At 67.4% G+C, this 115,343-nt stretch carries 93 protein-coding genes and 1 tRNA gene (1 of these 94 running past the window's edge); 52 read left to right on the forward strand and 42 right to left on the reverse strand.

Annotated features, from left to right (window positions below; translation table 11 throughout):
• Positions 1-61 precede the first annotated feature (61 nt).
• Positions 62-1,465, reverse strand: coding sequence for a lipase family protein (locus QSJ18_RS12700; protein ID WP_286326850.1), 1,404 nt, complete (start codon positions 1,463-1,465; stop codon positions 62-64).
• Between the two features lie 205 nt (positions 1,466-1,670).
• On the opposite strand from QSJ18_RS12700, the gene QSJ18_RS12705 reads away from it, so the two are divergent.
• Entirely contained in the window at positions 1,671-2,321 is a 651-nt protein-coding gene (locus QSJ18_RS12705) for a TetR/AcrR family transcriptional regulator (RefSeq protein ID WP_286326851.1), read from the forward strand.
• Positions 2,322-2,340: 19 nt separating this feature from the next.
• Here the strand turns inward: QSJ18_RS12705 and QSJ18_RS12710 are convergent, their stop codons facing one another.
• Entirely contained in the window at positions 2,341-2,673 is a 333-nt protein-coding gene (locus QSJ18_RS12710; RefSeq protein ID WP_286326852.1) for a TfoX/Sxy family protein, read from the reverse strand.
• 179 nt (positions 2,674-2,852) lie between these two features.
• Here QSJ18_RS12710 and QSJ18_RS12715 point away from each other — a divergent pair, with 179 nt between their 5' ends.
• A complete protein-coding gene (locus QSJ18_RS12715) occupies positions 2,853-4,049 on the forward strand; it encodes an acyl-CoA dehydrogenase family protein (RefSeq protein ID WP_286326854.1) in 1,197 nt (398 codons plus the stop codon).
• Positions 4,050-4,155: 106 nt separating this feature from the next.
• Here the strand turns inward: QSJ18_RS12715 and QSJ18_RS12720 are convergent, their stop codons facing one another.
• Together QSJ18_RS12720 and QSJ18_RS12725 are read right to left on the reverse strand one after the other, a co-directional pair.
• The gene (locus QSJ18_RS12720) at positions 4,156-4,785 is read right to left on the reverse strand and encodes a superoxide dismutase (RefSeq protein ID WP_286326856.1); all 630 of its coding nucleotides are present in this window, start codon (positions 4,783-4,785) and stop codon (positions 4,156-4,158) included.
• A gap of 239 nt (positions 4,786-5,024) precedes the next feature.
• Entirely contained in the window at positions 5,025-5,171 is a 147-nt protein-coding gene (locus QSJ18_RS12725) for a hypothetical protein (protein WP_286326857.1), read from the reverse strand.
• Between the two features lie 166 nt (positions 5,172-5,337).
• On the opposite strand from QSJ18_RS12725, the gene msrA reads away from it, so the two are divergent.
• Both msrA and QSJ18_RS12735 read left to right on the forward strand, forming a co-directional pair.
• Complete coding sequence (msrA, locus tag QSJ18_RS12730; protein WP_286326858.1) at positions 5,338-6,054, forward strand: peptide-methionine (S)-S-oxide reductase MsrA; 717 nt, start codon at positions 5,338-5,340, stop codon at positions 6,052-6,054.
• 7 nt (positions 6,055-6,061) lie between these two features.
• Positions 6,062-7,162 carry a winged helix DNA-binding domain-containing protein gene (locus QSJ18_RS12735; protein ID WP_286326859.1) on the forward strand — a complete coding sequence of 367 codons (1,101 nt, stop codon included), beginning with the start codon at positions 6,062-6,064 and terminating at the stop codon, positions 7,160-7,162.
• A 13-nt stretch (positions 7,163-7,175) separates the two neighbouring features.
• Here the strand turns inward: QSJ18_RS12735 and QSJ18_RS12740 are convergent, their stop codons facing one another.
• Complete coding sequence (locus tag QSJ18_RS12740; protein ID WP_286326860.1) at positions 7,176-7,940, reverse strand: VOC family protein; 765 nt, start codon at positions 7,938-7,940, stop codon at positions 7,176-7,178.
• A 68-nt stretch (positions 7,941-8,008) separates the two neighbouring features.
• Here QSJ18_RS12740 and QSJ18_RS12745 point away from each other — a divergent pair, with 68 nt between their 5' ends.
• The 5 genes from QSJ18_RS12745 (at position 8,009) to QSJ18_RS12765 (ending at position 12,491) form a co-directional block, all read left to right on the forward strand.
• Positions 8,009-8,878 carry a S49 family peptidase gene (locus QSJ18_RS12745; protein ID WP_286326861.1) on the forward strand — a complete coding sequence of 290 codons (870 nt, stop codon included), beginning with the start codon at positions 8,009-8,011 and terminating at the stop codon, positions 8,876-8,878.
• Positions 8,879-9,281: 403 nt separating this feature from the next.
• A complete protein-coding gene (locus tag QSJ18_RS12750; RefSeq protein WP_286326979.1) occupies positions 9,282-9,623 on the forward strand; it encodes a rhodanese-like domain-containing protein in 342 nt (113 codons plus the stop codon).
• A gap of 80 nt (positions 9,624-9,703) precedes the next feature.
• Entirely contained in the window at positions 9,704-10,690 is a 987-nt protein-coding gene (locus tag QSJ18_RS12755; RefSeq protein ID WP_286326862.1) for a DUF4328 domain-containing protein, read from the forward strand.
• Positions 10,687-11,487: a glycerophosphodiester phosphodiesterase family protein gene (locus QSJ18_RS12760; RefSeq protein ID WP_462476064.1), complete on the forward strand. Its 801-nt coding sequence runs from the start codon at positions 10,687-10,689 to the stop codon at positions 11,485-11,487. The genes QSJ18_RS12755 and QSJ18_RS12760 overlap by 4 nt, the downstream gene beginning before the upstream one ends.
• 17 nt (positions 11,488-11,504) lie before the next feature.
• Complete coding sequence (locus QSJ18_RS12765) at positions 11,505-12,491, forward strand: DUF5926 family protein (protein WP_286326863.1); 987 nt, start codon at positions 11,505-11,507, stop codon at positions 12,489-12,491.
• Positions 12,492-12,590: 99 nt separating this feature from the next.
• Here the strand turns inward: QSJ18_RS12765 and QSJ18_RS12770 are convergent, their stop codons facing one another.
• The 4 genes from QSJ18_RS12770 to QSJ18_RS12785 all read right to left on the reverse strand — a co-directional run bounded on the left by QSJ18_RS12770 (position 12,591) and on the right by QSJ18_RS12785 (position 16,253).
• On the reverse strand, positions 12,591-13,130 hold the full coding sequence (locus QSJ18_RS12770; protein ID WP_286326864.1) for a ferritin: 540 nt from the start codon (positions 13,128-13,130) through the stop codon (positions 12,591-12,593).
• A 73-nt stretch (positions 13,131-13,203) separates the two neighbouring features.
• On the reverse strand, positions 13,204-14,130 hold the full coding sequence (locus tag QSJ18_RS12775) for an LCP family protein (protein ID WP_462476065.1): 927 nt from the start codon (positions 14,128-14,130) through the stop codon (positions 13,204-13,206).
• 554 nt (positions 14,131-14,684) lie between these two features.
• Positions 14,685-15,491, reverse strand: a complete 807-nt coding sequence (locus QSJ18_RS12780) for a CPBP family intramembrane glutamic endopeptidase (protein ID WP_286326865.1) — start codon at positions 15,489-15,491, stop codon at positions 14,685-14,687.
• 27 nt (positions 15,492-15,518) lie between these two features.
• Complete coding sequence (locus QSJ18_RS12785) at positions 15,519-16,253, reverse strand: DUF2470 domain-containing protein (protein WP_462476073.1); 735 nt, start codon at positions 16,251-16,253, stop codon at positions 15,519-15,521.
• A gap of 193 nt (positions 16,254-16,446) precedes the next feature.
• Between QSJ18_RS12785 and pheA the strand changes: the two genes are divergently transcribed.
• Both pheA and QSJ18_RS12795 read left to right on the forward strand, forming a co-directional pair.
• A complete protein-coding gene (gene pheA, locus QSJ18_RS12790) occupies positions 16,447-17,451 on the forward strand; it encodes a prephenate dehydratase (protein WP_462476066.1) in 1,005 nt (334 codons plus the stop codon).
• Positions 17,451-18,125: a histidine phosphatase family protein gene (locus QSJ18_RS12795; RefSeq protein WP_286326870.1), complete on the forward strand. Its 675-nt coding sequence runs from the start codon at positions 17,451-17,453 to the stop codon at positions 18,123-18,125. Before pheA ends, QSJ18_RS12795 begins: the two co-directional genes overlap by 1 nt.
• Before the next feature lie 29 nt (positions 18,126-18,154).
• On the opposite strand, the gene QSJ18_RS12800 is transcribed toward QSJ18_RS12795, so the two are convergent.
• Together QSJ18_RS12800 and QSJ18_RS12805 are read right to left on the reverse strand one after the other, a co-directional pair.
• A complete protein-coding gene (locus QSJ18_RS12800; protein ID WP_286326871.1) occupies positions 18,155-18,505 on the reverse strand; it encodes a metallopeptidase family protein in 351 nt (116 codons plus the stop codon).
• A 4-nt stretch (positions 18,506-18,509) separates the two neighbouring features.
• Positions 18,510-19,835, reverse strand: coding sequence for a septum formation family protein (locus tag QSJ18_RS12805; protein WP_286326872.1), 1,326 nt, complete (start codon positions 19,833-19,835; stop codon positions 18,510-18,512).
• Between the two features lie 216 nt (positions 19,836-20,051).
• Between QSJ18_RS12805 and serS the strand changes: the two genes are divergently transcribed.
• Genes serS through QSJ18_RS12820 form a run of 3 tightly spaced genes read left to right on the forward strand, consistent with a single transcriptional unit; the run spans position 20,052 to position 23,264 of the window.
• Positions 20,052-21,308 carry a serine--tRNA ligase gene (serS, locus tag QSJ18_RS12810; RefSeq protein ID WP_286326873.1) on the forward strand — a complete coding sequence of 419 codons (1,257 nt, stop codon included), beginning with the start codon at positions 20,052-20,054 and terminating at the stop codon, positions 21,306-21,308.
• A 36-nt stretch (positions 21,309-21,344) separates the two neighbouring features.
• The gene (locus QSJ18_RS12815) at positions 21,345-22,349 is read left to right on the forward strand and encodes an EamA/RhaT family transporter (RefSeq protein ID WP_286326874.1); all 1,005 of its coding nucleotides are present in this window, start codon (positions 21,345-21,347) and stop codon (positions 22,347-22,349) included.
• 27 nt (positions 22,350-22,376) lie between these two features.
• Positions 22,377-23,264, forward strand: a complete 888-nt coding sequence (locus QSJ18_RS12820) for a DMT family protein (RefSeq protein WP_286326875.1) — start codon at positions 22,377-22,379, stop codon at positions 23,262-23,264.
• Positions 23,265-23,301: 37 nt separating this feature from the next.
• Here QSJ18_RS12820 and QSJ18_RS12825 read toward each other — a convergent pair whose 3' ends face one another.
• The gene (locus QSJ18_RS12825) at positions 23,302-24,912 is read right to left on the reverse strand and encodes an MBL fold metallo-hydrolase (RefSeq protein WP_286326876.1); all 1,611 of its coding nucleotides are present in this window, start codon (positions 24,910-24,912) and stop codon (positions 23,302-23,304) included.
• 196 nt (positions 24,913-25,108) lie between these two features.
• Here QSJ18_RS12825 and QSJ18_RS12830 point away from each other — a divergent pair, with 196 nt between their 5' ends.
• Positions 25,109-25,909 carry a lysophospholipid acyltransferase family protein gene (locus QSJ18_RS12830; protein WP_286326878.1) on the forward strand — a complete coding sequence of 267 codons (801 nt, stop codon included), beginning with the start codon at positions 25,109-25,111 and terminating at the stop codon, positions 25,907-25,909.
• Between the two features lie 16 nt (positions 25,910-25,925).
• On the opposite strand, the gene QSJ18_RS12835 is transcribed toward QSJ18_RS12830, so the two are convergent.
• Positions 25,926-26,396, reverse strand: a complete 471-nt coding sequence (locus QSJ18_RS12835) for a hypothetical protein (RefSeq protein ID WP_286326879.1) — start codon at positions 26,394-26,396, stop codon at positions 25,926-25,928.
• A 29-nt stretch (positions 26,397-26,425) separates the two neighbouring features.
• On the opposite strand from QSJ18_RS12835, the gene QSJ18_RS12840 reads away from it, so the two are divergent.
• Both QSJ18_RS12840 and QSJ18_RS12845 read left to right on the forward strand, forming a co-directional pair.
• A complete protein-coding gene (locus QSJ18_RS12840) occupies positions 26,426-27,226 on the forward strand; it encodes a lysophospholipid acyltransferase family protein (protein ID WP_286326880.1) in 801 nt (266 codons plus the stop codon).
• Positions 27,226-28,059 (forward strand): HAD family hydrolase, encoded by an 834-nt coding sequence (locus QSJ18_RS12845; RefSeq protein WP_286326881.1) that lies wholly within the window; start codon positions 27,226-27,228, stop codon positions 28,057-28,059. The genes QSJ18_RS12840 and QSJ18_RS12845 overlap by 1 nt, the downstream gene beginning before the upstream one ends.
• 43 nt (positions 28,060-28,102) lie before the next feature.
• On the opposite strand, the gene QSJ18_RS12850 is transcribed toward QSJ18_RS12845, so the two are convergent.
• Both QSJ18_RS12850 and QSJ18_RS12855 read right to left on the reverse strand, forming a co-directional pair.
• The gene (locus tag QSJ18_RS12850; RefSeq protein ID WP_286326883.1) at positions 28,103-29,014 is read right to left on the reverse strand and encodes a Mesocentin; all 912 of its coding nucleotides are present in this window, start codon (positions 29,012-29,014) and stop codon (positions 28,103-28,105) included.
• A gap of 129 nt (positions 29,015-29,143) precedes the next feature.
• On the reverse strand, positions 29,144-30,685 hold the full coding sequence (locus QSJ18_RS12855) for an N-acetylmuramoyl-L-alanine amidase (protein WP_286326982.1): 1,542 nt from the start codon (positions 30,683-30,685) through the stop codon (positions 29,144-29,146).
• 258 nt (positions 30,686-30,943) lie between these two features.
• On the opposite strand from QSJ18_RS12855, the gene QSJ18_RS12860 reads away from it, so the two are divergent.
• The 15 genes from QSJ18_RS12860 (at position 30,944) to QSJ18_RS12930 (ending at position 55,767) form a co-directional block, all read left to right on the forward strand.
• Positions 30,944-32,494 carry a SpoIID/LytB domain-containing protein gene (locus QSJ18_RS12860; RefSeq protein WP_286326984.1) on the forward strand — a complete coding sequence of 517 codons (1,551 nt, stop codon included), beginning with the start codon at positions 30,944-30,946 and terminating at the stop codon, positions 32,492-32,494.
• An 88-nt stretch (positions 32,495-32,582) separates the two neighbouring features.
• Positions 32,583-33,776 (forward strand): UDP-galactopyranose mutase, encoded by a 1,194-nt coding sequence (gene glf / locus QSJ18_RS12865; protein WP_286326884.1) that lies wholly within the window; start codon positions 32,583-32,585, stop codon positions 33,774-33,776.
• 77 nt (positions 33,777-33,853) lie between these two features.
• A complete protein-coding gene (locus tag QSJ18_RS12870) occupies positions 33,854-35,797 on the forward strand; it encodes a glycosyltransferase (protein WP_286326885.1) in 1,944 nt (647 codons plus the stop codon).
• Between the two features lie 16 nt (positions 35,798-35,813).
• Complete coding sequence (locus QSJ18_RS12875) at positions 35,814-36,446, forward strand: phosphatase PAP2 family protein (protein ID WP_286326886.1); 633 nt, start codon at positions 35,814-35,816, stop codon at positions 36,444-36,446.
• Positions 36,443-37,384, forward strand: a complete 942-nt coding sequence (locus QSJ18_RS12880) for a decaprenyl-phosphate phosphoribosyltransferase (RefSeq protein WP_286326887.1) — start codon at positions 36,443-36,445, stop codon at positions 37,382-37,384. The genes QSJ18_RS12875 and QSJ18_RS12880 overlap by 4 nt, the downstream gene beginning before the upstream one ends.
• A gap of 154 nt (positions 37,385-37,538) precedes the next feature.
• The gene (gene zomB / locus QSJ18_RS12885; protein ID WP_462476074.1) at positions 37,539-39,728 is read left to right on the forward strand and encodes a flagellar motor control protein ZomB; all 2,190 of its coding nucleotides are present in this window, start codon (positions 37,539-37,541) and stop codon (positions 39,726-39,728) included.
• Positions 39,729-40,053: 325 nt separating this feature from the next.
• On the forward strand, positions 40,054-41,049 hold the full coding sequence (locus tag QSJ18_RS12890; RefSeq protein ID WP_286326890.1) for an alpha/beta hydrolase: 996 nt from the start codon (positions 40,054-40,056) through the stop codon (positions 41,047-41,049).
• A 279-nt stretch (positions 41,050-41,328) separates the two neighbouring features.
• Positions 41,329-42,789 (forward strand): alpha/beta hydrolase-fold protein, encoded by a 1,461-nt coding sequence (locus QSJ18_RS12895; protein ID WP_286326891.1) that lies wholly within the window; start codon positions 41,329-41,331, stop codon positions 42,787-42,789.
• Between the two features lie 157 nt (positions 42,790-42,946).
• Positions 42,947-43,480 (forward strand): DUF732 domain-containing protein, encoded by a 534-nt coding sequence (locus QSJ18_RS12900; protein ID WP_286326892.1) that lies wholly within the window; start codon positions 42,947-42,949, stop codon positions 43,478-43,480.
• A gap of 3 nt (positions 43,481-43,483) precedes the next feature.
• On the forward strand, positions 43,484-44,500 hold the full coding sequence (locus QSJ18_RS12905) for a cutinase family protein (RefSeq protein ID WP_462476067.1): 1,017 nt from the start codon (positions 43,484-43,486) through the stop codon (positions 44,498-44,500).
• 323 nt (positions 44,501-44,823) lie between these two features.
• Positions 44,824-45,828, forward strand: a complete 1,005-nt coding sequence (locus QSJ18_RS12910) for an LLM class F420-dependent oxidoreductase (protein WP_286326894.1) — start codon at positions 44,824-44,826, stop codon at positions 45,826-45,828.
• A gap of 282 nt (positions 45,829-46,110) precedes the next feature.
• The gene (gene fadD32, locus QSJ18_RS12915; RefSeq protein WP_286326895.1) at positions 46,111-48,015 is read left to right on the forward strand and encodes a long-chain-fatty-acid--AMP ligase FadD32; all 1,905 of its coding nucleotides are present in this window, start codon (positions 46,111-46,113) and stop codon (positions 48,013-48,015) included.
• 116 nt (positions 48,016-48,131) lie between these two features.
• Positions 48,132-53,552, forward strand: coding sequence for a polyketide synthase Pks13 (gene pks13, locus QSJ18_RS12920; RefSeq protein ID WP_286326897.1), 5,421 nt, complete (start codon positions 48,132-48,134; stop codon positions 53,550-53,552).
• A 53-nt stretch (positions 53,553-53,605) separates the two neighbouring features.
• Positions 53,606-55,156, forward strand: coding sequence for an acyl-CoA carboxylase subunit beta (locus QSJ18_RS12925; protein WP_286326985.1), 1,551 nt, complete (start codon positions 53,606-53,608; stop codon positions 55,154-55,156).
• A 125-nt stretch (positions 55,157-55,281) separates the two neighbouring features.
• Positions 55,282-55,767, forward strand: a complete 486-nt coding sequence (locus QSJ18_RS12930) for a DUF2231 domain-containing protein (RefSeq protein WP_286326898.1) — start codon at positions 55,282-55,284, stop codon at positions 55,765-55,767.
• 60 nt (positions 55,768-55,827) lie between these two features.
• Here QSJ18_RS12930 and QSJ18_RS12935 read toward each other — a convergent pair whose 3' ends face one another.
• Both QSJ18_RS12935 and QSJ18_RS12940 read right to left on the reverse strand, forming a co-directional pair.
• Complete coding sequence (locus tag QSJ18_RS12935) at positions 55,828-59,082, reverse strand: arabinosyltransferase domain-containing protein (RefSeq protein WP_286326986.1); 3,255 nt, start codon at positions 59,080-59,082, stop codon at positions 55,828-55,830.
• Positions 59,083-59,254: 172 nt separating this feature from the next.
• Positions 59,255-62,614 carry an arabinosyltransferase domain-containing protein gene (locus tag QSJ18_RS12940; RefSeq protein ID WP_286326900.1) on the reverse strand — a complete coding sequence of 1,120 codons (3,360 nt, stop codon included), beginning with the start codon at positions 62,612-62,614 and terminating at the stop codon, positions 59,255-59,257.
• Positions 62,615-62,740: 126 nt separating this feature from the next.
• On the opposite strand from QSJ18_RS12940, the gene QSJ18_RS12945 reads away from it, so the two are divergent.
• Complete coding sequence (locus QSJ18_RS12945; protein WP_286326901.1) at positions 62,741-66,061, forward strand: arabinosyltransferase domain-containing protein; 3,321 nt, start codon at positions 62,741-62,743, stop codon at positions 66,059-66,061.
• Entirely contained in the window at positions 66,054-69,344 is a 3,291-nt protein-coding gene (locus QSJ18_RS12950; RefSeq protein WP_286326902.1) for an arabinosyltransferase domain-containing protein, read from the forward strand. The genes QSJ18_RS12945 and QSJ18_RS12950 overlap by 8 nt, the downstream gene beginning before the upstream one ends.
• Before the next feature lie 431 nt (positions 69,345-69,775).
• Here QSJ18_RS12950 and QSJ18_RS12955 read toward each other — a convergent pair whose 3' ends face one another.
• Positions 69,776-73,162, reverse strand: coding sequence for an arabinosyltransferase domain-containing protein (locus tag QSJ18_RS12955; RefSeq protein WP_286326904.1), 3,387 nt, complete (start codon positions 73,160-73,162; stop codon positions 69,776-69,778).
• A gap of 98 nt (positions 73,163-73,260) precedes the next feature.
• On the opposite strand from QSJ18_RS12955, the gene aroQ reads away from it, so the two are divergent.
• Complete coding sequence (gene aroQ, locus QSJ18_RS12960; RefSeq protein ID WP_286326905.1) at positions 73,261-73,725, forward strand: type II 3-dehydroquinate dehydratase; 465 nt, start codon at positions 73,261-73,263, stop codon at positions 73,723-73,725.
• Between the two features lie 32 nt (positions 73,726-73,757).
• Here the strand turns inward: aroQ and QSJ18_RS12965 are convergent, their stop codons facing one another.
• The 5 genes from QSJ18_RS12965 to QSJ18_RS12985 form a co-directional block, all read right to left on the reverse strand.
• Positions 73,758-74,504: an MBL fold metallo-hydrolase gene (locus QSJ18_RS12965; protein ID WP_286326906.1), complete on the reverse strand. Its 747-nt coding sequence runs from the start codon at positions 74,502-74,504 to the stop codon at positions 73,758-73,760.
• Entirely contained in the window at positions 74,501-76,450 is a 1,950-nt protein-coding gene (locus QSJ18_RS12970; protein ID WP_286326907.1) for a galactan 5-O-arabinofuranosyltransferase, read from the reverse strand. Before QSJ18_RS12970 ends, QSJ18_RS12965 begins: the two co-directional genes overlap by 4 nt.
• A 115-nt stretch (positions 76,451-76,565) precedes the next feature.
• The gene (locus QSJ18_RS12975) at positions 76,566-77,327 is read right to left on the reverse strand and encodes a decaprenylphospho-beta-D-erythro-pentofuranosid-2-ulose 2-reductase (RefSeq protein ID WP_286326908.1); all 762 of its coding nucleotides are present in this window, start codon (positions 77,325-77,327) and stop codon (positions 76,566-76,568) included.
• Positions 77,328-77,376: 49 nt separating this feature from the next.
• Positions 77,377-78,801 carry an FAD-binding oxidoreductase gene (locus QSJ18_RS12980; RefSeq protein WP_286326909.1) on the reverse strand — a complete coding sequence of 475 codons (1,425 nt, stop codon included), beginning with the start codon at positions 78,799-78,801 and terminating at the stop codon, positions 77,377-77,379.
• Positions 78,802-78,984: 183 nt separating this feature from the next.
• Positions 78,985-80,535 (reverse strand): phytoene desaturase family protein, encoded by a 1,551-nt coding sequence (locus QSJ18_RS12985; RefSeq protein WP_286326910.1) that lies wholly within the window; start codon positions 80,533-80,535, stop codon positions 78,985-78,987.
• Between the two features lie 115 nt (positions 80,536-80,650).
• On the opposite strand from QSJ18_RS12985, the gene QSJ18_RS12990 reads away from it, so the two are divergent.
• From QSJ18_RS12990 to QSJ18_RS13005, 4 genes are all read left to right on the forward strand, one after another.
• The gene (locus QSJ18_RS12990; RefSeq protein ID WP_286326911.1) at positions 80,651-81,499 is read left to right on the forward strand and encodes an aldo/keto reductase; all 849 of its coding nucleotides are present in this window, start codon (positions 80,651-80,653) and stop codon (positions 81,497-81,499) included.
• Between the two features lie 25 nt (positions 81,500-81,524).
• Positions 81,525-82,046: a GtrA family protein gene (locus QSJ18_RS12995; RefSeq protein WP_462476068.1), complete on the forward strand. Its 522-nt coding sequence runs from the start codon at positions 81,525-81,527 to the stop codon at positions 82,044-82,046.
• A gap of 124 nt (positions 82,047-82,170) precedes the next feature.
• The gene (locus QSJ18_RS13000) at positions 82,171-83,382 is read left to right on the forward strand and encodes a hypothetical protein (protein WP_286326912.1); all 1,212 of its coding nucleotides are present in this window, start codon (positions 82,171-82,173) and stop codon (positions 83,380-83,382) included.
• A complete protein-coding gene (locus QSJ18_RS13005) occupies positions 83,372-84,787 on the forward strand; it encodes a phytoene desaturase family protein (protein ID WP_286326913.1) in 1,416 nt (471 codons plus the stop codon). The genes QSJ18_RS13000 and QSJ18_RS13005 overlap by 11 nt, the downstream gene beginning before the upstream one ends.
• Before the next feature lie 12 nt (positions 84,788-84,799).
• Here QSJ18_RS13005 and QSJ18_RS13010 read toward each other — a convergent pair whose 3' ends face one another.
• Positions 84,800-85,678, reverse strand: a complete 879-nt coding sequence (locus QSJ18_RS13010; RefSeq protein WP_286326914.1) for a TIGR03619 family F420-dependent LLM class oxidoreductase — start codon at positions 85,676-85,678, stop codon at positions 84,800-84,802.
• Positions 85,679-85,767: 89 nt separating this feature from the next.
• Positions 85,768-86,241: a winged helix-turn-helix transcriptional regulator gene (locus QSJ18_RS13015; RefSeq protein ID WP_286326915.1), complete on the reverse strand. Its 474-nt coding sequence runs from the start codon at positions 86,239-86,241 to the stop codon at positions 85,768-85,770.
• A gap of 139 nt (positions 86,242-86,380) precedes the next feature.
• Here QSJ18_RS13015 and QSJ18_RS13020 point away from each other — a divergent pair, with 139 nt between their 5' ends.
• Entirely contained in the window at positions 86,381-87,805 is a 1,425-nt protein-coding gene (locus QSJ18_RS13020) for a DHA2 family efflux MFS transporter permease subunit (protein ID WP_286326988.1), read from the forward strand.
• 328 nt (positions 87,806-88,133) lie between these two features.
• On the opposite strand, the gene glfT1 is transcribed toward QSJ18_RS13020, so the two are convergent.
• From glfT1 to QSJ18_RS13040, 4 genes are all read right to left on the reverse strand, one after another.
• A complete protein-coding gene (gene glfT1, locus QSJ18_RS13025; RefSeq protein ID WP_286326916.1) occupies positions 88,134-89,054 on the reverse strand; it encodes a galactofuranosyltransferase GlfT1 in 921 nt (306 codons plus the stop codon).
• Positions 89,051-89,854: a galactan export ABC transporter ATP-binding subunit Wzt/RfbE gene (gene wzt / locus QSJ18_RS13030; protein WP_286326917.1), complete on the reverse strand. Its 804-nt coding sequence runs from the start codon at positions 89,852-89,854 to the stop codon at positions 89,051-89,053. The genes glfT1 and wzt overlap by 4 nt, the downstream gene beginning before the upstream one ends.
• Positions 89,855-89,863: 9 nt before the next feature.
• On the reverse strand, positions 89,864-90,727 hold the full coding sequence (wzm, locus tag QSJ18_RS13035; protein WP_286326919.1) for a galactan export ABC transporter permease subunit Wzm/RfbD: 864 nt from the start codon (positions 90,725-90,727) through the stop codon (positions 89,864-89,866).
• A 65-nt stretch (positions 90,728-90,792) separates the two neighbouring features.
• Complete coding sequence (locus tag QSJ18_RS13040; RefSeq protein WP_286326920.1) at positions 90,793-91,326, reverse strand: bacterial proteasome activator family protein; 534 nt, start codon at positions 91,324-91,326, stop codon at positions 90,793-90,795.
• A 105-nt stretch (positions 91,327-91,431) separates the two neighbouring features.
• On the opposite strand from QSJ18_RS13040, the gene QSJ18_RS13045 reads away from it, so the two are divergent.
• A complete protein-coding gene (locus QSJ18_RS13045; RefSeq protein ID WP_286326922.1) occupies positions 91,432-92,628 on the forward strand; it encodes a cysteine desulfurase-like protein in 1,197 nt (398 codons plus the stop codon).
• Between the two features lie 73 nt (positions 92,629-92,701).
• Positions 92,702-93,196 carry a MarR family winged helix-turn-helix transcriptional regulator gene (locus QSJ18_RS13050; RefSeq protein WP_286326923.1) on the forward strand — a complete coding sequence of 165 codons (495 nt, stop codon included), beginning with the start codon at positions 92,702-92,704 and terminating at the stop codon, positions 93,194-93,196.
• Here QSJ18_RS13050 and QSJ18_RS13055 read toward each other — a convergent pair.
• Positions 93,184-94,152 carry an NAD(P)H-quinone oxidoreductase gene (locus QSJ18_RS13055; RefSeq protein WP_286326924.1) on the reverse strand — a complete coding sequence of 323 codons (969 nt, stop codon included), beginning with the start codon at positions 94,150-94,152 and terminating at the stop codon, positions 93,184-93,186. The two genes, QSJ18_RS13050 and QSJ18_RS13055, sit on opposite strands and share 13 nt — an antisense overlap.
• Positions 94,153-94,235: 83 nt before the next feature.
• On the opposite strand from QSJ18_RS13055, the gene QSJ18_RS13060 reads away from it, so the two are divergent.
• A tRNA-Ser gene (locus QSJ18_RS13060) sits at positions 94,236-94,323 on the forward strand.
• Positions 94,324-94,525: 202 nt separating this feature from the next.
• Here the strand turns inward: QSJ18_RS13060 and QSJ18_RS13065 are convergent.
• From QSJ18_RS13065 to QSJ18_RS13085, 5 genes are read right to left on the reverse strand one after another with little or no spacing between them, the layout of a single operon-like run.
• Positions 94,526-95,467, reverse strand: a complete 942-nt coding sequence (locus QSJ18_RS13065) for an oxygenase MpaB family protein (RefSeq protein ID WP_286326926.1) — start codon at positions 95,465-95,467, stop codon at positions 94,526-94,528.
• Positions 95,464-96,891 carry a cytochrome P450 gene (locus QSJ18_RS13070; RefSeq protein ID WP_286326927.1) on the reverse strand — a complete coding sequence of 476 codons (1,428 nt, stop codon included), beginning with the start codon at positions 96,889-96,891 and terminating at the stop codon, positions 95,464-95,466. Before QSJ18_RS13070 ends, QSJ18_RS13065 begins: the two co-directional genes overlap by 4 nt.
• The gene (locus QSJ18_RS13075) at positions 96,888-97,742 is read right to left on the reverse strand and encodes an SDR family oxidoreductase (RefSeq protein ID WP_286326928.1); all 855 of its coding nucleotides are present in this window, start codon (positions 97,740-97,742) and stop codon (positions 96,888-96,890) included. Before QSJ18_RS13075 ends, QSJ18_RS13070 begins: the two co-directional genes overlap by 4 nt.
• 34 nt (positions 97,743-97,776) lie before the next feature.
• Complete coding sequence (locus QSJ18_RS13080) at positions 97,777-99,309, reverse strand: aldehyde dehydrogenase family protein (RefSeq protein ID WP_286326930.1); 1,533 nt, start codon at positions 99,307-99,309, stop codon at positions 97,777-97,779.
• Positions 99,310-99,311: 2 nt separating this feature from the next.
• The gene (locus QSJ18_RS13085; RefSeq protein WP_286326931.1) at positions 99,312-100,403 is read right to left on the reverse strand and encodes a hypothetical protein; all 1,092 of its coding nucleotides are present in this window, start codon (positions 100,401-100,403) and stop codon (positions 99,312-99,314) included.
• A gap of 120 nt (positions 100,404-100,523) precedes the next feature.
• Here QSJ18_RS13085 and QSJ18_RS13090 point away from each other — a divergent pair, with 120 nt between their 5' ends.
• Complete coding sequence (locus QSJ18_RS13090; protein WP_286326932.1) at positions 100,524-101,168, forward strand: TetR/AcrR family transcriptional regulator; 645 nt, start codon at positions 100,524-100,526, stop codon at positions 101,166-101,168.
• A 341-nt stretch (positions 101,169-101,509) separates the two neighbouring features.
• On the opposite strand, the gene QSJ18_RS13095 is transcribed toward QSJ18_RS13090, so the two are convergent.
• Positions 101,510-102,172, reverse strand: coding sequence for a class I SAM-dependent methyltransferase (locus QSJ18_RS13095; protein WP_462476069.1), 663 nt, complete (start codon positions 102,170-102,172; stop codon positions 101,510-101,512).
• Positions 102,173-102,320: 148 nt separating this feature from the next.
• Between QSJ18_RS13095 and QSJ18_RS13100 the strand changes: the two genes are divergently transcribed.
• Both QSJ18_RS13100 and QSJ18_RS13105 read left to right on the forward strand, forming a co-directional pair.
• Positions 102,321-103,205, forward strand: coding sequence for a universal stress protein (locus QSJ18_RS13100; RefSeq protein ID WP_286326934.1), 885 nt, complete (start codon positions 102,321-102,323; stop codon positions 103,203-103,205).
• 150 nt (positions 103,206-103,355) lie between these two features.
• Positions 103,356-104,528 (forward strand): alpha/beta hydrolase family protein, encoded by a 1,173-nt coding sequence (locus QSJ18_RS13105; RefSeq protein WP_286326989.1) that lies wholly within the window; start codon positions 103,356-103,358, stop codon positions 104,526-104,528.
• Positions 104,529-104,589: 61 nt separating this feature from the next.
• Here QSJ18_RS13105 and QSJ18_RS13110 read toward each other — a convergent pair whose 3' ends face one another.
• The 3 genes from QSJ18_RS13110 to QSJ18_RS13120 form a co-directional block, all read right to left on the reverse strand.
• On the reverse strand, positions 104,590-105,483 hold the full coding sequence (locus QSJ18_RS13110) for a formate/nitrite transporter family protein (protein WP_286326935.1): 894 nt from the start codon (positions 105,481-105,483) through the stop codon (positions 104,590-104,592).
• Positions 105,484-105,620: 137 nt separating this feature from the next.
• Positions 105,621-105,986, reverse strand: coding sequence for a RidA family protein (locus QSJ18_RS13115; protein ID WP_286326936.1), 366 nt, complete (start codon positions 105,984-105,986; stop codon positions 105,621-105,623).
• A 21-nt stretch (positions 105,987-106,007) separates the two neighbouring features.
• Entirely contained in the window at positions 106,008-106,373 is a 366-nt protein-coding gene (locus QSJ18_RS13120; RefSeq protein WP_286326937.1) for a MerR family transcriptional regulator, read from the reverse strand.
• Between the two features lie 100 nt (positions 106,374-106,473).
• Here QSJ18_RS13120 and QSJ18_RS13125 point away from each other — a divergent pair, with 100 nt between their 5' ends.
• From QSJ18_RS13125 to QSJ18_RS13135, 3 genes are all read left to right on the forward strand, one after another.
• Positions 106,474-107,064 (forward strand): DUF998 domain-containing protein, encoded by a 591-nt coding sequence (locus tag QSJ18_RS13125; protein ID WP_286326938.1) that lies wholly within the window; start codon positions 106,474-106,476, stop codon positions 107,062-107,064.
• 314 nt (positions 107,065-107,378) lie between these two features.
• On the forward strand, positions 107,379-108,158 hold the full coding sequence (locus tag QSJ18_RS13130; RefSeq protein WP_286326939.1) for a hypothetical protein: 780 nt from the start codon (positions 107,379-107,381) through the stop codon (positions 108,156-108,158).
• A gap of 102 nt (positions 108,159-108,260) precedes the next feature.
• Complete coding sequence (locus tag QSJ18_RS13135) at positions 108,261-108,938, forward strand: response regulator transcription factor (RefSeq protein ID WP_286326940.1); 678 nt, start codon at positions 108,261-108,263, stop codon at positions 108,936-108,938.
• Here QSJ18_RS13135 and QSJ18_RS13140 read toward each other — a convergent pair.
• Entirely contained in the window at positions 108,898-110,253 is a 1,356-nt protein-coding gene (locus QSJ18_RS13140) for a sensor histidine kinase (RefSeq protein WP_286326941.1), read from the reverse strand. The two genes, QSJ18_RS13135 and QSJ18_RS13140, sit on opposite strands and share 41 nt — an antisense overlap.
• Positions 110,254-110,348: 95 nt before the next feature.
• Between QSJ18_RS13140 and QSJ18_RS13145 the strand changes: the two genes are divergently transcribed.
• The 3 genes from QSJ18_RS13145 to QSJ18_RS13155 all read left to right on the forward strand — a co-directional run bounded on the left by QSJ18_RS13145 (position 110,349) and on the right by QSJ18_RS13155 (position 113,039).
• Complete coding sequence (locus QSJ18_RS13145) at positions 110,349-111,068, forward strand: phosphatase PAP2 family protein (RefSeq protein WP_286326942.1); 720 nt, start codon at positions 110,349-110,351, stop codon at positions 111,066-111,068.
• 215 nt (positions 111,069-111,283) lie between these two features.
• The gene (locus QSJ18_RS13150; protein ID WP_286326944.1) at positions 111,284-112,195 is read left to right on the forward strand and encodes an exodeoxyribonuclease III; all 912 of its coding nucleotides are present in this window, start codon (positions 111,284-111,286) and stop codon (positions 112,193-112,195) included.
• Positions 112,196-112,262: 67 nt separating this feature from the next.
• On the forward strand, positions 112,263-113,039 hold the full coding sequence (locus QSJ18_RS13155; protein ID WP_286326945.1) for an SGNH/GDSL hydrolase family protein: 777 nt from the start codon (positions 112,263-112,265) through the stop codon (positions 113,037-113,039).
• A 13-nt stretch (positions 113,040-113,052) separates the two neighbouring features.
• Here QSJ18_RS13155 and QSJ18_RS13160 read toward each other — a convergent pair whose 3' ends face one another.
• The gene (locus QSJ18_RS13160) at positions 113,053-114,390 is read right to left on the reverse strand and encodes a lipase family protein (RefSeq protein ID WP_286326946.1); all 1,338 of its coding nucleotides are present in this window, start codon (positions 114,388-114,390) and stop codon (positions 113,053-113,055) included.
• On the reverse strand, positions 114,387-115,343 hold the 3' portion of the coding sequence (locus QSJ18_RS13165) for a hypothetical protein (protein WP_462476070.1). It continues 324 nt past the right edge of the window; the window shows 957 of its 1,281 coding nt (coding positions 325-1,281); the start codon falls outside the window, past its right edge — the gene reads right to left on this strand; its stop codon occupies positions 114,387-114,389. Before QSJ18_RS13165 ends, QSJ18_RS13160 begins: the two co-directional genes overlap by 4 nt.

Below are 115,343 nucleotides of genomic sequence, written 5' to 3' on the forward strand. Positions count from 1 at the left end.
CCCCCCCCCCCCCCCCCCACCCCTCGTCGCTGGCGCGTGAGATGTCAGATGTCAGTTGCGGTCATCGAACACCCAACGGGCGCTGGAAGACTCCGGCGAGTAGGTCGCCGACGGTGTCGACCCACACCGGCCAGGTGCGCTGGTCGAGCGCCACACTGTTGACGTCCTTGGTGGTGCAGCCGGCATGGATCGGCACGCCGTTGAATCGGTCGCGTAGCCACATCATCCACACCGGGGTGGACGCGACCGCGAGGATCAGATGCTCACTCGCGTGGTCGCGGATGTAGGTGACGTTCGCGCCGTTACGGCAGTAGGTCGCCACCAACTTGTCGACCTGAGGGAGTGGTGCGATCCAGTCATAACGTGAATGCAGTTGGAGCAGTGGGACAGTGGGTGTGGTTTTGCCCATTCGGGTCTTCTCGATCACCCGTCGCACCTGCGGCGCACGCAGCGGATCGCCGCCACGGAGCACTGCCTTGTTGTGTAGGAACGGCACGAGCAGGGTGGTGTAGGTGACGCACAGATTCTGCTTGGCGTTCAGCAGTGCCCGTCCCTCCGGGGTGACGTGGGTGTCGACGTAGTCCTTCAGCTCGGGGTACTCACGTGAGAGTCCGATGACCGCGGCGAGTACCAGGCCGGCGGTGGCCTGTCCTTCGGCCATGTTGAGCGTCGAGGCCAGGTTGGGCTGGCTGCCGCCCGAGGACACACCGACGAGGTCGATCTCCGGAGCGTAGGAGTCCGCGATCTCGGCGACCCAGTTGGATGCGATGGCACCACCGGAGTATCCGGCGACACCGACGCGAGTGCGTTGATCGAGTCCCATCGGCGCGAAGCGCTGTGCCGCACGGATCGCGTCCAGGGTGATGCGCGCTTGCAGCGGACCCGCGGCGTAGGCCGACTTCGGGCCTTGTGCGTCCGGCACCACGACCGCCCAGCCCTGGGCCAGGGCCGCCTGGACCTGCAGGATCTCGTTGCCGACGACCGAGGAGCCGGTGATCTGATACGGCACCGAACCCAGCTGATACTGATACGACGGCTCGCAGTAGCGCGCGAGGCTGTCGGCGGCCGAGTCGAAGGCCAGGAGACGCCGTGGTTTGCCGTCCGGTGTCTTGTTACTGCGCGGGCGCAGCACCGTGGTCACCGCGGCGATCGGATTGCCGCGGGTATCCGAGGATCGGAAGGACAGTTGCCATGCGTCGACCGGAACCGGGATCAGCGAGAGGTTTGCGATGGTGACCCGGCGCGCGGCGATGATCTGCCCGGTCATCTTTGTGGCGATGACCGAACGCGGCGGGTCGTAGAACCCGGGATCCATCTCGGGCGGGACCGGCAGGCCGGTGACGGGGCGCACCGTGACCTGGTCGTACTGCGCGTGCGTCGCCTGCGGAGTGCGGTGCGCCGGGGCCGCGTCGGCAATGCCGCCGGCGACGAGCGGTAGCGCGATGATGAATCCGGCGCCCAGCACGCTCAGCCTGCGTGTTCGAGTCCATCTGCCAACCCTGTGTGATGCCATTCCTGGCCCCCCTGATCTGTCGTACGCGCCACACACGTGACGCGCATCACCAGAGTCAAGCACGCCTGGCCCAATTAAGACAAGCCGACGTTTCCATAACCTGCAAGCGTTTCTAGAGTGGTGTCACGGGGGCTCGACCGTGGTGTACCGTCGGCTCGTGCCAGCCGAATCCCCGACCCCGCCTGTCAAGGGCGCGCCGCGGCGCATTCGCGGGCTGGATGCCGAGCAGCGGCGTGAACAGCGCAAACAGTCGATCCTGGATGCGGCCCTGGATCTCTTTGCGTCGCGGGGCTATCCCGATACGTCGGTGGAGTTGATCTGTCAGACGGCATTCGTCAGCACCAAGAGCTTTTATCAGAACTTCGGGGACCGGGAAGACTGCTACCTGGCGTTGTACAACCGCACCGCCACCGAGTTCCGGGCAGCGATGTCCGCCGCGCTCGCCGTCCCGCACGTCGACGAGTCGGCGCAAGCCGAGTTCATCATCGAGGGATTCGTCGATCTGTTGATCGCGGATCGGCGCAAGGCATTGATCACCTTCGGGCATGCCCGGGCGTTCTCCGAGCGGATCGACGAGGCGCGTCACGCCAACCGGGTGTGGACCGCCGACTACATCGAGTCATTGTGGCAGGGGCGCGGATTGTCCATTCCGCCGCGACGGGTGACCATTGCCATCGTGGGTGGGATCTTCGAGGTGGTCATCGCCGAATTGCAGGCCGCCGAGATCACCGCCGATACGCGCCGCGGCGTCATCGACGATCTGTTGACCTTCTACACCGCCACCCGCGGCGGTCTGCCCTCCGCGTAGTCGGGCAGGCGCCGCCTGCTCACTTGGGCGGTAGGTTGCGGGCGTAGTCCGCGCCGATGCTGACCCAGCGGGACAGGGCGCGTTCGCCGCTGATCCCGGCGTCGGAGACGCGGAGCCAGCCCCGGGTTTCCCGGCCGGACATGACCATGGGTTCGGTGTGCGGGTGTTCGAGCAGGCCGGCGGTGTCCTCGGGTTTGACGCGGACCATCAGGCCGCCGTATCCGCTGGCGGCGACCGCCATATTTCCGTTGATCAGGAACGCGAGACCACCGAACATCAGCCGTTCGTCGAGACCGCATTCCGCGGCCAGCAGGGCACGGATCCGATAGGCGAGGTCTTCGTCGTAGGGCACCCTGTGAGCCTACTGTTTGGGACGTACCGCCGTCGCGTCCCGTTGCCGGATTGTTGTCTGCCACCAAAGACGTTGTAGCCGAGCACTTTCAGCACTTTTCTGGGGATTCTGACCGTGCAGGTCACCGTTGCCCGGGATTGATACTGGTCAGAAACCTTACTCTTGAGTAAGATGCTGGTATGGCGATCAACCTTGAGCTCCCGAAGAGCTTCGACTCGACGGTGGAGCGCACCCACCTCGCGGCCGAACACCTGTTCCGGCCGATCTCGCGCAAGTACGACAAGGCCGAGCACGAATACCCCGTCGAACTGGATGAACTGGGCAAACTCGCCAAGCAGTCCCGCTCGGCGGACAAGGGTGCCGACGGTACGGCGAAGAAGTCCACCGATGCCCCGACGGTCAACGGAGCCAACCTTCGTGCACTCATCGCGGCACACGAGATGAGCTGGGGCGACGTCGGGCTCTTCCTCACCATCCCCGGCCAGGGCTTGGGGAACGCGGCCATCGCGGCCGTGGCCAACGAGGAGCAGCTCGAACGATTCGGTGACGTCTGGGCCGCGATGGCCATCACCGAACCCAGCTTCGGCTCGGATTCGGCGGCGGTGTCGACGACCGCGACCGCCGACGGCGACGACTACCTGATCAATGGCGAGAAGATCTTCGTGACCGCCGGATCCCGCGCCGATCACGTGGTGGTGTGGGCGACGCTCGACCGCAGCGTCGGCCGCGCGGCGATCAAGAGTTTCGTCGTCCCGATGGACACCGAGGGTGTGACCGTCGCCCGTCTCGAACACAAGCTGGGCATCAAGGCGTCGGACACCGCGGTGGTGCGTTTCGAGAACGCGCGGGTACCGCGGGAGAATCTGCTCGGCTCACCCGAGATCGACACCAAGAAGGCCTTCGGCGGGGTCATGCAGACCTTCGACAACACCCGGCCGGTGGTTGCGGCGATGGCGATCGGCGTGGGCCGCGCGGCCCTCGAAGAGCTGCGCCGCATGCTCGAAGAGGCCGGGCACACCATTGACTACGACCAGCCCGCCGCTGCCCAGCACGCGTCGGTGTCGGAGTTCATCCGACTCGAATCCGACTGGGAGGCATCGTGGTTGCACACGTTGCGGGCCGCGTGGATGGCCGACAACAAGCAGCCGAATTCGACCGAGGCATCGATGTCGAAGGCCAAGGCCGGCCGCATGGTCACCGACGCGACGAACAAGGCCGTCGAGGTCGGCGCCACCGCGGGCTACTCGGAGACCTCGCTGCTGGAGAAGTGGGCGCGCGACGCCAAGATCCTGGACATCTTCGAGGGCACCCAGCAGATTCAGCAGTTGATCATCGCCCGACGGGTGCTCGGGAAGTCCAGTAGCGATCTGAAGTAGGCCCGATCCGGCACGGCGGCAAACACCGGCCGGCCGGCACAACACGAGCGGCGGTCACTTCCGGAAGGAAGTGACCGCCGCTGATGTGTCGACGCGAGTCGGTGACTCAGGCGGGGACGATGAGTCCGGCGCCCTGGCTCTTCGCACGGGCGAAGCGGTCGGCGGCGTCGTCCCAGTTCACGACGTTCCACCAGGCCTTGACGTAATCCGGCTTCACGTTCTGGTAGTCGAGGTAGAAGGCGTGCTCCCACATGTCGAGCAGCACGACCGGGATGATCGCGGCCGGGATGTTGCCGCTCTGGTCGGTGAGCTGCAGGACGACCAGGTTGCCACCGATGGTGTCATAACCCAGGATCGCCCAGCCCGAACCCTGCAGGGTGGTGGCGGCAGCGGTGAAGTGGGCCTTGAACTGCTCGAAACCACCGAACTGCGCGCCGATGGCCTCGGCGAGATCGCCGGTGGGCTCGCCGCCGCCGTTGGGCGACAGGTTCTTCCAGAAGGCGGAGTGGTTGGTGTGTCCACCGAGGTGGAACGACAGGGTCGCCGACAGTCCGTAGACCTTGCCCGCGATGGATCCGTCCTCGCGTGCCTCGGCGAGCTTGGCCAGGGTGTCGTTGGCACCCTTGACGTAGGTCGCGTGATGCTTGCTGTGGTGGAGCTCCATGATCCGGCCGGAGATGTGGGGCTCGAGGGCGCCATAGTCGTAGTCGAGATCCGGCAGGGTGTAATCAGCCACGGTAATCCTCTCTACCCGCACCGGTTGGGTGCGGCTTTATTCCACTGTTCACGCGCGAAATCGCAGCCGCCTCGCGGGCTGCGGCGCGGATAGCTCCACCCTTCCGCAGAGCTTGGCTTTATGCAACAAACGCGCGCGAAATTACCTCAACCGCGGTTGAAGTATTGCCCAGGTGCGGGGGCGTGCCGGGTGAAGCGAAAGGAACTGGCGCGCAAACGGCTTCGGCGGCGCGGTTCGCTTCAGATGAGAAGCAGCAGAACAAACAGGACGGCGAGGGCCAGAATGCTGAGTGCGGTGGCGCGGCAACTCGCGCCGACGTTGTAGGTCAGCCGCGGCTGCGTCCGCGAGCGCGGGGCCCGCAGATGTGTGCTCGCGTGCGTCGCCATTGCCACCCTTCATCGCTGGACCGTGCTGGTCGAACAGCTCACCGGCTTGGTGTGAGCCATCACACTGTGACCTGGATCATTCAACCAAATGTCCAACTTTGTCTCAACCCCGCGTCGGCGTACCGGGACACCCGGACCATGCGCAATGCGCGCGTAGACTTGTCCCATGTCATGGCTTGACCAGCTGTTATCGGCCCGTACGCACAAGCAGGATCTCGTCGACGAGTCCGGAGCGTTGCCCGGGCGGGACGCGCAGATGCCGCTCAGCGGGAGACATCTCGTGCTCGGACACCCGATGCGAGGTGAACCGACGGAACCCAACGGGGGTATCGGTGACCTGTCGGGCCTGGCCGACAAGCCACTGTCGGCCGTGGTACTCGGCGGCGGTTGCTTCTGGGGGATCGAGGAGATCTTCTGGCAGGTCCCGGGCGTGTACACCACGGCGGTCGGCTATGCGGGCGGCTACACGCCCAATCCCACGTATGAAGAGGTGTGCACGGCGCGTACGGGACACACCGAGGCGGTGCTGGTGGTCTTCGACCCGAACGAGATCGACCTCGACGGGATCCTCCAGATCTTCTGGGAGAATCACGATCCCACCCAGGTCATGCGACAGGGCAACGACATCGGCACCCAGTACCGATCGGCCATCTACACACTGTCCGACGCCGATGCCGAACTGGCCCGCGCCTCGGCCGAGACCTTCGAGACGGCACTGAGCGAGGCCGGTCTCGGTGCGGTCGCCACCCAGATCACTCCGCTGGCCGCCGCCGGTGACGGTCGGTTCTATTACGCAGAGGACTATCACCAGCAGTACCTGGCGAAGAATCCGCACGGCTACCGCTGCCATGCGGCCACCGGAATCCGCTACCCGGCCAACTGAGTTCGCGGTGACCCAGACCAGTGGCGCCGGTACGACCGGCGACCGGGAGATCACTGCGGCGCAATGGAACCGCACCCTGCTGCACCGGCAGCACCTCCTCGAGCGGGTCGCCGAGGATGCCATCGAGGTCCTCGACCGGTGCGTCGGCATGCAGTCCCAGGATCCGCTGGCCGCATTCTTCGGGATGTGGTCGCGGATAACCGATTTCGACCCACTCGAATTCGACGACCTGCTCGTCGAGCGCGAAGTGGTGCGAACGGCGCTACTACGCGGGACCGTCTTCGCGATGGATGCCGAAGACGCCCGCTGGGTCCGGCCGCTCGCCCAGCCGACCCTCGACGCCGCGGCCGCCCGGAATCACGGCACCGCACTGGTCGCGACGACGGCCGAGGAGGTGGCCGATCACGCCGCACAACTGCTGGCGGGGACCGAACTCGCCGGCGCCGACCTCGGAGCGCAACTGGTACAACACTTTCCGGGTGAATCGGCGTCGAACCTCACCGCCATCGCACGCAGTGCCCTGCCGTTGGTTCAGGTCCCGCCGCGCGGCACCTGGCGAGGTCGGGGAGCGCCAACCTATCGGCTCTTCGACGAGTGGGCGGGCCCGGGCGAACCGGCGGTGACCGGGGACGACGCCCGCGCCGACCTCGTGCGGCTGTACCTGCGCGGTTTCGGGCCGGCGACCATCGCCGGCATCCAGGCGTGGTCGGGACTCACCGGGCTCCGACCGCTCATCGAGGCCATGGAAGCCGATTGGGAGCTGACGCGACTACGCGGCCCGGACGGTCAGGAGCTCTACGACCTCGAAGGCCTCGACATCATCGACGGTGACACTCCCGCCCCGGTTCGTCTGATCGCCCCCTACGACCATGCGATCTTCATCGCCGCCGACCGGGAACGGATCGCCGACCCCGAGCTCTACCGCGCCACCGCCACCCCCAACGGCCGCTCACCGGGATTCGTCCTCGTCGACGGCAGGCTGGTCGGTACCTGGCGGCGGGCGGCGGACGACTCGATCGGCGTCGACCTGCTGTGTGAGATCTCGCGGACGGCAGCGGCCCAGATCGACGCGGAACTCGAACTCCTGCGTGACTTCGTGACCGGCTGACGGGTGGACGCGGTCAGTCGCCGGTCCGGGGATTGCGGTTGGTGATGCAGTAGCGACGTCCGACCGGGTCGGCCATGGTCGTCCAGTTGTCGAACTTCTCGACGACCCGGGCGCCCCAGTCCTCGTGTCGGATGACCTCGTCGGTCACCGAATTCGTTGCCAGATCGAGGTGTCCGGTGGCCTGGGTGGGTCGTCCGTTCGTGTCCAGCGCGCTGACGTCGTCGAGCCGCTGCAGCAGGATGCCCAGGGCCAGCGACTTCTCGCGGCGAAGGGCGACGAACTCCGGGCGGGTGCCGGGCCGCGTCGCCCAGCCGGTGAGCCGGGTCCAGAAGATCACCTCCGCGTCGAACAGGTCGCGGGGAACGTCGATGGAAACCTGATCGATGATGCTGATCGCGTCGCCTGGCCACCGGATCGGCCGCGATCGGGTGGACTCCCCGGCCCACTGCACCAGGCAGAACACGAAACCGGCCGGCGATCGCAGACTCAGGTAGTCGGTCGAGTCGCGGATGACCTCGGCACCGAGTGCTGTCGCCTCCAGAGAGGCAGCCCGCGGGTCGTCGACGTGGAGGTCGAGGTGGACGCCGCCGGGACCGTCGACGATCCGTTGGACCCGCAGGTGGGGATCGCCGTTGAACGGCTCCAGCGACGCGAACTCGCGTGCCGCGCCACGCGGCGGCGACACCGTACTGCCCGCGATCGCCCGCCAGAACGTGACTTCGGGACCGAACTGGGCAGCGGGAAAATCCAGGAACGCACTCAGCCACCGCACGTGCATTCCAGCAGTGTAGGGCCAGATGTCGTCGGAGGGCGGGACTACGTCGCGGCGCAACTAGACTCGGCGGGATGAACGCACTGGCCAAGGTGGGCAAGAAGCTCGCGAAGACACGCGCAGAACATGTCGCGGTGGTCCGCCTCGACGGATTGATCGGCAGCGGCGGCATGGGACGTCCCGGATTGACCACCGAATCGGTGGAACCGATCCTCAAGCGAGCCTTCGAGACCGAGCGCCTCAAGGCCGTCGTCGTGGTAATCAACTCGCCCGGCGGGTCGCCTGCGCAGTCGGAGTACATCGCCGGCCGGATCCGCCAGCTGGCTTCCGAGAAGGGCGTGCCCGTACTCGCCTTCTGTGAGGACGTCGCCGCCTCCGGCGGATACTGGATCGCCTGTGCGGCCGACGAGATCTTCGCCGCGCACACATCGCTCGTCGGGTCGATCGGCGTGGTGTCGTCGGGATTCGGGGTCGCCGAGGTGTTGTCGCGTTTCGGCGTCGAACGTCGGCTCTACACCTCCGGCGACAACAAGGCGCGTCTGGACACCTTCTCCCCTGCGGTCGCCGAGGACGTCGAGTGGATCCGATCGCTGCAGCGCAGTCTGCACGAGGAGTTCATCGGGTGGGTGCGGCAGCGGCGCGGCAAGAAGCTCACCGCCGCCGACGAGGAACTGTTCAACGGTGATGTGTGGGTCGGTGGTCGGGCCGCCGAACTCGGTCTGGTCGACGGGGTCGGCGTGATGCGGTCGGTCATCGCCGAGCGCTATCCCGATGCCGAGATCACGATCGTCGACGCACCCAAGCCGCTGCTCGCACGGTTGGTGGGTGGTCCGGCCACCGCGAGCGGATCGGTGTTCGGCGTCGCCGAGGCGATCACGTCGGGAGTGCTCGCCGCGCTGGACCGGGCGCCCGACATGACGACGTCGTTCACCTTCCGGCGCTGAGTTCTGACGAGTTGTTCCCCAAGTTATCCACAGATCGTGTGCATCGCGAATATTCTGTGACCCAGACCGCGCTCTGCACTCTGGTAAATCACATCGCCCGCCACTGCACAAATTGAGTGACGGTGCTCACAATCCGATGCGGGTTGGCCAGCGGTTTTCCACAGTTTCCACAACCTCATCCACAGGTTCACGGTCAGAGTGTGGAACGTGTTCATGCCGAGAGCATTCACATGTGGATAACTTTATGTAGGTCCACATAGTCCGCTTGGGGACAAATCTGGGGACTTCTCCACAGTTCGTCCGAACGAATGGATTCCGGTGACACATCCTCAACGGGTTCGGTCGTAGGGAGCACGCTCGCGCCCGTGGGGCCGGGTCGCTGTGCCACCATGGGAACGTGAGCATTGGCGACATCCCCGAGGTATCGGTCACCGAGCTACCCGACGACTTCACCGCGGTGACCGACGCGGTCATGCTCGACGTCCGCGAGGACGACGAATGGGCCAACGGACACATCCGCGGCGCGATCCACATTCCGATGGGTGACATCCCGGTCCGGTACGACGAGATCGACCAGGATGCCGACCTGTACGTCGTGTGCCACGCCAGCGGCCGTTCCATGCGCGTCCTGCAATACCTCAAACAGCAGCTCGGTTATGAGGGCACCTGCGTCGAAGGCGGGATGCTCGCCTGGGTGCAGGGCGGAAAACCGGTCGAGGTCGGACCCGCCGAGAACGGCAACTGATGATCGACGTCTGTCCGCGGTGCCGGATCCAGGCGCCGCACCGGCCCGGGCGTGACCGGTGCCCACGATGCGGTGGGCCGTTGCGCGTCGCTCAGGACGCCGCCCAGGCACGCGGCCTCGTCGGGCAACCGTCCGCGGCCACCGCCGGGCAGACAACCGCCGGGCAGACAACCGCCGGGCAGGCCACCGCCGGTTCGGCAACACCGGCGAACCGGGTAGCCGCGGCCCGACCCCACACCCCACGCTCCTACTACCGGGCACCGCATCTGCGCTGGGTCGCGCGCCGGCCGCCGGAGGCGATCGTGACGCGTCGCCCCCGCCGCCCGTCGGGGCCACGCCCGATACCCCGATACGGCTATCTGCCGCGCTGGGGGCTGCGAGACCTGCCGGTCGTCGCCACGACCGAACGTGAACCCGAACTCGAGTCCCGTGATCGGCTGCAGCGCGCGCTGCTGCTCGCGGGCGGCACGCTCACCGCGGCGGCGCTCGCCCATCTGTTCCGCTATGTGCTGACCATGATCAACCGCAGCAAGGTGCTGCCCCAGTGGCTGATCGACCTGTCGGGCGGGTTGGTCGTCGTCTGCGGTCTCGCCGGACTGATCGGTTTCGTGGTGGCGACCGCCGCCTTCACCCGCTGGGTCATCGACCTGCGCGCCGCCGCCTACGCGTCGGTGGACCGGACCGACCCGCGTCACCGCCGATGGATCGTCGTCCCGCTGGCCGCGATACCGCTGGTCAATGTGATCGGCGCGCCGATGCTGATCCTCGAAGCCGCCGCCGTGCGAACAGATCTCGAATTGGATGCCGTACTCGTGCGGGCACGGCTGAAGAAGGTGTGGCTCGCCTGGACGCTGGTGACGGTCGTCGCGATCATCGCGGTGGTGATGCGGATCGTCGACCATCGCAGCGGCACCATCCAGAGTGGCGCCGACGCGGTGGCCATGGTGATGGTCAGCTCGGCGGTCTCGGCGGCGTTCGCCTTCTGGTTCGCGACGCGACTGCCCCGGCTGTTCACCGCCGCGCCGGCCGCGCCGGTCCCCGACCGCCGCTGGGTGGTGGTGTCGTGATCTCGGGCGGCGCAGCCGAAAAGGTCTCCCGCTCCGGCAAACCTGCGGTGGTCGCCCACCGGGGCGCATCGGGCGATCTGCCCGAACACACCCTCGCCGCCTACGAACTCGCCCTCAGCCAGGGTGCCGACGGCCTCGAATGCGATGTTCGGCTGACCAGCGACCACCAGCTCGTGTGCATCCACGACCGCACCGTCGAGCGCACCTCCGACGGTGTCGGGGCGGTCAGTGAGATGTCGTTGGCGCAGCTGTCCGAACTCGACTTCGGTAGCTGGCATCCCGCCGGAACGTCGGCGTCGGTGCTGACGCTGCGCGACCTGCTGACGCTGACGCTGGACTGGAAACGACCCGTCCGGCTGTTCATCGAGACCAAACATCCGGTGCGCTACGGCAGCCTCGTCGAACAGACGCTCCTGGAGTTGCTGCACGAATTCGGCGTCGGATCACCGCCGTCGGCCGATCACAGTCGCGCCGTGGTCATCTCGTTCTCCTCGGCCGGTGTGTGGCGGGTGCGCAGGCAAGCGCCGATGCTGCCAACCATTCTGCTCGGCGACACCGCCCGCGTCCTCGGCGGAAGCGCGGCCACCGCCGTCGGTGCGACCGGCATCGGTCCTTCGGTGGCCACCCTGCGGCACTACCCCGACCTGGTGGATCGTGCTGCCGCCGCCGGCCGGGTGACCTACTGCTGGACCGTCGACGAACTCGCCGACGTACAGCTGTGCGCCGACCTCGGTGTGCGCTGGGTCGCGACCAACCATCCGGCGAAGGTCAGGGACTGGCTCGTCACCGTCGACTGACGTGAGAAGCTGGTCCGATGGGTAAGAAGAGCAAGCGCGGCAGTGGACCGCGCCCGGGTAGCAATCGTGCCGAGCGGGTCGCCGCGCGCAAGGCCCGTCAACTCTCCGCGCTGGCCGCTCCGCCGCGTCCGTTCGCCGGCCTGGCCGCCGAATGCGATCTCGTCGCGTTGCGAACCTTCGTCGCGTCAGCAACCGCTCGGGCGGCACTCGTCGAGCCGGGACCATCGCCACGCGAACTGACCTCGGTTGTCGGTGCGGACAACCCGCCGCCGCGTGAACTGCCCGCGGGTGTCCGCAACGAAGTACTGTTCGCCACCGTGCTGCCCGGCGCCGGACCCGCGCTCGTGCGCGAGAACCGGGGAGAACCCGAGGGCCTGGTCGCGCTGCAGACCGAACCCGACCGCATCGACCTCGACGGTGAACTTGCCGCCGCCCTCGATTGGGCTGCGCACGCCACCCCCGGCGCCGACTACGCACCGGCCGACGAGGTCGCACCGTTGACCGAACTACTCGATGCCGATGCGCCGCTGGACATCATCGTGCACGAGGACTTCTCCTGGTGGTTCGCCGCTGGGGTCGACGTTCCCGCCGAGATCGCCGAGATGTTCGCGCGCGCCAACGAATCGGTGATGCCGACGGCCCGCCTCAACCCGGCCAGCGGCATCGGTGCGCCGTGGTGGGTCGACGCCGGTGAACGCGCCCACCTCCGCTGGATCCGTCCGGAGGACGAGGACGATCTGATGACCGCGCTGGCCCGGTTGCATGCGGCCGGTCACCTGACCCTCGGTGAGGGTTCACGGTTCGCCGGATCCTTCCGCACCCACGGGCTGCTGGTACCGGTCTTCGATCTCGACAACGAACTACATCACGAGGAGTGGTACGACGGTCTCAACGACTTCGACGCGCGACTGACCGAGGCGCTCGCCGACACCGCGCCGCTGACCACCGCCGAACTCAGTTCGCGCGACGGTATCCGGGGCCGTCAGGTCACGCTGCGAGGCTAGGCGATCGGAGCGGCCGGCGTTCCGACCCCCGGCTGGCTGAGGTGCTCATCGCACCTCAGCCAGCCGGGGGTTCGTCGTATGGCGTTGGCGGGGCGGTGGTTACAGGTTTCCGCCGGCCGCCGGGGGTGCCGTCGCATCGGTGCCCTCAGCGACGTTGAGTTCGCGTTCGACAAAATTCTCCAGGTCGAACAGATTGCCGTTGGCTCGCTCGGCGATGGTCTGCAGGGTGGTCATCGTCGCGACCTCCTCGACCTGCTCCTTGAGGAACCACTGCATGAACTGCTCACCGAGGTAGTCGCCGGTGTCGCGGGCGGCCTTGGCGAGGTCGACGATCTGCTGGGTGACCGCGTGCTCCTGTTCCAGGGCGAGTTCGATCGGGGCCTTGTAGTCATCGAAGTCGTTGCGGGGCAGATCGATTCCGGGGATATCGACGGCCTGCCCACGATCGAGGAAGTACTGCACGATCATCATCGCGTGGTTCCGCTCTTCGACCGACTGCTGATAGAAGTGCTTGGCGAGCTGCGGCATGTCGTGATTGTCGTAGTAGATGGCCACGGCGATGTACTGCTGCGACGAGAAGAACTCGTTGCTGATCTGGTCGTGCAGGAGCTGCTGGAACTTGGTGCGTTCGGTGGTCATCTTCACGATCCTACGGGGCGGTATGCGGCAGCGGAGAGCCAGCTCAGGCTAAATAAGGGTAGTCTGACCTGCGTCAACGAGCTCCGATGACGCCTCCGGTGCTGTGCAGCAGGTCGTCGGGGACCGGCTTGCCTGCCTTCAGGTACTCAAAGAATCTGGTGGTGTCGGCATCGGGCGGAAGGACAGATTCCTCGCCGACAAAGGTCGCGTCCCCGGTCGGGGTGGTGGTGGTGATCGGATCGTCGCGCAGCGCCCAGGCCAGCATCGCGAGATTCCAGATGTGGTCACCGGAGTCGACCGTGAGGGCGTCGACGGCGCCGCCGACGAACCCGAAGAGGCGGAACGGATTGAGCAGCACGGCCGGGCTGGTGGCCCGGGAAACCAGGGCGGACAAGAACTTCCGCTGATTGACCACGCGGATCAGATCGGCCTGCGGGAAGTCGCGGGTGCGCACCAGCGTCAGGGCCTGTTTGCCGTTGAGCCGATGGCAGCCCTTCTTCAATGGCGGACCGGCCTTGGGGTCGTTGATCGCCTGGTCGAGGCAGATGTCGACGCCGCCGACTGCGTCGACGAGCGTGTCGAAGCCGCCGAACCCGATCTCCGCATAGTGGTCGATACGCACCCCGGACAACTGTTCGACGGTGCGCACCAGCAGCTGAGGCCCGCCGAAGTTGAACGCGCCGTTGATCTTTCCCTCACCCTGAGCGGGAATCGGCACATAGAGGTCGCGGGGTAGCGAGATGATCATCGCCCGCCCGCTCGGCGGAATGTGCACCAGCATGATCGTGTCGGTGCGCGCGCCGTCGGCGTCGCCGGTGGACAGGTCGGTGCGTTGGTCCTTGGAGAGGTCCGCGCGGGAATCGGTGCCGACGATCAGCCAGTTGGTACCGGGGGTGTCGCCGGGCCGGCCCGGATAGGAGACCAGGGCGTCGACCCGGTGCAGTTGACTGTCGTAGTAGAACATGGCGCCGATCGAGGCCAGGACCATGATCAACAGCACGATCAGCAGCGCACGAAGTATCCGTACCCAGCCACGTCGCCGCGGCCGCGCCCGCCGGGAAGCCGACCGCCGTTTCCCCGGCGGCGGTGAACCAGGCGGGCTGGTGCCGGCCGGGTGGGTTGACCCGTGCCGCGGCGGTCCGCCCGACCGATCCCGCGGATGTCGGGAATCGGACGGAATCGGCTCAGGCTCCTGCCGGGGGGCGTAACCGGGGCGAGGGCCGGGAGGGCCGGCGGGTTCTTCGTGCAGGGTGTGCTGACGCGGCGACGGGGCGGGCGGATTCGGACTCGCCGACCATGCGCGCGGAGGCTGATAGACCTCGTTCGCGCGGCGCTGGGGCCCAGGATCGGGTGCGGGTGGCCGACGCGGCGGTGAACCGGGGCGCCCAGCCTGGGGTTGGGGTCCGGGCGCGCGATCGGGTGGCGGGCCGGGTCGGGGTGGACCCGGCCTGCGCATCATCGGCGGGTCCGGTTCGTTCATCCGATCCAATGTAGCGACCGGCGCCTGTGATCACCCTTAGTCGCGGGCCGCCGGGTCGGTCGGGAGGTGGACCTTCAGCCGACCCACGGCAGATGATCGCGTAGCAGCGCGTACCCGACGAAGGCGATCACATCGATCGCCCCGTGCGCGATGACCAGTGGCCAGGTTCGACCGCTGACCTGGAAGAACCGTCCGAACACCAGGCCCATCGCGAGGTTGCCCACGCCTGCGCCGAAGCCCTGGTACAGGTGATAGCTGCCACGCAGCACGGCGCTGGCGCCCAGCGCGGAGTTCGCACCGAAACCGAGTTGACGCAGCCGGGTGATGAAGTAGGCGACGACGAGGATCTCCTCGGCGGCGCCATTGCCGATCGCGACCAGGATGAGCACCGGCCACTCCCACCAGGCGTCCGCGGTACTCGGCACCAGCGATGCGTTGAGACCCAGTGCCCGCGCGGTGGCCACCACGGCCAGGCCCGGAATGCCGATGATCGCGGTCAGGGCCAGGCCCGCGGGAATATCGCGCCGGGGCGACCAGCGTCCGAGTCCGACGCGGTCACGACCGACGCCGCTGCGCCAGAGTAGGTAGACACCCAGGCCCGCCATTGCGAAAAGACGGATGCCGCTCAGCAGTTGCCGCAGGGCATCGATGGCCTCGACGCTGGAACGGCTGGGGTTGAGCGCGACCGTGGTGCCCTCGATACCGCCGGTCAGCTCGCTCTCGATGAGCGACAGGATCGCGTAGATCGCGGAGAACCCGAAGGTGAGCACGCCGACGATGCCCAATTCGAGCCAGAGGGCGCGCCGCTGACTCGGGTCGGTGATGACCGCGATATCCGGCGGGTCCGGCGGATTCAGCACCTCACGCGGGGAGAAGCCCATGGCGTGAGCGTACGGACCCGCGTCGGTTCAGTCGGGCAGGCTGTTCATGAACGGGCAGCCTGCCAGCGAACGCAGGGCATGCGACAGCTCGTAGACGTCGGCGACCGGCCGCGAGAACGGCAACCGGACGTCGGAGTCACCGTCGGTGTCCTCGATGCGGAATCGGATGCCGAACCGATCCAGCCCCAGCGGCCGGACCCGGCCCCGCCGGAGGTGGCGCGGCAACTTGCGCACCAGCTGGTCGACGAGTTCGGCGTGATCCTCGTCCAGGTGGGCGACCCAGTCGTTCTCGTATTCCCAGAACGGGTCGGGTGTGGCACCGGCGAGGTCGGAGGCAGTGACCGCCGCGGCACCGGCCGCCGACGCGATCACGGCGCTGTCGATCTGCAGGCGGAGCATCGAGCGGCCGTGGCCGATGTCGAGGAGGCCCGAGTGCGGTTGATCATCCGCGATCTCGATGGCCAGGTCGCGTTCCAGATCTGCCGGAACCGCGAAGGCGTCGCCCTTGAGCCAGATGAGTGACCGGACACGTTCGCGCAGGTCGATGGGCGCGCAGTCGGTGATCTCCAGCATGGCCGCCACCCCGTCGCCGGCGTTGGCGCCGTAGCCGCTGTCGAGGAGGCTCTGCATGGCGTCACCGTCGGTGGGGACGAGTATGAAGGCCTGGGTCTCGAACAGGTGCACGACGTCGACGGGCGTCGTCTCGGCTCCCTCGACGGCCAGGATGGCGTTCTCGACCCGGCGGCATGCGGTCTGGATCATCTCGGCATCGGTGGGGCGGTCGGTGACGGCGGCAGGTGTCATTCGCGTCTCTCCGGTCTGTTCTCGTCGTGATGAGGTAACCCTAACCTAAATTAGTGGGAGTGGTCCGTCAATGGATGGAACCGCAGAGAAAAAATCGGTGGCCGGTGCAGGCGCCAGTGCTGGTCCGGCGACTCCCGCGCGCTGTCCCGTAATGTTTCTTGACGTGCCCTTGATCGCGTATTTCGGCCCGCCCGGAACCTTCACCGAGATGGCTCTGGATCAGGCGCTGGCCCAGTACGAGGCCCGCGCCGGAGCGGGCCTCGACACCACCGACGAGGTTCGTCGGGTGCCGATGGGAAGCCCAGCCGCCGCGATCGCGATGGTTCGGGCAGGCGACGCCGACTACGCCTGCGTCCCGATCGAGAGTTCCCTGGAGGGTTCGGTCCCGGTCACCATGGACGCGCTCGTGCCGACGTCGACCGCCGGTCGGGTTCAGGTGTTCGCCGAGACCGTGCTCGACATCGCGTTCACCATCGCCGCGGCCACCGACCTGGCCCCCGACGCGGTGCACACCATCGCGGCCTATCCGGTCGCCGAGGCACAGGTGCGTACGTCGATCGCGCAACTGTTCCCCAACGCACGCTTCGTGCTGGCCGCCTCGAATGCGGCTGCCGCCGAGGACGTCGCGGCCGGCCGGGCCGACGCGGCCGTCACCACCGGCCTGGCGGCGGACCTGTCCGGCCTGCGGGCACTCGCCGAGGGGGTGTCCGACGCGACCGACGCGGTGACTCGTTTCGTCATCGTCGGGCCGCCCGCGCCGCCGCCGTCGCGCACCGGCACCGACCGCACCGGGGTCATCCTCGAACTGTCCAACGAGCCGGGCAGCCTGATGGCGGCGATGAACGAATTCGCTTCGCGTGGAGTCGATCTCACCAGAATTGAATCCCGTCCGCGCCGCGAGGTCGAGCACGGGCGCAGCAACGCGGGCGAGTATCGCTTCTTCCTCGACGCGGTCGGTCACATCGACGACGACGCGGTCGCGGAAGCGCTTGCCGCCCTGCACCGCACATGCGCCCGGCTGGTGTTCCTCGGTTCCTGGCCCGCCGACCGTCCGAACGGGTCATTGCCTCCCGATCACGGTGAGTCGCGGGCCTGGCTCGCAGCCATGCGCCGCGGTGGCGCCGACCACGACCAGCGCGGCGGGGAACAGTCCTGATGGCCCGACTACATCTGGTCCGGCACGGGGAGACGACGTCCAATGTGATGCGCCGACTCGACACTGCGCTGCCCGGCGCCGGCCTCACCGACTTCGGCGTCCGGCAGGGAGTGCGTTTCGGCCTGGAGAACCAACGGACCGAACCCGCCGTCCTGGTCAGCTCGGTGGCGCGCCGGGCCGAACAGACCGCCGACCTCATCGGTTCGGTCTGGGGTATCGGCAACGACGTCCTCGACGGTCTGCACGAGGTCCAGGTCGGTGAACTCGAGGACCGCACCGACACCGATGCCCACCGCGTCTTCAAGGACGTGATGGACCGCTGGCACGCCGGTGATCTCGACGCCCGCCTGCCCGGCGGTGAGTCGCTGGCGATGGTCTACGACCGCTACCTTCCCGTCGTCGAAGACCTGGCCCAGCACCACCTCGTCGGACCCGATCAGCGCGACGTGTACGTGGTCAGCCACGGTGCGGCGATCCGGCTGATCGCCTCGCGATTGTCGGGGATCGATGCGCGATTCGCGGCCTCGACCCACCTGCGCAACACGGGCAGCATCGAACTCGAATACCTCGACGGCGTATGGGTCTGTCACCGGTGGGGTGCCCAGACCGCGCCCTTCGGGCCCGTCAACGAACCGCTCGTGGACCAGCCGGGACTCGGCGAACCGATGGGCTGAGCCTGCGAGCCGGGGCACATCGAGTTCGGTCAGCCCCAACCGTTGGCGTGCAGCCAGTCGTCGTCGATCCCGAAATGGTGGGCGATCTCGTGCATCACCGTGATCGCCACTTCGCGCACAACCTGCTCGCGGGAATGACACATCCACAGGATCGGGTCGCGGTAGATGGTGATCGTGTCCGGCAGGAATCCCGCGTAATCGTGGGTGCGGGTGGTGAGGGAAACCCCGTGGTACAGACCGAGGATGTCGGGATGTTCCTCGTTGGCCGGCTCGACCAGGATCACCACGTTGTTCATCTGATCGGTCAGCTCGGTCGGGATGGTGTCCAGAGCATCGGAGACCAGCCCGTCGAACTCGTCGTCGGACATCCTTACGGCCATCGGCTCAGCCTGCCGGGGCTGGAACTTCGACGGGATTGGGCGCGACACCGGGCGGCAGCGGAACCGGGGTCGGCAACGCACGGCCCGGCGGGGCCTGCGGCGGTGCGACCGGCGCCTTTCCGTTGATCAGCAGGACACCCTGGCGGGGGTCGCCGACCAGCGTGGCGAAGCCGCCGCGCTTATCCGGCAGACCCAGGTAGCAGACGACCTTGCGGCTGCCGGCCAGCCAGCTCTGCTCGCTCAGCACCGACCACTGCACGTTGAGGGTGGTGGCGTCGAGCTTGGCCTTGCCGCCGGCGAACCGCTCGGCTTGGCCGGGACAGATGCCCTGCAGATAGTCGTTCTGCGCCTTGGTGTTCGGCCACGGCTTACCGGCCAGGCGGTCACCGAAGTGAACCGCGAGGTCGACGATCCCGGTGGTCTGGAACGCATGCGGTTCGGCGCAGTCGACCGCGAACCCGGTTGGTTTGCGGTTGGCGGCAATGATGCCGATGCAGGTGCCCTCGGGCCAGATCCGGGATTGATTCTGATCGGCGACGCGACCGGAGAACGCCAGCGGCAGGCCGTCGGGTCCGGTCTCCTGCAGGCCGCACCGCAACTCGCGGGCGCCGCGTTCCCACTGATACTGCGACGGATTCATCAGTCCGACGGCGAAACGGCCCTGCGGATCGAGGCGTCCGCCCAGATACTGGTCGACCAGCACCTGGCACTGTTCGTCGCGAATGGTGGCGAAGCGCGCCGCACCCGGCCACGGCGCGTCGTCCCCGAATTCGGCGCCCGGGATGACTGCGGTGTCGACCGGTCCGGCCACCTCGAAGCGGTGCTTCTGTTCGCAGGGCACCTTGACCGGCTGCCCGGGGTTGCCCGCAGGCCAATCCAGGCAGTCCCCGGCGACCGACTTGGTGAAGGCGTTCTCGGCGAGACGCTCTCGCTCGCCGATGTCGCTGTCACCGACACTGCCGCTGTCGTCGAACAGTCCGACGGCGAAGGCGATCGCTCCCATCACCAGCGCGCCGACCACGACGGCGGCGAGCACCAGGCGTATCGGGTTGCGGGCTACCGAGTCGCGCCACCCGGACGGTGCGTCGGTGGTCTCCGGATCGGCGGGCTCGTCTGGGACGTCGTCCTCGTCGACCGTGTCAGACCATTCGTCCTCGTCGACAGTCGCATCGTCCTCGGCGCGGGCGGCCTCGTCACTCAGGGCGGCGTCACTCAGGGCGGCGTCACTGCGGCCACCGTCCGAGTCCGCCACCGCGTCATCGGTGACGGTGGGGTCAATCGGTTGTTCGCTTGCCTCGCCGGCATCGCGACGCTCGTCGTCGGCGTTCATCGGGTTCCATCATGCCTGTTGTCACGACCGGGCAGCACCAACACTCGTCATGACGGCCTTCGCGGGTCCGCAGCGACCCGCGCGTGTGCCACCGGTCGGTGCCGTCGGGCGCGGTCACCACGCGTGGATCTCTCGGCCGTCGGGCCGGTCGGAAAGTTCGGGGTGAACTGACCCGGCGCATCAGGGCCGGGCCGCCGGACCGGTAGGGTTTCAGACGTGATCGACCTGAAGATTCTGCGTGAGAACCCCGACCTTGTGCGCGAGTCGCAGCGAACCCGTGGCGAGGATCCCGGGCTGGTCGACGCGCTGCTCGACGCCGACGCGGCACGCCGGACGGCGATCGTCGAGGCCGACACTCTGCGCGCCGAGCAGAAGGCTCTGGGCAAGCAGGTCGGTAAGGCCCAGGGCGATGAGAAGGCGGCGCTGCTGGCCACCGGCAAGGAGCTGGCCGAACAGGTCAAAGCGGCCGTGGCACGCCAGTCCGCGGCCGACGAGGCCGCCTCGACGGCCCACCGCGCCATCTCCAACATCGTCGCCGCCGGTGCCCCGGCGGGTGGCGAGGACGACTACATCGTGCTCGAGCACGTCGGTGAACCGCGGGAGATCGAGAACGCCAAGGATCACCTCGAAATCGGTGAATCGCTCGGACTGATCGACATGGAGCGGGGAGCCAAGGTCTCGGGGTCGCGGTTCTACTTCCTCACCGGACAGGGTGCGCTGCTGCAGCTCGGACTGCTGAACATGGCCGCGCAGAAGGCGACCGCGAACGGCTTCACCCTGATGATTCCGCCGGTGCTGGTCCGCCCGGAGATCATGGGCGGCACCGGATTCCTCGGCGCCCACGCCGATGAGGTCTACCACCTCGAAGCCGACGACCTGTATCTGGTCGGCACCTCCGAGGTTCCACTGGCCGGCTACCACATGGACGAGATCCTCGACCTTTCCGACGGCCCCAAGCGGTACGCGGGATGGTCGAGTTGCTTCCGCCGCGAGGCAGGCAGCTACGGCAAGGACACCCGCGGCATCATCCGTGTCCACCAGTTCGACAAGGTTGAGGGCTTCATCTACTGCAAGCCCGAGGACGCCGAAGTCGAGCATCAGCGAATCCTCGCCTGGGAGAAGGAGATGCTGGCCGCGATCGACGTGCCCTACCGGGTCATCGACGTCGCCGGTGGCGATCTCGGCTCGTCCGCCGCCCGCAAATTCGACTGCGAGGCATGGTTCCCGACGCAGAACACCTATCGCGAGCTCACCTCGACCTCGAACTGCACGACCTTCCAGGCGCGTCGCTTGTCGATCCGCTACCGCGACGAGAACGGCAAACCACAGGTCGCCGCCACACTGAACGGCACACTGGCCACCACCCGATGGTTGGTCGCGATCCTGGAGAACCACCAGCAACCCGACGGTTCGGTGCACCTGCCGCCGGAACTCGCCCGCTACGTCGGCACCGATGTGCTGACCCCGAACTGATGCCGGGAACACCGCGATGACGGCAGGACGATCGCGATGACGATGGGTATCGTCGTCGCGGTCATCGGTGCCTTCGCCTTCGCCGCAGCCGCAGTCCTGCAGGCACTGGGTGCGGGGAAGGTCGCGCAGCGCGCGGCCGTCCGCGAGGAGCGGCGCCGGTCGGCGAAGGCGCATCCGTCGTTGCGTTCGACGGTCGCGACGATGCTGACCGTGCCGTTCATGATCGGCTTCATCTTCGACATCGTCGGATTCGTCGCGACGATCGTCTCGGCCCGACTGATCCCGCTCTTCTTGTCGCAGACCATCATTTCGGCGCGTCTGGTGGCGACCGCGCTGCTGGCCATGGTGGTGCTGCATCTGTCGCTCACGATGCGCGACTGGATCGCCGGCGCGGTGGTCGTCGTGTCCCTCGCACTGCTGGCGGTGGCGGCCGGACGTGAGGGCGTCACGTATCACTCGTGGATGAGCTGGGTGGTGCTGGCCGCGGGCCCACTCCTGTTCCTGCTCGGCATCGCGGCGATGCGTCTGCTGCACCGCCATATCGCCACCGCCACCGGACTCATCGCCGGCGCCGTGTTCGGCGTGATGGCGGTGGCGTCTCGGCTGCTCGTCGGCGTCGACCCGTTCGATCTCACGGTTCTGCTCACCGACCCGGCGCTGTACGGGTTGGTGATCAGCGGTATCGGCGGGTTCTACCTGTTCACCGTCGCCCTGCAGACGGGATCTGTGAACGGTGCGGCCGCGGCACTCGTCGTCGGTCAGACGGTGTTGCCCGGTGTGGTCGGCATCCTGCTGCTCGGCGACACCACCCGGGCGGGCTGGGGTCCGGTGGCCGTGGTCGCGTTCACCGCAGCGGTCGTCGGTGGCGTCGTGCTGGCGTCCTCGCGAGCAGTCGTCGCCGTCGAACAGGCCGACCTCACCAACGGTCCCCGCGGCTACGGGCACCCGCTCCCGACCGACGACCGTTTCCCGCACAGCCATGCGCACGGTCACCTCGGGCTGGCCGCGGAACCGACCCAGGCGGCCGATCCCGGCCGCTGAGCCCCGGCCAGGATCAATAATTGACCGGTGATCCTGGGCATTTTCGCGGCAATCGTCGCAGCGTTCGGCTACGGCACCGCGTCACTTCTCCAGGCCCACGGTGCGAGCCGCGTATCCGCCGGTGGCGAGCCGACGGCGACCCCCGGTGCGGGTGGGGCGCCGACGGTCGCCTCGACCATCGCGACGGTACTCACCGTGTCCTACCTGGCGGGACTCTGTCTCGATGGGCTCGGATTCATCGGCAACCTGGTGGCGGCCCGAGAGCTACCGCTGTTTCTCGCGCAGCCGATCGTCAGTGCCAATCTCATCGTCACCGCCGTCGGAGCGGTCCTGTTCCTGGGGGCCCGGCTGACCCCGCGCGAGTGGACCGCGATCGCTGTCGTCGTCGGAGCGCTGGTGCTCCTCGGCTTTGCCTCCGGGCCGGAAGGCCACGGTCACGACGACCCGTGGCTGCACTGGACGGTGCTTGTAGTCGGCATTGTGCTGGTCATCGGCGGTGTGGTGGCGATGCGACTCACCCCGCCCGGGCGGTGGGTTGCGGTGTCCGCGGGGCTGCTCGGCGGTGTGCTGTTCGGCATCCTCGCCGTCGCGGTGCGGATCCTGGACGGCCTCGATCCGTTCCATCCGACGACCCTGCTCAGCGACCCGGCGTGTTACGCACTGCTGATCTGTGGCGTCGGGGGGTTCTACATGTTCACCGTTGCCCTGCAGACCGGATCGGTGGCGGCGGCCTCGGCGTCACTCGTCGTCGGGGAGACCGTCGTCCCGGGTGTGGTCGGCATCGTCCTGCTCGGCGACCAGGTTCGTGACGGGTGGGGTCCGGTGGCCGTGATCGCCTTCACCGCGGCGGTGATCGGGGCGGTCGTGGTGGCCACCTCGTCCGCGGTGGAGAGTGTCGAGGTGGCCTCCGGCTGAACCCGGTGACGACACCGTGCATTCGCTGGCCGCTCCGTCAGCTCCCGAGACGCTGGGCACGCAGCTCGTGTCCATTCGAGGTCAGGCAGCGGCCGGTGGGCAGATCCCACTGCCAGCCGTGCAGATTGCAGGTCAGCTTCTCGCCCTCGATCACGCCGAATTTGTCCAGGTCGGCCTTGAGGTGCGGACAGCGACGCTGAATCTCCCAGCCGTCCTTGGTGGTCGATGCCGTGTCGTCGTGCGCCTCGGCGAACCAGCCGTCGGCATAGGCGATGCGCTCATCGGTCAGGCACTTGAAGAAGGTGTACAGGAACTCGTTGTAACCGCCGATGCGCCAGGTGGTGAAGCGGGTGGAGAGGAAGATCGTGTTGACCCAATCCGGTTCGTCGTCGCGTAGGACGGTGCGCACGATCTCGGTCGGGATCCGGAATCCGTAGCGGTACTTGCCTTCTCCCTCCTTGGGCTCGCGGACGATCCGGTTCGGGAAATCCAGGACGACGATCTCGGTGGCCTCGGTGGTCTCCTTGCTGGTGCTGCCCGGGGTCATGACCAGGCCGACCGGGTATCCGATGCCATCGCAGATGAGGTCGGACTGCGCCATGATCGGCTCGAACTTCTCGCGGAGCGCACCCAGCAGGGCATCGCCGTCAGCCGATGCCCAGGAAGCCTTCTCCGCTGCGATGACCGGTGCGAACTTCTCCTTCATCCGCTCCAGATAGGCGCGCTTGTTCTCCCCGAAAACATCGTGTGGCGCATAGGGATGGGAGATCTCGTTGAGGGTCGACCCGGTGAAGTCGGCGACCGAGCCGGACACCATCATCAGGCCGCGATGACGCTCACCGTCGTCGGTGCCATGGATGCGCATCTGCTCCAGGAAGGTCTCCTGATCGGGGAAGATCGACGTCTCGTCGGCGGTGTCTGCGGAACCGAAGTCGTTGAGCCCGAACAGGTCGTCATCGAGGAACATCGGTGGGCCGGCCGACGGAACAACCCACGTCGCCCCGACCTGCTCGATGTAGGAGCGAGCTCGGTCCATGCCGCGCTGACGCTTCTGGGATGCGAAGTTGGCCTTGGACTTACGCGGGATGTCGTAGACCATCGGGTACCAGATGGCACCCGAGTACTGCAGCAGGTGCACATCCACATGTCCGAACGCCTCGCCGATGACGTCCAGATCGACGGGCCGGGCGTCGTTCATGTTGAAACAGACCGTCTCACCGTCGGCGACGATCAGTCCGGAGTCGCCGATCGGGCCGTCGGCAGGGGCGCGCAACGCGATGATCATGACGTCCAGCTCGCCCTTGGGTCCGCTGACCGTCGTCTTCTCCGAATCGGTGGTCTCCACGAACTTGTGGAAACCGAGCTTCTCCAGCTCGCGCTTGAGGTCGGGCACCGGATAGTCCGGCAGCAGGACCGTGGCGTCCTTGTTGACGTTGTCGCGCAGGTTCTGCTCGTCGAAGTGGTCGCGGTGCAGATGGGAGACATACAGGTAGTCGCAGTCACCCAGCGTCTTCCAGTCGAGTTCGGAATTGTCCGGGAAGGGCACCCACGAGGCGAAGTAGGCCGGATTGACCCAGGGGTCGCAGAGGATGGAGCCGGCGGCGGTCTGGATGTGGAAACCGGCATGACCGATGCTGGTGATCTGCACGTTGGGCCTTTCAGTGGGCGTGCGGGGTGACACGCGGTGGTGCTCTCGACCATCCAATCTATCGAGTGCCGATGCCCGTCGTCGTGGGGCTTGGGACCCTCGCCGCGTCGCCGTGACGATGCTCACCCCCAGTCGTGCCGCCATCGACCGTCGGGCGACCCTGCCGGACCGAAGAACCGATGACTAAGCTCGACCCATGGAACCCGTCTACGGCACAGTGATCACCGCTGCGCGTCTGCTCTGGCTCGCCGAAGGACTCGACTTCAAGGTGTCGGGGGTGGAGCACGTTCCGGACTCCGGTCCGGGCGTCGTCGCCTTCAATCACACCGGCTACCTCGACTTCACCTATGCGGGTATCCCGGCCTTCCTCAAGGGCAAACGCTACGTGCGGTTCATGGCGAAGAAAGAGGTCTTCGACAACAAGGTCTCCGGACCGATCATGCGTGCGCTCAAGCATATTCCGGTGGACCGGGCCAACGGTGCCGCCAGCTACCAGCAGGCTGTCGAATACCTCAAGCGCGGTGAACTAGTCGGCGTCTACCCGGAGGCCACCATCAGCCGCAGCTTCGAGTTGAAGGCTTTCAAATCGGGGGCCGCGCGGATGGCGCTGGAGGCCGACGCCCCCATCATCCCCACGGTCATCTGGGGAGCTCAGCGGGTGTGGACCAAGGGGCATCCGCGCAGCTTGGGACGTCACAACTTCAAGATCGCGATCGGGGTGAGTGAGCCGCTCGAGCCGACCGGGGACGCCGACGCACTCACCGCCAAGCTGCACAAGGTGATGAGCGAGAAGCTTCTCGAACTGCAGGATGCCTACGGCGAGCACCCCAAGGGGGAGTTCTGGGTGCCGGCACGGCTGGGTGGCTCGGCTCCGACGCTGGACGAGGCCAACCGGCTCGACGCCGAGGAACAGGCCGCGCGTGCCGCACGCCGAGCGGCCGCCCCATCCGACGGCACGGCATCCGACGGCACAGGGACGGGGTTCGGCGAGGTCTGAGCCCTGCCCGGCCGGATCAGGCCGGTTGCCAGGTGAATCCGAACCGGTAGTCGGCCGGGGCGATCGGGGTGTCGGAGTGTGGTGGTGGTTCCACCGTCCGCAGCAGCAGGGTCCCGACCGTCAGGCGGGTTGGTTTCCCCAGCTCGACGACGTGTTCAGCCGATGACGGACCCGACGTGACGCGAACCGACAGCTCGACGGTGCCCGGCCACACACATTCGACGTCGGTCGGGCAGCGGCTGTCCTGCGTGACGCGCAGCGGGGTGAGCCGGACGCCGCCGCCGAGGTCGACGGTCTGGGACAGCCCGACGACGAGGGCTCCGGACACGCTGGTCGTCGGGGGTGACGAGGTCGGCGGGGGTGACGAGGTCGGCGGGGGTGACCCCGGAGCGTCGGCGCAGCCGGTTGCCAGGGCGACGACGATCGCGGCGACCGACAACAGCGCCGCCGGACGTGCCAGACGTGTGCTGGGGACGGATGCGGACATCACTGCACCCTAGTGTTTAGGCTTGTCGCATGGGAAGGGCAGTGCACAGGCGCCGGGAGCCGGTCTACCGGACCCTGGAGATCATCGCCGGCAGCCTGTCCTGGGCGCAGGGACTGGATCGGCGCTATACGGGTATCCAGAACATCCCAGAGACCGGTGGCGCGGTGCTCGCGATCAACCACACCGGCTACGTCGACTTCCTGCCCGCCGCGCTCGGTGTGTACCGGGCCGGGCGGCGGACGCGTTTCCTGATCAAATCCGAGGTGATGGACGTCGGGATCATGCGGTTCCTGGTCAATCACACCGGCACCGTGCCCACCGACCGGTCCGATGGCATCGAGGCTTATCGGCGAGCCGTCGAGTCGCTGCGCTCCGGTGAGATCGTCGCAATCTATCCCGAGGCCACCATCTCGCGCAGCTTCGAACTCAAGGCGTTCAAGACCGGTGCGGTCCGGATGGCGGCGGAGGCCGGTGTCCCGATCATCCCGGTCATCGTCTGGGGGGCGCACCGGCAGTGGACCAAGGGCGGCAAACGCAACATGGGGCGCAGCAAGACTCGCGTGCTGTCGCGCTTCGGACTGCCGCTGTACGCCGACCCCACCGCCGACCCGGTGGCCGAGACGAATCGGTTGCGCGAGGTCATGACGACGATGCTGCACGAGGTCCAGGAGTCCTATGAACACCCCGACGGCGCATTCTGGGTGCCGACCCGACTCGGCGGAAGCGCACCGACCCCGGAGGAGGCCGCGGTGATCGAAGAAGACGAGGCGCAGCGCAAGGCGGCGGCGCGGGCGGCCAAGGCCGACAAGGCCCGCCGCGGGACGCGCTGATGGCGTTCGGACCACCCGTACTCATCGCCAGCGACGTCGACGGCACCTTGATCGACGACGACAACCGGGTCTCGGCCCGCACCATCGACGTGCTCGCCGCAGCGAGCACGGCCGGAGCCGAGTTCGTCCTCGCCACCGGCCGACCGCCGCGCTGGATCGCCGAGATCACCGATCAGTTCGTCGGCACCGCGGTCGACGTCCGATATGCGGTGTGCGCCAATGGCGCCATCCTGTATGACGTCGTCGCCGATCGGGTGATCTCCGCGTCGACACTGGCCCCCGACGTCCTGCGGCACCTGGGCGACGTCATCTACCGGCAGCTTCCGGGTGCGGGCATCGCCTCGGAACGGGCCGGGCGGTCGGCGCACGACGCCGCGACCGCGCCCTTCGTCGCCACCGCCGGGTACCAGCACGCGTGGCTCAACCCCGACCACGTCGAGGTCGGCGACGACGAGGTCTTCGCCGAGCCGGCCGTCAAGCTTCTCGTCCGCTCACCGGGCATGCCGAGTTCTGAAATGGCACAACGTATCTCGCCACTGACCGACGGATTGGCGGAGGTCACCTTCTCCACCGACAACGGGCTCGTCGAACTGTCGGTGCCCGGCACCCACAAGGCATCGGGGTTGCAGTTGCTGGTCGCCGAAGCCGGGCTGCGAGCCGATGCCGTCGTCGCCTTCGGTGACATGCCCAACGACGCCGAGATGCTCACCTGGGCTCACCACGGCGTGGCGATGGGTCATGGGCACCCCGCCGCGCTGGCCGCCGCCGACGAGGTCACCATCGGCAACAACGACGACGGCGTCGCGCGGGTCCTGGAGCGTTGGTTCGGCTGAGCTGTCTGCCCATCGGTGGTGGGTCTACCGCGGCTGACTCGGGTCAGTACCCGCCATCGTCGTCGGGAATGTCGGTGGTCGTGGGTGCATCGGGAGCATCCGGATCGGCTTCGGGGGTGTCGTCGGGGACTGGAGTGTCGTCGGGGACTGGAGTGTCGTCGGGGGCCGGGACACCGGGGGTGCCCTCGTCCGGCGGCGGTGTCACGCCCGGCGTCGAATCGGGGGTGGTGGTGTCGCCGCCGTTCTCGTCGGGGTCGGTCCCTGCGCCATGGTTCGGGTTGCAGACGGTGCCCTCGCACGTCGCGCCGGGGGCGACGAAACTGCCCACCGGGCAGGCGGGATCCTGATTGCCCGCGCAGTACTGGCGAGTCAGGTTGTTGTCGGTCGAACCGTCGGCACCGATCGGGCCGCCATTGGCCGGCCGGCCGTCGGGTCCCCACACACCGACGCCGTCGCCGCCTCCGTGGTTGGGATTGGTGCAGATCGTGCCCTCGCACTTGACGTATGACGGGCTGCCGTTGGGATTGCGGATCGCATTCGGTGCGACGAAACTGCCTTTCGGGCAGGCGGGATCTTGGTTCCGGGCGCAGTATTCCTGCGTCAGGTTGTTGTTGGTCGACCTATCCGCCCCGGTGGGTCCGCCGTTTACGGGCTTGCCGTTGGTATCCCAGTAACCGGCCGCGGGGTGGACGTGGGCCTGCGGCCCGTAGAAGCTGCCGCGGGGGCACCCGGGATCCTGGTTGTGCGCACAGAAGTCCCGGGTCAGATTGTTGCCGGTGGATCCGTCGGCGCCGCGCGGACCGCCGTTGACCGGTTTGCCCTGGGGATTCCACGTACCTCCGGCCGCCTTGTTGTCGATCGAGGGTGAACTTGCGGACTCCTCCGTGCTGTCGCAGGCGGTCAGTGCCCCGACGAACGACAGGCAGAACAATGCGATCACGAACAGGCGCCTCATGGCAGCTCCGGGTTCTGCTGTGGCGGCGCTCGATACGCCGCGGCAACACGCGCGATCGTAACGTCGGATTTTGCTGGTATGCAACATCATCAATGATGAGTTGCGGTCCGACAATACGGGCTTGAGTGTTCACGGAGAGGCGGGTGCCGCCGGCGCGGCCGGCGCCGCACCGGACATGGCGCGGATCTGGTTGAGCGCCGAATAGCCGTGCACACCTGGGCAGCTGGTGTTGTTGTAGTCGCGATGGCCGGCGATCATCGGCAACTGGGTGCGTGCGCCGGCGGGGAACTTGCTGTCGGAGAAGTACTCCGCGGTGAGGTGAGCGGTCCCGCCCGCGTTGAGGCCGGCCTTGCCCAGACGCCATCGCAGGAAACGGGAGGCGGCCGAGATCATCGCGGCGGTCGGCGGCACCTGATCGAGGTTGCCCATCAACGACAATCCGACTGTCGCCTTGTTGAATCCGCCGGTATGGGTGCCCTCGACGTTGCGGTCCAGCCCGCCGAAGGCGCCTTCGAAGACCTGGCCGTATTTGTCGACCAGCACGTTGTAGCCGATGTCGCACCAGTTGAGGGTGCGCGCGTGATAGGCGTAGATACCGCGGACGATCTCCACCGACTGCTGCGCGGTGTAGTCGTTGTTGCCCGCGGTGTGGTGCACGATCGCGCCACCGACGGTCGGCGAATAGATCGGCTGCGAACAGCGGATGGATTCGTCGGCACCCCATTGGGCACGGGCTACCACCGACGGCCCGCCGAGCAGCGGGGTCAGCAACGACGAGCCCAGTGACAGAATCGAATCCGGACTGATCAGGGTCGCCTTGACCGCGGACAGGGCGGTGGTCACGAGTTTGGTCACCACCTCACCGGCCATCCCGACACCGAGTTGGGCGAGATCCCCGCCCTGGGTTTCGGCGGCTGGGATCGCGAGACCCTCATCGGTGGCGGCGACCTGCACCTCGCGGGCGTCGCCGACCCACACCGGTTCGGTACCGACCGGTTTGCCTGCGGAGGGGACAGCGCCGTGGAGTGCCGGTTCGAGTACCGACCACGGCGTCCAGCCGCCATCGGCCCGACGGGATCGCATCACCAGATCGACGTCGACGGGACGATCCCACGTGAAGGCCACCATCTTGAGTGGCTTGTCGCGGACGATCGTGGTCACCGCAGCGCCGACGGTCCGGCCGTCGGCCAGCCGGGGGATCGTCGCCTGCGGTGTAGACCCGCCGGGGGTCTTGGGCCGGGGGCCGGTCTTCGGAGGCGTCTTGCTCGGGGTCTGCGTCTTGCTCGGCGTCGGGGTTTGCGTGGGCGCCGATGATGGATTGCTCGGCGTCGGATCGCTCGAGGCCGGTGCGGGCGACGTCGTCGACCCCGATGGCGGTGTGGCGGGCAACGGCACCGTTACGTCGGGCAGACCGTCGGGCAGCGTGAAGACGTTCGGATCGATTTCCGGCAGCTTCACGCCGACGGCGTCCAGGCCCGAGGACGTGATGTCCAGGACGGCGGCTGGCAGTTCACGCAGCGGGACCTGCTCGATCGCGGTGTTCCCGATCCGCTTGGTGCGGTCGACCAGCGACGGATCGTCGGCGCCGACGCTCACGATCAGGGGTGCGGCGACGGCCGCGACGGCGACGACGGCCAGCATGATCGACGGTTTCGGTCGGGCATGACGCACGGTGGGCACTCTCCTCGGGCTGGGGTGTTCGGCAGTCATCGTGGCGAGGCGGACCGTTATGTCTCATTCACACACGCCGCCTCGGCACAACTCGTGATGCTGTTGTTATCTCCTGAGGTTGGAGTTAACGATCAACTTCATTATCGTCACTTAAGTCCCAATCGTCACACGAGTCACAGACGTAACGGCTCAGCGCCGCGTGTGAGCTCGACCGAAGGATGTGTTCACCTCGTGAAGATCTCCGCACCGCACAAGCGGCTGACGGGCTGGCTCGCGCCGGGAGTCCGGCCGCGTCACGCACGTCGGCGTGCCTGGTCGTGGGCGAGCATCGGCCTCGCGCCCGCACTCCTCATCGGCGGGATCGCCGTCGCCGGATCGCAAGGTCCGACCGACGTCGGCAACGTCGAACTGTCGGTCGGCTCGACGGTGACATTGATCGGACACGGGCACGGACACGGCCGCGGTCTCGGGCAGTGGGGTGCCTACGGTTATGCACGAAAAGGATGGTCGGCGAACCAGATTCTGCGTCACTATTACGGCGGCACCACCGCGGGGAAGGTGGACAGGCCCGAGATCTTGGTGAAACTCACCCAACAGAGCTCGGTGAATGTGCACGCGGACGCCGGAATGCGAGTCGGTGGGCAGCCGGTGGCTCCCGGGCAGGCGGTCAGCCTCTCCGGGAACACCGCGACCATCCTGAGTGGCTGCGGGGGCGGCGCGGTGCGAACCGTGCGCGTCCCGCAGCCCTTCGTGGAGCCGATCAACATGGGACCGAGCCGCCCGCCGGCCGAATTCCTCAAATTCTGCGGATCCAACACGGCCTATCGCGGTGCGCTCGGCTACGACGGTGGCGGCGTCGCCAACAAGCTGCACGTCGACGACTACGTCAAAGGCGTGATCCCGCGCGAATCGGTACCCGCATGGGGTGACTCCGGCGGTATGGAGGCGCTCAAGGCGCAGGCGGTCGCCGCCCGCACCTACGCGCTGGCCGCCATCGCCGGCGGCAAGAAGATCGACGACACCCAGAACTCGCAGGTATACGGCGGGGTCTCCGGTGAGGACCCGCGGACCAACAAGGCCGCCGACGCGACCGCCGGGCAGATCCGGCTGCAGAACGGTCGGCCCGCGTTCACCGAGTTCTCCGCCTCCACCGGCGGCTACACCGCGGGCGGACGGTTCCCGGCGGTGGCCGACGCCGGCGACTCCGCGTCACCGAACCACAACTGGACCGCCGAGGTCAGTGCGGGCAGCATCGGCTCTGCCTTCGGTGTCGGCGCCCTGCGCAGCTTCGAGGTCATCGAGGCGAACGGCCTCGGACCCGAGAACGGCCGCGCCATCAAGGTGCGGGCCGTCGGCTCGGCGGGCACCGTGGAGACCACCGGCGAAGAGGCCCGCACCAAACTGGGTCTGAAGTCGTCGTGGTTCGCGATCAAGGGACAGACCACGCGCCCGAAGATCGTCACACCCCCGACCGGCCCCGGCGCGGGCGGGAGCCTGGACTTCGGCAGCCTCAATCAGCTCGTCGACCAGGTCGTGCCCGGTGCGTCGCAGCTGCTCAGCCTGGCGACCGACGCGATGAACGGCAAGGTCGGCGACCTCGGTGGCATCACCGGACCGCTGGGTAAGGCGCTGGGACTGCCCGCGCTGACCCTGGACGGCACCGGCGTCACCCAGCTCTTCGAACAGGGCATGTTGTTCTTCACCCGGCAGACCGGCGCCCACGCCCTCGTCGGCGCCGGATTGGCGCGCTACCAGGCGCGCGGCGGGATCGCCGTGCTCGGCTTCCCGACTCGCGACGTGCTGCGCTGAACCCCGGGTGCGCTGTACACCACGGCGCCCGTGGCCCACACCATGCGCTCGGACAATCCTCAGGTTGCGTCCGTTACCCTGAGAACCCGTGGCAACCAGTAGCAGTTACGACCTGATCGTCGTCGGGTCGGGTTTTTTCGGCCTGACCGTCGCCGAGCGAGCGGCAACCCAGCTGGGTAAGCGGGTGCTGGTCGTCGAACGGCGCGATCATCTCGGCGGCAACGCGTACTCCGAGGCAGAGCCGAGTACCGGCATCGAGGTCCACCGCTACGGCGCGCATCTGTTCCACACCTCCAACGAGCGGGTGTGGGAGTACGTCAACCAGTTCACCGACTTCACCGGCTATCAGCACCGCGTCTTCGCGATGCACAACGGCCAGGCCTATCAGTTCCCGATGGGGCTCGGCCTGGTGTCACAGTTCTTCGGCAAGTACTACAGCCCCGACGATGCCCGTGCGCTGATCGCCGAGCAGGCCAGTGAGATCGACACCAAAGATGCGGCGAATCTCGAGGAAAAGGCGATCAGCCTGATCGGTCGGCCGCTCTACGAGGCGTTCATCAAGCACTACACCGCCAAGCAATGGCAGACCGACCCCAAGAACCTGCCCGCGGGCAACATCACCCGACTGCCGGTGCGCTACACCTTCGACAACCGCTACTTCAGCGACACCCACGAGGGACTGCCTGTCGACGGCTACACCGCGTGGCTGGAGAACATGGCCGCCGACGAGCGCATCGAGGTGCGCCTGTCCACGGACTGGTTCGACGTCCGCGACGAACTGCGCGCCGCCAGCCCCGACGCCCCGGTCATCTACACCGGCCCGCTGGACCGCTACTTCGACTACTCGGCCGGACGGCTCGGCTGGCGCACCCTCGACTTCGAGACCGAGGTGCTGCCGACCGGTGATTTCCAGGGCACTCCGGTGATGAACTACAACGACGCCGACGTCCCCTACACGCGCATCCACGAGTTCCGGCACTTCCATCCCGAACGCACCGATTACCCGACCGACAAGACGGTGATCATGCGCGAGTACAGTCGCTTCGCCGAGACCACCGACGAGCCGTACTACCCGATCAACACCCCCGAGGATCGCTCGATGGTGGGGGCGTACCGCGAGCTGGCCAAGGCCGAGACCGCGTCGTCGAAGGTGCTCTTCGGCGGTCGGCTGGGCACCTACCAATACCTCGACATGCACATGGCGATCGCGAGCGCGCTGACCATGTTCGACAACACCTTGGCGCCGCACCTGCGGGACGGCGCACCGCTGACCGCGGAATGAGCGGCGCGACAAGCAGAAGACGAGCACTCTCGACGGCGGATGCCGCGAGTAGCGCAGAAACGATGAGGGCGGAGTAGATGACGGTGACGTCCACCCACGACCACGACACCCAAGCGGGGGAGGGGCACTCGAAGGCGGCGTCGCTGCTGCAGCGGGTCATCTTCCCGCGGCCGGGTGAACCGCTCGATGTCCGATCGCTCTACCTGGTCGAATCGTCGACCAACCATCGTCGGGCACATGCGCCCAGCCGGACATCGGTGTATCTCGCGGGCGAATCCGAGGTCAGCTTCGAGACCTACTTCAACGCCTTCGCCGCGGCGTACTGGCGGCGCTGGTCGATCCTGAAGTCGGTGGTGCTCCGCGTCGAGGTGTCGGGGACGGCCCGCGTCGACCTCTACCGCTCCAAGATCGACGGCTCACGTATCGGCATCGGCGGCGATCTGGTGCCCACCGACGAGAACGGTCGCGGCGCCATCGAGTTCGAACTCGACCTCGACCCCTTCGAGGACGGCGGCTGGATCTGGTTCGACGTCACCACCGACACCGACACCGAGATCGTCTCGGCCGGTTGGTATGCGACCGCAGAGGCTGCGGCCGGACTCGACCCCGACACCAAGCGGGTCACCGTCGGCATCCCGACCTTCAACCGGCCGACCGACGCCGTCAACGCGCTGGCCGCACTCACCTCCGACCCGCTCGTCGACGGGGTCATCGATGCGGTGCTGATGCCCGACCAGGGCACCCGCAAGGTCGTCGACGAACCCGGTTACGACGACGCCGCCACCGCCCTCGGTGACCGGCTGCGCATCTTCGACCAGGGCAATCTCGGTGGTTCGGGCGGATATGCGCGCATCATGTACGAGGCGCTGCGCCTCACCGACAGCCCGTATGTGCTCTACATGGACGACGACATCGCGATCGAGCCGGACTCGATCCTGCGCGCGTTGGCGATGTCGCGGTTCGCGAAGTCGCCGATGCTCGTCGGCGGACAGATGCTCAACCTGCAGGACCGCAGTCATCTGCACTGCATGGGTGAGGTCATCAACCGCGGCAATTTCATGTGGACGGCGGCACCCTTCGTCGAATACGACCACAACTTCTCCAAGTACCCGCTGCGCGACCGCGAGAACTCCAAGAACCTGCACCGGCGCATCGACGTCGAGGGCAACGGCTGGTGGATGTGCATGATCCCGCGGGAATGCGCGGAGACCATCGGCCTGCCGATGCCGCTGTTCATCAAGTGGGACGACTGGGAATTCGCGCTGCGCGCGGCCAAGGCCGGCTATCCCACCGCCACCATCCCCGGTATCGCGATCTGGCATATGGCCTGGAGCGACAAGGACGACGCCATCGACTGGCAGGCGTACTTCCACCTGCGCAACCGGCTGGTGGTCGCGGCACTGCATCACGACGGCCCGATCAACGGGATCCTGAAGTCGATGGCCAAGGCAACCGCGAAACATCTTCTTTGCCTTGAGTATTCGACGGTGGCGATCCAGAACGAGGCGATCCGCGACTTCCTCGCCGGACCGGACCACGTGCGCAGCCTGCTGCCCACCGCGCTGCCCAAGATCGCCGCGATGCGTAAGCAGTTCCCCGACGCCGTCGTCCTGCCGTCAGCGCAGCAACTACCCCGAACCAGCGGCGAGGCAACGCATTTGGGCACGCACCCGCCGACCGGCAAGGTGGCCAAGGCCAAGGCGCTGCTGGCCGCGATGCGCAACAACGCCCGCCCGGCCGACCCGCGCCACCACGAGGTGCCGCAGGCCAACTATCCGCCGATCGAGGCCCGCTGGTTCAGCCTGGGCCGGGTGGACGGCGTGACCGTCACCACCGCCGACGGTCGGGGAGTGGTCTACCGCCAGCGGGACCGGGACAAGATGATCGCACTGGCCAAGGAATCCGCGGCGCTCGTGCGGGAACTCAACGAGAGGTTCCCCGCGATGAAGGACGCCTATCGGGCCAAACATCAGGAACTGACGAGCAAGGAGAGCTGGGCCGGTGTCTTCGGAATCGACTGAGGTGTTCAGCGATGGAATGGTCGGTAACGACCCGACCACGACCAGCGCATCCGCGCCGACCGGTGAGGTGGCCGCGCTGGTCGCGATCCAGTCGACGGTCGGCGCGCTCCCCGGTGCCCGTGAAGCAGCTCGCGGACTGTCGCACTTCGGCGAACACTCGCTGGGCTGGCTGGCGATCTCGGCGGCCGGCTGGGGACTCGCCCGCACCCGCGGCGACGCCGCCGCCCAGCGTCGCTGGATCGAGGCCGGTGTCGGGGCCTTCGGCGCGCATGCCGCATCGGTCGTCATCAAGCGGATCGTGCGCCGCCCGCGGCCGCACCACCCCGCCATCGACGTCGGGGTGTCCACCCCGAGCAAGCTGAGCTTCCCGTCCTCGCACGCGACGTCGACGACGGCCGCCGCCATCCTCATCGGACGGGCCGCGGGTCTGCCGCCGGCGGCACTGCCCGCCCTGCTCGTCCCGCCGATGCTGCTCTCCCGTCTGGTGCTGGGTGTGCACTACCCCACCGACGTGACCGCCGGTGCCGTGATCGGTGCCGCGAGCGCGGCCGCCGTGGTGGCGGGCGATAAGGTTCTGCTCGGATCCGATCGATGTGAGCCGGCCCGGTTCGCTTTCGGACGGGGGAAGAAGAGCAGGGAGAACGCATGAGCGAGGAGCCGATCGAGCACGGCAAGGTGCTGGCACCGCCGAAGAATCTGGCATCCGGGCTGATCAAGGCCGTCCGCCCACGCCAGTGGGTGAAGAACGTGCTGGTTCTCGCCGCACCGATGGCCGCCGGTACCGAGGTCCTCACGGACGGTGCGTCGATGCTGCGCGTCGGCATCGCCTTCGTGGCGTTCTGTCTGGTGGCGTCGTCGATCTACCTGATCAATGACGCCCTCGACGTCGAGGCCGACCGCAATCACCCGACCAAGCGATTCCGGCCCATCGCAGCCGGTGTGGTGCCGCGCAACCTGGCCTTCGGGCTGGCGGTCGTGCTGGCCGCCGCGTCGATCGGTATCGCCTTCCTCGCGAACTGGCAGACCGCCGTCACCATCGCGGTCTACCTCGCGATCCAGCTCGGCTACTGCTTCGGCCTGAAGCATCAGGCCGTCATCGACATCTGCATCGTGTCGTCGGGCTTCGTGCTGCGCGCGATCGCCGGTGGTGTGGCCGCCGAACTCGACCACGGGCTGTCCAAGTGGTTCCTGCTGGTGATGGCCTTCGGTTCGCTGTTCATGGCGGCGGGCAAACGTTACGCCGAGCTGGTCTACGCGGAGCGGACCGGCGCCAAGATCCGCAAGTCGTTGCAGTACTACACCGCTACCTACCTGCGCTTTGTGTGGACGCTGTCGGCGACGGCGGTGGTTCTGGCCTACTCGCTCTGGGCGCTGGACGCGAGCGCGCACGGTGGCGACCGTCCGGACAACGTCTTCTACGCGATCTCCGTGGTGCCGCTCACCATCGCAATCCTGCGCTACGCCGTCGACGTCGACGGCGGCGCGGCGGGCGAACCGGAGGAGATCGTGTTGGGAGACCGGGTCCTGCAACTGCTGGCGGTCGCGTGGGTCGTCTGCGTGGGTATCGCGGTCTATGCCTTCTCCTGACGGGAGCCGGCCCGACGATCCGGAAGACTTCTCGATCAGCGAGCTGACCCCGTCACCTCGCCCCCCATCATCTCGCCGCCAGTCCGTCGGGACCGGCGTCGCCGACGAGCCGGTCGCCGACGAGCAGGCCACCGACACCGTCTCCGACGATGACATGGTCGCCGAGGACCGCACCGGCGAGGACGGCGCCGACGATCGCCGTGTCGACGCGCCCCGCACCGGTGTCCGGTCGTGGGGCAGCCGCCAGTGGGTGCCGGTCGGCAGCTTCGTCATCGGTGCGGTGACCGTGGCCACCTTCTTCGCGATCGGCGCGTGGCAGCGACGCTGGATCGCCGACGACGGACTCATCGTGCTGCGCACCCTGCGCAACCTGTTCGCAGGCAACGGTCCGGTGTTCAACGCCGGTGAGCGGGTCGAGGCCAACACCTCGACCGCGTGGACCTATGTGCTGTGGTTCTGGGCCTGGATTACCGACGGTCAGCTCGAATACGTCGCCCTGTGGGTGGCGCTGGTGCTGTCGGTGGCGGCTACCCCCATCGCCATGTACGGCACCGCCCGCCTGTACGGCTCCCGGCTCGGCGGTCTCACCGGCAACGGCTGGACGCTGCTGCTGCCGCTGGGTGCCGTCGTCTACATCGCCGTTCCGCCTGCGCGCGACTTCGCGACCAGCGGCCTGGAGAACGGGCTGTGCATTTTCTGGGTCGCGGTGCTGTGGGCCCAACTGGTGGCGTGGGCGCGTCGCGGTCCGCACCAAACACGTTCGGCCGCGGTGTGGACCCTGCTGCTCGCGTTCACCGCGGGACTGGCGCCGCTCATCCGGCCCGAGCTGGCGGTCGTCGGCGGTCTCGCACTGCTGCTGGTCTTCTGCGCCCCGATCGGTGCGCGGATGCGTATCGGCATGATCGTCGTCGCGGCGATCCTGCCGGTCGGCTACCAGATCTTCCGGATGGGCTACTACGCCCTGCTCGTGCCGAACCCGGCGGTCGCCAAGGACGCCAGCGGCTCGAAGTGGGCACAGGGTGGCCGCTACCTGACCAACCTGTTCGGCCCGTATGTGCTGTTGCTGCCGGTCATCCTGGCCGTCGTCGCCGGGGTCGTGCTGATCGTCGGGAACCGGCTGCGTAAGCGTGCGCTCGGCGTCGAGCCTGCCGCATCGTCGCCCGCCTCGGCGCGCGAACGACTGGCCCGATTCTCGCGGTCGCTGCAGACGCCGACGGCGGTGACGGTCACCGTGCTCGTCGCCGGGTTCATCTGCGGCACCTACTGGGTGCGTCAGGGCGGCGATTTCATGCACGGCCGTGTGCTGCTCACCCCGCTGTTCATCCTGCTGCTGCCGATGATGGTGGTTCCGATCACGATCCCGGCCCATATCGCCGAGGCCTTCCGCCGCGGTCCTCGGGAGGTCGTCGACGCCGACGCTGTACCGGCCGCCTCCGACGCCGAGACCGCCTCCGACGCCGACACCTCCGACGCCGACGCCGAGACCGTCGCCTTCGAGGCTCCCGCCCAGTCCGAGGCCACGGTCACGGCCGGCGCCGTCGGGCCGACCGGCGCCGACGTCGAGTCCCATCGCGGGCTGATCCGTGCGCAGCTGGTGGGGTCGGCGTTGCTGGCCGGAGTGTGGGTCGCGACGCTCGTCTGGGCGATCTCGTCGCATTCGACGGTGCTGCCGAACGCGGGTATCGACATCGGCCGCAGTGGGATCGTCGACGAGCGACGCTTCTACGTGACCAACATGGGCAACGAGAACCCGGTGACGGCCGAGGACTATCTGGACTATCCGCGGATGCGTGCGATGGTCGAGATGATCGACAAGTACCACGAGGAGGGTGGCGTCATCCTGCCGTCGTCGAGCTACGACGAGTGGTATGTCGCCCGGATGCCCGGGATCATGCCCAAGGGTGTCGAACGTCAGGTGACCGTCTACTTCCTCAATCTGGGGATGACGAGTATGAACGCGCCGCTCGATGTGCGGGTCATCGACCAGATGGGCCTGGCCTATCCACTGGCCGCGCATACCGAACGACTCGAAGACGGGCGCATCGGACACGACAAGATCCTGCCCAGTGAATGGGTGGTCGCGGAGGCGGGTGCCTATCCGCGCAGTCCGGTGCTGCCTGGCTATCTCGACGAGGACACCGTCGCGCAGGCCAGGCTGGCGCTGACCTGTCCGGAGACGAAGGCGCGGTATGCCTCCTTCACGGGACCCTGGACCTTCGCCCGGTTCAAACACAACCTGCGCGAGTCGTTCACCTACACCGATTACCGCATCCAGCGGAATCCGGAGTATGAGCTGCAGCGCTGCGGGATTCCGATTCCGCCGCCACTGCCGCCCATCAAGTAGGAGAACGTCCGGTTTGCCGTGTTACATATCGAATCGGTAACGTCGCGCGCCGGGGTGGCGATGAACAACTAGTCGTCCACGACAAGCCGGGCGTTGTCCGAATTGTCGTGGGAGGGCCTGATGTGACTGCGATCACAGCGTTTGTCTGTGCTTTGCGATTGCAATAGGCTGCGCAAACGGTGAGCAACGCTCGAGAGTGAGCTGAGAGTTATCGTTGCGCCGCAGAGTGCACTCGGGGGACATGGCGACGAGTGGTCGCTTAACCGTTCACGGTTGATCCGCGGTTTTCCGCTGGCCGACCGGTTGACAAGGGAGATTTGAGTCCATGCGCGAAGCAGTATGTGCGCCGAAACCGGCGGGGCGGGGCCGCTGGGGCAACCGATTCGTGGCGGCGGCGATCGCCATGATGACGGTGATCGGCCTGGCCGGCGTCGTCGGTGGAGCCGGACAGGCGAACGCCAGGATCGGCGGCACGCAGTACGGCAAGCAGGAGTTCTGGGTCAACGGCTGTGGGATGCCCTCGGTCAAGGTCCGCGCCTGGAAGCGTCCGGGCAACTACAAGACCGTCATCATGCTCGACGGTATGCGCGCCCAGTACGACTACAGCGGCTGGGAGATCAACACCAACATCCAGGAGATGGTCCGCTCCGGCGTCAACGTCGTCGAGCCCATCGGTGGTCCGGCCAGCTTCTACTCCGACTGGGATGCCCCCAGCAACTTCAACGGCCAGAAGTTCCGCTACCGCTGGACTTGCGTCATCAACCGCACCCTGGTGCCCGCGCTCGACCGCAAGGGCTTCCGCGTCGGCAAGAGCAAGAAGTACGCGATCCTCGGTCTGTCCTCGGGTGGTAACGCCGCATTGGTGATCGGTGCGCAGAACCGCGCCGCCTTCGACCGCGCCGGCTCGCTGTCGGGTTACAACTTCCTGTCGGCGCCGGGTATGCGCACCGCACTGCGTCTGGCGATGCTCGACGTCGACCCGAAGCCGTGGAACATCGACTGCATGTGGGGCCCGCCGTGGAGCCTCCGTTGGTTCGACAACGATCCGATGTGGAACATCAACCGCATGCGCGGCATGAAGATCTTCGTCGGTTCGGGTAACGGCCTGTTCGGCAAGTACAACGCGCTGCCCAACGTCTTCGACGATCTGTTCAAGGGTTCGACCCTGGAACTGCTGGCCTTCACCCAGTCCAAGGCCTTCGAGGCCGCGGCCTTCGTGTCGGGCCTGCCGGTGATGACCTACTACGCCAACGGCACCCACGCATGGGGCTACTGGCAGGACATGGTCTGGAACGCCAAGAATCGCGGTTTCTTCCGCTGAGTCCGTCCTGAAGCGACGTCGACGCCCCGCCCTTTCTGGGCGGGGCGTCGTTGTCGTCCGGGACGGTGTGAATGCCACTCCCAAACAACTTGTGTCACACAAATCCCACACGCCCCAGCGTGGCGCGCACACTTCGATGGCCGCGCCGTGTAAGAAACACCTGAGGCGTTTGTTGTTTGTGATGCATGTGTGACTGGAGGGGAACCAGTCGCGCGCGCTCCGCGAATGCCACCGGACGGGGCACGAAGGAGTCATGGAGTTATGCGAGCGGTACCAGGAATGCGAGCGGTGCAGGGTGAACAGGTGATCGGCGGGCGGGGACGCCGATCGCGAACGGGCAAATTGACCGCGACGGTGGTGACCGTTCTCGCGGCCATCTGCGCGCTGGTCTTCGCGGGCACGGTACCCGCCGGTGCGGCACCTGCCGCACCGCCCTCGTCCGAACCCGCCCCGGCGCCCGGCCCGGCCCCTGCCCCGGCTCCCGCGCCCCCGGCCGCCGCGCCGGCCCAGCCCGGCAAGGTGGTCAACACCTACTGGTACACCGATCGTCGGGTCGCGCTGTGGGTGCACTCGCCGTCGATGAACACCAACATCCAGGTGCAGATCCTGCTGGCCCGCGACTGGTACGCGAAGCCGAAGGCGAAATTCCCGCAACTGACCATGCTCGACGGACTGCGCGCGCAGGACGATCAGAGCGGCTGGGTCATCAACACCAAGATCGTGGACTTCTACAAGGACAAGAACGTCAACGTCATCCTGCCGATCGGCGGTGAGTCCAGCTTCTACACCGACTGGAAGCAGCCCGACCGCGGCAAGAACTACAAGTGGGAAACCTTCCTGATGCGCGAGCTGCCGCCGATACTCGAGAACGAGTGGCGTTCCAGCGACGTGCGCGGCGTCGAAGGTCTGTCGATGGGCGGTTCGGCCGCGATGATGCTCGCCGCCCGCAACCCCGGCTACTACAAGTTCGCGGCCTCCTTCTCGGGCATTCTGCAGCTGACCTCCTACGGCATGCCGCAGGCGGTCCAGTTCGCGCTGCGCGACGGCGGCGGCTATGACTCGATGAAGATGTTCGGCCAGCCGAGCGATCCGGCCTGGAAGGAACACGACCCGTACGTCCTCGCCGACAAGTTGCAGGGCACCAGCCTCTACATCTCGTCGGGCAACGGCATGGTCGGCCCGCATGACAAGCCTTCGGACATCCCGTTGCTGGCGACCAACTACTCCGGCGTCGGGCTGGAGATGCTCAGCCGCGTGACCAGTCAACAGTTCGCCATCGAACTCAACCGCAAGGGCATCCCCGGGCAGGCCAACTACCGTCCGTCGGGTACCCACACCTGGCCGTACTGGGAGTTCGAGATGATCCAGGCATGGCCGCAGGCCGCGGGTGCGCTCGGCCTGGCCGGTGATCGCGTCGCCTGCCGTGTCGGCGGCAAGTTCCGCAAGGTGTACGACGGCAACAAGGCACAGCTGGGTGGCTGCCTCACCCCCGAGTACCCGGTTCCCGGAGGGCGGGCGCAGGACTTCTTCGGTGGCCGCATCTTCAGCGGACCCAAGGGACCGCAGGTCGTCACCGGCGCGATCGGCGGCGCATATGCGGCCGCGGGCGGCTCCGGAGGCCGGTTGGGCCTGCCGACGAGCAGCGAGCTGAGCACCCGCGACGGAAAGGGCCGGTTCAACACCTTCGAGCACGGCAAGATCACCTGGACCGCCCGCGGCGGCGCGAAAGTGACGAAGTGATGAGGCAGTCCTGAAACTTCGCTGAGGAATCAGGGTGTTTCCGCAGGTGGGGCGGGTCGGATGGCAATTGTCCGGCCCGCCGGGCGGTAACGTTGCTCAGTGGCGCCGCCTGCCTCCGCAGGCGAGCCGGGCAGTGCAGACGACCGAGGAAGTGGGCATGACGCGAAGGTTCGTTCAGGTGGCGGTAGCCGCAACCGGACTGGTACTGGCCCTCGGGTCGGTGACCGCATGTACCGACGACTCGACGGCGTCCGCCCCGATCACCAACGCCCCGGTCACGACCACCTCGATGTACTCGGCGCCGCCGAGCGGGGCGTCGACCCCGGCCGAAGGCACCCCGACCCCCGGTGTCACCACCGCCCCGTCGGCCAGCCTGCCGGCCACCGGACCGAATTCGACGACGACCGTACCGTCGAACTTTCCGGGTCCGAGCGGCCAGCCGCTGTCGGACAAGGCGCGCAACTACCTGAACGCGCTCAAGGCGCAGAACGTCACCTTCATGGGTGACTCGGACAACTCGGTGGCGCTCACCATGGCCGAGTACGTGTGCGGCGCCAAGTCCAAGGGCACCGATCCGGTCACCATGAAGGCCTTCGTCACCGCTTCCGTCGGGCCGGGCACCAAGACCGTCGAAGAGGCGAATGCCAAGGCCGACAAGGTCATCAAAGCCGCCGACGAGAACTACTGCTGATCGTTGAACGCACGGAAGTCCTCTCGCCCGACGTCACGGGGCAAGTCCCGGCGCCGTTCTCGCAAGCTGCCGGTGATCTTGGGCGCGCTCGCGATTCTGGCGATCGTGCTGATCGTCGTCGCCGTGATCCAGATCTTCAAACCGGGGCCGTCGCCGTTCACCCCGACTCCACCGCCGACGTCGCCGTCGAAGGAACGTCCGCAGGCGCAGCCCGCGGACTGTCCGGATGTGCTGACCCTGGTCGTGCCGGGCACCTGGGAATCGTCGGCCGGCGACGATCCGATCCACCCGACCGCCAATCCGCGGTCGCTGATGCTGCGGGTGTCGAAGTCGCTGCAGGGCGCCTTCGCCGACCAGCCGGGCCGCACCGAGGTCTATACGGTGCCCTACACCGCGGAGTTCCGGAATCCGACGAATCTCGGCGACCGGCAGGCCGACTACAACGTCTCGCGGACCCAGGGCTACAAGCGGGCCGCGGGCAAGATCATCGCCACCAACAAACACTGCCCGCTGACCCGGTATGTGCTGCTCGGGTTCTCGCAGGGCGCCGTGATCGCCGGCGACCTGGCCAGCAACATCGGCAACGGTCGCGGAGTGCTCGATCCGGCCGACAAGGATCTGGTGCTCGGCGTCGGGCTGATCGCCGACGGTCGTCGGGAGCCGGGGGAACAGCACGACATCGGTCCGAGCCCCGACGGTGTGGGCGCGGAGGTTCGTCTCGCCGGCTTCGGCGGGCTGGTGCCCGGCATCACCATGACCGGATCCCGCAACGGTGGTTTCGGGGAGCTGTCCGATCGGGTGCAGTCGATCTGTGCGCCCGGCGACCTGATCTGCGACGCACCGTCGGTGACCAATCCGCTGGCCGCCCTGGCGAAGCTGTCGAATGCGGCGGCCAATCCGATCCATGCGTTGTACGCGACGACGTCGCACTGGGAGTACGAAGGCGCCAGCGCCACCCAGTGGATGTACGGCTGGGCGCGTGCGGTCATCGACGGCGCCGAGCAGCCCGAACACGAGTAGGAGACGGTGGCCACCCACCGCCCGTACGCCGCTGTCGGGCTCACTCGGCGGGTGGGTGTGTAACGCGCACACCGGTATCGGCGAACTAGATCGGGGAGACGACTCGTGTCGCCCGGTCAGATGACGGCAGCCGAGCCCTACCTCGGCGTTTGGTCCGGGACAGGATGACCGCGGGTGGCCCGGGACCAAAGGCCCACCGGGGTTTGGAACGGCACCTGTACTGCATTACCGTGTTGCCGGGTCCGATACCACCGATGGTGGGCCGCCGACACCGGTAGACAACGACGCCGGTCAACGACGCCGTTCAACAAGGAGACGCACGAATGACGCAACCCGAGACGGACGGCACCTCACCGGAGCCGCGCAAGTTCCGCTTCGGTGCCGGTGGTGAGGGCAACAAGGACGAGGGCGGAGCCCGCAAGTTCGTGCAGCTCGCGCAGACCGCCGAGGAGTACGGCTACGACACCTTCGCGGTGCCCGATCATCTCGGCAACCAGGTCGGCCCGCTCGCGGCACTCGGCGCGCTGACCCAGGCGACCAGCCGGATCCGGCTGGGGACCTCGGTGCTCGCCAACGGCTTCCGCCACCCGGCGATCCTGGCCAAAGAGGCCAACACCATCGACGTGCTGAGCAAGGGGCGCCTCGAACTGGGTATCGGCGCGGGATGGATGAAGGAGGAGTTCGACAAGGCGGGCCTCCCCTTCGAGTCACCCGGTACGCGCATCCGTCGCCTCGACGAGTCGCTGACCATCCTCGACAAGCTGCTGCGTGGCGAGAAGGTCGACTTCGACGGCGAGTTCTACCAGATCAACGGTCTGGAGGGGACGCCTCGTCCGCGTCAGGGTCCGCGCCCGCCGATCGCGGTCGGCGGTGGCGGCCCGAAGATGCTGGCGTTGGCCGCCAAACATGCCGACATCATCTCGGTGGCCCCGGGTACCACCCCCGACGGCAAGATGAAGCTGTCGGATATGACCATCGACAAGACCGCCGAGCGGGTCGATCGTATCCGCGTGGCGGCCGGGGATCGGTTCGCCGACATCGAGCTGAACTGGACCATCGCGGTCATCGTTATCACCGACGACCGGCAGGCGACCGCCGAGATGGCACTCAAGGCGCTGGCCCAGGGATATCCGCCGAATATCGAACGTGACTGCGAGTTCACCGTCGACGACGTACTGTCCTCGCCGTATATCGCGATTGGTTCGTTCGAGGAGATCGCCGACCAGATCCGTGAGGTTCGTCGTCGGACGTCGATGTCTTACGTCGGTGTGTTCCCCACCCAGATGGATGCCTTCGCACCCGTCATCTCTCTGTTGAAGGGGGAGTAAAGCCCCGGCAACGGGGGAGTAGGATGACCGACGGTCTCGCGTCGAAAACCGCGAGGTGAGAGGCCACGGGTCAGCAGCGCCCACGAACCGGCGACGGTGCGTGAACGCGAACGATCGGTTGACGATCACAACTAGTTCCAACGTTAGACAACGTGAGCTACCGAACAGCGGTAGTCACCGGACGTGGAGGGCTACGCCGCAGGAGTGACCCGCGGCGACAAGCCACCAGGGGCGCATACGCGCCCGGGCGGGGGATTCCACGAGGGGGCCACAGGAGTATGAATGCTGAACACTGAATTTGAGCAGTTCCTCGATGAGAACGGCAACCTGCACTTCAACGAGGATGCGACCCTGGTCGACTATGTCGAACGCAACGTGCGCGAAGAAGCCGACACGCTTGCGTACCGATTCATCGACTACAGCCGCGAGCGTGACGGTGAAGCCCAGGACCTCACCTGGGCGCAGTTCGGCAAACGTCTGCGCGCGGTCGCGGCACGTCTGCAGCAGGTGACCAAACCCGGCGACCGGGTGGCGATTCTTGCGCCGCAGTCGCTGGAGTACGTCATCGGCTTCTTCTCGGCGCTGTACGCGAGCAACATCGCGGTTCCGCTGTTCTCGCCCGACGAGCCCGGCCACACCGACCGGCTGCACGCGGTGCTCGAGGACTGCAAACCGTCGGCGATCCTCACCTCCACCAAATCCGCCGAGGCGGTCCGCGACTTCTTCGCCCATCTGCCCGCCAAGGAACGTCCGCGCGTGATCGCCGTCGACGCGGTCCCCGACTCGGTCGGGTCGAGCTGGGTGGCACCGGTCGCAGGCAAGGACCACAACCGCGACACCGTCGCCTACCTGCAGTACACCTCGGGTTCGACGCGGGTCCCGGCGGGCGTGGAGATCACCTATGAGGCCGTCGCGGCCAATGTCCTGCAGATCTACGATTGCATCGAGATCGACCGCAACGCGCGCGGTGTCACCTGGCTGCCGATGTTCCACGACATGGGCCTGCTCACCGTGATCCTGCCCGCACTGGGCGGCAAGTACATCACCATCATGAGCCCGCAGGCCTTCGTGCGCCGTCCCGGTCGCTGGATCAAGGAACTGGCCGCGGCCAGCGACGGTGCCGAGACCTACGCGGCCGCGCCGAACTTCGCCTTCGAGCACGCCGCCGCGCGCGGACTGCCCAAGCCGGGTGAAGAACTCGACCTGTCGAACGTCATCGGCCTGATCAACGGCTCCGAGCCGGTCACGGTCAGCTCGATGAAGAAGTTCAACGAGGCTTTCGAGCCGTACGGTCTGCCGAAGACGGCGATCAAGCCCTGCTACGGCATGGCCGAGGCGACGCTGTTCGTCTCCGCGACCCAGCGCAACAACGAGGCCAAGGTCATCTACGTCGACCGTGACGAGCTCAACGCGGGCCACTTCAAGGTCGTCGACGCCGACACCCCGAACGCGGTGGCACAGGTGTCCTGCGGTCAGGTCGCGGTGAGTCAGTGGGCGACCATCGTCGACGCGGACACCGCCACCGAGGTCCCCGACGGCCATGTCGGCGAGATCTGGTTGCACGGTCTGAACATCGGCGCCGGCTACTGGAACAAAGACGCGGAGACCAAGGAGACCTTCCACAACGCGCTGGCCAACCCTCTTCCCGAGGGCAGCCACTCGCTGGGCGCACCCGAGGGGGCGCAGTGGATGCGTACCGGCGACTACGGGGTCTGGCTCGACGGTGAGCTCTACATCACCGGCCGGGTCAAGGATCTGGTGATCGTCGACGGCCGCAACCACTACCCGCAGGACCTCGAGTTCAGCGCCCAGGAGTCGAGCACCGCGCTGCGTCCCGGCTTCGTCGCGGCCTTCGCGGTGCCGGCCAACGAGCTGCCCGCGGACGTGTTCGAGAGCGCGACCAGCGGTCTCAAATTCGACCCCGACAACGGTGCCGAACAGCTGGTCATCGTGGCCGAGCGTGGTCCGGGTAAGAAGACCGATCCGCAGGAGATCGCCGACATCGTGCGGGCCGCGGTGGCCCAGCGGCACGGTGTGATGGCTCGCGACATCCTGCTGGTTCCGGCCGGTTCGATCCCGCGCACCAGCTCCGGCAAGATCGCGCGCCGCGCGACCAAGGCGGCCTACATCGACGGCAGCCTGCGCGGCGGCTACAAGCAGACCGCGTTCCCCGACGCGGAGAGCTGACCGCCGACCGCCGATGCGCGTCCCCCGTCCACGAAAGATGCCCCGGGCAAGCAACGCCCGGGGCATTTTCGCCCGGCTGCTCCGAGCCGGTTCCCCCGATCAGTAGTGTGGAAGCGATGTCTGAACTGAATACCGACCAGCCAGCGAATGCCACATCCGCGTCCCCCGAGACGACGGATGCGGAGCAGTCGACCACACAGACCGTGTCGTCGGAGACCGCGCAGGCCGGCGGTACCTCCGGGGAGACCGTGAGCGACGCGGCGGGAGGCGACCTGACGGTCGCCGAATTGCGCGACTGGCTGCGTGACTGGGTGTCCACGGCAACCGGTTTGCCCGCCGACCAGATCCCCGAGGACCGCCCGATGGAGGAGTTCGGTCTGTCCTCCCGCGACGCCGTGGCGCTGGTCGCCGACGTCGAGGACAAGACCGGTGTCATCCTGACCGCGACGGCCGCCTACAACCATCCGACGATCGCGATGCTCGCCAAGCGCATCATCGAGGGCGATCCGGACGAAGGTCTCGACGACGTCGCCGACACCTTCTGGCAGCGCGACCGCAACGACGCCGACGACATCGCGATCGTCGGGTTGTCGACCCGCTTCCCCAAGGCCGGGCATACCCCCGAGTCGACGTGGGACGCGCTGATCACCGGCCGAGACGGTATCTCGGATCTGCCCGAGGGGCGTTGGGCCGAGTTCTGGTCGGATCCGCAGATGACCGAGGTACTCGACAAGCGCAATCTGCGCGGTGGCTACCTCGACGATGTGAAGTCCTTCGACGCCGACTTCTTCCAGATGAGTCCGCGTGAGGTCGAGATGGTCGACCCGCAGCAGCGGCTGGCGATGGAACTCACCTGGGAGGCGCTCGAGCACGCGCACATCCCGCCCAGTGATCTCAAGGGCGGGGCGGTCGGCGTCTTCGTGGGTACCTCCACCAACGACTATCAGCTGCTCGCCGCGCTGGGTCTGGGCGAGGGATCCGACGAGACCGCGGCCTACGCGCTGACCGGTACCGCGACGTCGATCATCGCCAACCGTGTCTCCTACTTCTTCGACTTCCACGGACCGTCGCTGGCGGTGGACACCGCGTGTTCGTCGTCGCTGGTTGCCGTGCATCAGGCGGTCCGGTCGCTGCGCTCGGGTGAGTCCGACGTCGCGCTCGCCGGCGGTGTCAACCTGATCCTGACCCCGGCCGCGACCGTCGGTTTCGACACCATCGGCGCGGTCGCCAAGGACGGGCACATCAAGGCCTTCTCGGCCGATGCCGACGGTATGGTCCGGTCGGAGGGCGGCGGCATGTTCGTCCTCAAGCGGATGGCCGACGCCCGTCGCGACGGCGACGACGTGCTCGCGGTGATCGCCGGATCGGCGGTCAATTCCGACGGCCGCTCCAACGGCATCTTCGCGCCGAATCCGGAGGCTCAGGTCGACGTCCTGCGCGACGCCTACACCGATGCCGCGATCGACCCGCGCAGCGTCGACTATGTCGAGGCGCACGGGACCGGAACCATCCTCGGTGATCCGATCGAGGCGGACGCCCTCGGCCGTGTGGTCGGCCGTAACCGCACCCTGGGTGCCCCGGCGCTGCTCGGCTCGGCGAAGACCAATTTCGGGCACATGGAGTCGGCGGCCGGTGCCGGAGCGCTCGCCAAGGTGGTGCTCTCGTTGCAGCACAACCAGATTCCGGCGTCGCTGAATTACGCCGGACCCAATCCGTACATCCAGTTCGATGCCAACGGTCTCAAGGTCATCCCGGAGATCACCGAGTGGCCGCGCTACTCCGGCCACGCCATCGCCGGTGTCTCCGGCTTCGGTTTCGGTGGTACCAATGCGCACCTGGTCGTCCGCGAGGTGCTGCCCACCGATCTCGCCGACCCGGCCCTGGGACCCGCGGAGCTGGGCGAATCCGAACTGCTCGCGGAGGAGTCGCAGCAAGGAACGAGTGGCGACGTCACGACGGACGACGATGACGACGACTACCTGACCGAGGCCGAACGCGCCATCCTGGCCGCGCAAGCCCGGCAGACCGAGGCCGTCGTCGAGGCCGTCGAGGTAGATCCGGCCGCCGGCTTCGCGCCCTGCGCCGCCGAGGGTTCGGCTGTGCCGCTGGTCATTTCGGCCTTCCTGCCGTCGCGTCGCCGCAAGTCGGCCGCCGATCTGCTGGCCTGGCTGGACTCCGATGCCGGGCAGTCGACCCCGCTCGCCGACATCGGGCGTGCGCTGGCGCGCCGCAATCATGGCCGTTCCCGCGCCGTGGTCATGGCACGCACGCATGAGGATGCGGTCAAGGGTGTCCGCGCGGTCGCCGAGGGCAAGGCCAATCCGCTTGTGTACGTTGCGGATTCGCCGGATGCCGCGTCGGCGGTATGGCTCCTGTCGGGCTTCGGTTCGCAGCATCGGAAGATGGCCAAACAGCTCTACACCGAGAATCCGGTGTTCCAGAAGTACGTCGACCGCGTCGACGCTCTCATCGAGAACGAGCTCGGCTATTCGATCGCCGCGATGTTCCTCGACGACGAGCAGACCTACGCCATCGAGACCTCGCAGGTCGGCATCTACACGATCCAGGTCGCGCTCGCCGACACCCTGCGTCACTTCGGCGCCGAACCCGGTGTGCTGGTTCCGCATTCGATGGGTGAGGCGTCGGCGGCCTACATCAGCGGCGGTCTGTCGCTGGAGGACGCGACCCGGGTGATCTGCCAGCGTTCGCGACTGATGGGTGAGGGCGAGTCGATGCTGACCGGCGACGACATCCGCCTGATGGCACTCGTCGAGTACAGCGCCGAGGACATCAACGACGTCCTGGTCGACTTCCCCGACCTGGAGATCTGCGTCTACGCGGCGCCGACCCACACGGTGATCGGTGGCCCCGAGGCGCAGGTCGACGCGATCGTCGCCCGTGCCGAGCAGGAGGGCAAACTCGGTCGAAAGCTGCAGACCAAGGGTGCCAGCCACACCTCGCAGATGGACCCCATCCTCGGCGAACTCGCCTACGAGCTCACCGGAATCGAGCCGCTACGGCCGACCGTCGGGTTCTACTCGTCGGTCGACCGCGAGACCTTCTACCGGCCCGGCCACGCTCCGGTCCACACCATCGACTATTTCCTGAAGGGCCTGCGCCACAGTGTGTGGTTCTCGCAGGCGATCGCGAAGTCGGTGGAGAACGGACACCGGACCTTCATCGAGCTGTCGCCGAATCCGGCGGTCCTCATCTCGGTTGCCGCGGTGACCTTCTCGGCCGGTCTACACGACGCCGAGCTGATCGAGACGTTGCGCCGCAAGGAGGATGAGAGCTTCGGTCTGGTCAACGCCCTGATGAAGCTGTATGTCCACGGGCATCCGGTCGACGTCGGTTCGCTGTTCGGTTCCGGTGCGTTCGCCGACATCCCGCGTACCCGGTTCGAACGTAAGCCCTACTGGCTCAAGGCGGTACTCGCGTCGGGTGGTTCGGCGGGTCGTGTCCCGGGGTCGCATGTCGCGCTGCCCGACGGCCGGCACGCCTGGGAGGTCAACGCCGCCGCCGTCACCGATCCGCGTGAGCTGGTCCGATCGGCTGCCGCGCAGGTGCTTTCCGCTGCCACGGTGGGTGCCGCCGTGACCCATGCCCCGATCCCGGCCGCCGGCACCGTCACCACGACGCTGTCCCCGCATCCGGGTGGGGCGTCGGTGACCGTGCATGCCAAGGCGGATCGCAACTTCGCGCTGCTGTACGAGGCGGTGGTGACCGGTGACATCACCGGTGAACCCGACGCTGCCGGTACTCCGGTCCCGGTGGACCAGACCACCAGGGGTGCCGAGGTTTTCGCCGACGACAAGGTTGTCGTCGAAGATGAGGTCGTCGATGACATCGGCAATCGGTGGGATCCGGCATCGGGTGAGTCGGTCGGAGATCGGCTGGCGATCATCGTCGGCGAGTCGATGGGCTATGACCCCGAGGATCTGCCGCGCGAGATTCCCCTGATCGAGCTCGGCCTCGACTCGCTGATGGCGGTCCGTATCAAGAACCGCGTCGAGTTCGAGTTCGAGATCCCGCAGCTGCAGCTGCAGGCGATGCGTCAGGCGAATCTGGCGGACGTGCAGAAGTTCGTGGAGTTCGCGGTCACCCATCGTGACCAGCTCGACGATCTCGACAATGCCGCCGGCGGTGGCGAACTCGATACTGCCGCCCTCAACGCCTACATCGACGAGCAGAATGCCAAGGAGGCGGCCGCCCAGCAGTCCACGGCGGCCGACGAGGCCGCCGCGAGCGCCCCGGAACCCGTCCAGACGGCACCGGAGCCGGTCACCGTCGAACCGGAATCTGCCGAACTGGAACCTGTTGGGCCGGAACCTGTTGGGCCAGAATCTGCTGCGGTTGAGACGGATTCGGTCGCCCGACCCGCACCGGCGAAGACCGATCTGACCGATCAGCGCGCCGTCGCCGAAGCGGCGGGCTCCGATGTGCCGCCGCGTGACGCTGCCGAGCGTCTCACCTTCGGCGTGTACGCGGTCGTCACCAAGCGGTCGGCGGGCGGCATCTTCAACAAGCTGCCCGTGCTGGAAGAGGAAGTCGCCCAGCAACTCACCGACCGGCTCAACGAACGCACCGGCGGCGAACTCGACGTCGAGGACATCCTCGACTCCGAAACCATCGAGGAGATGTCGGACTACGTCCGCAAATTCCTCGACGCCTCCGCCGACACCGACGGTTTCCTGCGGTACCTCCGCCTCGACGGTGACAAGAAGTCCTACGATCCGGCCGCCGGTGATCCGACGCCGATCCTGCTGTTCCACCCGGCAGGCGGCAACACCTCGGCCTACGAGGCGCTGCTCAAGCGGCTGCCCGAGGATCAGCCGGTGATCGGTTTCGACCGGGGCGTCGAGGGTTCCATCGAGGACCGGGTGCGCGAGTACCTGCCGCGTCTGCGTGAGGTGCAGCCGAATGGGCCGTATGTGCTCGTCGGCTGGTCCTTCGGTGGCGCACTGGCTTACGGCTGCGCCCAGGTCCTGCGCGAGCAGGGGCAGGACGTCGCCTTCGTCGGTCTCATCGACGTGGTCCGTCCCCGTGAGGACATGACCGAGAACGCCGACACCAAGCGTGCTCGCCTGGAGCGGTGGAAAGAGTTCGCGATCCGCAACTACGACCTGGACGCCGACATCCCGATCCCGATGGACCGACTGGTGGAAGCCGACGACGAGGGTCAGTTCCAGATCATCATGGAGATGATGTCGATGTCGGGGACCAAGATCCCCGGCGGCATCATCGAGCATCAGCGGACCTCGTTCATCGAGAACCGGGCGCTGACGAATATCGCGCCGACTCCCTACGGCGGCAAGGTGGTTCTGTACCGGGCCGACAAAATGCACGCCGGGGCGATCGAACTCGAACCGCAGTGGGCCGAGATCGACGAGGACGGCCGTTGGGGTGAGGTGGTCGACGACCTGGAGATCCTGCACATCGGTGGTGACCACCTGTCCATCGTCGACGAGCCCTACATCGCGAAGATCGGTGCCGACCTTTCCGACCGTATGCGCGGCCTCGGCAGCGAGCGGTCTTGATATGAAGGAGTGCGAGTCCCGTCGGGGAGTCGAGCACAAGGAAGTGAATGAGCGTGACTGATACCACCGCAGGCAAACTCGCCGATCTTCGGCAGAAGCTCGAAACGGCCTTGGAGCCGGGCGGGGAGAAGGCGATCGCCAAGCGGGCCGCCAAGGGGATTGCCTCTCCGCGGGAACGTTTGGCCATGCTCTTCGATCCCGGCACCTTCGTCGAGATCGGTGCCCTGGCGAAGATGCCGGGTGCGGCGCAGAGCGGCTACGGCGACGGTGTCGTCACCGGACACGGCCTGGTTCACGGCCGTCCGGTCGCTGCGTTCTCCCACGACCAGACGGTGTTCGGCGGCACGGTCGGCGAGATGTTCGGACGCAAGGTAGCCGCACTGATGGAGTGGGCGGGCAAGATCGGCTGCCCGGTGGTCGGCATCAACGACTCGGCGGGCGCCCGAATCCAGGACGCGGTCACCTCACTCGCCTGGTACGCCGAGATGGGTCGCCGTGGTGACCTGGTGTCGGGTCTGTCCCCGCAGATCTCGGTGATCCTGGGCAAGTGTGCCGGTGGCGCGGTGTACAACCCCGCCAACACCGACATCCTGGTGGCCGTCGAGGGCAAGAGCTACATGTTCGTCACCGGCCCCGACGTCATCAAACAGACCACCGGCGAAGAGATCTCGGCGGAGGATCTGGGTAGCGCGCACAATCAGGCGCGATGGGGCAACATCCACCACGTGGCCGCCGACGAGCAGGCCGCGTTCAGCTGGGTGCGCGAGTATCTGCAGTACATGCCGTCGAGCGCGTATGAGCGGCCGCCGGTGATCAACCCGGGGCTCGAACCCGAGATCACCGAGTCGGACCTGTCGCTCAACAGCTTCATGCCGGATAACGACAACGCCGGTTATGACATGCACGACATCATCATTCGGCTCTTCGACGACGGTGCCTTCCACGAGGTCGGGGAGTTGTTCGCGCCCAACATCATCACCGGGTACGCCCGCGTCGACGGCCATTCGGTGGGTGTGGTCGCCAACCAGCCGAGCGTGATGGCGGGCACCCTCGACACCGATTCGTCGGAGAAGGCAACGCGATTCGTGCGGATCTGCAACGCCTTCAACATCCCGCTGGTCTTCCTGGTCGACACGCCTGGCATCCTGCCCGGCCTGGTGGAGGAGGCCAAGGGCACGATTCGCCGGTCGGGCAAATTCATCTTCGCCTACGTCGAGGCGGACGTCCCGAAGATCACCGTGGTCCTGCGCAAGGCTTACGGCGGCGCCTACGCCGTGATGGGATCCAAGCAGCTCGGCGCGGACATCAACTTCGCCTGGCCGACGGCCAAGATCGCCGTGATGGGTGCCGAATCGGCGGCTGCGGTGCTGACCCGTCGCCAGACCGAGGGTCTCTCGGCAGCGGACGCGGACAAGGTGCGGCGCGACTTCATCGACTTCTACAACGTCATGATGGCGACACCGTATCTGGCCGCCGAGCGGGGCTACATCGATGCGGTGATCGAACCCGCCGAGACCCGGCTCCAGTTGCGCAAGGCGCTGGCGCAGTTGCGTGACAAGGAGATGCTGCGCACCCCGCGCAAGCATTTCCTGATGCCGATCTGATCCGCCCGATCAGTTTCATCTGAGCCGAAAGCCGCCGGTCGCGCCGAACTCGACCGGCGGCTTCGCATTTCGGGCATTACCGCCGGAACGCGGCGAGACGCCACCGACCGCCTTACGCTCTAGTGGTGTCGACTATCAACGGGATACCTGCGCATCCGCTGTTCGTTCATTTTGTGGTGATCGCAGTCCCGGTCACCGCATTGCTCGCCATCGTCGTGGTCTGCTGGCCGGCCGCCCGGCGCTACCTCGGCATCTTCCCGGCGATCCTGGCGTTGCTGACGCTGATCGCGGTCCCGATCACCACCTCGGCAGGCGAATGGCTGGAGGACCAGATCGCCGCACAGGGCCCGGTTCCGCAAGCGGTTGCCGATCACGCGGAGAAGGGCGACACCCTGATCTTGGCGGTAGGGCCGCTGTTCGGTCTCATCGCGCTGTGGTGGTTGCTGTTCTACGACAAGGTCATCGACCGCGTCCCGCTGTCGCCCGCGGTTGTGCGGGTGGTTCGGATCGTCGTCGGGGTACTCACCGTCGTCGTCGCCATCGCAGCCATCGTCGCGGTCATCCGGGTGGGTGACTCTGGCGCACATGCTGTTTGGGGTCGCGACGGCTAGGGGCGGACCTGTGCCCTGAGGAACCCCGACGATGGCTGGGGCTCCTCAGGAAGTAGCTCGTCAGTACCCGCTCGAACGCATCGGCGCCGGGTCGTACATCCCCGACCGCCGGGCGGTGCCGAGGTTCAGTTCCGCCGGGGGTGCCGGGGCGATTTCGGTGAACCGTTGCAGTCCGCCCCAGTCCCGGCCCCAGTCGTTGCGCAGGTAGGTCGGCAGCAGGGTGGGACGCAGCATCGCCTCGGTGATACCCAGCGGCCCACCGGCCTTCCCCGACATCCAGGTCTGGCTGTTCTTCCGAGTGGCTTCGGCGTCGGGCATGATGCGCCACTTGGGCACCTCGAGTACGCCGTTGCTGACCTTCATCGGCTGTTGGCAGGGGAACACGAAGCCGGGCAGCCAGTCGATGAACACCGGGTCGGTGGTGCCGACCACGTCGTTGAGGGTGGCCAGCGCGCCCACCCGTGGCGGCGTGATGGCGACCCACTCCGATGGTGCGCCCGCGGTGTCGGCGACCTGAACCCGCACGACCGTGGCCTTGGACGGGGCGTCGGCCAGCGGGAAGCGGAGGTTGCGCCACGTCGGTGCCTCGCCGATATCGATGGGCGACATGACCCCGACCGGGGTGACGCGACCGTCGGCGCCGACACGCCCGAACTGGACGGTCACCTTCTGCCCCTGATGGATTGCGCCGATGCCGTCCACGGCCTGGACGGAGCCGGCGACCGCGATCGTCAGCAGCGGGGCATTCTCCGCGCGCGTCGGCAACTGATACCAGTCGGTGGTCAGCGAGGCGGTACCCGTCGGTGACCCGAAGGAACCGAGCACCGGGGTCTTGGCCGGGTCCAGGGCGAACGGCAGCCGGACGGACGATCCGTTGACGCCGCGAACACCACCCTTGCCGCCTTCGGTGCCGCCCTGGGCGGACGCGTTCTGGTCGTCGGAGGCATTGGCGCCGGACGTGTCGTCCGAACCGTCGCCATCCCCACCGTCGGTTCCGCCGTCGTCGGTCGACGCCGGGGCGGTGCTCTGTCCGGTTGTGCTGTCGCCCTTTTCAGTGGCGTCGACGGACAGTTTGTCCGGGACCCCGTCGGGGGTGAACCCGGCGGGGTCCGCCCCGGCGAGTGCGGCCGCGACCGTGGGTGCCGGTGCGCCGTTCACCGCCGCCGGAGCCAGCAGGCCGGCAGTCGGATCTGATTCGACGAGAACATCATTGGCGAGACCGCAGGAGTTTCCGGTCAGTGCGCGGGCATTGGATTTCGCCCACGACCACGAATCGCGTTGCTCGTAGGCGCCCTTGGCGAAGGAGGCGACCATGAACACCACCACGAATCCGGCGATCACCGGCAGAGGCGAGAACTTCAGTCGCGTATACCAACCGGTGCCACCGCGGGTGCGGGTCCGCTCGTCGACGAAATCGTCGCGGAAGTGGAACCACAGGCCGACCAGGGCGGTGAGGATGGCGAGGACCATGAAGGCCCAGCCGAACTTGATCGGTCCCAGGGCAGGCGGCCGATCCCACCACGGAATGCCGTAGCTGCCCACGAACCACCAGCCGTTGGTGCCGGTGAACGCAATGCCGGTGACGGCGAGGACGGCAGCGGCGAAGAAGGTCCGGTTGCGCCTCGACCGCAGGATCGCCGGAGCCATCATCGCGCCCGCGGCGGCGGCCAGGCCGGCCGCGATACCCGCGTACACACCGAAATGGTGAGTCCACTTGGTCGGCGTGAAGGAGATGAAGAACATGGTGCCGAGCGTGACCGCGACGAGACGCCAGATCGGGGCGCGGGCAACCCCATTGGGGTGTTCGCGGCGCAGCAGCCGCAGCAGCACGACAACCAGGCACAAGATCATGACCAGGATGCCGAAACGGCGCGCCAGGGTGCCGTCCGCGGTCGGCAGGATCAGGTAGTAGTAGCGCACCGGCTCCTGCCACCACTCGAGCGTCGGGCCGACATCGGTGGCGACCTTGTTGCCCGCGATCAGCGGGGCGAGCGGCTGGTCGGCGAAGATCTGGAACAGCACCGCGGTCCCGGCGGCCAGGATGGGGGCGAGCATCGGTACCAGCCCATCCCGCTTGCGGCGGGTGACCACGGTCTTGACGATCGGACGGATACCGGCGAGAAGGGCGGCCACGGCCATCAGACCGCCCGGTGCCAGGGCCAGGGTGAAGGCGGCGGTGACCACCGCCACCGCGTACGGCAGCAGTCGTCGGGTCGCGATGGCCCGCTCCACACAGCACCACGTGAGCAGTGCTCCGACCGCCTCGGCGGGTTCGGGACGCAGACCGTTGTTGTACGGCAACCAGATTGCCAGGAACACGAAGGCCGCCGACCATACAGCCGGGGTGCTGTTGCGCACCGCACGGCCCAGACGGGGGATGACCTCGCGGCTGATCAGCCACCAACCGAGCAGCCCGAGCAGGAAGGCGGGCAGGCGCATCCACGGTGCGGCGACGCTGATGTGCGACATGGCGGCGATGACCTGGAAGTGCCAGCCGAAGGGATCCTGGGGGACGCCGAAGTAGCGGAAGTAGTTGTCCGCGTAGCCCGCGTCACCGGTGATTCGTCCGACCACGAAGTTGTAGCCGTCGTCGGAGGTGTTGGCGCCCATGAACCACCACAGCGCCAGGATGACGAAGACAGCGACGTCGGGGCCGCGGATCGTCCACCAGCCGGTGGGCAGAAAACGCTTGTGCGCGCGATCGTCTCGCCGGTCCAGGATGCCCAGCGCGACCAACGACAGGATGGTCAGGATGATGCCGACGACGATCACCGCGATCTTCAGTGCCGTCGGCGAGCTGACATATCGGGTGTCGATGGTCGCGTGCAGCGACAGGCCGTCGCGGGAGGCGCCGGACGGCAGATCGGTGTAGACGCCGACGACCTGCGGACGCATCTCCTGGTCGGGATTGCGGAAATCGTGCCGCCCGGTGTCACTGCCCGGAGCCTCGATCTTCGCTGTCACACCGTCGCCGTCGGCGCGGATCGCGATGCGGCAGTCGGGGTTCGACTGGGCCTGCCGACGCGGCGTGTCCAGGATGACGACATCACGGTCGGTGACGGTGATGGTGTCCGGGGTGGCGACGATGAACAGTCCGCGGGCCGCGGCGTCGGCGCCCTGCGCGGGAATCGTCGACAGCAGCACCCCACCGGCAGGCGGCAGTTGGGTGGCCAGCGCACACGGCACCGCCACATCCATGTCGATGGGGACGTAGGAGACGAGCGGTGCGGCGACATTCGACACCCCGTCACCCTGCGGCCAATTCAGTTCCGCGGTGGTCTGATTCACCGGGAGCAGCGGTGTCGCCAAGGCCATCAGGAAGCCGAGCAGGCCGGTTACCGCCGCGATGAGCTGCACCCGACGGTAGTTGCGGGCGCCCGTCGACGGCGGTGCCGCATCCGTGCTCACCGCGCCGTTCGCGTCTGCGTCCTGCACCGGTTGCTCCGCATCGTTATCGGGGGTGGCTGGCTGGTCTGGTGTCGGGTGATCACTCATCGGACTGCGGCTCCACCCGGATCGACGGTGACCGCGACCAGCCCCAGTCGGTGACGTCGCGGGTCGTGGTGCGCACCATCGGCGCCTCGACCAGCGGGGTCAACCGTTCCAGCGCTCCCCAGTCGCGCGCCCAGTCGTCCTTGAGATAGGTGGGGACGGCCATCGGTTTGGTCATCGCCTCCGACACCGACAGCAGACCGCCGTCGACGGTGGCCTGCCAGGTCTTCGACTGCGAGTTGGTCGTCGGGTAGTCGGGCAGGATGCGCCAGCCCGGTACCTGCGCCACCCCGTGGCGCACCTGCATCGGCTGCTGGCACGGGAAGTGTGCGGCCGCACTGAAGTCGATCAGCACCGGGGTGTCCCGCCCGACCACCTCCTGCAGGGTGCGCAGGCGCGGTGCACGAGGCGGGGTGATCCCGATGAACTGATACTTGCCCAGGTTGTTGTCGAGCAGGGACAGCCGCATGACCCTGGCGGCCGGCGGTGCGGCAGCCATCGGCACCCGCAGGTTGCGCCACGGACGGTTGGTGATGACCGGCCCCGGATCGATGGGCAGCACGTCGGGGCCAAGCTGCTGGAAGGATCCGTCGGCGCCGGGCCGACCGAACTGCACGACCAGCTTCTGTCCGAAGGTCCGCACGCCGAAGGTGTCGACCGTGGACACGGCGCCGGCGGTGGAGAACACCAGCAGCGGCGACACCGAACGGTCGGTGGGCAACTCGTACCAGCCGGTCGTCAACCGGGCCTCACCCGGATGGTCGAAGCTGCCGAGCACCGGTGTGGTGGCCGGATTCAGTCCGAACGGCAGTGCCGCGGTCGACCCGTTGACGGTTGTGGGGCCGGTGCCGCCGGTGGTGCCGGCACCCAGACCGCCGGTGATCGCGAACGGCTTGGAGAAGCTCGCCGAGACATTCATCTGACCGGGACGCTGGCTGCCCGGTTCGGGCAGCAGATTCGGTGCGATGCCCTGCGGCGTGAAGCCCACCGATTCGACGCCGCTGCCCGCGCCTGCCAGAGCGGCAGACGCCGACGCCCCGCCGACCGGGACGAGCATGCCGACGTTGGCATCGGGTTCGACGAGCACCGAGTCGGCCAGCCCGCAGCTGTTGCCGCGCAGGGCGTCGAGATTCTCCGACAGCACGGTGGGTGCGGGGTGACGGGCGACCGCGGCCTTGGCGAACAACAGCAGTTCGGCGACCACCATCAGGCCGGCGACCAGTGCGATCGGCGACGATGCCACGAACAGGCGGCGGCGGTCGGCGGTGCTTTCGCCGGGGCCGTCGTCGGTGTGGGCGAGGCCCCGGTTGGTCACGTAGTCCAGCCGCAGGTGCTGCCAGACAGCTATCGCACCGGCGATGACCGCGAGCACCAGGAACAGCGTCGACACCTCGTAGCCGGCGAGCACCGGGGCACGGTCGAACCAGGAGATGTCGTATTCGTAGACGAAGGGCCAGGAGTTGTATCCGGCGGTGGCCGCGGCGAGCGCGAACAGCAGACCCGACACGAAGACGGTGAGGTTGCGCGCCGATCGGGCTGCCGATTGGGCGACGGCCAGCGTCGCGGTGGCCGCGATCGCCGCCCCGAGTCCGGCGAGCACGCCGAATTGGATGGTCCACTTGGTCGGGGTGAACGCGAACAGCAGCAGTGTCACCCCGATCGCGCCGATCAGACGCCAGGTCGGACCGAAGTCGATGCCGCGCATCTTGTTGCGCCGCAGCATCACCGCCACGGTCACGATGAGTGCGGCCAGCAGCAGCAACACCGGCACGCGCCGGGTGAGCGCACCGTCGTCGGTGGGCACGGTGATGAAGTAGTAGCGCAGGAATTCCTGATGCCAGCTGATCACCGGGCCGATCTGATAGCGCAGCTTCATCGCCTCGGCGACGGTGGCCAGGGTCTGATCTCGGAAGACGACGACGGCGATGACCGATCCGGCGGCGGCGATCGGCGCCAGCAGGGCAGGTAACCCCGACTCGCCGCGCCGGTCGATCAGGATGCGCAGCAGCGGCCGCGCGGCCACCAGCAGAATCGCCACCCCGATGACACCGTGCGGGGCCAGCGCGAGGGTCGCCATCGCGGCCAGCGCGGCCAGCGCCGCCGACAACATGCGGCGGGTGGCGATGGCGTGTTCGGCGGCCCACCAGGTCAGCAGCGAACCGAGCACGATGATGCCCTCACTGCGCAGACCGCTGCAGTAGGGCAGCCAGAAGGCGATGAAGGTGAGCGCGGCCGCCCAGATCGGCCAGCCGCCGGCCCGGACCGCCGGTCCCAGGCGCGGCAGCAGCACCCGGCTGAGGATGAACCACGACACCAGCCCGGCGACCAGTGACGGGATGTGCATCCACAAGATCGTCGGCGAGACCGATGCCCAGTGCGCCAGGAAGGAGTAATACCAGTCGAACGGGGCTTCGGGGATGCCGTAATAGCGGTAGTAGTTCGCCAGGTAGCCGAAGCCGTCGGCGGTGCGCCCCATGTTCAGGATGTAGCCGTCGTCGGGTCCGCCCGCGCCCAGCAGCGCCCAGATCAGCAGGACGACCGTGACCGTCACGTCGGTCGGGCGCGGCCGCAGCGCATGCCACCACGCGCCGGTCCGCGCGAACACGCGCCGGTGATAGCCGTGGATCCGGTCCAGGAGGAACAACGCGATGAGCGCGACGATCACCGCGATGACCGCGAGCGCCATGACCACCAGCTTGATCGCCGACGGCGAACTCTCATAGCGGTTGTCGATCTGCACGTGGAAGCGGAGCCCGGCGGCGGCATCCGCGCTGACCTGGCTGCTCGGGATCGGCGTGAACACGCCGTCCACCTGCGGGCGCTTCTCCGGTGCCAGCGTGGTGGCCGGACCGAGTCCGACGAACTGGGCGCCGGGACCGGTGGGGGCGGAGAAGATGTGCAGAGCGCGGCAGTGTGCCAGGTCGCTGCGTTTCGCGGTGGCCGCGACGGTGTTGCGGAAGCTGACCGAGACGGTGTCGGAGGTGGCGCTCACCCACAGCGCCGACGCTCGGCTCTTGGGGGCGGTAGCGGGCATCGTCGACAGCAGCGGCGCGCCGGTGGCCGCGGGGGACTGGGCCCACGCCGCGAGGACCGGGCACGGGATGGTGGCGTCGAGCGCGCGCGGGGTCTGCGCGATCAGCGGTGCGGACACCGAGCCGGTCGGTGCCGACAGGTCCTGGCCGTGCGGCCAGTCGAAGGAGGCGTCGGTGGTGTGCACCGGCAGCAGCGGGGTGAGCGCGGCGAAGACGACGCCGAGTACGCCGGCGACGATGGCGACCAGTCGGGCCGTACCCGCGGAGACCGGTTTCGTCGGCCGGGCCGTCTCGGGAACGGGGGACGGATCTGTCTGCGGCACGTTGTCAGATGGTATGCGACGCGTCTGAGAGGACCTAAGACGGTGGCTCTGTGTGGCGGGTGGCTGACGTGCGCGAACCCGACCGACGCCGATTCCCGGCGCCGACTCCACTAGGGTTCACCTCTGATGACTTCACCCGCCACGGAACCGGCCTCGGACGAGACCGTCGATCCGAGAACCGAGCCCTCCGTGGCGAGCACGCGCCCGTGGGCGCTGGCCGCCGTTGTCGCCGCTGCCGTCGCGATCCTGTCCGCGATCCTCACGCCGCTGCTACCGGTGACCGTGCAGACCGCGACCATCGACTGGCCGCAGGCGGGCAATACGTCGGTGACGGCATCGCTGGTCACCCAGACGGCCGCCGACCTCGACATCACCGTCGGCTGTCCGACTCTGCGGGCGGCCGCCGCCGGCGCGACAGACAAGCCGGTCGTGGTGGTGGCGACGATGCCGTCGGCCGGGCAACGGGCCGCGGACAAGGCGCTGTTCGTCACCGCGGGCGCCGACGCGACGACGGTCAACGTCCGCGGCAAGGAACTGCTGCGCATCCCGACCAAGACGCTCGCCTCGTGCACGTCGCTGCATGTGTGGGCGTCGCCGACGGCGCTGGGCGCGAAGGCGATCGGTACACCGCTGGCCGGGACGGACGATCCGGCGAACAACCCGCAGGTGTCGGGTGTCTTCACCGCGTTGGAACCGGCTGCCGTGGCCCGCGCGGTCGATGGTGGGCTGGCCGTCCGCATCGACGTCGACAACCGGTTCGAGTCGTCCCCGTCGGTACTCAAACTGCTGGTGATGATCCTGGGTGTGATCGCCGCCATCGTCACCTTCGTCGCGATCGCCGTGCTCGACGTCCGGCGCGGCTATCACCGCCGCGTCGGCAACATCGACCTGCGGCGGCTGTTCGCCCCCCGCGTTGCCGACATCGCGGTCACCGCGGTGCTCGTCATCTGGCATTTCCTCGGTGCCGGATCCTCGGATGACGGCTACATCCTGGCGATGGGCCGCAACAGCCAGGACGCGGGCTACCTGTCGAACTATTACCGCTTCCACGGCATCCCCGAAGCCCCCTTCGACTGGTATTACTCCTTCCTCGCGCACTGGTCGGACATCTCCACCTCCGGGCTGTGGATGCGGTTGCCCGCACTCGTCGCAGGCCTGGTGTCCTGGTTCATCCTCAGCCGCATCCTGCTGCCCCGGCTGGGTGGTGCGGTGCGTCGGTCCCAGTGGGCGATGCTCACCGCGGCGGCCGTCTTCGTGGCGTTCTGGATGCCGCTGTGCAGTGGGCTGCGCAGTGAGGCGATCATCGTGCTCGGTTCGCTGCTGACCTGGTGGGGAGTCGAACAGGCGGTCGCCACCCGGCGAATGCTGCCCGCGGCGAGTGCGGCGCTCGCCGCCGGACTCACCCTGGCCGTCGCACCGCACGGTCTGATCGCCGTCGCCCTGCTGATCGCCGGATCGCGGCCCATGCTGCGCACGCTGCGCCGCCGCCGTGCCGAGGACGGGCTGCTACCGCTGCTCGCTCCGATCGCGGCCGCCGCCGCGGTGGTGATCATCGTCGTGTTCCGCGACCAGACACTCGCCACCGTCGCCGAGGCGGTACGGATCCGCTACACCGTCGGCCCGACGCTGGTCTGGTATCAGGAACTGCTGCGGTTCTACTTCCTGTCGCTGACCACCCAAGACGGCAGTCTGGTGCGTCGCGTCCCGCTGCTGCTGTTCTTCGCGGCAGTGTTCGTGACGCTGGCGGTCATGTTGCGGCGCAAACACATCCGCGGTGTCGACCCGGGTCCGGTGTGGCGGCTGATCGGGGCGTCGTTGCTGACGGTGCTGCTGCTGTCGTTCACGCCGACCAAGTGGACGGTGCAATTCGGCATCTACGCCGGGCTGGCGGCCGCGATGGCCGCGGTGGCCACCGTCGCGGTCGCCGAGTCGGCCCGACGCTCACCACGCAACCTGTCGATGTATGTGGCGGTGCTGATGTTCGCGTGCGCGGTCGCCACCGCGGGTAAGAACGCGTGGGGCTGGGCCTACGACTTCGGCATCGCGTGGTTCGACAAGGCCCCTGAACTTGCCGGCATCCCGCTGTCGTCGGTCTTCCTCGTCCTGGCCGTGGTCGGGCTGGCCGTCGCGGTGTGGTTCCACCTTCGCATCGACGTCGACGCCGAACGCGGGGTGGTCCGCGATGGGCCGGCACCGTCGTCGCGACTGCAGACGGCGGTGGCGTCGTCCCCGATGGCGATCATCGCGGTGCTGGTCGTCCTCGCCGAACTGGCGCTGTTCACCAAGGCGGCCGCCACCCGCACCGACACCTACACCACCTTCAGTGCGAATATCCGCGCGCTGACCGGGGATACCTGCGGCATGGCGCAGGACGTACTCGTCGAACGCGACCCGAACCGCGGGATGCTCACCCCGGTCGGGACCACCGACATCTCCGCGGCCCTGGCCGGGAAGTCCACCGGCTTCACGCCCGACGGCGTCGCACCCGACCTGATGCCCGATCCGACCTCGCTGGGTGCGGGCACCATCAACACCTCCGGCAACCTGGCCCGGCCCTTCGTGGTGGCCGGCGGCCCGCCCGGCACAACCGGCGGCGTCGGACCGACCGGGGTGAACGGTTCCACCGCCGCCCTGCCCTTCGGCCTCGACCCCGACACCACACCGGTGCTGGGGAGCTTCGGCCACGACAACGAATCCGCCGAGCTCACCTCCGGCTGGTACCGGCTGCCCGCGCGCGACGCGTCGTCGCTGCTGGTCGTCACCGCAGCCGGACCGATCTTCTCCGTCGATGCCGACGGTGCCCCGACCCCCGGCCGCTCCCTGCGGATCCAGTTCGGTCGTCCCGGTGGCCCCGACGGGTTCACCGCGACCGGACCAGGTGTCGCGCCCATCGATCCCGGGCCGGTGCGTCCGAATCGCCCGTGGCGCAATCTGCGCATCCCGATGTCGGCGGTGCCCGCGGGTGCGACGGCGATGCGGATCGTCGCCTCCGACACCAACGTCAGCCCCGACCAGTGGCTCGCGTTCACCCCGCCGCGCGCCCCGCAACTGGACACGCTGCAGGATGTCGTCGGGTCGTCGGATCCGGTGCTTCTCGACCTGTCGGTGGGCAGCCAGTTCCCGTGCCAGCGTCCGATGACCACCCGCCACGGCATCGTGGAGGTCCCGATGTGGCGCATCGTGCCCGATCAGACCACCACCAACTCCAAGTCGAAGACCTGGCAGGCATCCATCAACGGCGGCCTGCTCACCACGTCCGAGGCATTGACCACGCCGACCACCATGGCGACCTACCTGCGCAACGACTGGTACAGGGATTGGGGTGGCCTGCAACGACTCTCACCGCTGGTACCCGATGCGATACCGGCCAGGGTGACAACCGGAGAGAAGACGACCTCGGGGCTGGCGCGCCCCGGCGCGATCAGGGTGGTGCCGCAAGATGACTGACCGAACTGTCCGCACGGCGAAGATCGTCGCGGTGGTGGCCGGTGTGCTGGGTATCCTGTTGGCCCTGGCCGCGCCGTTCCTGCCGGTCAAGTACAGCAAGACCGAACTGGTGTGGCCGCAATCGGGCGGCATCGTGAACGTCGCCGCGCCCAACGTGTCCTATGTCCCGGTCGACATGGACATCTCGGTGCCCTGCGCGCTGGCCGCCGATCTGCCGAAATCCGGTGGCGTGCTGCTGTCCACGGTCCCCGACACCGGTGTCGAAGCCGGTAAGGTCGGCCTGTTCATCCGGGCCACCTCCGACCGCCTCATCGTCACCCAGCGCAACGGTGTGTTGCTGAGTGTGCCGCGCGCACAGGCACAGTCGACGCCGGGCTGTCGGGTGGAGATCACCTCCGACACCAGCGGTACACGTGGTTCGGTGCAGGGATTCGCCGGCGACGACGGCACCCAGAACTTCGCCCTCGACGACCCGGATGCGCGCCCGCAGATCATCGGTGTCTACACCGGACTGCCGAAAACGGCGTCCGCCGAGGGTCTTTCGTTCCGATCCACCATCGACACCCGGTTCAGCTCCAGCCCCACCGCGCTCAAGGGCACCCTGCTCATCATCGGCGTCCTGGCGACCATCGTGTCGATGCTCGCGCTGGCCGTCCTCGACGCCCGCGACGGACGTCGGGTGCGACGATGGCTGCCGCGCCGCTGGTGGCGGCCGCGGATCGTGGACGTGGTCGTCGTCGGGGCGCTGGTGTTGTGGCTGTTCATCGGCGGCAACACCGCCGACGACGGATATCAGGTCACCGTCGGCCGGGTCGCCCCGGACGCCGGCTATCTGGACAACTACTACCGGTATTTCGGTGCGCCGCAGGACCCGTTCGGCTGGCACTACCAGTATCTGGCGTTGTGGATGCAGGTCAGCACGGCGACACCGTGGCTGCGATTGCTTCCGCTGCTGTTCGCGCTGGTCGCCTGGTTCCTCATCAGCCGCATCGCCATTGCGCGTCTGGGCCGTTCCGTCCGCGTCAACCAGGCCGCCTATTGGGCTGCGGGACTGGGTTTCCTGGCCGTGTGGCTGCCGTTCAACAACGGCCTGCGGGTGGAGCCGATCCTGTCGGTGGGGGTCCTGCTGACCTGGATTCTGGTCGAACGGTCCATCGCCACCGGCCGGTTCTTCCCGCTCACGCTGGCGATCCTGTCGGCCGCATTCACCCTCACCATCCATCCCGCGGGTGCGATCGCGATCCTGCCGTTGCTGGCGGCGCTACGGCCGCTGGTCAAGCGGCTGCGTATCCGGGCACGGCGCGATGGATTGCTGCCGTTGCTGATCCCGGTGCTCGCCGCCGGGATGGCGGTGCTGTTCGAGATCTTCGCCGACCAGCCGTTGGCCGCCATCCGCGAGGGCATCACGGTGCAGGGCATCGTCGGGCCCACCAACAAGTGGTGGACCGAGGGGATGCGCTACTACATCCTGCTCAACCCGACGCCCGACGGTTCGATCGCCCGCCGCATCGGCATCTTCGTGACGTTCCTGGCCGCCGCCATCATCGTCCTCGTCCTGCTGAGTAAGCGGCGCGTTCCGGGTGTGGCGTCGGCGCCGCTGTGGCGGTTGCTCGCGGTGTCTGCCGGTGCGGTCGCGGTCCTCGCCTTCGTCCCCACCAAGGCCACCCATCAGATGGGCGCCTTCGCCGCCCTCACCGGTGTCTTGGCCGCGGCGGCAACGGCTTTCCTCACCCCCGCGGTGATGCGACGCCGCTGCAACCGTACCTTCGTGGCCGCGGCCGCCGCCTATGCGCTCGCGGTGGCCTTCGCCGGCCGCAATCAGTGGTGGTACGTCGGCAGCTACGGCATCCCGTGGGGTGACGACACCCCGAATGTTCGCGGCATCGGGCTCTTCGTGCCGATCCTGCTCGTCGCCGTGGCGCTGACCGCCTACGGTGCCTGGCAGTACTACCGCGATGACCGTCTCGCGGCGGCCGGTGCAGACCCGGCGCCGGCCGAAACCGGTTCGCGCGTCACAGGTGCGGTGCGCGCAGTGCCCACCTATTCACTGGCGATCATCGCCGGATTCACCATCGCCTTCACCTTCGTCTCCTTCGCCAAGGCGATCAACACCCAGCGTGACTCGTGGTCGTGGGCGAGTGCCAATGTGGACGCCTTCCGCGGCAAACCGTGTGCGCTGGCGGAGGCGGTACTCGTCGAAGCCGACCCCAACACCGGTCTGCTGAATCCGGCGAAGGTTGCCGGACAGTCGAATCCGTCACCTGGAGCAGCGCTGGCCGGTACCGGTTTGACCGGCTTCGTCCCCGACGGTGTGTCGGCACACCTGGAGAGCGATGCCGAGACCGAGGCGGACGGATCCAACGAGATCGACCGCACGCAGACCGATCCGACCAAGCCGCAGGAGAAGCCGACCGGAACCGCGGGCTCGGCGGACACGGGAGGCGGCACCACCGGTACGCGCGGTGTCAACGGATCGTCGGTGCGGCTGCCGTTCAACCTGGACCCGACGCGCGTGCCTGTGCTCGGCACCTCCGGAATCCCTGGTGGCCGTGGTCATTTGCAGTCTGATTGGTATCAGCTGCCCGAGCGGAGCGCCGACCGTCCACTGGTCACCATCTCGGTGGCCGGATACATCGAGTACATCGACGAACTCGCGGTCCGCCACCCGGGACAGAAGCTGCGACTGGAGTTCGGCCGCGTCGAACCGGACGGTCGGGTCACCACGGTGGCCTCGATGATCCCGCTCGACCTGGATGCGGCACCCGAATGGCGCAATCTGCGGTTCCCGCTCGACCAGGCGCCGCCGCGGGCGAGCGTGGTGCGCGTCGTCGCGGACGACACCTCCGCCGACCCCCGGCAGTGGCTGGCGCTCACCCCACCGCGGGTGACGGAGTTGGTGACTCTGAATTCGCTTGTCGGAAGCGAAGATCCGGTGCTGCTCGACTGGGAGGTGGCATTTGCCTTCCCGTGCCAGCGACCGGCGACGGTCGTGCATGGGGTGCTGGAGACGCCGAAGTGGCGGATCACCCCCGACGCCGAGGGTGAACGGGTCAACTCCCGTCGCTGGATGGCCGGCGACTACGGCGGTCCGTTGGGCATCGTCGAGAACGAGCTGCGTCCGACGGTGTTGCCGTCATACCTGCGCAACGACTGGGCCAAGGACTGGGGCAGCCTGCAGCGGCTGACCCCGCTCAAGCCGCAGGTACCCGCCGAACTGGTCGTCACCGACGACGTCCGGCCCGGCTGGTGGACCCCCGGACCGATGCGCGCGGTCAAGAACTGACCCCGGCTCCTGAAAGTAGGGGACGAACGTTCCTCCCCCAGTTTCGCAACCTTCCCCGAGTTACAACCGGGGGACGAAGTCGAAAGTCGGGGAAGAATGTTCGGTCCCCGGGTTCGGCGGCGGGCCCTGGCACGCGGGCGGGGCGGGGCATCGTCGCCCACCGAAAGTAGGGGACGAACGTTCCTCCCCCAGTTTCGCAACCTTCCCCGAGTTACAACCGGGGGACGAAGTCGAAAGTCGGGGAAGATAGTTCGGTCCCCGGGGTCGGCGGCGGGGCCGGGCGCGCGGGCGGGGCGGGGCATCGTCGCCCACCGAAAGTAGGGGACGAACGTTCCTCCCCCAGTTTCGCAACCTTCCCCGAGTTACAACCGGGGGACGAAGTCGAAAGTCGGGGAAGATTGTTCGGTCCCCGGGGCCGGGCGCGCGGTCGGTCAGCGGCGGATCGGTGCCGGACTCCACAGGCCGCTGTGGACCTCGGTGCCCTGGTCGATGATGGCCGGGGTGGCGTCGTCGTACGGGGTGTACTGCTCGAGCGCTCCCCAGTCGCGGCCGATGTCGCCCTGCAGATAGGTCGCGCGGGTGTCGGCCTGCTGGGATACCTGAATCCAGCCGAGCGGGCCGCCGCCGAACTGGTTCTGCCACGCCGAGACCGCAGCACCGAGGTCGGCTCCCGGCCGGATCCGCCACTTCGGGATCTCCGCGACGCCGACCTCGTGGATGAACGGGCGCTGGCAGGGGAAGGCCAGTCCCGAGGTCCAGTCCACCTGCACGGGATCGGTGCTGCCGACGACCGCCTGCAGCGTCGTCATCCGGGGTAGCCGCGGTGGGGTGACGACCATGAAGCTGTCGTCGGCCAGATTGTCGTCGTCGGCGACGATCCGCACCGCGGTCGCGTTGCGGGGCAGGTTCTCGGTGTCCAGCCGCAGGTTGCGCCAGGACGGGCGGGGTCCGGGATCGATGGGGTCGACCGTGCCTGCCGCCTGCAGCGCGCGGTCGCGGGTGGCGGGGGTGAACTGCTGCACCGTGTATTCGAGTTTCAGGTTGTTCGGATCGAACTGTCCGGCGGCCGACATGGTCAGCAGCGGCCGGTCCTGCCATCGCGGCGGCAGGGCATACCAGCCCGACGTCAGACGGGCCGGAACCTGATCGAGTTTGGAGTAGCTGCCGAGAACCGGGGTGCGGGCCGGATCGAGCAGGAACGGCAGCATGGCGTGGCTTCCGTTGACACCCCGGACCGGTGACACCCCGCCGCCGGTGCCACCGGAATTGGCGGTCAGCACGCTGGGGTCGGCGGCGGCGTTGCCGCCGAGCACGCCGAGGGAGGCTTCGCTGGCGGTGGCGGACAGGTCGTCGGGGATGCCGTTGGCGTCGAAGCCGACGGTGGCCGGGCGGTCGGCGGAATCCAGTGCGTTGTTCGGACCGGCGAGTGGGTCGGCGAGGGTGCGGTCGACCGGGAGCAGCATGTCCCGGTTGGGATCCTCCTCGACCCAGATCAGATCGGCCATCGCACACGGTTTGCCCGCCACGGCAGCGAAGTTCGACCGGACCGTCGAAAACGACTGCGCCTGATGCAGACCCGCGAACGCCGCGGTGATCAGTTCGAAGGCGACGACGGCCGCGGCCAGATAGGCGAGTGGTGCGGCGGCCAGCGATTCGCCGACCCGGCTGAACGGCCGGGCGGCGGGTTCGTCGCTGTGGGGTGTGTCGCTGTGGGGTGTGTCGCTGTGGGGTGTGTCGCTGTGGGGTTCGGCGGCGGGATCCTTGCCGGTGAACGGCTCGCGGAAATGGAACCACAGCGCCAGCAACAGCAGCGCCAGCGCGGCGTACAGCAGGATGTTGCCCAGCATCAGGCCGCCGACCATGACCTGGCCGAAGCCCCACGGCATACCCCACGCCGAGTAGTAGTAATACGAGTTCGGTGCGGTGAAGGCGACGCCGGTGCCGAAGAGGACGAGCGCCGCGAACAGAGTCCGGTTGCGCCGTGAGTGCATGGCCTGCTGGCCGACGGCGATGGCGGCGATGGCGGCCAGGGCGGCGGCCAGCCCGGCGAACACACCGAAATGGTGGGTCCACTTCGTCGGGGTGAACATCAGGAACACCAGCGACGCGAAGGTGATACCGACGATGCGCCGCGACGGCCCGAGGGCGGTGCCGGGGATGCGGGACTTGCGGATCAGGACGGCGGCGGAGACGACCATCGCGATGATCATCATCAGCACGGCGAACCGTCGGGCGATGGAGCCGTCGGCGGAGAAGGCGAACAGCGCCGAATAGCGGTCGAGTTCGGAGAACCACTTGCGCGACGGTCCGAGTTCGGTCTTCATCGCCGACGCCTCCATGAAGGAGCGCAGCGACAGGTTGCTGAAGACGACGAACACCACGAAGGTGCCGGAGGCGACGATCGGCGCGATGAGTGCGACATACGACCAGATCCCGCCGCCGATGGCGCGGGCCCGTTTGATCAGGGCCATGATCATCGGTCTGGCGCCGGCGATCAGTGCGGCGACGGCCAGCACACCGGTGGGTCCGGCGGCGAGGCTGAACGCCCCGATCAGGCAGGCGGCCGCCGCGGGCAGCAGTCGGCCGGTCGCGATGGCGCGTTCCACCGAACACCAGGTCAGTAGCGCGCCGAGGCAGATGATCGGTTCAGGGCGCAGGCCGTTGTTGAAGGGGAACCAGTAGGCCAGGAAGACGAAGGCGGCGGTCCAGGCCACCGCTGGCGCGGCGATGGCCGCGCGGCCGAGGCGGGGCAGTACCTCATGGCTGACGATGAGCCAGGTGACGATGCCGCACAGCAGGGCGGGCAACCGCATCCACGGGCTGGCCACCGATATGTGGCTGAGGAGCCCGAAGACCTGGTAATACCAGCCGAACGGGGCTTCCGGGGCGCCGTACCAGCGGTAGTAGTTGGCGGTGTAGTCGGTGTCCTGGGCCACCCGCGACATGGTCAGCAGGTAACCGTCGTCGGAGGTGTTCGGCCCGATCATGTGCCAGACGATGAGCGCACCGATGACCACATAGTCGCGGGCGTTGAGCCGCCACCACCGTGCCGGGAAGAAGCGACGGTGGCGTCGTCCGTCGGTGGCGTCGAGGGCGGCGAGCGCGCTCAGCGACAGCAGCGCGGCGCCCACACCGACGATGATGACCAGCCATTTGAGGATGGTCGGGGTGGTGTTGTACCGGGTGTCGATGGTGACGTGCGCGCGGAGGCCGGGTAGCGCGGCGGCCGCTCCGGTGAGGTCGGTGAACAGCCCGGTGACCTGTGGCCGCTGGTCGGGGAAGTAGCGGTACTGCTCGCGGTCGGCGGTACTGGCCGCGAGTGGTTTGCCGTCCTCGGTGCGCAGGCCGACGAATTCGGCGGTGACCGCGTCGGAGTCGGCGTGCACGACGATCTCACGGCAATCGCCTGCGCGAATCTGGGCCAGCGTCGCCGACAACAGCGGCACGTTGCGGTTGACGACTTCCACGGTCCGGCTGTCCCACGGATCGTTGGCGGCGCCGGTGACGCGGATGAACAGTCCCCGCTGCGGCGATTTTTCGGCTTGCTTGGGCGTGGTGGACAGCAGCACCGACGCACCGGCGGGAAGCTGCTCGATCGCGGCGCACGGCACGGTGATGTCGAGGTCGATCGGGACATAGGTGACCAGTGGCGCCGATACGGAATCGATCTGTGCCTGGTTGCCGACCGGCTGCGGCCAGTTGATCTCGGCGGTCTTCTCGTTGACCGGCATGAGCGGCGTCGCCAGCGCCAGTACCAGCCCGAGCAGCCCGGTGACGATGGCGATGAGCTTGGCTCGACGGACGGTCTGGACTGGCACAGAGAGAAATGTTAACCGGGACGTCTCACCAGCCCGGCCGCGGCAGGTGCGGCGAGCCGATTCACGCTGGTCAGCCGTCGGCGTTCTATGGTTGATCCATGTCTGAGCCTGCGGCCGCGAACGCCGACGTCCTGCCGATTCTGCTGCTCAACGGCCCCAACCTGAACACGTTGGGTACGCGGGAGCCGACGATCTACGGTTCGGACACCCTCGCCGACGTGGTGGCGCTGGCCGAACGGACGGCCGCCGAGGTCGGCTATGGCCTGAGTGCGGCGCAGACCAATCATGAGGGGCAGATGATCGACTGGATCCACGAGGCGGTGGGCCGGATCAGCGGCATCGTGATCAACCCGGCCGGCTGGACGCACACCTCGGTGGCGCTGGCCGACGCCCTGGTCGTCCCCGGGGTGCCGATCATGGAGGTGCACATCAGCAACGTGCACAAGCGGGAGGCCTTCCGGCACCACTCCTATGTATCGCCGCTCGCCGAGGGTGTCATCGCCGGCTACGGCATCCGCGGCTACGAGTTCGCCATCCGTCGGCTGGCCGAGATCCTCGGCTGAGTCGGAGCTTCATCACGCGCCGGACGAAACCGTCAGCGGTTGAGCGCCCGATCGGCGGCCTCGGCGACACTGCCGCGATACATCGGGCCATGCCCGGGGAACAGGGTGGTGGCGTCGAGCGTGGTGAAGGACTCGACCGACCGGCGCGCTTCGTCGACGTCGTGCTGGAAGGCGTCACCGATGCACTGTGGCCCGGCGACCGACGAGATCGGATGCCCGCTGACGAGCGCATCCCCCGAGACGAGTACCGCACCGTCGTTGGCGAGGTAGGCGCTGTGGCCGTCGGTGTGGCCGTACGCGGCGACCGGCTGCGGTCGGCCGGGCAGGTCGAGCGGCTCGGGAAAGGCCTGTGCGTCGGGCAGTCCGGCGCGGCTGAGGACACCGAGTGGGGTCACCGCGGTGAGCCAGCGCAGCACGCGCGGCCGGTAGGCGATCGGTGCGATGTCACCGACGTCGGCCTGCTGCAGATAGTCGCGTCGGGCGTGGGCCACCTCGATCGGGTCCATGTAGACGTCGAAACCGTAGCGGGCCTGTAGTTTTGCCAGGCCGCCGAGATGGTCGACGTGGGCGTGGGTGAGCAGGGCGCCGCGGATGTCCTCGGGTCGCGCGCCGATCGCCCGGATCGATTCGAGGACCGTCTTCGCCTGTCCCGGATAGCCGCCATCGATCAGGGTGAGGTCGGAACCCTCTTGTAGCAGAACCCAATTGGCCACTTCGGTGTAGACGAGGTAGGCGGTACCGGTGTCGGACTCCACCCGCCCGATGCGGAAGTGACTCATCGGTGACCGCCGTTGCGGACGACCAGCACGAAGGGGCCGACCTCGGTGACGGTGAACCGCGGATCGGCGAAGACCTTCGGGTCGAAGGTGACCGTGTAACGCTTCACATTCGGGTCGTTCGGGTACACATCTTCGGCCAGTCGGAGCGTGTAGCCGTCCGCGGAGTAGCGGAACAGGAAGACATTCGGTGCCCGCCACGGTGAGCGGTCGAGCTTGTCGATGAGCGCGTCCGCGGATTCGGTCTCCGACCAGCGTTCGATGGTCGCGGCCCGCTTGTCGAATTCGGCGAGCGGGTTCGCGTAATGCGAGGTCAATCCCTGGAAACCCCAATACGGGTAGATGGAGAGGAATCCGTAATCCGCGGTCAGCACCACGTTGTCGGTGGGTTCACCGCCGCTCTGGGCACGAATGAGCTTGTCCAGCTTGGGGAAATAGGATTCGGCGCCGGCCGGACGGTGGTCGGCGCGCTCGCCGTGGCCGTCGGTGTCGGTGTAGGCGGTCGAGATCTCGGTGCTCAGATGGCCCGGGATAGACTGTGCCAGGGCGATCGCGGCGAGTGTGGCGACGGCACCGACGAGCACCCGCACATCACCGAAACGTTCGATGAGCCAGCGCGCGATCTCGATGACACCGAAGACGCCGGCCGCGGCCAGCACCGCCACCAGCAGCGGGTCGAGGCGGAAGGACAGCAGCGTCGAGCCGGTCGCGGTGCGCAGCATCGACAGCAGACAGAACAGGTAGATGGTGACGACGGTGACCCCGAAGGCGAGCGCGACCGTCCGCTGCCGGAAGCGCAGCAGAATCCACAGCAGACCGATCATGGTGATCGCGCCGACCAGGGTGAGCTGGAACATCGGCACCGGCAGGATCGAACCCCGTTCGGGCAGATAGTGTTCGGCGCTGCCGCCGCTGGCCGGTTTGTCGGTGACCCGGTCCAGCAGATACGGAGCCCAGACCGTCAGCGCGACGACCCCCGAGATGGCCCCGACGACGATCAGTCGCACCGCGATCGAGAAGATGACGGCCCGGCGTTGCTTCCGGACCTGATCGTCGGGGCGGGCCTTGTTGGTGGCCGCGCGCCACGCCTGCACCGCGAACAGCAGCGTCAGCATGATGGCGGTCAGCGCGAACAGGCCGGTGTAGAGCGTGTAGATCGTCGCAGCCAGTCCGATGAACAGACCCGACGCGACGACGGCAGGCCAACTCGTCGCCGCCGTACCCAATCCACCGACCGGGCCGTCGGCCGCGCGGGATCGTCCGCGCAGCGCGTAGGTCAGGGTGATGAGCATCGGGGCGGCCAGCAGCACCAGCACCGCCGAATATGGTTCGGGGGAGGCGTACAGCAGGGTGACGGTGGTGACCGCGAGGACCAGCGCGGCACCCCGGTCGGCGCCGAACATGCGGTTGAACAGGATCGCGGCGACCGCGGCGGCCACCGCCATCGAGATGATCGCCCACGGCTTGTAGGCCTCCCAGCCGGGCAACCCCATCAGGCTCGCGTAGCGCCCGCCGGAGAAGAACCAGCCTGCCGGGTAATACGGCGGCAGGTCGGCGTAGGTCATGTCGGCCAGCCGGGGGCTCGACGTCATCCGGGTCAGATACTCGGTGCGGAACTGTTGGTCCACGGACAGGCCGAACAGGTAGAGCTTGGTAGCCCCCAACGGCATGCCGATGGTGACGGTGACGAACCCGGAGATCGCCGCCGCGGACAATGCGGGCAGCACCGGCCGGGCGCGTCCGGCCCGGTACGCCAGGGCCACCGCCACCAGGATCGCGATGGTGACGACCTGGCCCGCGGTGGTCAGGGACCGTGTCACATTCGACGAGTTGTAGGCGGGCCAGTCGACCTTGTCGATCACCTTGAGGCCGACGAAGGCGACGATCCCGCCGACGACGACCGCGGTGACCAGGTCGATCACGTCTCGGCGGTAGCTGGTTGCGGTCACGACATCAGTCCTAGCAGGCTTTGCCGCCCCGCAGAATCGCCACCTTCGACGAGAAGCGCCAGCTCTAGCTAGCGATTCGGGCCGGAAGTGGCGATTCTGCGGGGGCCGGCGGCGGTCAGATGGGCAGCTTGCGGAAGATGGCGCGCGGGATGTGCCGCAACACGATCATCACGAAGCGGAATTGTCCGGGGACCCAGACGATCTCCTTGCCCTTGGCGGCCGCCGCGACGGCCATGCGTCCGACGTCCTCCTTCTCGACGGTCATCGGAGCCTCGGCGACATGCGCCGACAGTCGGGTGCGGACCATACCCGGGCGGACGACCAGGGTGCGCACGCCGAACGGGCGCAGCGCCTCACCGAGGCCGAGGTAGAAGCCGTCCAGACCGGCCTTGGTGGAGCCGTAGACGAAGTTGCTGCGACGCACGCGCTCACCGGCGACCGAACTCATCGCGATGATCTGGCCGTGGCCCTGGGCACGCAGCTTCTCACCGAGCAGCACACCCACCGACACCGCGGCGGTGTAGTTGATCTCGGCTTCGGCGACCGCGAGTTTGTGGTCCTGCCAGGCCTGCTCGTCGTCGCCCTGGATGCCGAACGCGACGATCGCGACGTCGACGTCACCGCCGGCGAACGCCTTGTCGACGACCTCGCGGTGGGTGTCGGTGGCGCGGGCGTCGAAGTCGATCAGCTCGACGCTCGACGCTCCGGCGGCCTTCGCCTTCTCCACCGCGGCGTCGGCCGCCGGGTCGCCCGGCACGGTGGCCAGGATGACGCGGGCGGCGCCCTTCTTGAGGTATTCGGCGGTGATGGCCAGCCCGATCTCCGAGCTACCGCCCAGGACCAGGATGGACTGGGGTGCGCCGACGGCGTTCAACATTGCTACTCGCTTTCGATTGCGGAGAGTGTGCGGTGGGTCCCTGAGGAATTCAGCCCAGCTCGAACCGGCGACCCATGTCGGACATGAACACGCCTGTCGGGTCGATGCGGCGACGCACGGCCAGCCACTCGTCGATACGCGGGTACATGGCGTGGAAGTTCTCCGCGGAGGTGCGTGAGTCCTTGGCGGTGTAGAGGCGTCCGCCCATGGACATGACGCGACGGTCGAGTTCGTTGAGGAATTCGGCCAGCCCGGCCTTGACCGGGAAGTCCAGGCAGACGTTCCAGCCCTTGAACGGGAAGCTCAGCGGGGCCTTGTTGCCCTCGCCGAACAGCTTGATGACGTTGAGGAAGCTGACGTGACCGGATGCCTGGATGTCCTCGATGAGACTCTTGAACTCGCCTTCGTTACCTGTGGGAACGATGAACTGGTATTGGCAGAAGCCGCCACCGCGTCCGTAGGCGTTGTTCCAGTTCCCGAGGATGTCGAGCATGTGATAGAAGGCGGGCAGCGATTTGACGGCCCCCTTCTTGTTCGAGCCCAGCCGGTAGTAGAACTCCGACATCAAGGTGAAGTCGAGTTTGTTGGCGAGTCCGCGCGGGAAGACGTCGGGGAGCGCCGCGAGCGGCTTCGCGTCGAACTTGAGCGGGTTCTTCTGCAGCTTCGCGGGAAGTTCGTCGACCCGGGCAAGGTTGCCGCGGCTGAAGGAGCCGCGGCCCAGCTTCGGCGGCTTGCTCATCGAGTCGAACCAGCCGGAGGCGTACTCGTAGCCGTCCTCGAATCCGTCCTCGAGGTGCAGCGCGATGGTCTCGTCGAGGGTGTTCGTGGTGGCCGTGTCGGCGATGAAGTAGGCGCTCTCGGTGCGCTTCATCGCGATCTTGGCGCGCAGCACGATGCCGGTCAGACCGATACCGCCCACGGTGGCCCAGAAGATCGACGCATCGGGATCGTCGGCGGTGCCGTCCGGGGTGAGAGTCAGGATGCGGCCGTCGGCGACGAGCAACTGCATCTCGACGACGTGGTTGCCGAAGCTGCCCTGGCTGTGGTGGTTCTTACCGTGGATGTCGTGCGCGATCGCACCACCGACGGTGACCTGACGGGTACCCGGGAGCACCGGAACCCACAGGCCGTACGGCAGCGCCGCCTGCATGAGGGCGTCGAGGCTGACACCGGCGTCGAGGTCGACGGTCGCGGTCTCGGCGTCGATCTCGTAGATCCGCGTCAACGGCGTCATGTCGATGGTCAGCCCGCCGGTGTTCTGGCCGGACTCGTTGTAGGAGCGGCCGAGACCGCGCGCGATGACGCCGCGCTTGAGATAGTCGGGCTTGTCCGCGTTGTCGTCGGCGACCCGTGCCACCGCGTCGGCGATGACCTCGGGGTACGGCGTGGACAGCACATGCCCCTGGACCGGCGTGGTGCGGGACCATCCCACCAGCTTGCGGGTGGTGATCGGCAGCAATTCTTCTCTAGACATCGCCCAAGAGGGTACCCGCCCGGGTGCGCCTTCCCATCATCTCGTGACGGGGACCGCAGCAGATCTCAGCGGGTTATCAGGAGTGCGGTGATTTGGGGCGACTCGTCGCTCACCGGTTCCCTTCCCGCTTATGGGATCCAATAAGCGGGAACCGAACGTATGCGCGGGAAGCTGGCCCCGGGACTACCCCGCGAGCACCTTGGCCGCCGCGTTGCGGCCGGGGATGCCGCTGACACCGCCGCCGCGGCGGGCGCCGGCACCGCAGATCAGCAGCCGCGGATGGCTGGTTTCCACACCCCAGGCGCCGACGTCGGACTCGGTTTCGGCCCACGGCCACTGCAGGCTGCGGTGGAAGATGTTGCCGCCGGGTAGGCCGATTTGGTCGTCGAGGTCCTGTGGGGTCTTCACCTCGATACACGGGTTCCCGGCGGCGTCGTGGCTGATCAGCGACTGGATCGGCTCGGCGAGCACGCTGCTGACCGACGCGAGTGTCGCCCCGACGGCGTGGTCGACGGCGCCCGGGGCGTCGAACACCTCGGGCGGCATGTGCAACCCGAACAACGTCAGCGAGTGGTGGCCGTCGAGTTCGGGGCCGAGGATGCTGCGGTCGGACAGCGTGTGGCAGTACACCTCGCAGGGCGGAAGGTCGGGGACCTGTCCGCGCCGCGCCTGCTGCCACGCGGTGTGCAGCTGCGATGCCGATTCGTTGATGTGGAAGGTGCCCGCGAAGGCGGCTTCGGGCGGGATCGATTCGCCGGGCAGGCGTGGCAACCGGTCGAGCAACAGGTTGATCTTCAGTTGGGCGCCGCGCGGATCGGTCTCGGTGGCGATCGGTTCGGTGAGATAGCGGTCGACGACGGTCGGTGCGCACGCCGCGTACAGCATCTCCGCGTGCACGGTCGTGGTCGTGCTGTCGGGGTCCGTGTATTCGACGGTCCCGTCGGCCGGGTCGATGCCGACGATGTCGATGCCGGTGCAGATGTGCGCACCCGCCGACATCGCGCTCGCATACAGTGCCCCCGACACCGAACCCATGCCGCCGACCGGCACATCCCAGTCGCCCGTGCCGCCGCCGATCAGGTGATAAAGGAAACAGATGTTGGCGCGCAGCGAGGCCTCACCGATGTCGGCGAAGGTGCCGATCAGGGCATCGGTGGCGACGATGCCGCGCACCAGGTCGTCGTCGAAGTAATGGTCGAGGAGTTCACCGAGGGGTTTGCTGGTCAGTATTTCCCACAGCTCCGCCTCGGTGGAGTCGCCGCCCGACACCAGGTCGTGCAGGTCGGCGGCGGAGCGGAGCGGTTCGGTCATGGTCGGGAAGACGCGTGCGGCGATCGTGCCCATCCGGTCGTAGAAGGACCGCCACGCGGTGAAGGCCGAGTCGTCGCCGGTGACGCGGCGGAAGGACGCCTCGGTCGCGTGCGGGTCGCCGTTGTCGACGAGGATTCCGGTCGTCGGATCGCCGGGTACCGGCGTGTACGACGAGTACCGACGCCGGATCAGCCGGATGTCGAGGTCGAGGTCGGTGATGATCTCCCGCGGCAGCAGCGACACGAGGTAGGAGTATCGCGACAGCCGCGCCGGCATCCCGGGGAACGGCATCGCCGACACCGCGGCCCCGCCGACATGGTCGGAGCGTTCGAGAACCAGCACCCGACGCCCCGCCCGCGCGAGATAGGCGGCCGTCGTCAGGCCGTTGTGTCCGGCCCCGATGATGATGTCGTCGAATCGCATCCCCACCAGTGTGGCGTGCCGATCGGCGGCGCGAGTATGGAATCGGTAGACGCTGTGTGCGCTATCGCATACCAACCGCGACGCAAACGTGTCGGACGGTCCATAGTCTGGGCGAATGGACGTTGCGCAGACCGCCGCCATCCCCGACGTTGAGCTCGACGGCGGGGTGCGGATCCCGCTGGTCGGCCTCGGTACCTCCGGGCTCCTCGGGCAGCCGAGTGTGCACGCGGTGTCGACGGCGCTGCGGCAGGGTTACCGCCTGATCGACACCGCCAGCCGCTACAACAACGAGATGAGCGTCGGCATGGGGCTGCGCGATTCCGGTGTGCCGCGCGGCGAGGTTCTCGTGCAGACCAAATTGGGCGGCGGCGACCAGGGTTTCGACGAGGCCATCACCGCGGCCAAGGAGAGCGCCCGGCGTCTCGGTGTCTCCTACCTGGACGTCTACCTCATCCACTGGCCCAACCCGACTCTCGGCCGGATGGTCGAGTCGTGGAAGGCGCTGCTCACTCTCGCCGACGAGGGCTATGTGCGGACGGTCGGGGTGTCGAACTTCAAACAGCATCAGTTGCAGACCCTCTTCGACGAGACCGGGCGCTGGCCCGCGCTCAACCAGATCCAGTGCTCGCCGTCACTGGCCCGCACCGAGTTGCGCGCCTTCATGGCCGACCACGATATCCACGCCCAGGCGTGGCATCCGACCGGCCGTAAGGAGGGAATGCTCGGCGAACCGGAGATCCTGCGGCTGGCGCGCAAGTACGGCAAGTCGCCGACGCAGATCTCGCTGCGTTGGGCGGTGCAGCAGGGCATCGGCGTGATCCCGAAGTCGTCACACGCCGGTCGGCAGCGCGAGAACGTCGACCTCTTCGATTTCGAGTTCGACCTCGACGACATGACGGCGCTCGCCGGCCTCGACCGCGGTGAGCGGGCGGCACGGGACTCCGACGTCGAAGAGGAGTTCTGAGTATCCCCTCGTCTAGGGTGGCAGGGTGTCTCGACCCGAATCCGCCGATGAAGCCCACCCCGACGTACATGGGGACGGGCTGCGGCATGAGGACTTCAGCACCCGGCACGCGCCGATGCCCATCGAGATTCCGTTTGACGATGAAGAGGCGTCGACCGACGTCGACCTGAAGACCCAGCTCGTCCGTTTCGTCATCACCGGCGCCGGGTCGGGTGTTCTCGACTTCGGGCTGACGATCCTGCTCCAGTATGTCTTCGGCGCACCGTTCTGGCTGGCCAAGTCGTTGGGCTTCATCCTGGGCACCACCACCGCCTACCTGATCAACCGGCGCTGGACCTTCCGCGCCGAACCCAGCGTCGCGCGTTTCGTCGCCGTGTTGCTGCTCTATGTGGTGACCTTCTTCGTCAATGTCGGCCTGTACTCCTGGCTGTCGCATCTGTGGCCGGAGACGATTCTCTACAGCCTCGTCGCCTACGTGATCGCCCAGGGCACCGCGACGGTCATCAACTTCGTGGTGCAGCGAGTCGTCATCTTCCGTATCTCCTGACGGGTCGCTCCCACGGCCGCGCGAAGGCGGTGGCATCCCGACGAGGGGCTTCGTCGTCGGTCCCCGAATCGACATCAGGGTGTCCTCCCGGCGTCGGCGCCCGAAGCCGGGAACAATTGTCGTCGTGGGGCGCAATCATGAGGTGAACAGCCGTCGGGCGCTCGAAGACGAGCTGCGCGCGCACGGTTTCCCGGCGAGTGTGGCCGCGACGGTCCGGCGGCGGAGCCTGTTCGTCCGCACCGTGCCGATCTTCGCGGGACTGATGGTCGCCTTCGTCGAGGTGGCGTTGTTCACGGTGTTCTGGGAGGACGGTCTCGGCGCGCTGAGGTCCCGGCTGCATCTGGCGTATCTGCTGGTCAATGTGGCCGCGGTGGCGGCGCCCTTCGCGGTCAGTCGGCTGGTCGGGCGCGGGTTGGCCGCGCTGGCGCCGACCATCCGACGTCGTGCGGCGGCGGTGATCTTCGGGGTGCTGCTGGTGGTGGTGCCCGCGGCGATGGCCGCTGCACTCGCCGGGACGCATGCGACCTGGGCGGCGGTGTCGGGAGCTTCGGGTCTGCTCCTGGCGGTGGTGGCGGTCGCGCTGGCCTACACCGGTGCCGGGGTGATCATCGGATGGTCGGCGCGGCAGGCGAAACGGCAGGTCAAGTCGGTGTGGTCGTTCGTCGGTCAGATGCTTCCGGTGTTGGTCATCGTGGTTCTGTTCTTTCTGTGCGCACCTGAGGCCTGGCAGCTCGCGGCCAGTCAGAGCCGGGCGCGGATGTGGACCTCGGTCGCCGGTCTGGGTGCCGTCAGCCTCCTCGTCATCATCATCTCGGCGACCGACAACCTCACCAGCGATCAGCAGCGCCGCGCCGCCGGTCGGCGACTCGGGCTGAAACGGTCGGAGAAGGTCAATGCGGTCAGTCTGGTCACGATCGCCCAGGTCATCCAGATGTGCGTCGTCGCCGCGGTCACCTTCGTGTTCTTTCTGCTCATCGGACTGGCGATGGTGCCGCGCGCGACCATGACGAAGTGGGTGTGCGACCCGGACTGCTCCGACGTCGATCCCTGGATGTGGGATGCGGCCAACGAGAGACTCACCGACGGAAGCCTTTTCGGCCTGTATCTGCCCGCCGACATACCGCAGGTGTTGGTGCAGCTGTGCATGATCGTCTCCGCGGTCGCGATGATCTCCTTCGTCGGGTCGATCACGCTGGAATCCGAACATCACCGATCCTTCTACGCGCCGGTACTGCGGTCGGTGGACGCGGGTCTCGCCATCCGTGACCGCTATGTGAACACCTATCTCTCGCCCGGATCCGGTCCGCGCTCGATCACCGCCGACGATGACGGGTAGTGCGATCGTCGTCGGTGCCGGTCCGAACGGGCTGGCCGGTGCCGTGCGGCTCGCGCAGGCGGGATTCGATGTCACCGTTGTCGAATCCGCCGACGAGATCGGCGGCGGCACAAGAACTGTGGAGCTGATTCCGGGTGTGCGCGCCGACCTGTGTTCGGCCTTCCATCCGCTCGGGGTGGGTTCGCCGTATCTGTCGTCGCTGCGCCTGGAGGAGTATGGGCTGCGCTGGTGCCTGCCGGAGATCGACGCCGCCCACCCGCTCGATGACGGCACGGCGGGGCTGTTGTATCGATCGGTACACCAGACTGCCGACGGGTTGGGGGTGGACGGGTCGCGGTGGCGCTCGATCTTTGCTGGGCCGGCTCGCCGGTTCGACGCCGTCGCCGCCGACGCGTTGGGTCCGATGCTTCGGCTTCCTCGACATCCGTTGGCTTTCCTGGACTTCGGGCTCCGCTCGCTCCCGCCGGTGACCGTGCTGGCGCGGGCTTTCACCACCCCGCAGGCGCGGGCGCTGTTCGCTGGTATCGCCGCGCACCCGTTCGTGCGGCTCGACCGGCCCGGCTCGGCCGCGGGTGGTCTGCTGCTGACCGCGGCTGCGCATCGCCGGGGATGGCCGGTGGCGCAAGGTGGTTCGTCGGCGATCAGTGCGGCGCTCGCCGCGCTGCTGGCCGACCTCGGCGGCCGGATCGTCACCGGCACCACGATCGCCAGTATCGCGGAAGTCTCCGCCGACGTCGTGCTACTTGACGTCGGACCGGATTCCGCCACCACGATTCTCGACGGTCGCCTGCCCCGACGGGTGGCCCGCGCATACCGGCGTCACCGGCCGGGTCCGGCTGCGTTCAAGGTGGACTATGTGATCGACGGCGAGGTGGGGTGGACGGCTCCCGGACTCGACCGGGCCGGGGTGGTCCACCTCGGCGGGCGGATCGGGGAGATCGTGCGGGCAGAGAACGAGGTGATCGCCGGCCGGATGCCGACTAATCCGTTCGTGCTGGTCGGGCAGCAGTGGGTCGCCGACGACACCCGGGCGGCCGGAACCCGACGGCCGCTGTGGGCCTACGCCCATGTGCCCACCGGCTACACCGGTGACGCGACTGGGCTGGTCACCGCCCAGATCGAGCGTTTCGCACCGGGTTTCGCCGCGCGCGTCGTCGCCGTTCACCGTCGCGGACCGGCCGACCTGGCGTATGAGAATCCCAACTATCGCGGCGGTGACATCGGCGGTGGCCCCAACGATCTGTGGCATCTTGTGGCCCGCCCGCGACTGTCGCCGAACCCGTACGCCACCGGCGTTCCCGGGGTGTACCTGTGCTCGTCGTCGACGCCGCCGGGTGGCGGTGTACACGGCATGTGCGGCTTCCGCGCCGCCGAGGCCGCCCTGCGGGGCTTCGGCGGCGAATAGCCCCCGATAGGGTCAGCCGTTGACCTTGGCGATCACGTTCTCGGCGTACCAGTTCAGGTGATCGATCTTGGTCTGGAGCGGTTCGGTGTCGTCACCCTTCACATAGGGCAGCCGGAACCCGACGATGACGTCGGTGATGCCCTTGTCCTCCAGCCGCTTACAGCCGTCGACGGTGTAGGCGTCCATCGAGATGACATGAATCTCGAAGGGGTCGTTGGTCTTTCCCTCGGCCTTGCGGATGTCGGCGATCTTGTCGAGCAGCGCGTCGAGTTCCTCGGCCGGTCCGCCACCGTGCATCCAGCCGTCTCCGCGGACGACGGCCCGACGCAACGCGAGGTCGGCATGCCCGCCGACCAGCAGCGGAATCGGTTCGGTGGGAGCGGGGGTCATCTTGATCTTCGGGATGTCGTAGAACTCGCCGTGGAATTCGAAGTACTCACCGCTGGTGAGGCCGCGGAAGATGTCCATGCACTCGTCCATCCGCTTGCCGCGGCGTTTGAAGTCGACGCCCATGAAGTCGTAGTCCTCGGGCCACGGGCTGGTGCCGACGCCGAGTGCTAGGCGGTTGTTGGTGAGGTAGGCGACCGACGACGCCTGCTTGGCGACCAGCGCCGGTGGACGCACCGGCAGTTTGAGGACGAACGGGGTGAAGCGGATCGTCGAGGTCACCGCACCGAGCGCGGCGCACTGGATGAAGGTCTCGATGAAGGCTTTGCCGTCGAGGAACTCGCGGTCACCGTCGGGGGTGTAGGGGTAGGTGGCGTCGGACTCGGCAGGGTACGCGAGCGAGTCGGGGATGGTGAACCCGGCGTATCCGGCCTTCTCCGCGGCCTGCGCCAAGGGCGCGTAGTAGCTCGGGTCGGTCATGGCTTCGGCGAAGGTGAAGCGCATCGATGCTCCTCGGGACTGCGGTGTGGCGGACGCCACCCACACTAGAACATGTTCTAGTTCCTGAGTAGTGGATGTATGGTAGTCGCAGTTCAGGGGGCTGGCAGCGGGTTGTTCACTCGTGCACCCGGCCCGCGCCGGACCTTGAGGTCGTCGACGCTGACCGGCTCGCGGCAGGCCGAACAGAACGGGCGCGCGGACATGACGTGGCCGCAGGTGGTGTGCACGGTCTCGATCGGTGGTCCCTCGGGCGCCGCCCAGGAGTCGCCCCATTGACGCAGTGCGTCGATGACGGTCCAGAGTCCGCGCCCCTTCTCGGTGAGTCGGTAGTCGTGGCGGACCGGCTTGTCCTGGTAGGGCTCCTTGGTCATGATCCCGTGCTCGACCAGCGTGTCGAGTCGCTGCGTCAGCACATTCCGGGCGATCCCGAGCCGGGTGGAGAACTCGTCGAAGCGGGTCACGCCGAAGAGGGCGTCGCGGATGATCAGCAGCGTCCACCATTCCCCGACGATCTCCAGGGTCTGGGCGACCGAACAGTTCATTTCGGTGAAGGTTGCGCGCCTCATGCTTCCATCTTAGTGGGTTGCGTGACGCAACTCAACTGTGCTTTGGTTGGTTTCGTCAAACAACCCAGCAGGTATTACGCCTGCGCTGGAGCGTTGAGGAGTATTCATGACCGAGATCATCGGGGACAAGAACGATGCGATGGCAGTGTCACCGCCTGCGCCGGTGTCACCGCCCGTCGCCGCGTCGGGGCCGGCGGGTAGGCCCGGGCTGACGCTGCTCATCCTGTCGCTCGCCGCGTTCATGGCGAGCCTCGACGTCTTCATCGTCAACGTGGCCTTCGACGACATCGGGCGCGACTTCGGCGACGCCGGACTGTCCCAGCTGTCGTGGGTGCTCAGCGCCTACGCGATCGTCTACGCCGCGCTGCTGGTCCCGGCCGGGCGGATCGTCGACCGCTACGGCCGGAAGGGCGGCTTTCTGCTCGGACTGGCCCTATTCACCATCGCGAGCGCGGCATGTGCGGGCGCACAGGGGATCTGGTGGCTGGTCGCGTTCCGGGTGCTGCAGGCTATCGGTGCGGCGATCCTCACCCCGGCCAGTCTGGGACTGGTGGTCTCGACGATGCCGCTCGAGCTGCGCGCGCGATCGGTGCGCATCTGGGCGGCCACCGGTGCGTTGGCCGCCGCGCTCGGGCCGGCCGTGGGCGGCCTGCTGGTCGAGGCCTCGTGGCGCTGGGTCTTCCTGGTCAACCTGCCGGTCGGCATCATCGCGCTGATCGCCGGTGTGCGCGTCCTGGTCCTGTCCCGAAACACCACCATCACCGACTTCCCCGACCTCGTCGGTGCCGTCCTGCTGACGATCTCGATCGGCGCGCTGACTCTCGGACTCGTGCAGGGTACGGATTGGGGCTGGACGGACCCGAAGATCACCGCTGCGTGGGTACTCGCGATCGCAGCTTTCGCGGGTTTCGTGTTCAGCTCGATGCATCACACCGAACCGGTCATCGACCCGGCCCTGCTGCGCGTGCGCACGTTCTCCTTCGCGAATGTGACCGCGCTACTGTTCGCGGTCCCCTTCGCCGGTGGCCTGTTGGCGACGATCCTGTGGCTGCAACAGGTGTGGAGCTACTCGGCGATCAAGACCGGTTTCGCCGTGTCGACGGGGCCGTTGCTGGTGCCGATCTTCGCCGCCGTCGCACACCGATTGTCGGCGCGAATCCCGGTGGGCGTCATCGTCTCCGCCGGATCGTTGCTGTTCGCGGCGGGCGGGGTGTTGATGGCCCTGTCGGTCGACGAGACACCCGACTACGCCACCGAGATCCTGCCGGGTTGGCTCATCGGCGGTGTCGGGGTCGGTCTCGCGTTGCCGTCGATCCTGTCGTCGGCGACCGCTGACCTCGCCACGCATCAGTCGGCCACCGGAAGTGCGGTGATCAATATGAGTCGACAGATCGGCATGGCGCTCGGCGTCAGTGTGCTCGTCGCGGTGCTGGGGACACCGATCGGATATGTGGCCGCGCACAACGGATTCCAGCAGTCATGGTGGGTGCTTGCGAGTGTCGCCGTGCTGGCCGCGGTCGCCGCGCTTGGGATGACACCCCGCGCGGCTTCGGCCCCGTCGTGACGCTCTTCGTCGGCGTTCCGGTCTCCTCGGCGTGCGGTGGTTGGGCAGGCACCGATACCCCGCTTCATCGAGGATCGATGCGAGCAGTCGCCTGGAGTCCGCAAACTTTGAGGCGAGACCGTCGATCCGACCGAGTTCGGCGAGCAGGACCGCGACCACCTCGGTGCAGGGCTGGATCTGCGGGGCGCCGACGTTGGTGCACGGCAGGACGCGGCGGATCACCTCGGTGCACAGACCCGCGGCGAGCATCCGGCGGGAGGCTCGAACTCGGGATCGGCTTGCTGCCGTCGCCGGTCTCGGCTGACCCGGGTCCGGGGTGGACGGTGGATCAGGGTCGGCGGAACCGCTCCCGCCTACCCAATCCGCGCAGCTTCATCCACTCCGCGAAACCCTTCGGGTCGCGTTGCTGCACAAGGAAATACCAGCCGAAGCGGGCATACTCCTGGGGGATCAGCCTGCGCATGCCGGGCTGGCTCATCAGGTAACCGCGATTGCGGTAGGTGAAATACCGCTTGGTGGGGTTGTCCGGGTACTGCGTGTGCATCCGGCCACCCAGGATCGGCCGGAACTCGTCGGATCCGTCGGGGTGCAGGTAGCCGGCGCGTAGGCAGGTGCCGAATTTCAGCCCCGACCTTGCCAGGCGGCGGTGGATCTCCACCTCGTCGCCGCGGAAGAACAGGCGCAGGTCGGGCACGCCGACTTCATCGAGGGCCTTCGCCGAGAACAGCGCTCCGTTGAACAGGGAGGCGATTCCGGGTAGGAGGTCGTCGGTGTCGGCCTGTCCGTCGGCGAACAGTTCCGACCGCTTCCGTCGCCACACCAGCCCACGGCGCAGCGGGAAGGCGAGGGTGTCCGGGTCGTCGATGTTGGCGACCACCGGCGACACCTCGTCGAGGCGGTGTCGTGCAGCGCATTCGAGCAGAGTGCTGAGCACCATCGGGCCGTCGGGACGACCGTCGTCGTCGGCGCACCACACCCAGTCGGCGCCCAGCGACAACGCGGTCAGCATGCCGAGCGCGAACCCGCCCGCGCCGCCCAGGTTGCGTTGGGATCCTAGATAGGTCGTCGGGATGGGCTGCGCGGCAACAAGTTCCGCAACCGCTGGTTCGTTCGCGTTGTCCACGACGACGAGATGGTCGACGGGCCGGTCCTGCGCGGACACCACCGCGAGTGACTGGGCGAGCAGTTCCACGCGGCGGTGGGTGACCACCACCGCGACCACCGTTGCGGCGGTGTTCGGGTCGCTCACGACGACTTCTCCACGCTGGCCAGCACCTTGCGGACATGTGCGGCGGCCGCGGGACCCTCGTAGGCGCCGACCACCTCCTCGATACCGCCCTCCATCCGGATCTGGCCGTGATCGATCCACAGCGCCCGGTCGCACAGCTGGGCAAGGAACTCGTTGGAGTGGCTGGCGAAGACGAGGATGCCCGATCGTTCGACGAGCGCCTGCAGACGCGCACGTGCCTTCTTCATGAAGTCGGCGTCGACCGCACCGATGCCCTCGTCGAGGATGAGGATCTCGGGGTCGATGGAGGTCACCACACCGAGCGCGACGCGCACGCGCATACCGGTCGAGTAGGTGCGCAACGGCATCTGCAGGTGGTCACCGAGTTCGGTGAATTCGGCGATGTCGTCGATCTTGCGCAGCATCTCCTTGCGGCTCATCCCCAGGAACATGCCGCGGATGATGATGTTCTCGTAGCCGGAGATCTCCGGGTCCATGCCGACGCCGAGGTCGAACACCGGGGCGACGCGACCGCGGATCCGGCAGTCACCGCGGGTCGGCTCGTAGATCCCCGACAGCAGCCGCAGCAGCGTCGACTTACCGGCGCCGTTGTGGCCGACCAGACCCACCCGATCGCCGTGCTTGAGGTGCACGTTGATGTCGCGCAGCGCCTCGACCACGACGACATTCGAATCGGTCGAACCGATGACGCCACCGGCGGCACCGATCACCGATTTCTTCAGTGAGCGGGTCTTGGCGTCGAAGATGGGGAAGTCGACACACGCATCCCAGGTGTCGACGCGAACCTCATTAGCAGCCATGTGTAGTTCCTAAACCCAGTACGCCACGCGGGCGCGGTAGTTGCGCAGCACCAACAGGCCGGCGGTCCAGCCCAGCAGCGTGCAGCCGATCACGATCGCCCAGTGATAGAAGTCCACATGTTCGCCCAGCAGTGGTCCGCGGGCGATCTCCAGGTAGTGGTACATCGGGTTGATCTCGACGATCCGCAGCCGCGACGATTCCTCACCGGTCGTCGAACCCAGGCTCTGGGTGCTCCAGATGATCGGCGTCATGAAGAAGATCAGCTGTACGACGGTGGTCAGGAGCTGACCGATGTCGCGGAAGCGGGTGGACAGGATGCCGAAGACGATCGCCACCCACACCGCGTTGAGCAGGTAGAGCGCGATGGCGGGGAACACCAGCAGGATCGACCAGTGCATCGGTGGCGGGAAGATGATGAAGATCGCCACGATGATCACCACGTTGTGCGCGAAGATGATCGACTGCCGCCACACCACGCGGTACACGTGCACGCTGACCGGGGCGGGCAGCTGCTTGATCAGGCCCTCGTTCTTCGCGTACACCTCGGCGCCGTCGAGGATCGAACTCTGGATGAAGTTCCAGAAGATGAAACCGAGCGCCACATACGGCAGGAAGACCTTGATGTCCTGGCCGAAGAGTTCGCCGTAGAGCAGACCCATCGCGACCGCCGTCACACCTGTCGCAATGGTGATCCAGAGCGGGCCGAGGACCGAGCGGCGATACCGCTGCTTGATGTCCTGCCAGCCCAGGTGGAGCCACAGTTCGCGGTTGTTCAGACCGTCGCGTAGATCACGGATCGCCCGTTTGAACGTGCGTGATCCAGAACTCGTCGGACGCGCTGGGATCGCGTCGTCGTCCACTACCGCTGACACGGGGTCCCACTGTACTGGTCCGCGGGTGCCCGGCCCGAAACGCCCGGTGACGCCCGTGCCCTCCGTTACAGGTACTGGCCGGTGCTCGGACCGTGCGGGGCGCCGGTCACACCCGGGGGCAGCGCGCCCTGACGCATCTGCTCGAGCTGGGCGCGGGCAGCCATCTGCTGGGCGAACAGGGCGGTCTGGATGCCGTGGAAGAGTCCTTCCAGCCAGCCGACCAGCTGGGCCTGGGCGATGCGGAGTTCGGCGTCCGAGGGGGTGGCGTCGTCGGTGAACGGGAGCGCGAGACGTTCGAGTTCCTCCCGCAGCTCGGGGGCCAGACCGTCTTCGAGCTCGCGGATCGAGGACTGGTGGATCTCCCGCAGCCGGACCCGGGAGGCGTCGTCGAGGGGAGCGGCCCGCACCTCCTCGAGGAGCTGCTTGATCATCGTGCCGATCCGCATGACCTTCGCCGGCTGCTCGACCATGTCGGCGACGCTGCTCTGCTCTTCGGTCGCCTTGCCGTCGGCCGCGCCAGCTCCGACGACGATGACACCGTCGGTGTCGCCGGACATCGGGGAGCCGAACGGGCTGGGGTTGCTGCCATCGGTAACCATGTCCCCATTGTGCCCAATGGCGACGCAGGCACCGTTCAGGCCCGGGTGCCGGGCTGATCGTGGACACGGTGAGGCCGCGCGGACACGACGTCTATCGTTTAGGCCATGCCGTTCGACGTCGCCCACGTGCGTGGATTGTTTCCATCGCTCGGCGACGGGTGGATTCACCTTGATCCGCAGGTCGGGATGCAGATCCCCGACTCCGTCGCCACCGCGGTGTCACGCGGGTTCCGTCAGCTGGTGTCGGCGCCCGGCGGTGGCTATCCCGCCGCCCGGCAGACCGCCGATGCGGTTGACGGGGCGCGCCGCGCGATCGCGGATCTACTGGCCGCCGACCCGGCCGGGGTGGTGTTGGGGCCGTCCCGGGCGGCCGTGGTCGGCGCCCTCGCCGATGCGGTCACGCCCAACACCTGGTTGCGCGGGGAGGTCGTCGTGTCCCGCGCCGACGACGAGTCCAACATCGTGCCCTGGCTGGGTGTCGTCGACCGATACGGGGCGCGCGTGCGCTGGGCCGAGGTCGACGTCGAGACCGGTGGACTGCCGGTCTGGCAGTACAAGGATCTGATCAACCAGAACACGGCGATCGTCGCGGTGACGCTGGCCTCGTCGACGACCGGCGCGATCACCGATGTCGGCGAGATCGTGCCGCTGGCCCGGGCGGCCGGGGCGCTGCTCGTCGTCGACGCGACCAGCGCCGCCCCCTACCTGCCGTTGGACATCAACGACCTCGGCGCCGACGTTCTGATGGTCTCGGCCGAACGCTGGGGTGGGCCGCGGATGGCGGCGCTCGCGTTCCGCGAGCCGCGCACCATCGACCGGCTGCGGTCGATCTCGATGGATCCGCACGCGGTGGGTCCGGCCCGCCTGGAACTCGAACCGCATCAGGGTGGGCTGCTGTCCGGGTTGGTCGCCTCGGTGGAACATCTGGCCGGACTCGACGAGGAAGCCATCGGCAAGCGGCGTCGTCGGGTCGTCTCCGCGATGGACGGTGTCTACGAGTATCTCCGCAGGCTGACCTACTATCTGACGACGTCGCTGTCGCAGAACAGCCTGGTCAACGTCGTGGGCACGGAGGAGAACCGGGTGCCGATCGTGAGTTTCGCGGTCGAGGGTGTCAGCGCCGACAAAGTGGTGCACCGGCTCGCCGACAACGGCATCTGCGCGCTCGCCGACGTGCCCAGCCGGGCGCTCACCCGGATGGGCGTGACCGACTTCGGGGGTGCGGTGACCATCGGTTTGGCGCCCTATTCCACGCCCTACGAGGTCGATCACCTGGTCCGGACACTGGGCTCGCTGGGCTGATTTGTCGGTCGATTGGAGCACGAAATCTCCAATCGGTTTTGACTGTGTGATCGTCACGGTTAGGTTGTCGACAATGAATGTTGGCGAGGAAGAGCACCGCGCGCTCACCCCCACCGAGGGTGAGACGTGGTCGGCGTTTGTGGACGGAGGCTGGGCGCTGTTCGCGTTGGTCACCGACCAACTCAGCGCCCAGGGACTGTCCGTCGCCGACATGCGGGTTCTCGAAGCCCTCGCCGGCGCACCGCAGCGCGGTATCAGTGAACTGGCCGGTGCCGTCCATATGCGGGTCAGTACGGTGTCGCGGCAGATCGGCCGTCTCATCGAGGATGGTGACGTCGAGAAACTCAAATCCGACGGCGACGGCCGCCACCGGCTGGTGCGTCTCACCGACAAGGGCCGCGCCACCCTGAACGAGCACGTCCGGGTGCGCGACGCGGTGATCCGACGCTACGTCGTCGACGTGTTGAGCCCGGAGGAGTATGCCTGCCTCGGGCGAGCCTTCCGCAGCATCGGGGATGCGGTGATCGGCGAGCAGGCCAAGGAGAAAGGGCCGACTCAGCTCACCTGAAGTAGCACCTTGCCGATCGCGTCGCCGCTGTCGAGGTGAGCGTGGGCCGCAGCGGCCCGATCGAGGGGGAAGACCGTGTCGACGATGGGGGCGACACGGCCACCCTCGATCATCGGCCACGTCGTCGCGAGGGTGTGCTCGACGACCTCCGCTTTGCCGCCTGCGCCGTGCACCGGTCGCGACCGCAGCGTCGTACCGGCGACGGTGGCCCGCTTGGCCATCAGCAGACCGATCGGCAGCTCGGCCTTGGTGCCGCCCTGCATCCCGATGATGACCAGTCGACCACCGGTGGCCAGCGCGTCGATGTTGCCGCGCAGATATTTGGCGCCGATGATGTCGAGGATGACGTCGGCGCCCCCCTCGGCAGCCAGAACTTCGGCGAAATCTGTTGTCGTGTAATCGATCAGAAGGTCGGCGCCGAGCTCGCGACAGCGATCGAGTTTGGCGGCGTTGCGAGCGGTCACCGCCACCCGCGCGCCGACCGCATGTGCGACCTGGATGGCGTGCGTCCCGATGCCGCTCGACCCGCCGTGGACCAGCAGCAGCTCCCCGCCCCGCAGTCCGGCCATGCCGAATACGTTCGACGCCACTGTGCAGGCCACCTCGGGCAGCGCGGCGGCGTCGACGAGACTCACCCCGGACGGCACCGGCAGCAACTGCGCGGCGGGCACGGCGACCTGTTCGGCGTAGCCGCCGCCGGCCAACAATGCGCACACCTCGTCGCCCACCGCCCAGCCCGCGACGTCGGGACCCAGCTCTGCGATCCGACCCGAGACCTCCAGCCCGAGCGTATCCGAAGCGCCCGGCGGTGGTGGATACAAACCCTTGCGCTGCAACAGATCTGCCCGATTCACCCCGGCTGCGACGACGTCGACGACCACCTCACCGGCACCCGCCCGCGGTGCCGGCACATCGTCGACCGAGAGATTCTGATCCGTGACCACGATTGCCTTCATTCTCCCGATCGTGTCACAGCCGCCCCGATCGGCGGGACCGGTCGGCGCCGGGTGTCGGGTGCTCACGTACTCTTGCAGGTCAGGGAAGCGTGGCAGAGCGGCCGAATGCACTCGCCTTGAAAGCGAGCGTGGGTAAAACCACCGGGGGTTCAAATCCCTCCGCTTCCGCCATTGTGATGAGTCGCGACATCGTTGACAGACGATGTCGCGGCTTATTGCGTTTGTGGGGGGTCATCGGGTGTGGGCCCGCTGATGAACGTCGGCGCCTGACGCCGCCAATCAGACCGGGCAGGAGCCGCTCACAACTGCTGAGCGTGACGAGCTGACTCGATTGCGCCGACAGGTCGCCGACCAGGAGAGAGGCATCGCGTGATCATGCCGCGCCTCCGATGACGCGGGGACGTCGCGGGTCATGTCCGCTGCGTTTGATCTCCTTTGCCGCCCAGGGCAGATAGGCGAGGCCGATCGGAAGGCGGTCGAAGATCGGGGCGAGCGCCCTGATCACCCGAGCCGCCCGAAGGAATCTGCGTTCCCGGCTCGCCGACCACTCGATGCCCACAGCTGTTTTGACCTGTGCGGGAAGGGTCCCCGCGAGTACGGTCCGAGTGAACGCATTGATCGGGGTGGCGATCGGCCACCACAACCATGCGGGGATCGGACCTGGGCGGGGCACGCCCTTACGGATGTAGCCTGCGCCGTAGCGGACCACCCGATTGGGTGCCATCCGGTCGAGCATGTCATCCCAGTACTCGACGAACTCGTCGTAGGTCTCCGGTTGGTTGCGCGCACTGACCCCGTAGAGCCGATACCACGCCTTGCCCTCCTCGAAGATCTGCTGCTTCTCCGCATACGACAACGGCCGGATGAAGGTGTCGGCGCCGTAGATCACCTGATCGATGAATGTCGCATGCGCCCAGTAGAACAGCTCGGGATTGAGCGCGTGATAGCGCGACCCGTCGGGCATCTGACCCTTGATCGGGCGATGGAAGTCCCGCACCTTCTGCCCCCACGTGTGGGGATCGCTCGAGTACACCGTGTGCAGGACGGGGATGGCCGTCCGGCGGGCACGGCCGACGAAGTCTCCGAAGATGACAGAGTGGTCGTCGACGGCCTGGGCCAGTTGGGCGATGGAGTTCTCGGTGGAGGCGAGCCGCTGAAAACCCAGGAGCTGCACGCGCAGATCGCCGTAGTACCGCCAGATCAGCGAGTCGGGTCCCAGTGGAGGTGTGGCTCGGTGCGAGTCGTCCCCGACCGTCAGTGCACGGGCCTCCCCGGTGAAGTCGTCGAAGGCCGACGACGCGCGTGGGCAGGTCATGTGTGCTCCTCGGTCCGCGTGCGCCGACGCAGGACGATCGGCAGTCCGTCTGCCGGATACGGTCCAGTCAGATATCCCATGCGGGGTGAATATCCCTGGGGTACCGACCATTCGAAGTCGAGGAGCATGCGGTGCAGGATGGATTTGGCTTCCATCCCGCCGAAGTACATCCCGATGCACTTGTGCACTCCGCCGCCGAACGGGGTGAACTGATGACGATGGGCCTTGTCCTCGCGGTTGTCCTCGGCAAAGCGGTTGGGGTCGAAGGTGTCCGGGTCACGCCACCACGGTTCCATCCGGTGGCCGGACGATACCGCCGCGCCGACGAGGGTGCCCTTGGGGATGAAGTGGCCGAGCAGTTCGGTGTCCTCGGTGGTCTTGCGGGCCAGTGCGCCGACCGGAGAGCATAGGCGCAGGCTCTCCTTGAACACCAGGTCCAGGGACGGCAGCTTGTCGATGTCGTCGTAGGTCAGGTAGTTGCGGCCGAGTGCCTCGCTCTCCTGACGGACCCGATCCTGCCATTCGCGATGTGCGGCAAGGTTGTAGATCATCATCGACACCGTTGTCGTGGTGGTGTCGTGGGCGGCCATCATCAGGAAGATCATGTGGTTGATGATGTCGTCGTCGCCGAACTCGGCACCGTCGTCGGCCTGGGCGTTGCACAGGACGCTGAACAGATCGGTGCCGGGGTTTGCGCGGGCCTGGGGGAGCTTCGCGCGGAAGAAGTCCTCCAAGGTCTTTCGTCCGCGTAGCCCCGCACGCCATTTACCGCCGGGGACGTCGTGGCGCACCACCGACAGGGTCGCCTGCACCGCCGCGGTGAAGGCATCTCGTAGATCCTGCGACTGCGCGTCGAGATCCTCGCCCATGAACACCTGTGAGGCGATCTGCAGGGTCAGGCGTTTGACGGCGGGATAACTCATGAATTCGGTGTCCGGCGCCCACGACGTCAGCGTGTGATCGATGGTGGTGGTCATGGTCTCGAGGTAGCCGATGAGCCGGGGCCGGGTGAACGCCTGTTGCAGGGTACGACGGTGGTAGAGATGCTCATCGGAGTCCATCAGCAGGATCCCGCGCCGGAAGAAGGGTTCGAGGAACTGCTCCCAGCCGGAGCCGGCGAACGTCTTGCTGCGATGGGACAGTACTTGCCCCACCGCATCGGGGCCCACGGCCATCACCACATCCCGGCCGGCCAGGCGGGTCCAGAAGACCGGTCCGTACAACTCGTACTGGCGGCGATGCAGGGCCAGGAGATCCTCGAAGGCCTCGAAGGTGTGGCCGGCGATCGGCAGCCCCGGATCACCCAGGACCGGCCGCAGCGTGGAATCGGCAGGTGGGGTGGCGAGTTCGCGTGCGGGCCGGTGCACGGTACGGGTCGCCCGGGCGAGCAGCGTGGTCATCGTCCGGGTCATGGTGTCGCTCACGCGTCGCTCACCTGCTTGCCGAGTCGGGTCAGGTATTCGGCACGACGGGGATCGGCATTGGCCTCGGTGCTCAGTTCTGCACCGCCGGCCTGGCGACGGAGCCCCTGTAAGACGCTGTTGGGCAACAGATGTGATGTGCGTTCGGCGGCACCGAGCCAGCCCGGTATCACGATCTCGGCTCTGCGGTGGAGCGTGGATTCGACGATGGCGGCAGCGATGTCCTCCGGTTCGACGGTCACCGCGGCCGGCATCGACAGTCCGGCACCGAGATCGGTGTTTACCAGGCTGGGGAGGATCGTGGTGACACTCACGCCGTGGTCGGCGACCTCGTCGCGGACCGAGGCGCTCAGTCCGACCACCGCGTGCTTGGTCGCCGAGTAGACGGACCCGCCGGGAGTGGGCATCTTGCCGGCCAGTGACGCGACGTTGACGACGTGGCCGCGTCGTCGTTCGATCATGCCCGGCAGCACTTCTCGCATCCCGTTGATGGGTCCCCACAGATTCACGTTGATCTGGGTGGCGGTGACGGAGTCGGCCTCGTCGAGGAAGTTGCCCAGCGGCATCACGCCGGCATTGTTGACCAGGATCGAGATCGGTCCATGTGCCGATTCGATCGCGGCACGGAAGCCGGCGAACGATTCGCGGGATCCGACGTCGAGTGCCAGTGCCTGGCAACCGAGTTCCCTGGCGGTCGCCGTCGCCGTCTCGAGGTCACGGTCACCGAGGACGACGGCCGCGCCGGCGGCCACGAATCGTGCCGCGGTGGCGCGGCCGATCCCGCGTGCGCCGCCGGTGACCGCGACCACCGCCCGTTCGATGTCGATGCGTGGGTATTTCACGAAGAATGACATGAGGTTCTTTCGTCGAAGATGGTCGTTCGGGTGCTCAGAGTCCGAACCGGGCGAGGCCGCGGCGGTGTGCGAAGCGTGTGGCGGCGCGGAACAGGGCACGTCGCCTCGGGGTGTAGGGGAACCAGTTGAGATCGTTGACGGGGACGGGAATCCAGCTGGTCGCCACCACCTTGGTGCGCGTGTACTTGAGCAGACCCTGCTCGGCGGCGCGTCCGCCGATCCCCGAGGTCTTCCAGCCGCTCTGGGGGACCTCGGCGCACATCATGTTGGCCAGGAACTGGTCGATGTTGACCGCACCCGCGTCCAGACGTGCCGCGACCCGCTCGCCCTCCTGTGTGCTGTGGGCGAAAACCGTTGCACTGAGGCCGAAGTCGGAGTCGTTGGCCAGTGCGATGGCCTCCTCGGTGTCGGCGACCTTGACGATGGGCAGGACCGGACCGAAGGTCTCCTCCTGCATGATCAGCATGGAATGGTCGACGTCGACGAGAACGGTCGGTTCGAACCAGGTCCCAGGCCCGTCGACCTTGTGGCCACCGGTCAGCACCGTGGCACCCTTCTCGACGGCGTCGGTGACCTGCCGGTCGACGACGTCGATCTGGGGCGGATGGGTCAGCGCGCCGACGTCGCTGTTGTCCCCGACCCCCGACCTCAGCGAGCGCACCTTCTCGGTGAGCTGGTCGACGAAGGCGTCGTAGACCCCCGCGGCCACATACACCCGCTCGATGCCCATACACACCTGACCGTTGTTGGTGTAGCCGCCGTACAGGGCGCAGTTGACCGCGCGGGGAACGTTGGCACCGTCGAGCACGAGGAGCGGATCCTTGCCGCCCAGTTCCAGACTCACCGGAGTGACGGTCTCGGCGGCACGGGCGGCCACGCGTTTCCCGGTGGCGACCGAACCGGTGAACTGGACGAAGTCGACCACGTCGACGAGCGCCTGGCCGGTCTCGCCACCGCCGAAGGCGACGTCCACCACCGCGGGCGCGCCGATCTCCCGCCACCCGCGTACCAGGGCCTTCACGCCCAGCGGTGTCACCTCGGAGGGCTTCAGGATCACCGCGGAACCGGCGAACAACGCCGGCAGGGCATCGCCGAAGGTCAACAGCAGCGGGTAGTTCCAGGCGCCGATCACGCCGACGAGGGGCCTGGCGGTCCGGTGGACCGTGTACTTCTTTCCCAGGACGAGCAGTGACGAGCCGCGAGTGGTGGTGGTGGCCATCAGCTTCGGTGTGACCCGCGTGTAATAGTCGATCACCTCGACCATCAGGGTGAGTTCGAGGAGCGGTTCGTTTGCCGGCCGTCCTCCCTCGTCCTGGCCGATCCGGATCAACTCGTCGGCGTTGTCGAGCAACCACTGGCGGAACTTCCGAATCCAGTGCGTGCGTTGCTTGACCCCGAGCGCCTCCCATTGGGTCTGGGCCGCGCGGAGGCGCTCGGCCATCGCACCGACCTGGTCGGCGTCGTGCAGGGGGATCTCCCCGAGAATGCTTCCGTCGCTGGGGCGTCGCACCGCGATGGTGTCGGCACCGGCGGGGATTTGCGGGTCTGTGACGTGAGTTGCGGCCATGCTTATCGAACCTTTGCGAGGATGCCGGAGAGGGCGCGGAGGAGTCGGCCGAACGGAACCCGGACGGCGTTGGGAAGGGAGCGGATCGCCACCACGGGACCGCTCAGCGAGACGGTGAAGATGCTGCCGAATGCGCGGCCGGACACCGTGTGGGTGGTGCCGTCGATCACGGCGTGACCTTCGAGGGTGGCGAAGCCGCTGACGAAGGCGACCTTGTTGCTGCCGGGGGCCGCCTTGATGGCCCGGCTCGAGGCATCGCGCCGGGTGAAGGTCAGATCGATACTGCCCGAGTCGTTCTGGTCGGTGAGCCGGAACTTGTGGACGTATTCGACGCCCTCGTAGCGTCGGCGTTCGAGGACGTCGAAGCGGCCGGTGATGAAGTGGTGATGGTTCGAACCGTCCACCGAGACCGACGCGAACGGAACCGGATCACCCTCGGTGACGAAGCCACCGGCCTGCACGACGACGCCGTCGGGTCCCGCGCTCGGCGTCCAGTACCAGTTCCATCCGTTGACGAAGGTCGGCGGGCTGACCTCGCCGAGGTACGGCTCGAACCAGCCGAGCGTGCCGAACAGGTGCTCGACGTAGCCCAGGCCACCGACCTGGTACTCGACGTCACCGAAGGTGATCGTGCCGGAGCCGTTGAGCCGGTAGACGACCCAGTGCTTGAACTGGTCGTCGATGTAGCCCTCACGCTCGGCCGCAACCTCGGCGGTGTAGGTGATGTCGGCGACGATGTGTGCGCCACTGGCCGATTCGCCTTCGCTGCGCAGGTGATAGTTCGGGTAGGAGCCGCAGAGTCGGGACGATCCCGCGCTCACGTCCATCGCCGATGCGCTCGCCCGGATCGATCCACTCGGCAATGGGCCCGAGCCGAAGTCGGCGATCAGTCCGGCGTCGGGGGAGATCAGCAGCCGTCGGACCTCCTCGATCACATTCGTGAACTTGGAGAAGATCGTGACCAGCGCCATGCCGTCCACCGGGGTTCCCGGTGCGTCGATGAGGAGATTGGCGTACCACCACTCGACCGGATGTGGTCGGCCGTCGGCTGCCTCCCCGACCTCGTTCGCCGTCAGCGTGCGTGCAGAGGCCACTCGGGCCACCTCCCAGGATTCACGGACCTATCTGGTAGAGATCCTTGCCAGAATAATTCTGGTAGGGCACCTTGCCAGACTGGTAGGGTCGCGTCAAGACCTCGATGACAGGAGTGTGCGGTGGCCGATACCCCGCGCCGGACCTACGCCGGTGAGACCGCCACGGAGCGGGCCGTGCGGCGTCGTGATGCCCTGGTCGATGCGGCGATCACCCTCGTCGGCGAGCAGGGCTGGGCCGCTCTCCGGGTGGAGAAGGTCTGTGCCGCGGCGGGTTTGAACAATCGCTACTATTACGAGTGCTTCGGGAGTCTGGACGCGCTCTCGGTCGCGATGGTGGACCGGTTGACCGACGAGATCCTCGAATTGGTTGTGGTCGAGGATCTCTCGGGACCGGCCTCCGACCTGATCGAGGTCATGGTCGCGACCTTGGTGGATCATGCGGTGACATCCCCCGCTCGCGTGCAGGTGCTCTTCGACGATCTCGGCACCAACGCGGCTGCGGCGCAAAGACGGTCGGAGGCGGTGCGCCGAATCATCGACGTTCTCGTCCTTGACGGTCGGACCGTTCACCAGACCACCGATCCGATCGTCGAGGTCACCGCATCAGTTCTGGTCAACGGCAGTATCCGGACGATGCTCGACTGGCTCGACGGACGCCTGGAGCTGACTCGAGATCAGTTCGTGCAGCACCTCACCCACATCTGGACGACCACCACCCAGGCGGTCCTGTCCGATCCTTCTGCTCTCGGCGTCGAGGCGCGCTGACCTCGGGTCTGCGTCATCGTCGCGCGGGGACCGGCGATGTTCGTCACCTGATCCGCCGTCGCCATTGCTGATAGACCATCGGGTCACGCGGTCTGTCGCGTCACCGGGAGGGTCCTGTGATCTGTCCGCGCTGTTCGCAGGACCTGCGTCGTCGCGATCGGGAAAACCGTGTGTGCACGGTTCGCCCTCGAACCCGAGCAGACCAGGTCGAGAAGTACTGGAAGGCGGTCTACCGGGTGACGGTCCCCGGGGCGGGCCCGATCGCATCCAGCCCCTGCACAGCTCACCCCAATATGTAAAGTTTAATGCGAGATTTCTACATGTTCTGGCAGCAAGTGAACTTAGTTTGCAGTTGTGGCGGGCACCATCTGGGACCCTAATGCCGCGGCACCTCTGCGCCGGGCAACGATCGCGCCGTGGGGGCGGACATCTTTCCCTGTGCGGGTGTGCGTCTCGACGACATCGAACCCGGCAGCTTCGATCAGTTCACCCATCTGTCCCACCGGCCAGCGGTAGGCCTGGGTGACGAGATGCCCGAACGGCTCCAGATCCGGCCACTCGAAGAACCCGACCAAGAGTCCGCCACCGGGCCTGGTCACGCGCGCGAACTCGTCGAAGACGGCAGGCAGGTCCTCCGGCCGGTGGTGGATGGTCGTGTACCACGTCAGCACACCGCCGAGTGATCCGGTGGCGACGTCGATCTGCTCGAAGCTGCCGACGTCGAAGGTGAGGCCGGGATAGGTCGTCGTCGCGTGGTCGACGAACTCGGGGACCAGGTCGATGCCGCGAACGTCGACGCCGTGCTGGGCGAGGAAATTCGTCCACTGTCCGGGGCCGCTTCCGGCGTCGAGCACCGTGCCGGTCTGGCTCCCGGCCCAGGTGCGCACGAGTGCGCGATCGGATGGGTGCGTCTGGGAGATGGAGCCGCAGACGTCGATGTACTTCTCCGACCATGCGGAGTACGACCGGGAGACGGGGTCGGTGTTCGTCACTCCGACGATCATGCCAGCGGTGGTAGGAGAGTTCGCCGAGGCGCGCTGCTTCTAGCGCCGGGTGCCGGGAATCCGGGCAGAAGATCGTTCGGATGACGGTTCCCACGCACCCGCGGACGCTACTGTCAGCCCACTACTCAACCCTGGGAGAGGAACCGCCGTGACCAGTCCCACCACAGATTCGACCTTCGTGACCGTCGGCGTCGACGAGTCGCCCGAATCCTTGGAGGCGGTCGCGTGGGCCGCGAAGTTCGCCGTCGCCGATGGGTCGGTGCTGAAGCTGGTGCACGTCATCGCGCCGATCGAGTGGATGTTCGGGGCCACCAACGCCTTCAGCCCGGACGGTCTCAAGTCGAAGTTGCTCGCCGAGGCCGACGCCGTGCTGGCGGGTGCCGAAAAGGCTGCGCGTGCAGCCGAATCCGGGGTGCGCGTCGAGCGAATCGTCCCCGACGGCCCGGTCGCTGAGAAACTGGCCGAGGTCGCCGACGGTGGGCGGCTGCTCGTGATCGCGTCGGGCAGTTCGTCGTTGCTCGGCGGGCATGTCACCAAGATCGTCAACCGGGCGACCACGCCGGTGCTCGTCTGGCGCGCATCGCTGGCCAAACGGACCGGCCCGCCGCTGCCGGTGGCCGTCGGCGTCGACGAGTCGGAGAACGCCGAGCGAGCCGTGCGTGCCGCCTTCGAGGTCGCGAAGGTGCTGCGCGCGCCGATCGAGGCGATCCACATGTGGGAGACGAGTGCCGCGGTCGGCCTCGGCTACGCCGCGGGTCCGACCGACTGGGATCTGCAGCGCGTCCTCAAGGCAGAACAGACCGAGCAGGTCGCCGCGCTGATCGCGCCCATCGCCAAGGACTTCCCGCACGTGCACACCAGTACCGTCCGCGCCGACACGACGCCGGTCAAGGGATTGACCGAGGTTTCCGAACACGCGCAGCTGGTGGCTGTCGGAAGTCGGGGCCGGGGACGACTGGCTGCCGCGATCCTGGGGTCGGTCAGCGGATCGCTACTGCACCACGCCCGATGTCCGGTGCTGGTGGTGCGCTGACCGGCCCGGCGCACTGCGAACGAAACATCTGTGCCGAGAAATGACACCGTGCCCGTCGGCCGGGCCATTCCGGTTTACGCTCGCGACGTGTCCGAATTCAAGGTGAAGAGCCGTCGGCTGGCCGTTGTCGCGGCAGCCACGACCGTGTCGATGGCCATGTCGATCGCGGTGGCGATCGTCGGGGTGGGTCCCGCGAACGCCGACGACGAGGTGTCGACGGGTGTCCCGAACTGGTCGGGGCTGAACGTGACCGATTTCCACGGCCCGATCCCCGCGAAGGCGGGCACCTTGATGGCGCGGGTTCCGCTGGCCTCGGAGCTCAATTTGCCCGCGGCCGGTGATGCCTACCGGATCCAGTTCTCGACGCCGAATCAGCATCACCGGATGGCGACTGGGACCGGCGCGGTCTTCCTGCCCAAGGGTCGCGCGCCCAAGGGTGGCTGGCCGGTGATCTCGTGGGCGCACGGCACGGTCGGTATGAACGACGACTGCACCCCGTCGGCCTTCCCGCGCAGCGCCCGCGACCAGGCGTACCTCGGACACTGGATCGAGCAGGGCTACGCGGTCGTCGCGGCCGACTACGTCGGGTTGGGGACGCCGGGTCTGATGAGCTACCTCAACGGGGTTGCCGCCGCCCACTCCATCGTCGACGTGGTCGTCGCGGCCCAGCAGATGGATCTGCCACTGGCGAAGAAGTGGGCGATCATCGGTCAATCACAAGGTGCGGCAGCAGCATTGAACGGTGCCCGGTATGCGACGGATTTCTCCCGGGGAACCGGACTGGACTATCGGGGTGTGGTGGCCACCGGGATCCCGGCGAATCTGGAGTATCTGTACTCGACGCTCGGGCCGGTTGTTCCGCCGGTCAACCTGCCCGGCGCACTCAACGCGTACACCGCCTACATCCTCGCCGGACTCGACGAGGCACGCCCCGAACTGCATCTCACCTCCGTGCTGACCGCGAAGGGACTGCACCGACTGGAGCAGGGCCGCACCACCTGCTTCCCGGCGTTGCGCGACGAGCTGACCGGCGATGCCGTGCGAACCTGGTTCATCCGACCGTTGGCGAGCATCCCGGGTGCCGACGTCGCGCTGCGCCGCTACATGGCCACCCCGTACAAGGGTTACGACCGGCCGATCTTCCTCGGTCAGGGGCTGCGCGACGTCGATGTGCCTGCGCCCTCGGCGTTGTCGTTGTATCTGCAGATGCGGGCCAACAACCAGCCGGTCGAGCTGCGGGTGTATCCGGCCGAGGATCACTCCGGGACGGTGCTGGCGTCGATGCCCGACTCGACGCCATTCCTCGCCCGCATCATGCGTTGATGCGAAAGATCCCCGCGTTCGGTGTGAACGCAGGGATCCGGTCGCCGTCGTAACGGTCTGATCAGGCCTTGGTCTTGGTCTGGACTGGCACGGTCTCCAGATCGGTGGTCGCCGAATTCTGCTCCGGTGTACTGCGTTTGGGTGCGGTCCGGTAGTGGGTGAAGTAGATGGCCAGGCCGGTGAACAGCAGCCCGCCGATCAGGTTGCCCATCACCGTCGGCAGTTCGTTCCACAGCAGGTAGTCGGTGACGGTGAAATCCGCGCCGAGCATCAGACCGACTGGGAACAGGAACATGTTGACCACGGAATGCTCGAAGCCCATCGCGAAGAACAGCAGCACCGGCAGCCACATGACGATGATCTTGCCGACGACGTCCTTGGCGATCATCGCTCCGATCACCGCGGTCGAGACCATCCAGTTGCACAGCATGCCGCGCACGAAGACCGCGATCCAGCCGCCGACTCCGTGTTCCTGGTAGCCGACCGTCCGGTCGTGGCCGATGGCGGCCAGCTTCGACCCGAAGTCGGCGAACTGGTTGGCTTGATCTTCGATGGTGGTGTCGAATCCGTAGGTGATCATGACCGACATCAACAGGGCGACCGTCAGTGCGCCGGCGAAGTTCCCGAGGAACACCAACCCCCAGTTGCGCAGCACCGCTTTCGCCGACGCGCCCGGTCGCTTGGCCATCCACGCGAGGGGGCCGAGGACGAAGACCCCGGTCAGCAGGTCGTAGCCGAGCAGATAGAGCAGCACGAAGCCGATCGGGAAGAGCAACGCGCCGACGAGTGCCGAACCGGTGTCGACGGTGATCTTGACCGCGAATGCGGCCGCCAACGTCAGGATTGCGCCACCCATATACGCACGGATCAGGGTGTCGCGGGTGGACAGCGCCAGCTTCGACGCGCCGGCGTCGATGAGTGTCTGGGCCAGCTCGGGCGGCTTGACATAGGTCATGGGAACTCGGGACTCCTGTGTCGGGTCGGTGGACGGCTCGACGCTAGAAGCCTGGTGTTACGGATACCGCCGGGTCCCGATGCCGCGTGCGTAACCGACGACGCACACCGGCGGTCGGCCGGTGGTGAAGTCGCCGATCAGCCGATGAAGGCGTCGACCTCGATCTCGACCTTGAGTTCGGGATCGATGAGTGCCGCCACCTCGACGATGGTGGAGGCCGGGCGTGCGTTGCCGAACACCTTGGCGTGTTCGGCGGTGATCGCGGTCCACTGCGAGACGTCGGTGACGAACATGCGAGTCCGCACGACGTCATCCACCGATGCGCCAGCCTCTTCCAGTGCCTCGCTGATGCGGGCGAGAGCGGTTCGGGCCTGCTCGGCGGCGGTGTCGCCGGTCCCGGTGGTGCCCGATACCCAGATGTGGTCGCCGACACGGACAGCGCGGGAGTAGCCGATCTTGGCCTCCCATTCGGAACCTGAGGAAACCGTCTTACGTTCTGTCATGGCGCAAATCATCGCACCCGGTTATCGCCGATTCGTGGGTGGGTGGGCCCGCAATCCCTGCAATGCGGATGCGACGGCGGCGCGACTGCGTTCGAGCGCGCGGATCTGCTCGTCGAGTCGGGCGAGCTGTTCGGACAGGATCTGCGACTTCTCGCCAGGGTCCATCGCGATCCAGTGCTGCATCTGTGTGCGCATCCGGTCGAGCGAGAACCCGGCCGCGCGACCGGCGAGGATGAGCTCGATGCGTTGCTGGGCGGCGTCGGTGTAGTCGCGGTATCCGTTGGGCAGCCGGACGATCTGGCCGGGGCTGAACATATCGCGGTCCTCGTAGTACCTGATCGCGGACGGTGCCAGTCCGGTTCGGCGCGCGAGTTCTCCGATGCGCATCTCTTCTCCTCTTGACCTTCAAGTTACTTGAAAGTTTAGCGTTTCGGTCGTCGGTCGAAAGTCGGTCGGTGGCGGTGCGCGTCAGCGGGTGGGAGTGGACATGGCAGTCAAAATGCTTGCGGTATCGGTGATCTTCCTGTTCTCGGTGAGGCTGATCTTGTTGGTGGTCGCGCATCTACGTCCGGGCGGGATCGATCCGATCCGCGACGCGGTGAGCGACTATGCGCGGGCATCGGCACCCACCACCCGGACGGTCGCGGCGGCCGCGTCGTGGGCGGCGGCAGTCGGCTGGGCCCTGCTGGGTGTCGGACTGCTCATCGACGGCGAGGTGGCGTTGGGCTGGCAACTCGTGGCGCTCGCCGTCGTCGTCGGGGCAATTCCGTTGGTGCCCACCGACGGTCCGGGCGTGTCGATGACTATGCGTGGGCGGTTGCACCTGCTGATGGCGATCGTGTGGTTCGCGCTGGCCTACCGGACCATCGAACCGCTGTCTCGGGTGGTTGGCGGGGACCTGCCTGCCCGGATACTGTCGGCGCTCGCGACGGTCGCCGCTCTCGCGTTGGTGGCGCTGGTTGTGTCCAGAGTCCTACCGCCGTTGCGGAGCAGAACCTTTGGACTCAGTGAGCGGGTGTTCGTGCTGGTCGTCACGGTCGTACCGATCGTCGCGGCGGCGGGGCTGGGGAACCGGTAGCCGGCCTCGTCGCCGATCTGACCACTCGGCCGCCGGGCGCACCGACCGCGGCGCCCGCCGCGGCGCGGGTCGAGGTTCGTGGTAAGCCCGCCCTCGGTACGTTGAGTCAGCCCTGCCACGGTCAACCCACCGAGGTGTTCGACGTCGTCATCGGCCAGTACGTGACGACTCCGGTTCCCCAAACGCCGAGTGGCGAAACGCAGAAGGATCTCAGCTGCGCGGTCACCTGGAATGGGAGCAAACATCAAATCGCCTACCTGGTCACGTCCGTGGTGCCCGCGAGAGGCCTTGATGCAGAACGCAACCGGTATCGCTTGAGCATTCACGACCTCGGCCAGGCAACCCCGGTCGCGACGGTGGAAGTCGCCGGAATCGCGCGTGACGACTCCGTCGAACTGATCGGGGCCCCGGGGGCGGTGCTCGTGGAGACTGTCAGTAGCCCGGGCCGCACGGTCGCCTACGACCCCACCACGCTCCGTCAGTTGTGGCAATCCGATCTCGAGGTTGCAGACGTCAACGACGACTCGATCGTGCTGACCAAACGGCCCGGCGCACCGGGTTCGGTCCACGATCCGGTGACCGGGAAGGTGCGGTTCACCATGCCCAGTGCTCCGATTCACACCTATCAGGGGAGCTATCTGGCGCGCGAACCCAAAAACATGCTGGTGTATCGGTCGAGTGATGGCCGAAAGTTTGCGACGCCGGTCGGTGCGGCCATCGGGGGATGCCAGCCCAACGTCTACGAAAACTACTATGCCTGCGTCGGTGACGGGCAGGTCGTGATCATCGACATGGACACCGGCAAGACGATCATCAACCGCACCAGTGACGATCAGAACGAAGTTCGCGTAAGTCACCTTCTGATCTTCCAGAACCGGATGTACATCGACACCGTGTCCGGTTCGGAGACCACTCACTCGGCGATGATGACCCTGCCGGATCAACAAGAGTTCGCCACCTCGTTCTCGACGATTCCCCGACTGCGACTCAAGGGCTGGACCATGGTGACCCCGAAGTTGACCTGCCTGTCCAGTGACTGCGGCCAGCAGCTGATCAAGGACGTCGACGGGAACTATCCGGGACCGTGGTCGTGAGCGTGTAGTCGGGCACCCCCGGACGAAGCGCGGCGGTATTACCCTCGCAGACATGCTTGTCCGCGCCCGCACGATGCCCGCCCCGACGATGGGTGCGTCCGCGTGAAAGTGCTGGTGATCGACGACGATCCGGCCATCGCCGAGACGGTGCGGCGGACGCTGGTCACGCAGGGGTGGACGGTCGCCGTCGTGGCCGACGGGGTGGCCGGGTTGGAGAAGGCCGAAGCCGGTGACTTCGACATCATCGTGCTGGACATCATGATGCCCGGCCGCAACGGATATGAGGTGGTCCGCGATCTGCGGCAGGCCGGGGTGTGGACGCCGGTGCTGATGCTCACCGCGAAGGACGGTGAGTTCGACGAGGTGGATGCACTGGACTTCGGCGCCGACGACTACCTGACGAAACCCTTCTCGGTCGCCGTGCTGGTAGCCCGGCTGCGGGCGCTCGCCCGGCGAGGCGCGCCCGAACGGCCCGCGGTGCTCACCGTCGGCGACCTACGGCTCGATCCCGCCGCGCACACCGTGCACCGCGGTGACACTCGAATCGAGTTGGCGCCCAAGGAATTCGCACTGCTGGCGTTGTTGATGCGACATGCGGGTACGCCGGTGGCCAAACATCGGATCCTGGAATCGGTGTGGGACGTCAACTACGACGGTGACGCCAATATCGTCGAGGTGTACATCCATCACCTCCGCAAACACATCGACGGACCGTTCGGGTGCGCATCGGTGGAGACCGTCAGAGGCGTCGGCTATCGGATCGTGCCAGCGGGAGGGTGAACCAGAAACGCGCACCGCCGCCGCTACCGGACTCCACTCCGACGGTGCCGTTGTGCGCTGCGACGATCTCGGCGACGATGGCCAGCCCGAGCCCGGAACCGCCGCCGGATCGGGCGCGCGCCGGGTCGAGCCGGACGAATCTGTCGAACACACGCTCGCGGTCGGCTTCGGGGATACCCGGCCCGTCGTCGGTGACCGAAACGGTGACCCGCGTGTCAGTCACCGACATCGTCACGCTCAGGCATTCGTCGAGATACCGTGCCGCGTTGTCGGTGAGGTTGCGGATCACCCGCGACAGCTGGCCCGGATCACCCTGCACGGTGGCCGGCACCGTCCCGCCCTCGACCACCACGCCACCGGCCGCTCGCAGGCGTTGGATCTCGGCGGCAACGAGATCGTCCAGGGCGACGGCGGCATGCGGCCGCGGTGGGCGGCCTTCGTCGGCGCGGGCCAGCACGGACAGGTCGGCCACCAGCCGCCGCATCCGTTCGGCTTCCGGTAGGAGCAGGGTTCGGACCGTGTCCATGTCGATCGCGGTATCGGTTTGCCGGGCCAGGTCGAGCAGTCCATAGATCGAGGTGAGCGGACTGTTCAGCTCATGTGAAGCATCGCCGACGAACCGTCGCTGGGCGGATTGCGCAGCTTCAAGTCGCGCGAGCATCGCATTCATGGTGTGCGCCAAGGTTTCCAGCTCGTCGTCGGTGGCGGGCACGGGTACGCGCTCGGCCAGATCCGCGTCGCTGATCTCGGCGACCCGGCGTCGGATCCGCTCGACCGGGGCGAGGGCACGGCCGACGAACACATAGGTCAGCACCGCCATCGCCAGCACGATCATCGGGAACACCGCCGCGCACAGGGCCGCGACGACCAGGACGAGGTGGTTGATGCCCTCCTCCGCCGTTCCCACCTCGACGACGACGTCGTTGCCGCCGACGTCGCGGACCCCGACCCGCCGCGCGCGATACTCGGCATCCGAGGGGGCCGCCTGTGCGCCGTCGACGACGACATGAGTGCCTGGCGGTAGCGGACCGCCGAGGCCGGCGCCCGCGCGCGACCGGCTGGTGCGGACCACCTGCCCGTTGCCGTTCAGGATCTGGACGAGGTCGACGTTCTGGTCGGTGTTGAACAGTGCTTCGTCAACGCCGGCCGGGCTACTGTCGGCCAGCGCCGCGGCAACCTCGTTCGCCCGGGCGGAGTTGGCGCCGTCGGCGGTGCGCAGCAGGACGCTGTGTAACACGAGCACCAGCACCGTGCCCGCCACCAGCAGCGCGCAGGTGACCAATGCGGTGGCGATCAGGGTCAGGCGGGTGCGCACCGGGCGGGTTCCGCGGGACAGGCGCCCGCACAGCGTCGAGCCTGCTCCGCGCGCTGTTAAGCCTCCACTAAGCACCGGTTGCTCATCCTGGGGGGATGGAGACGAAGTGGAAGGCATGGGTACTGGTCTACTCGGTACTCGTCGTCGGGGTCATCGGGGTCGGATTTCTGGTGGCCGGCGGGCCGACCGGCATCGACCGCGCCGTGATGGATGCGGTTGCGGGCGTCCGTGGCGATGGCGTGACGTCGGTGGTGCTCATCCTGACGGCCCTGTTCAGCCCGGCTCTGGTCCCGGTGTGGGCGGTGGCCCTCGCGGTGAGCATGTTCGCGATCGATCGTCGGGTGCAGCGCGGGGTCGCGGTGCTGGGGTCGGTCGTCGTGGCGTCGGCGGTCGCCGAGGTCATCAAGCTGATCGTCGCGCGCCCGCGGCCGCCGGCACTCGACCAGATCAACGGCTTCGAGGCGACCCTGTCGTACCCGTCCGGACATGTCACCGGTACCGCGGCCCTGCTGGTCGCCGTCGCGCTGGTGCTCACCGCGACCGCCGCACGAGCCGCGCGCGTCGGCGCTCTGTTCGCGGCGCTCGCGGTGACCGTGCTGATCGCCTGTACGCGCCTCTATCTCGGCGTGCACTGGCTGACCGATGTGAGCGCAGGACTGGTGATCGGGGTCGGGAGCGCGGCGATGGTCGTCGCGCTGACGCCGTCGGTGGTGGCCGCCGTCGAGGCTCGGGTGCATGGGCGCATCCCACCTCGGGCCGCACAGTGGCTGAAAGCCGGTTCGTTGAGCCCCTTGTCGAAAGTCGGGGACGAGTAGTTCTTCCCCGACTTTCGTGTTCGTCCTCTATGTGCAAGTCGGGGAAGGTTCCGAAGGTAGGGGAGGAACTTCGTCCCCTAGTTTCGGCCGGGGGTGGGGGCAGGGGGGGTGGGGGCGGGGTGCAAAGCGGGCGGCGACGATCCGCGGCCGCTTCGGTATTCTCACTCGCGCAACTGCCCGCACCGCCGGCGGGGGAAGAGTGACCGGAGGGGATCGTGACATCGAGCGAGGCCACGGCCGGCGATTCCAGCGCCGGATCGTTTAGCACCGGGTCCTTCAGCGTCGCATCGTTCAATGTCAACGGTATTCGGGCGGCCCGCCGCCGGGGATTCGACGACTGGCTGGCGCGCCGGGCACCTGATGTGGTGGGACTGCAGGAACTGCGGTGCGACGCCGACGATGTCGGCGACTTCGACGGCTACGTCGCGTCCGTGGACATCGGCTCGATCCGGGGCCGCAACGGCGTCGCGATCCTGACCCGGCGACAGCCGGCGGCCGTGCGGACCTGGGCGACGCATCGGCCCGCCGCCCGGGGATTGTCGGCGTTTGCCGGCGAGGGACGCTACATCGAGGTCGACCTGGCCGATCATCCGCTGACCGTGGCCAACCTCTACCTTCCCAAAGGTGGGCTGCCCGCCGAACTCCAGCGTCCGGGGTCGATGCGCGAGCAACCCGACGGCGGTGCCAAATACGCCCGCAAACAACGGTTCCTAACCGGTTTCGCGCGTGAACTGCAGCGCAACCGAGTCGCCGCTCGACGCGCAGGCCGCGAGTTCATCCTGCTCGGCGACCTCAACATCGCGCACCTGGAACACGACGTGACCAACTGGCGGGCAGCGCGCAAGATGGATGGCTTCCTGCCCGAGGAACGAGAGTGGTTCGGCGAGATCACCGGACCGCGGCGGCTGGTCGACGTGGTGCGTCAGCTGCAGGGTGACCGCCCCGGCCCGCTGACATGGTGGAGTTGGGCCGGTCAATCGTTCGACAAGGACGTCGGCTGGCGCGTCGATCATCAGCTGGCCACCCCGGCCCTGGCCCGCCGCGCGCGGCGGGTCACCGTCGACAAGGAACCGTCGGCGCAGTTGCGGCTGTCCGATCATGCGGCGCTCATCGTCGACTACGGCTGACCGGGCGCTGGGCGCGCCCGCGGACCCTCGGCGCCGGCCCGAACGTCGGGCGCCCTATCATGCATTCGTGCAGTACACGCGGTTCGTCGCCATCGGCGACAGTCAGACAGAGGGCCTCGGAGATCCACACCCGTCCTACGAATTCCGGGGCTGGGCCGATCGGCTCGCCGAGCGGATGGCGGCCCTCAACCCAGAGCTGCAGTATGCGAATCTGGCGATCCGCGGCAAGCGCACCCGCCAGATCCTCGACGACCAACTCGAACCCGCGCTGGCTTTGCGGCCGGATCTGATTGCCGCACCGCTCGGCATGAACGACGTGATCGGCAATGGTGATCTCGCCGAAGTACATGCTGACCTCGATCTCATCTATCGGCGACTGGCCGGGGCCGGCGCGACCGTCGTGGTGTCGACCTTCCCGAATATGGTGCGCACCATCCCTTTTGCCGCACGCAAAGAAGCGCGGCTGTTGGCGTTGAACCAGATGATGCGTGATTTCGCCGCCGAATACGGCTTCGTCCTCGTCGACCTGCATGCGGCGCCGGTGCTGGTCGACCTGCGCTCGTGGTCCACGGATCGGCTGCACGCTTCGCCGTTCGGGCACCAGCGTTTCGCCGACGGCGCCGCCCATGCGCTGGGACTGCCCGACAGCGACGCGGACTGGGGTGCGCCGCTGCCGCCGGTCGAGGCGCCTCACCCGATTTCGGCGGCCGTCCGCGATATGCGCTGGGCGGTACAGTTTTTCACTCCGTGGGCGATCCGCAAGATTCGTGGGGTGTCGCTGGGAGACGGACGCGATCCCAAACGGCCGGAACTCGGTCCGGTCGTCGGGATCGGCCTCCGTTGACTCTCTACGTGATTCAGTTGCGCGTGTGGGCGTCGAGCCAGTCGATGGTCTGCATCCCGAGCAGGTCGGTTCCCCAACCGTAGATGTTGGTGATGAACTGGACCATGCTGCAGTTCGTCGGCTGGTAGTCGACCTTCGCTCCGCGACCACGCCACTGCCGCACCAGTTTCCGCGAATCCTCGGCCGGTACCAACGACATCGGCGAGTCGTCGGCGACACAGGATGCGATCAGCGTCCGGATGCCCTTGCCCGGGGTTCCGCGACCCATGATGTTGTCGCGGTATGCGTGCTGGAAGTCGGCGATGTCCGCCGGGTGCTGACCGCTGGTGAACAGGGTGTTGAGCGGTACGAAGGGCAGGGTGAAGTAGCCCGGGCTCTGACACTGGCCGCGGTAGTAGTCGGCGATCGCCCGTCCGGCCGGGGTCAGCTTCTCGTTGATCTTCATCTCCGGATAGGACGGTTCCAGGCCCAGCAGGGTCGCGATCGCGAACCCCGAACCCACCGACCCGTCGGAGGTGCGGATGAAGTTCTTGTAGTTCACGACCTGTCCCTCCAGCACGGCCGAGCGAATATTCAGCTCGGGTGCGTAGCTGTCCTTGAGCTCGCTGGCGAAACCGATGCCGACCCCGCCACCGGCGATGCCGAACAGTCCGATCGGCGCGGTCTTCGACAGGTGCGCCTGGTCGACGCTCAACGCCGCCCGCAGACCGTCGAGGGTGGTCCGGGCGTTGTACTTGCCTGCGAAGACCCCGTGCGGCGAGGTGTCGCCGTTGTTGCCCACATCGGAGATCACCACCGCATAGCCCTTGTTGAACATCAGGGCGAGCGGGCCCAGCGCCGACCACGACGCGCCGTCGAGCGGATCGGAGCCGGTCATCATGCCCGACGGATGGCAGTAGCCGCCGACGCTGTCATTGGCGAATTGGTAGCCGATGATCTTGCGCGTCGAGTTCTGCTTGCCGTCGCGCGGGATCATGATCAGGCCGGTGCTGATGTCCGGTTCGCCGGTCCGCGTGCGGGTCACGAACATCGTCTTGTACGCATCGAGATTGCCGGGCCGGAACCCGGTGAACTGGACGGCGACCCGCTGCGCCTTCAGGAGGGTGCCAGGCTTCTCCGTACCGGTCAGGGTGGGTTCCCGATAGAACGGGTCGTCGGGGAGCAGCGGCTTGAGGATCTCCTCGGGGCTCGCCATCCGGCCGTCGCGGAAGGTGCCCAGCGTGTACCCGGTGAACACTTCGCCGAGCGACGGAGTGCGGTTGGGTGGGGAGGCCGTCGCGGGCCCGGCCACGGCGCCGGTGAGCGCGGCCGCCACCAGTGCGGCGGTGAGGGTGGTGAGCAGGCGTTTCATCGAACCTCAACCTTCAGCGTCGCCAGCGCCGACTGGAGGGTCGGCATGATATTCCAGATCGGCCGATGGCTCTCGATCTGGCGTTCGTACGGGATTTCGAGTTGGGCGCGCAGACCGGGCCAGTCACGTTCGATCAGACGGCGATAGCTGGGCAGCAGCTGGGAACTGATGTAGGACCATCGATCGTCGAAGACCGACCAGTTCCAGTCGGGCAGCGGCAGGGTCAGCTCGACGCGCCGACCGTCGGGGGCGGTGCCGCGCATCGTGAGCGAGTTGTAGGAACGCGGCGCCGGCACGCCGGCGACGGAGGGTGACCCCGCCAGGGTGGTCGCGTAGGTCATGGCCTCGCCGACGTCACCCTTGTAGTGGCGCACGGCATTCCATTGGTCCTTGACGACTTCACCCTGTTCGCGGCGAAGGAGCCGGGAGTTGCCCGCGGCAACACCGTCGGGCGTCTTGCCCGCGATGTTGCGCCAGGCGGCGAGGATCTCGTCGTTGTACAGTCCGGCGTCGCGCATCTCCACCAATGCGGGCATACCTGCGGTGACATACGCCCGATGCATCGGCATCAGGTCGGTGAAGATGTTCTTCTGCATCACCAGGATGTCGGCCTGGATGCGCCGGAGATCGGCGGCGGTGATGGTCGCACCGAACCGTCCGAGCGCCCGAAGTCCGGACGGCAACTTGTCGACGAAGGCCGGTCCGAGTATCCGATTCGTCTCGTGCACAATCGCATTGGCGACGGGTGCGAGGCGGGTGAAATCGAAGACGTTGGTGCCGAGTTCGAAGTCGAGCAGGCCGCCACCGAAGTCGGCGCCGACCATTCCACCCATTCCGGCCCACTGCAGCTCACGATGGCTCAGCTGCAGGTTCTCGTAGAAGCGATACGACTTGATCAGATTGCCCCGGTTGGCGGTGACGCCGGCCCGCGGATTCCAGGACGCCAGGTCGAT

It is taken from the genome of Gordonia heveisoli (assembly GCF_030315745.1).
Classification (GTDB): Bacteria; Actinomycetota; Actinomycetes; order Mycobacteriales; family Mycobacteriaceae; genus Gordonia.

Coding starts and splice junctions, on each gene's coding strand:
- pks13 (WP_286326897.1), top strand. CDS start 48,132: ATGTCTGAACTGAATACCGACCAGCCAGCGAATGCCACATCCGCGTCC.
- QSJ18_RS12745 (WP_286326861.1), top strand. CDS start 8,009: ATGAACGCACTGGCCAAGGTGGGCAAGAAGCTCGCGAAGACACGCGCA.
- QSJ18_RS13160 (WP_286326946.1), bottom strand. CDS start 114,390: ATGAAACGCCTGCTCACCACCCTCACCGCCGCACTGGTGGCGGCCGCG.
- QSJ18_RS12770 (WP_286326864.1), bottom strand. CDS start 13,130: ATGACCACCGAACGCACCAAGTTCCAGCAGCTCCTGCACGACCAGATC.
- QSJ18_RS13020 (WP_286326988.1), top strand. CDS start 86,381: ATGGCAGTGTCACCGCCTGCGCCGGTGTCACCGCCCGTCGCCGCGTCG.
- QSJ18_RS12740 (WP_286326860.1), bottom strand. CDS start 7,940: ATGCACGTGCGGTGGCTGAGTGCGTTCCTGGATTTTCCCGCTGCCCAG.
- QSJ18_RS12985 (WP_286326910.1), bottom strand. CDS start 80,535: ATGCGATTCGACGACATCATCATCGGGGCCGGACACAACGGCCTGACG.
- QSJ18_RS13120 (WP_286326937.1), bottom strand. CDS start 106,373: ATGCGCATCGGAGAACTCGCGCGCCGAACCGGACTGGCACCGTCCGCG.
- QSJ18_RS12890 (WP_286326890.1), top strand. CDS start 40,054: ATGCGCGAAGCAGTATGTGCGCCGAAACCGGCGGGGCGGGGCCGCTGG.
- QSJ18_RS12975 (WP_286326908.1), bottom strand. CDS start 77,327: ATGTTGAACGCCGTCGGCGCACCCCAGTCCATCCTGGTCCTGGGCGGT.
- pheA (WP_462476066.1), top strand. CDS start 16,447: ATGTTTCTTGACGTGCCCTTGATCGCGTATTTCGGCCCGCCCGGAACC.
- QSJ18_RS13125 (WP_286326938.1), top strand. CDS start 106,474: ATGGCAGTCAAAATGCTTGCGGTATCGGTGATCTTCCTGTTCTCGGTG.
- QSJ18_RS12800 (WP_286326871.1), bottom strand. CDS start 18,505: ATGGCCGTAAGGATGTCCGACGACGAGTTCGACGGGCTGGTCTCCGAT.
- QSJ18_RS12815 (WP_286326874.1), top strand. CDS start 21,345: ATGACGATGGGTATCGTCGTCGCGGTCATCGGTGCCTTCGCCTTCGCC.
- QSJ18_RS12715 (WP_286326854.1), top strand. CDS start 2,853: ATGGCGATCAACCTTGAGCTCCCGAAGAGCTTCGACTCGACGGTGGAG.
- fadD32 (WP_286326895.1), top strand. CDS start 46,111: ATGCTGAACACTGAATTTGAGCAGTTCCTCGATGAGAACGGCAACCTG.
- QSJ18_RS12900 (WP_286326892.1), top strand. CDS start 42,947: ATGACGCGAAGGTTCGTTCAGGTGGCGGTAGCCGCAACCGGACTGGTA.
- aroQ (WP_286326905.1), top strand. CDS start 73,261: ATGTCTGAGCCTGCGGCCGCGAACGCCGACGTCCTGCCGATTCTGCTG.
- msrA (WP_286326858.1), top strand. CDS start 5,338: ATGTCATGGCTTGACCAGCTGTTATCGGCCCGTACGCACAAGCAGGAT.
- QSJ18_RS12950 (WP_286326902.1), top strand. CDS start 66,054: ATGACTGACCGAACTGTCCGCACGGCGAAGATCGTCGCGGTGGTGGCC.
- wzt (WP_286326917.1), bottom strand. CDS start 89,854: ATGGCTGCTAATGAGGTTCGCGTCGACACCTGGGATGCGTGTGTCGAC.
- QSJ18_RS12725 (WP_286326857.1), bottom strand. CDS start 5,171: ATGGCGACGCACGCGAGCACACATCTGCGGGCCCCGCGCTCGCGGACG.
- QSJ18_RS13010 (WP_286326914.1), bottom strand. CDS start 85,678: ATGCGCTTCACCTTCGCCGAAGCCATGACCGACCCGAGCTACTACGCG.
- QSJ18_RS12840 (WP_286326880.1), top strand. CDS start 26,426: ATGGGAAGGGCAGTGCACAGGCGCCGGGAGCCGGTCTACCGGACCCTG.
- QSJ18_RS12935 (WP_286326986.1), bottom strand. CDS start 59,082: ATGGCCTTGGCGACACCGCTGCTCCCGGTGAATCAGACCACCGCGGAA.
- QSJ18_RS12875 (WP_286326886.1), top strand. CDS start 35,814: ATGGTCGGTAACGACCCGACCACGACCAGCGCATCCGCGCCGACCGGT.
- QSJ18_RS13095 (WP_462476069.1), bottom strand. CDS start 102,172: ATGATCGTCGGAGTGACGAACACCGACCCCGTCTCCCGGTCGTACTCC.
- QSJ18_RS12795 (WP_286326870.1), top strand. CDS start 17,451: ATGGCCCGACTACATCTGGTCCGGCACGGGGAGACGACGTCCAATGTG.
- QSJ18_RS12870 (WP_286326885.1), top strand. CDS start 33,854: ATGACGGTGACGTCCACCCACGACCACGACACCCAAGCGGGGGAGGGG.
- QSJ18_RS13045 (WP_286326922.1), top strand. CDS start 91,432: ATGCCGTTCGACGTCGCCCACGTGCGTGGATTGTTTCCATCGCTCGGC.
- QSJ18_RS12785 (WP_462476073.1), bottom strand. CDS start 16,253: ATGATCCAGACCGCATGCCGCCGGGTCGAGAACGCCATCCTGGCCGTC.
- QSJ18_RS13075 (WP_286326928.1), bottom strand. CDS start 97,742: ATGTCATTCTTCGTGAAATACCCACGCATCGACATCGAACGGGCGGTG.
- QSJ18_RS13110 (WP_286326935.1), bottom strand. CDS start 105,483: ATGACCTATGTCAAGCCGCCCGAGCTGGCCCAGACACTCATCGACGCC.
- QSJ18_RS12880 (WP_286326887.1), top strand. CDS start 36,443: ATGAGCGAGGAGCCGATCGAGCACGGCAAGGTGCTGGCACCGCCGAAG.
- QSJ18_RS12765 (WP_286326863.1), top strand. CDS start 11,505: ATGGGTAAGAAGAGCAAGCGCGGCAGTGGACCGCGCCCGGGTAGCAAT.
- QSJ18_RS12910 (WP_286326894.1), top strand. CDS start 44,824: ATGACGCAACCCGAGACGGACGGCACCTCACCGGAGCCGCGCAAGTTC.
- QSJ18_RS12980 (WP_286326909.1), bottom strand. CDS start 78,801: ATGTCTAGAGAAGAATTGCTGCCGATCACCACCCGCAAGCTGGTGGGA.
- QSJ18_RS13040 (WP_286326920.1), bottom strand. CDS start 91,326: ATGGTTACCGATGGCAGCAACCCCAGCCCGTTCGGCTCCCCGATGTCC.
- QSJ18_RS12965 (WP_286326906.1), bottom strand. CDS start 74,504: ATGAGTCACTTCCGCATCGGGCGGGTGGAGTCCGACACCGGTACCGCC.
- QSJ18_RS13105 (WP_286326989.1), top strand. CDS start 103,356: ATGGCCATGTCGATCGCGGTGGCGATCGTCGGGGTGGGTCCCGCGAAC.
- QSJ18_RS12805 (WP_286326872.1), bottom strand. CDS start 19,835: ATGAACGCCGACGACGAGCGTCGCGATGCCGGCGAGGCAAGCGAACAA.
- QSJ18_RS13015 (WP_286326915.1), bottom strand. CDS start 86,241: ATGAGGCGCGCAACCTTCACCGAAATGAACTGTTCGGTCGCCCAGACC.
- QSJ18_RS13055 (WP_286326924.1), bottom strand. CDS start 94,152: ATGAAGGCAATCGTGGTCACGGATCAGAATCTCTCGGTCGACGATGTG.
- QSJ18_RS13115 (WP_286326936.1), bottom strand. CDS start 105,986: ATGACAGAACGTAAGACGGTTTCCTCAGGTTCCGAATGGGAGGCCAAG.
- zomB (WP_462476074.1), top strand. CDS start 37,539: ATGGTCGCCGAGGACCGCACCGGCGAGGACGGCGCCGACGATCGCCGT.
- QSJ18_RS12845 (WP_286326881.1), top strand. CDS start 27,226: ATGGCGTTCGGACCACCCGTACTCATCGCCAGCGACGTCGACGGCACC.
- QSJ18_RS12895 (WP_286326891.1), top strand. CDS start 41,329: ATGCGAGCGGTGCAGGGTGAACAGGTGATCGGCGGGCGGGGACGCCGA.
- QSJ18_RS13080 (WP_286326930.1), bottom strand. CDS start 99,309: ATGGCCGCAACTCACGTCACAGACCCGCAAATCCCCGCCGGTGCCGAC.
- QSJ18_RS12990 (WP_286326911.1), top strand. CDS start 80,651: ATGGACGTTGCGCAGACCGCCGCCATCCCCGACGTTGAGCTCGACGGC.
- QSJ18_RS12780 (WP_286326865.1), bottom strand. CDS start 15,491: ATGGGCTTCTCCCCGCGTGAGGTGCTGAATCCGCCGGACCCGCCGGAT.
- QSJ18_RS12945 (WP_286326901.1), top strand. CDS start 62,741: ATGACTTCACCCGCCACGGAACCGGCCTCGGACGAGACCGTCGATCCG.
- QSJ18_RS13145 (WP_286326942.1), top strand. CDS start 110,349: ATGGAGACGAAGTGGAAGGCATGGGTACTGGTCTACTCGGTACTCGTC.
- QSJ18_RS12830 (WP_286326878.1), top strand. CDS start 25,109: ATGGAACCCGTCTACGGCACAGTGATCACCGCTGCGCGTCTGCTCTGG.
- QSJ18_RS13050 (WP_286326923.1), top strand. CDS start 92,702: ATGAATGTTGGCGAGGAAGAGCACCGCGCGCTCACCCCCACCGAGGGT.
- QSJ18_RS12835 (WP_286326879.1), bottom strand. CDS start 26,396: ATGTCCGCATCCGTCCCCAGCACACGTCTGGCACGTCCGGCGGCGCTG.
- QSJ18_RS13005 (WP_286326913.1), top strand. CDS start 83,372: ATGACGGGTAGTGCGATCGTCGTCGGTGCCGGTCCGAACGGGCTGGCC.
- QSJ18_RS13065 (WP_286326926.1), bottom strand. CDS start 95,467: ATGACCTGCCCACGCGCGTCGTCGGCCTTCGACGACTTCACCGGGGAG.
- QSJ18_RS12850 (WP_286326883.1), bottom strand. CDS start 29,014: ATGAGGCGCCTGTTCGTGATCGCATTGTTCTGCCTGTCGTTCGTCGGG.